Annotated in this window: 107 protein-coding genes and 2 pseudogenes (1 of these 109 running past the window's edge); 54 read left to right on the top strand and 55 right to left on the bottom strand. The window is 51.2% G+C overall.

Going from position 1 to position 115,343, the window contains the following annotated elements; genetic code table 11:
• The 3 genes and pseudogenes from trpCF to R5268_RS10000 form a co-directional block, all read right to left on the bottom strand.
• Positions 1-1,049 carry the 5' portion of a bifunctional indole-3-glycerol-phosphate synthase TrpC/phosphoribosylanthranilate isomerase TrpF gene (trpCF, locus tag R5268_RS10010; RefSeq protein WP_317419974.1) on the bottom strand. It extends 319 nt beyond the left edge of the window, so 1,049 of the gene's 1,368 nt are visible here — the first part of the coding sequence; the start codon lies at positions 1,047-1,049; its stop codon lies beyond the left edge, outside the window.
• 3 nt (positions 1,050-1,052) lie between these two features.
• Positions 1,053-2,675, bottom strand: a pseudogene (trpD, locus tag R5268_RS10005) (bifunctional anthranilate synthase glutamate amidotransferase component TrpG/anthranilate phosphoribosyltransferase TrpD).
• Complete coding sequence (locus tag R5268_RS10000) at positions 2,675-4,225, bottom strand: anthranilate synthase component 1 (RefSeq protein ID WP_107680223.1); 1,551 nt, start codon at positions 4,223-4,225, stop codon at positions 2,675-2,677. Before R5268_RS10000 ends, trpD begins: the two are co-directional and overlap by 1 nt.
• A 337-nt stretch (positions 4,226-4,562) precedes the next feature.
• Here R5268_RS10000 and rnm point away from each other — a divergent pair, with 337 nt between their 5' ends.
• From rnm to R5268_RS09980, 4 genes are all read left to right on the top strand, one after another.
• Positions 4,563-5,432, top strand: a complete 870-nt coding sequence (rnm, locus tag R5268_RS09995; protein ID WP_218428399.1) for an RNase RNM — start codon at positions 4,563-4,565, stop codon at positions 5,430-5,432.
• A gap of 13 nt (positions 5,433-5,445) precedes the next feature.
• Positions 5,446-6,066, top strand: coding sequence for an L-threonylcarbamoyladenylate synthase (locus tag R5268_RS09990; RefSeq protein ID WP_046893430.1), 621 nt, complete (start codon positions 5,446-5,448; stop codon positions 6,064-6,066).
• Between the two features lie 110 nt (positions 6,067-6,176).
• Entirely contained in the window at positions 6,177-7,109 is a 933-nt protein-coding gene (gene rluB / locus R5268_RS09985; protein ID WP_046893429.1) for a 23S rRNA pseudouridine(2605) synthase RluB, read from the top strand.
• A 189-nt stretch (positions 7,110-7,298) separates the two neighbouring features.
• On the top strand, positions 7,299-8,246 hold the full coding sequence (locus tag R5268_RS09980; protein ID WP_218454106.1) for a hypothetical protein: 948 nt from the start codon (positions 7,299-7,301) through the stop codon (positions 8,244-8,246).
• Between the two features lie 15 nt (positions 8,247-8,261).
• Here R5268_RS09980 and R5268_RS09975 read toward each other — a convergent pair whose 3' ends face one another.
• Positions 8,262-9,044 (bottom strand): YciK family oxidoreductase, encoded by a 783-nt coding sequence (locus R5268_RS09975; RefSeq protein WP_218454105.1) that lies wholly within the window; start codon positions 9,042-9,044, stop codon positions 8,262-8,264.
• Between the two features lie 179 nt (positions 9,045-9,223).
• On the opposite strand from R5268_RS09975, the gene sohB reads away from it, so the two are divergent.
• Positions 9,224-10,276 carry a protease SohB gene (sohB, locus tag R5268_RS09970; RefSeq protein ID WP_046893611.1) on the top strand — a complete coding sequence of 351 codons (1,053 nt, stop codon included), beginning with the start codon at positions 9,224-9,226 and terminating at the stop codon, positions 10,274-10,276.
• An 87-nt stretch (positions 10,277-10,363) separates the two neighbouring features.
• Here sohB and R5268_RS09965 read toward each other — a convergent pair whose 3' ends face one another.
• Positions 10,364-10,615 carry a YciN family protein gene (locus R5268_RS09965; RefSeq protein WP_218454104.1) on the bottom strand — a complete coding sequence of 84 codons (252 nt, stop codon included), beginning with the start codon at positions 10,613-10,615 and terminating at the stop codon, positions 10,364-10,366.
• Positions 10,616-10,902: 287 nt separating this feature from the next.
• Here R5268_RS09965 and topA point away from each other — a divergent pair, with 287 nt between their 5' ends.
• From topA to acnA, 4 genes are all read left to right on the top strand, one after another.
• Positions 10,903-13,491, top strand: a complete 2,589-nt coding sequence (gene topA, locus R5268_RS09960) for a type I DNA topoisomerase (RefSeq protein WP_107680258.1) — start codon at positions 10,903-10,905, stop codon at positions 13,489-13,491.
• 337 nt (positions 13,492-13,828) lie between these two features.
• Entirely contained in the window at positions 13,829-14,803 is a 975-nt protein-coding gene (gene cysB, locus R5268_RS09955) for an HTH-type transcriptional regulator CysB (protein ID WP_046893425.1), read from the top strand.
• Between the two features lie 22 nt (positions 14,804-14,825).
• Positions 14,826-15,233: a hypothetical protein gene (locus R5268_RS09950; RefSeq protein ID WP_317419979.1), complete on the top strand. Its 408-nt coding sequence runs from the start codon at positions 14,826-14,828 to the stop codon at positions 15,231-15,233.
• Between the two features lie 145 nt (positions 15,234-15,378).
• Entirely contained in the window at positions 15,379-18,051 is a 2,673-nt protein-coding gene (gene acnA, locus R5268_RS09945; protein ID WP_218454101.1) for an aconitate hydratase AcnA, read from the top strand.
• 83 nt (positions 18,052-18,134) lie between these two features.
• On the opposite strand, the gene ribA is transcribed toward acnA, so the two are convergent.
• On the bottom strand, positions 18,135-18,743 hold the full coding sequence (gene ribA / locus R5268_RS09940) for a GTP cyclohydrolase II (RefSeq protein WP_317420077.1): 609 nt from the start codon (positions 18,741-18,743) through the stop codon (positions 18,135-18,137).
• Positions 18,744-18,943: 200 nt separating this feature from the next.
• Here ribA and R5268_RS09935 point away from each other — a divergent pair, with 200 nt between their 5' ends.
• The 5 genes from R5268_RS09935 to yciH all read left to right on the top strand — a co-directional run bounded on the left by R5268_RS09935 (position 18,944) and on the right by yciH (position 22,484).
• Positions 18,944-19,678: a phosphatase PAP2 family protein gene (locus R5268_RS09935; protein ID WP_317419981.1), complete on the top strand. Its 735-nt coding sequence runs from the start codon at positions 18,944-18,946 to the stop codon at positions 19,676-19,678.
• A gap of 186 nt (positions 19,679-19,864) precedes the next feature.
• Positions 19,865-20,170: a LapA family protein gene (locus R5268_RS09930; protein WP_015422730.1), complete on the top strand. Its 306-nt coding sequence runs from the start codon at positions 19,865-19,867 to the stop codon at positions 20,168-20,170.
• A 5-nt stretch (positions 20,171-20,175) separates the two neighbouring features.
• Positions 20,176-21,345, top strand: coding sequence for a lipopolysaccharide assembly protein LapB (lapB, locus tag R5268_RS09925; protein ID WP_046893421.1), 1,170 nt, complete (start codon positions 20,176-20,178; stop codon positions 21,343-21,345).
• Positions 21,346-21,424: 79 nt separating this feature from the next.
• The gene (pyrF, locus tag R5268_RS09920) at positions 21,425-22,159 is read left to right on the top strand and encodes an orotidine-5'-phosphate decarboxylase (protein WP_317419984.1); all 735 of its coding nucleotides are present in this window, start codon (positions 21,425-21,427) and stop codon (positions 22,157-22,159) included.
• A gap of 1 nt (position 22,160) precedes the next feature.
• On the top strand, positions 22,161-22,484 hold the full coding sequence (yciH, locus tag R5268_RS09915; protein WP_052927596.1) for a stress response translation initiation inhibitor YciH: 324 nt from the start codon (positions 22,161-22,163) through the stop codon (positions 22,482-22,484).
• Between the two features lie 58 nt (positions 22,485-22,542).
• Here yciH and R5268_RS09910 read toward each other — a convergent pair whose 3' ends face one another.
• From R5268_RS09910 to rsxA, 8 genes are all read right to left on the bottom strand, one after another.
• Positions 22,543-24,480 (bottom strand): exoribonuclease II, encoded by a 1,938-nt coding sequence (locus tag R5268_RS09910; protein ID WP_046893418.1) that lies wholly within the window; start codon positions 24,478-24,480, stop codon positions 22,543-22,545.
• A gap of 101 nt (positions 24,481-24,581) precedes the next feature.
• The gene (gene nth / locus R5268_RS09905) at positions 24,582-25,223 is read right to left on the bottom strand and encodes an endonuclease III (protein WP_046893417.1); all 642 of its coding nucleotides are present in this window, start codon (positions 25,221-25,223) and stop codon (positions 24,582-24,584) included.
• A 64-nt stretch (positions 25,224-25,287) separates the two neighbouring features.
• Positions 25,288-25,992, bottom strand: coding sequence for an electron transport complex subunit E (locus R5268_RS09900; protein WP_046893416.1), 705 nt, complete (start codon positions 25,990-25,992; stop codon positions 25,288-25,290).
• Positions 25,992-26,618: an electron transport complex subunit RsxG gene (rsxG, locus tag R5268_RS09895; protein WP_107680212.1), complete on the bottom strand. Its 627-nt coding sequence runs from the start codon at positions 26,616-26,618 to the stop codon at positions 25,992-25,994. Before rsxG ends, R5268_RS09900 begins: the two co-directional genes overlap by 1 nt.
• Positions 26,615-27,709, bottom strand: a complete 1,095-nt coding sequence (gene rsxD, locus R5268_RS09890; RefSeq protein WP_317419987.1) for an electron transport complex subunit RsxD — start codon at positions 27,707-27,709, stop codon at positions 26,615-26,617. Before rsxD ends, rsxG begins: the two co-directional genes overlap by 4 nt.
• 15 nt (positions 27,710-27,724) lie before the next feature.
• The gene (gene rsxC, locus R5268_RS09885; protein WP_317419988.1) at positions 27,725-30,184 is read right to left on the bottom strand and encodes an electron transport complex subunit RsxC; all 2,460 of its coding nucleotides are present in this window, start codon (positions 30,182-30,184) and stop codon (positions 27,725-27,727) included.
• A gap of 5 nt (positions 30,185-30,189) precedes the next feature.
• On the bottom strand, positions 30,190-30,801 hold the full coding sequence (rsxB, locus tag R5268_RS09880) for an electron transport complex subunit RsxB (protein WP_054425871.1): 612 nt from the start codon (positions 30,799-30,801) through the stop codon (positions 30,190-30,192).
• On the bottom strand, positions 30,801-31,382 hold the full coding sequence (gene rsxA, locus R5268_RS09875; protein ID WP_046893411.1) for an electron transport complex subunit RsxA: 582 nt from the start codon (positions 31,380-31,382) through the stop codon (positions 30,801-30,803). The genes rsxB and rsxA overlap by 1 nt, the downstream gene beginning before the upstream one ends.
• 283 nt (positions 31,383-31,665) lie before the next feature.
• On the opposite strand from rsxA, the gene R5268_RS09870 reads away from it, so the two are divergent.
• From R5268_RS09870 to R5268_RS09860, 3 genes are read left to right on the top strand one after another with little or no spacing between them, the layout of a single operon-like run.
• Positions 31,666-32,706, top strand: coding sequence for an oxidoreductase (locus R5268_RS09870; RefSeq protein WP_317419991.1), 1,041 nt, complete (start codon positions 31,666-31,668; stop codon positions 32,704-32,706).
• Positions 32,707-32,749: 43 nt separating this feature from the next.
• On the top strand, positions 32,750-33,739 hold the full coding sequence (locus tag R5268_RS09865; protein WP_046893409.1) for a bile acid:sodium symporter family protein: 990 nt from the start codon (positions 32,750-32,752) through the stop codon (positions 33,737-33,739).
• A gap of 2 nt (positions 33,740-33,741) precedes the next feature.
• On the top strand, positions 33,742-34,884 hold the full coding sequence (locus tag R5268_RS09860; protein WP_317419993.1) for a TPM domain-containing protein: 1,143 nt from the start codon (positions 33,742-33,744) through the stop codon (positions 34,882-34,884).
• Positions 34,885-34,886: 2 nt separating this feature from the next.
• On the opposite strand, the pseudogene R5268_RS19445 reads toward R5268_RS09860, so the two are convergent.
• From R5268_RS19445 to manA, 5 genes and pseudogenes are all read right to left on the bottom strand, one after another.
• Positions 34,887-35,009, bottom strand: a pseudogene (locus R5268_RS19445) (IS256 family transposase); the annotation flags it as partial.
• 17 nt (positions 35,010-35,026) lie between these two features.
• Positions 35,027-37,831, bottom strand: coding sequence for an RHS repeat-associated core domain-containing protein (locus tag R5268_RS09855; RefSeq protein WP_317419995.1), 2,805 nt, complete (start codon positions 37,829-37,831; stop codon positions 35,027-35,029).
• Positions 37,832-38,114: 283 nt separating this feature from the next.
• Complete coding sequence (gene add / locus R5268_RS09850) at positions 38,115-39,122, bottom strand: adenosine deaminase (RefSeq protein ID WP_218454093.1); 1,008 nt, start codon at positions 39,120-39,122, stop codon at positions 38,115-38,117.
• Between the two features lie 77 nt (positions 39,123-39,199).
• Entirely contained in the window at positions 39,200-40,798 is a 1,599-nt protein-coding gene (locus tag R5268_RS09845) for a YdgA family protein (RefSeq protein WP_218454092.1), read from the bottom strand.
• Between the two features lie 107 nt (positions 40,799-40,905).
• On the bottom strand, positions 40,906-42,081 hold the full coding sequence (manA, locus tag R5268_RS09840; RefSeq protein WP_317419998.1) for a mannose-6-phosphate isomerase: 1,176 nt from the start codon (positions 42,079-42,081) through the stop codon (positions 40,906-40,908).
• A gap of 173 nt (positions 42,082-42,254) precedes the next feature.
• Here manA and fumC point away from each other — a divergent pair, with 173 nt between their 5' ends.
• Complete coding sequence (gene fumC, locus R5268_RS09835) at positions 42,255-43,649, top strand: class II fumarate hydratase (RefSeq protein WP_107680268.1); 1,395 nt, start codon at positions 42,255-42,257, stop codon at positions 43,647-43,649.
• 58 nt (positions 43,650-43,707) lie between these two features.
• Here fumC and tus read toward each other — a convergent pair whose 3' ends face one another.
• Both tus and R5268_RS09825 read right to left on the bottom strand, forming a co-directional pair.
• Positions 43,708-44,631, bottom strand: a complete 924-nt coding sequence (tus, locus tag R5268_RS09830) for a DNA replication terminus site-binding protein (protein ID WP_317420000.1) — start codon at positions 44,629-44,631, stop codon at positions 43,708-43,710.
• Positions 44,632-45,904: 1,273 nt separating this feature from the next.
• Positions 45,905-47,158: an MFS transporter gene (locus R5268_RS09825; RefSeq protein WP_218454090.1), complete on the bottom strand. Its 1,254-nt coding sequence runs from the start codon at positions 47,156-47,158 to the stop codon at positions 45,905-45,907.
• Positions 47,159-47,264: 106 nt separating this feature from the next.
• On the opposite strand from R5268_RS09825, the gene R5268_RS09820 reads away from it, so the two are divergent.
• From R5268_RS09820 to bioD, 4 genes are all read left to right on the top strand, one after another.
• Positions 47,265-48,167 carry a LysR family transcriptional regulator gene (locus R5268_RS09820; RefSeq protein ID WP_182108102.1) on the top strand — a complete coding sequence of 301 codons (903 nt, stop codon included), beginning with the start codon at positions 47,265-47,267 and terminating at the stop codon, positions 48,165-48,167.
• A 25-nt stretch (positions 48,168-48,192) separates the two neighbouring features.
• Complete coding sequence (locus tag R5268_RS09815; RefSeq protein WP_317420002.1) at positions 48,193-48,963, top strand: N-acetylmuramoyl-L-alanine amidase-like domain-containing protein; 771 nt, start codon at positions 48,193-48,195, stop codon at positions 48,961-48,963.
• A 98-nt stretch (positions 48,964-49,061) separates the two neighbouring features.
• Positions 49,062-50,261, top strand: coding sequence for an ROK family protein (locus R5268_RS09810; protein WP_317420080.1), 1,200 nt, complete (start codon positions 49,062-49,064; stop codon positions 50,259-50,261).
• 175 nt (positions 50,262-50,436) lie between these two features.
• Entirely contained in the window at positions 50,437-51,126 is a 690-nt protein-coding gene (gene bioD / locus R5268_RS09805; protein WP_107680273.1) for a dethiobiotin synthase, read from the top strand.
• Between the two features lie 69 nt (positions 51,127-51,195).
• Here bioD and R5268_RS09800 read toward each other — a convergent pair whose 3' ends face one another.
• From R5268_RS09800 to ydfG, 3 genes are all read right to left on the bottom strand, one after another.
• On the bottom strand, positions 51,196-51,429 hold the full coding sequence (locus R5268_RS09800) for a DUF1161 domain-containing protein (protein ID WP_046893398.1): 234 nt from the start codon (positions 51,427-51,429) through the stop codon (positions 51,196-51,198).
• A gap of 19 nt (positions 51,430-51,448) precedes the next feature.
• Positions 51,449-51,814 (bottom strand): DUF1283 family protein, encoded by a 366-nt coding sequence (locus R5268_RS09795; RefSeq protein WP_046893397.1) that lies wholly within the window; start codon positions 51,812-51,814, stop codon positions 51,449-51,451.
• 169 nt (positions 51,815-51,983) lie between these two features.
• Positions 51,984-52,733, bottom strand: a complete 750-nt coding sequence (gene ydfG / locus R5268_RS09790) for a bifunctional NADP-dependent 3-hydroxy acid dehydrogenase/3-hydroxypropionate dehydrogenase YdfG (RefSeq protein ID WP_046893396.1) — start codon at positions 52,731-52,733, stop codon at positions 51,984-51,986.
• Positions 52,734-52,832: 99 nt separating this feature from the next.
• On the opposite strand from ydfG, the gene R5268_RS09785 reads away from it, so the two are divergent.
• Positions 52,833-53,339: a GFA family protein gene (locus tag R5268_RS09785; protein ID WP_218455621.1), complete on the top strand. Its 507-nt coding sequence runs from the start codon at positions 52,833-52,835 to the stop codon at positions 53,337-53,339.
• A gap of 59 nt (positions 53,340-53,398) precedes the next feature.
• On the opposite strand, the gene R5268_RS09780 is transcribed toward R5268_RS09785, so the two are convergent.
• From R5268_RS09780 to prpB, 3 genes are read right to left on the bottom strand one after another with little or no spacing between them, the layout of a single operon-like run.
• Complete coding sequence (locus R5268_RS09780; protein ID WP_317420004.1) at positions 53,399-54,850, bottom strand: bifunctional 2-methylcitrate dehydratase/aconitate hydratase; 1,452 nt, start codon at positions 54,848-54,850, stop codon at positions 53,399-53,401.
• Positions 54,851-54,876: 26 nt separating this feature from the next.
• On the bottom strand, positions 54,877-56,040 hold the full coding sequence (prpC, locus tag R5268_RS09775) for a 2-methylcitrate synthase (protein WP_025153162.1): 1,164 nt from the start codon (positions 56,038-56,040) through the stop codon (positions 54,877-54,879).
• A 60-nt stretch (positions 56,041-56,100) separates the two neighbouring features.
• Positions 56,101-56,985, bottom strand: coding sequence for a methylisocitrate lyase (gene prpB, locus R5268_RS09770; protein WP_317420005.1), 885 nt, complete (start codon positions 56,983-56,985; stop codon positions 56,101-56,103).
• A gap of 280 nt (positions 56,986-57,265) precedes the next feature.
• On the opposite strand from prpB, the gene prpR reads away from it, so the two are divergent.
• The 4 genes from prpR (at position 57,266) to R5268_RS09750 (ending at position 61,756) form a co-directional block, all read left to right on the top strand.
• A complete protein-coding gene (gene prpR / locus R5268_RS09765; RefSeq protein WP_317420007.1) occupies positions 57,266-58,879 on the top strand; it encodes a propionate catabolism operon regulatory protein PrpR in 1,614 nt (537 codons plus the stop codon).
• A 118-nt stretch (positions 58,880-58,997) separates the two neighbouring features.
• Positions 58,998-59,633, top strand: a complete 636-nt coding sequence (gene alkB, locus R5268_RS09760) for a DNA oxidative demethylase AlkB (protein WP_317420008.1) — start codon at positions 58,998-59,000, stop codon at positions 59,631-59,633.
• A 12-nt stretch (positions 59,634-59,645) separates the two neighbouring features.
• Entirely contained in the window at positions 59,646-60,728 is a 1,083-nt protein-coding gene (gene ada, locus R5268_RS09755; RefSeq protein WP_317420010.1) for a bifunctional DNA-binding transcriptional regulator/O6-methylguanine-DNA methyltransferase Ada, read from the top strand.
• 14 nt (positions 60,729-60,742) lie between these two features.
• Positions 60,743-61,756 carry a hypothetical protein gene (locus R5268_RS09750; RefSeq protein WP_317420012.1) on the top strand — a complete coding sequence of 338 codons (1,014 nt, stop codon included), beginning with the start codon at positions 60,743-60,745 and terminating at the stop codon, positions 61,754-61,756.
• A 53-nt stretch (positions 61,757-61,809) separates the two neighbouring features.
• On the opposite strand, the gene R5268_RS09745 is transcribed toward R5268_RS09750, so the two are convergent.
• The 4 genes from R5268_RS09745 to R5268_RS09725 form a co-directional block, all read right to left on the bottom strand.
• On the bottom strand, positions 61,810-63,543 hold the full coding sequence (locus R5268_RS09745) for an ABC-F family ATP-binding cassette domain-containing protein (protein ID WP_317420013.1): 1,734 nt from the start codon (positions 63,541-63,543) through the stop codon (positions 61,810-61,812).
• Positions 63,544-63,841: 298 nt separating this feature from the next.
• The gene (locus tag R5268_RS19440) at positions 63,842-64,885 is read right to left on the bottom strand and encodes a GNAT family N-acetyltransferase (RefSeq protein WP_410795827.1); all 1,044 of its coding nucleotides are present in this window, start codon (positions 64,883-64,885) and stop codon (positions 63,842-63,844) included.
• Positions 64,872-65,918 carry an agmatine/peptidylarginine deiminase gene (locus R5268_RS09730; RefSeq protein ID WP_182108074.1) on the bottom strand — a complete coding sequence of 349 codons (1,047 nt, stop codon included), beginning with the start codon at positions 65,916-65,918 and terminating at the stop codon, positions 64,872-64,874. The genes R5268_RS19440 and R5268_RS09730 overlap by 14 nt, the downstream gene beginning before the upstream one ends.
• A gap of 10 nt (positions 65,919-65,928) precedes the next feature.
• Positions 65,929-66,627, bottom strand: coding sequence for an N-acetyltransferase (locus R5268_RS09725; RefSeq protein ID WP_317420015.1), 699 nt, complete (start codon positions 66,625-66,627; stop codon positions 65,929-65,931).
• An 80-nt stretch (positions 66,628-66,707) separates the two neighbouring features.
• Between R5268_RS09725 and R5268_RS09720 the strand changes: the two genes are divergently transcribed.
• Positions 66,708-67,298: a TetR/AcrR family transcriptional regulator gene (locus R5268_RS09720; protein WP_107680283.1), complete on the top strand. Its 591-nt coding sequence runs from the start codon at positions 66,708-66,710 to the stop codon at positions 67,296-67,298.
• 1 nt (position 67,299) lies between these two features.
• On the opposite strand, the gene R5268_RS09715 is transcribed toward R5268_RS09720, so the two are convergent.
• The 3 genes from R5268_RS09715 to R5268_RS09705 are packed head-to-tail and all read right to left on the bottom strand — an operon-like array spanning position 67,300 to position 69,260.
• Complete coding sequence (locus R5268_RS09715) at positions 67,300-67,785, bottom strand: GNAT family N-acetyltransferase (RefSeq protein WP_317420017.1); 486 nt, start codon at positions 67,783-67,785, stop codon at positions 67,300-67,302.
• A complete protein-coding gene (locus R5268_RS09710; protein WP_218454080.1) occupies positions 67,782-68,360 on the bottom strand; it encodes a TetR/AcrR family transcriptional regulator in 579 nt (192 codons plus the stop codon). The genes R5268_RS09715 and R5268_RS09710 overlap by 4 nt, the downstream gene beginning before the upstream one ends.
• 12 nt (positions 68,361-68,372) lie before the next feature.
• Positions 68,373-69,260, bottom strand: coding sequence for an NmrA family NAD(P)-binding protein (locus tag R5268_RS09705; RefSeq protein ID WP_317420019.1), 888 nt, complete (start codon positions 69,258-69,260; stop codon positions 68,373-68,375).
• Between the two features lie 162 nt (positions 69,261-69,422).
• Between R5268_RS09705 and R5268_RS09700 the strand changes: the two genes are divergently transcribed.
• Complete coding sequence (locus R5268_RS09700; protein WP_218454078.1) at positions 69,423-69,977, top strand: dihydrofolate reductase family protein; 555 nt, start codon at positions 69,423-69,425, stop codon at positions 69,975-69,977.
• Here R5268_RS09700 and R5268_RS09695 read toward each other — a convergent pair.
• Together R5268_RS09695 and R5268_RS09690 are read right to left on the bottom strand one after the other, a co-directional pair.
• Positions 69,959-70,729 (bottom strand): class I SAM-dependent methyltransferase, encoded by a 771-nt coding sequence (locus tag R5268_RS09695; RefSeq protein WP_317420020.1) that lies wholly within the window; start codon positions 70,727-70,729, stop codon positions 69,959-69,961. The two genes, R5268_RS09700 and R5268_RS09695, sit on opposite strands and share 19 nt — an antisense overlap.
• Positions 70,729-71,496, bottom strand: coding sequence for a class I SAM-dependent methyltransferase (locus R5268_RS09690; RefSeq protein WP_317420022.1), 768 nt, complete (start codon positions 71,494-71,496; stop codon positions 70,729-70,731). Before R5268_RS09690 ends, R5268_RS09695 begins: the two co-directional genes overlap by 1 nt.
• 164 nt (positions 71,497-71,660) lie before the next feature.
• Here R5268_RS09690 and R5268_RS09685 point away from each other — a divergent pair, with 164 nt between their 5' ends.
• Both R5268_RS09685 and R5268_RS09680 read left to right on the top strand, forming a co-directional pair.
• Positions 71,661-72,926 (top strand): hypothetical protein, encoded by a 1,266-nt coding sequence (locus R5268_RS09685; RefSeq protein ID WP_317420023.1) that lies wholly within the window; start codon positions 71,661-71,663, stop codon positions 72,924-72,926.
• A complete protein-coding gene (locus tag R5268_RS09680; RefSeq protein WP_317420025.1) occupies positions 72,926-74,233 on the top strand; it encodes a hypothetical protein in 1,308 nt (435 codons plus the stop codon). Before R5268_RS09685 ends, R5268_RS09680 begins: the two co-directional genes overlap by 1 nt.
• A gap of 42 nt (positions 74,234-74,275) precedes the next feature.
• Here R5268_RS09680 and R5268_RS09675 read toward each other — a convergent pair whose 3' ends face one another.
• The 3 genes from R5268_RS09675 to R5268_RS09665 form a co-directional block, all read right to left on the bottom strand.
• Complete coding sequence (locus R5268_RS09675) at positions 74,276-75,463, bottom strand: MFS transporter (RefSeq protein WP_317420026.1); 1,188 nt, start codon at positions 75,461-75,463, stop codon at positions 74,276-74,278.
• Between the two features lie 91 nt (positions 75,464-75,554).
• A complete protein-coding gene (locus R5268_RS09670) occupies positions 75,555-75,977 on the bottom strand; it encodes a MerR family transcriptional regulator (RefSeq protein WP_054425746.1) in 423 nt (140 codons plus the stop codon).
• Positions 75,974-76,681 (bottom strand): GNAT family N-acetyltransferase, encoded by a 708-nt coding sequence (locus R5268_RS09665; protein WP_218454073.1) that lies wholly within the window; start codon positions 76,679-76,681, stop codon positions 75,974-75,976. Before R5268_RS09665 ends, R5268_RS09670 begins: the two co-directional genes overlap by 4 nt.
• 442 nt (positions 76,682-77,123) lie before the next feature.
• Between R5268_RS09665 and R5268_RS09660 the strand changes: the two genes are divergently transcribed.
• From R5268_RS09660 to R5268_RS09650, 3 genes are read left to right on the top strand one after another with little or no spacing between them, the layout of a single operon-like run.
• Positions 77,124-78,188: a FecCD family ABC transporter permease gene (locus R5268_RS09660; protein ID WP_247719077.1), complete on the top strand. Its 1,065-nt coding sequence runs from the start codon at positions 77,124-77,126 to the stop codon at positions 78,186-78,188.
• A 1-nt stretch (position 78,189) separates the two neighbouring features.
• A complete protein-coding gene (locus R5268_RS09655; RefSeq protein WP_218454071.1) occupies positions 78,190-78,930 on the top strand; it encodes an ABC transporter ATP-binding protein in 741 nt (246 codons plus the stop codon).
• Between the two features lie 13 nt (positions 78,931-78,943).
• Positions 78,944-79,930: an ABC transporter substrate-binding protein gene (locus R5268_RS09650; RefSeq protein ID WP_317420030.1), complete on the top strand. Its 987-nt coding sequence runs from the start codon at positions 78,944-78,946 to the stop codon at positions 79,928-79,930.
• Between the two features lie 62 nt (positions 79,931-79,992).
• Here the strand turns inward: R5268_RS09650 and R5268_RS09645 are convergent, their stop codons facing one another.
• From R5268_RS09645 to R5268_RS09630, 4 genes are all read right to left on the bottom strand, one after another.
• A complete protein-coding gene (locus R5268_RS09645; RefSeq protein ID WP_024473104.1) occupies positions 79,993-80,304 on the bottom strand; it encodes an AzlD domain-containing protein in 312 nt (103 codons plus the stop codon).
• Positions 80,301-81,008, bottom strand: a complete 708-nt coding sequence (locus R5268_RS09640) for an AzlC family ABC transporter permease (RefSeq protein ID WP_052927627.1) — start codon at positions 81,006-81,008, stop codon at positions 80,301-80,303. The genes R5268_RS09645 and R5268_RS09640 overlap by 4 nt, the downstream gene beginning before the upstream one ends.
• A gap of 86 nt (positions 81,009-81,094) precedes the next feature.
• A complete protein-coding gene (locus tag R5268_RS09635; protein ID WP_182108049.1) occupies positions 81,095-81,931 on the bottom strand; it encodes an AraC family transcriptional regulator in 837 nt (278 codons plus the stop codon).
• An 88-nt stretch (positions 81,932-82,019) separates the two neighbouring features.
• On the bottom strand, positions 82,020-82,424 hold the full coding sequence (locus R5268_RS09630; protein ID WP_317420033.1) for an NUDIX domain-containing protein: 405 nt from the start codon (positions 82,422-82,424) through the stop codon (positions 82,020-82,022).
• Between the two features lie 214 nt (positions 82,425-82,638).
• Here R5268_RS09630 and R5268_RS09625 point away from each other — a divergent pair, with 214 nt between their 5' ends.
• The gene (locus R5268_RS09625; protein ID WP_218454067.1) at positions 82,639-83,814 is read left to right on the top strand and encodes an MFS transporter; all 1,176 of its coding nucleotides are present in this window, start codon (positions 82,639-82,641) and stop codon (positions 83,812-83,814) included.
• On the opposite strand, the gene R5268_RS09620 is transcribed toward R5268_RS09625, so the two are convergent.
• A complete protein-coding gene (locus R5268_RS09620) occupies positions 83,811-84,719 on the bottom strand; it encodes a LysR family transcriptional regulator (RefSeq protein ID WP_218454066.1) in 909 nt (302 codons plus the stop codon). The genes R5268_RS09625 and R5268_RS09620 overlap by 4 nt on opposite strands.
• Positions 84,720-84,819: 100 nt before the next feature.
• Between R5268_RS09620 and R5268_RS09615 the strand changes: the two genes are divergently transcribed.
• Both R5268_RS09615 and R5268_RS09610 read left to right on the top strand, forming a co-directional pair.
• Positions 84,820-85,662 carry a PhzF family phenazine biosynthesis protein gene (locus R5268_RS09615; protein ID WP_046893371.1) on the top strand — a complete coding sequence of 281 codons (843 nt, stop codon included), beginning with the start codon at positions 84,820-84,822 and terminating at the stop codon, positions 85,660-85,662.
• 27 nt (positions 85,663-85,689) lie between these two features.
• On the top strand, positions 85,690-86,547 hold the full coding sequence (locus R5268_RS09610; protein WP_317420036.1) for a PhzF family phenazine biosynthesis protein: 858 nt from the start codon (positions 85,690-85,692) through the stop codon (positions 86,545-86,547).
• 47 nt (positions 86,548-86,594) lie between these two features.
• Here the strand turns inward: R5268_RS09610 and R5268_RS09605 are convergent, their stop codons facing one another.
• A complete protein-coding gene (locus tag R5268_RS09605; RefSeq protein WP_166707831.1) occupies positions 86,595-87,209 on the bottom strand; it encodes a TetR/AcrR family transcriptional regulator in 615 nt (204 codons plus the stop codon).
• Between the two features lie 94 nt (positions 87,210-87,303).
• Here R5268_RS09605 and R5268_RS09600 point away from each other — a divergent pair, with 94 nt between their 5' ends.
• Positions 87,304-88,089, top strand: coding sequence for a DJ-1/PfpI family protein (locus R5268_RS09600; RefSeq protein WP_317420037.1), 786 nt, complete (start codon positions 87,304-87,306; stop codon positions 88,087-88,089).
• Here the strand turns inward: R5268_RS09600 and R5268_RS09595 are convergent.
• The 3 genes from R5268_RS09595 to R5268_RS09585 all read right to left on the bottom strand — a co-directional run bounded on the left by R5268_RS09595 (position 88,080) and on the right by R5268_RS09585 (position 91,899).
• The gene (locus R5268_RS09595) at positions 88,080-89,147 is read right to left on the bottom strand and encodes an alpha/beta hydrolase family protein (RefSeq protein ID WP_317420038.1); all 1,068 of its coding nucleotides are present in this window, start codon (positions 89,145-89,147) and stop codon (positions 88,080-88,082) included. The two genes, R5268_RS09600 and R5268_RS09595, sit on opposite strands and share 10 nt — an antisense overlap.
• A 4-nt stretch (positions 89,148-89,151) precedes the next feature.
• Entirely contained in the window at positions 89,152-90,882 is a 1,731-nt protein-coding gene (locus tag R5268_RS09590; protein ID WP_317420040.1) for a GNAT family N-acetyltransferase, read from the bottom strand.
• Between the two features lie 114 nt (positions 90,883-90,996).
• On the bottom strand, positions 90,997-91,899 hold the full coding sequence (locus R5268_RS09585) for a LysR family transcriptional regulator (protein WP_317420042.1): 903 nt from the start codon (positions 91,897-91,899) through the stop codon (positions 90,997-90,999).
• Between the two features lie 117 nt (positions 91,900-92,016).
• Here R5268_RS09585 and R5268_RS09580 point away from each other — a divergent pair, with 117 nt between their 5' ends.
• Both R5268_RS09580 and pip read left to right on the top strand, forming a co-directional pair.
• Positions 92,017-93,204 (top strand): MFS transporter, encoded by a 1,188-nt coding sequence (locus tag R5268_RS09580; protein ID WP_107680304.1) that lies wholly within the window; start codon positions 92,017-92,019, stop codon positions 93,202-93,204.
• A gap of 121 nt (positions 93,205-93,325) precedes the next feature.
• On the top strand, positions 93,326-94,297 hold the full coding sequence (gene pip / locus R5268_RS09575; protein WP_317420045.1) for a prolyl aminopeptidase: 972 nt from the start codon (positions 93,326-93,328) through the stop codon (positions 94,295-94,297).
• A 40-nt stretch (positions 94,298-94,337) separates the two neighbouring features.
• Here pip and R5268_RS09570 read toward each other — a convergent pair whose 3' ends face one another.
• Entirely contained in the window at positions 94,338-95,135 is a 798-nt protein-coding gene (locus tag R5268_RS09570; protein WP_317420047.1) for a helix-turn-helix transcriptional regulator, read from the bottom strand.
• A gap of 134 nt (positions 95,136-95,269) precedes the next feature.
• Here R5268_RS09570 and R5268_RS09565 point away from each other — a divergent pair, with 134 nt between their 5' ends.
• Positions 95,270-96,691, top strand: coding sequence for an MFS transporter (locus tag R5268_RS09565; RefSeq protein ID WP_317420049.1), 1,422 nt, complete (start codon positions 95,270-95,272; stop codon positions 96,689-96,691).
• A 111-nt stretch (positions 96,692-96,802) separates the two neighbouring features.
• A complete protein-coding gene (locus R5268_RS09560) occupies positions 96,803-97,198 on the top strand; it encodes a VOC family protein (RefSeq protein WP_046893603.1) in 396 nt (131 codons plus the stop codon).
• On the opposite strand, the gene R5268_RS09555 is transcribed toward R5268_RS09560, so the two are convergent.
• A complete protein-coding gene (locus R5268_RS09555; RefSeq protein ID WP_317420050.1) occupies positions 97,151-98,371 on the bottom strand; it encodes an MFS transporter in 1,221 nt (406 codons plus the stop codon). The genes R5268_RS09560 and R5268_RS09555 overlap by 48 nt on opposite strands.
• A 96-nt stretch (positions 98,372-98,467) precedes the next feature.
• Here R5268_RS09555 and R5268_RS09550 point away from each other — a divergent pair, with 96 nt between their 5' ends.
• The 5 genes from R5268_RS09550 to R5268_RS09530 all read left to right on the top strand — a co-directional run bounded on the left by R5268_RS09550 (position 98,468) and on the right by R5268_RS09530 (position 104,588).
• Positions 98,468-99,415, top strand: coding sequence for a LysR family transcriptional regulator (locus R5268_RS09550; RefSeq protein ID WP_317420051.1), 948 nt, complete (start codon positions 98,468-98,470; stop codon positions 99,413-99,415).
• Positions 99,416-99,418: 3 nt separating this feature from the next.
• Complete coding sequence (locus tag R5268_RS09545; protein WP_317420052.1) at positions 99,419-99,877, top strand: nucleoside deaminase; 459 nt, start codon at positions 99,419-99,421, stop codon at positions 99,875-99,877.
• Between the two features lie 264 nt (positions 99,878-100,141).
• Positions 100,142-101,290, top strand: coding sequence for an MFS transporter (locus R5268_RS09540; RefSeq protein ID WP_317420054.1), 1,149 nt, complete (start codon positions 100,142-100,144; stop codon positions 101,288-101,290).
• Positions 101,291-101,422: 132 nt separating this feature from the next.
• Positions 101,423-103,582: a TonB-dependent siderophore receptor gene (locus R5268_RS09535; RefSeq protein ID WP_317420055.1), complete on the top strand. Its 2,160-nt coding sequence runs from the start codon at positions 101,423-101,425 to the stop codon at positions 103,580-103,582.
• A gap of 13 nt (positions 103,583-103,595) precedes the next feature.
• Positions 103,596-104,588, top strand: a complete 993-nt coding sequence (locus tag R5268_RS09530; RefSeq protein ID WP_218426093.1) for an ABC transporter substrate-binding protein — start codon at positions 103,596-103,598, stop codon at positions 104,586-104,588.
• 46 nt (positions 104,589-104,634) lie between these two features.
• Here R5268_RS09530 and R5268_RS09525 read toward each other — a convergent pair whose 3' ends face one another.
• Positions 104,635-105,852, bottom strand: a complete 1,218-nt coding sequence (locus R5268_RS09525; RefSeq protein WP_317420059.1) for a hypothetical protein — start codon at positions 105,850-105,852, stop codon at positions 104,635-104,637.
• Between the two features lie 102 nt (positions 105,853-105,954).
• Positions 105,955-106,476: a GNAT family N-acetyltransferase gene (locus R5268_RS09520; RefSeq protein WP_317420060.1), complete on the bottom strand. Its 522-nt coding sequence runs from the start codon at positions 106,474-106,476 to the stop codon at positions 105,955-105,957.
• 292 nt (positions 106,477-106,768) lie between these two features.
• Between R5268_RS09520 and R5268_RS09515 the strand changes: the two genes are divergently transcribed.
• Positions 106,769-107,359, top strand: a complete 591-nt coding sequence (locus tag R5268_RS09515; protein WP_107680312.1) for a phosphatase PAP2 family protein — start codon at positions 106,769-106,771, stop codon at positions 107,357-107,359.
• Between the two features lie 149 nt (positions 107,360-107,508).
• On the opposite strand, the gene metC is transcribed toward R5268_RS09515, so the two are convergent.
• Entirely contained in the window at positions 107,509-108,684 is a 1,176-nt protein-coding gene (metC, locus tag R5268_RS09510; RefSeq protein ID WP_218454053.1) for a cystathionine beta-lyase, read from the bottom strand.
• A 40-nt stretch (positions 108,685-108,724) separates the two neighbouring features.
• Positions 108,725-110,011, bottom strand: coding sequence for an amino acid permease (locus R5268_RS09505; RefSeq protein ID WP_317420064.1), 1,287 nt, complete (start codon positions 110,009-110,011; stop codon positions 108,725-108,727).
• A 137-nt stretch (positions 110,012-110,148) separates the two neighbouring features.
• Here R5268_RS09505 and R5268_RS09500 point away from each other — a divergent pair, with 137 nt between their 5' ends.
• Positions 110,149-111,138, top strand: coding sequence for a LysR family transcriptional regulator (locus R5268_RS09500; protein ID WP_052927643.1), 990 nt, complete (start codon positions 110,149-110,151; stop codon positions 111,136-111,138).
• Here R5268_RS09500 and R5268_RS09495 read toward each other — a convergent pair.
• Complete coding sequence (locus R5268_RS09495) at positions 111,108-111,761, bottom strand: GNAT family N-acetyltransferase (protein WP_317420065.1); 654 nt, start codon at positions 111,759-111,761, stop codon at positions 111,108-111,110. The two genes, R5268_RS09500 and R5268_RS09495, sit on opposite strands and share 31 nt — an antisense overlap.
• Positions 111,762-111,914: 153 nt before the next feature.
• On the opposite strand from R5268_RS09495, the gene R5268_RS09490 reads away from it, so the two are divergent.
• The 5 genes from R5268_RS09490 to R5268_RS09470 form a co-directional block, all read left to right on the top strand.
• Entirely contained in the window at positions 111,915-112,502 is a 588-nt protein-coding gene (locus R5268_RS09490; protein WP_317420067.1) for an NUDIX domain-containing protein, read from the top strand.
• The gene (locus R5268_RS09485) at positions 112,499-113,002 is read left to right on the top strand and encodes a DUF4274 domain-containing protein (RefSeq protein WP_317420068.1); all 504 of its coding nucleotides are present in this window, start codon (positions 112,499-112,501) and stop codon (positions 113,000-113,002) included. The genes R5268_RS09490 and R5268_RS09485 overlap by 4 nt, the downstream gene beginning before the upstream one ends.
• A 9-nt stretch (positions 113,003-113,011) precedes the next feature.
• Entirely contained in the window at positions 113,012-113,809 is a 798-nt protein-coding gene (locus tag R5268_RS09480) for an aminoglycoside adenylyltransferase family protein (RefSeq protein WP_317420069.1), read from the top strand.
• The gene (locus R5268_RS09475) at positions 113,806-114,348 is read left to right on the top strand and encodes a DUF3828 domain-containing protein (RefSeq protein WP_317420070.1); all 543 of its coding nucleotides are present in this window, start codon (positions 113,806-113,808) and stop codon (positions 114,346-114,348) included. The genes R5268_RS09480 and R5268_RS09475 overlap by 4 nt, the downstream gene beginning before the upstream one ends.
• 588 nt (positions 114,349-114,936) lie before the next feature.
• On the top strand, positions 114,937-115,343 hold a 407-nt coding region (locus R5268_RS09470), incomplete at its 3' end, for a contractile injection system protein, VgrG/Pvc8 family (RefSeq protein WP_317423091.1).

Below are 115,343 nucleotides of genomic sequence, written 5' to 3'. Positions count from 1 at the left end.
AGATGTAATCGCAGCAGCGCGATATCATGTTCATCCTCATCACCGTGTAACTGAACGGCGTGCAGTTTCAGGCGGCGGGTAATCGCAGCGATATCCGCCGGGTCGTGGTTGCGGAACACGCCGACATACGCCAGCGGTGCACCGCGCATTACTTCTGCGGCCTGAGCTTCATCCACATAACGCGGCGATTTACCGACAAAAATCAGTCCGCCGAAAGCCGCACCGGCATCATAAGCCGCACGGGCATCTTCCGCACGGGTCAGGCCGCAGACTTTGTGTTCGCCGTAAATAAGGCGGCGGATCGCCAGATCCAAATCCGGCTGCGCCATAATGGCACTGCCGATCAGGAATCCGTCAGCATGCGGGCGTAATTCGCGGATATGCTGATGTGTGGTAATGCCGGATTCACTGATAACAATGCGGTCAGCAGGGATGTGCGGGGCAAAATCCGCAGTCCGGCGGCGATCAATGGACAGGTCACGCAGATCGCGGTTATTAATACCGATAACCTGCGCATCAAGGGCAATAGCGCGCCTCAGTTCCTCTTCCGTACTGACTTCTGTCAGTACCCCCATATTGAGGGAGTGTGCCAGTGTGGACAATGAGTGATAGTCCGCATCATTCAGGACAGAGAGCATCAGCAGAATCGCGTCTGCGCCATAGTGGCGGGCGAGATACACCTGATAAGCATCAATAATAAAATCTTTGCACAAGACCGGCTGTGTGATCAGCGCACGCACCTGCCGCAGATAGTCATGTTGTCCCTGAAAATATTTTTCGTCCGTCAGTACTGATACCGCCGTGGCATACGGCGCATAGGCCGCCGCGATTTCACTGAGATTAAAATCCTGACGAATCAGCCCTTTGGACGGAGATGCCTTTTTACACTCCAGAATAAAGGCGGTGTCCGCATCGCGCAGCGCCTGATAAAAATCGCGGTCACTCAGCGGCAGGTTATCCGCGAAGCTCAGTAACGGCTCCTGTTTTTTCCGTGCAATCAGGGAAATACGTTTGTCATTCACGATTTGTTCTAATACGGTGCCTTTCATGGTTTATCCTCTCGCGGCCAGGGCGGTGACGCGCTCAAAGGCGTTACCACTGCGGATCATTGCCAGCGCGTGCTGTGCATTATCCTGTAAATCTTCGTTATCATTGAGTTTCATCAGCAGGGCGACATTGGCGGCCACGGCATGACTCTGGGCTGCTGTGCCTTCTCCCTGCAATAACCGGGTCAGTAACTGACGATTTTCTTCCGGGGTGCCGCCGCGCAGTTCCCGCATGTCATAACCCGGCAGGCCGAAGTCCTCTGTGGTCAGGCGGTATTCACGGATCTCTCCGTGATGCAGCTCGGCCACCTGCGTCGGCGCATGCAGGGAGACTTCATCCATTCCGCCGCTGTGCACCACGGCGGCACGCTGGTAACCGAGGACTTTCAGGGTTTCCGCGACAGGCCGGATCAGCGCCGGGCTGTACACGCCAATCAGGGTAACCGGAGGCCGGGCCGGGTTGATCAGCGGGCCGAGGACATTAAATAATGTTCGGGTTTTCAGCTGCTGACGCACCGGTGCGGCGAAACGGAAGCCGTCGTGATAGTGCGGGGCAAACAGAAAACAGACACCGACATCATCCAGTGCGCTGCGGGACACATCCGCCGGGGTATCCAGTGCGATTCCGAACGCGTTCAGTAAATCGGAAGAACCGGTTTTACTCGATACGCTGCGGCTGCCGTGTTTGGCGACTTTGATCCCGCAGGCTGCCGCCACAAAAGCACTGGCCGTAGAGATATTGATACTGTCAGAGGCATCACCGCCGGTACCGACAATATCACTGAAACGGTAATCCGGGCGCGGGAAGGCGCGCGCATTGTTCAGACAGGCCTGTGCGGCACCGGCGATTTCATCCGGCTGCTCGCCGCGCATTTTCATGCTGATCAGCGCTGCTGCCAGCTGAGTTTCGCTCAGTTCACCCCGGATAATCGCGGAAAATAATTCCCGGCTTTCTGCCAGTGTCAGTGTTTCGCCCCGGTAAAGTTTTTCAAATAATGTTTGCATCTCTCTGTTCCTTAATCTGTTTTTTTATCTGTTTTTCAGGTTGAGTTATGCCTGTGCCCACGCCAGGGTATTGGCCAGCAGGGCTGCACCGTCCGGTGTCAGAACGGATTCGGGATGAAACTGTAAACCGCAGACTTTGTCCTGTTCATGGCGGACGGCCATCACAATATTGTCGCTGGTGGCACACACGGTCAGTGTTTCCGGGATGATTTCTGCCGCCAGGGAGTGATAGCGTGCCACTTTCATCGGGTTCGGCAGACCGGAAAACATAGATTGCTCATCGTGGTGCAACTGACTGGCTTTACCGTGGAGTACGGCACCGGCGTGGCTGACTTTGCCGCCGTAGGCTTCAACAATCGCCTGATGACCGAGGCAAATACCGATCACCGGATAACGGCCTCTGACACGGCTCAGTACTTCCGGCTGGCATCCGGCATCCGCCGGTTTTCCCGGTCCCGGAGAGAGCACCAGTACCGGGGTCTCCATGGTTTCCAGGGCGGCAAGAATGACATCCGCCGGTACACGGTTACGGTAAATCACCACCTGATGCCCCTGAGCACGGAACTGATCGGCCAGGTTATAAGTAAAGGAATCGACATTATCGAGCAGTAAAATATCAGCCATCAGAATGTCTCCTCTGCATGATGGGCGCGGGTGATGGCGCGGATCACCGCGCGGGCTTTGTTGCGGTTTTCATCGGCTTCCGCCTGCGGGTCGGAATCCAGTACCACGCCGCCGCCTGCCTGTACCGTGGCAATACCGTTTTCGACATAGGCAGAGCGGATGACGATACAGGTATCAAACGTGGTATCACCGCGAAAATAGCCGACGGCACCGCCGTAGCTGCCGCGGCGGACTTTTTCCGCCTGTGCAATCAGTTCCATTGCGCGGACTTTTGGTGCGCCGGTGAGTGTACCCATGTTCATGCAGGCCTGATAGGCATGAAAAATATCAAGGTCATCACGTAATTCGCCGGTGACACGGGATACCAGATGCATAACAAAGGCATAGCGATCAACTTTGGTCAGTTCCGCCACACTGCGGCTGCCCGGACGGCAGATACGGGCGAGGTCATTACGGGCCAGATCCACCAGCATAAAGTGCTCAGCCAGCTCTTTCTGGTCAGTGCGCAGATCCAGCTCCAGACGGCTGTCTTTATCGGCATCGACTGAACCGTCTGCTGACAGGCCGCGCGGACGGGTGCCGGCAATCGGGTAGATTTCAATCTGATTGGTCAGCGGGTCATATTTCAGGGCACTTTCCGGCGATGCACCGAACAGGGTGAAATCCGCATCCTGCATAAAGAACAGGTACGGGCTGGGATTACGGGTTTTCAGTTCGCGGTAAGCGGCCATCGGCGACGGACACGGTAACTGAAAGCGTCGTGAAGGCACGACCTGGAAAATATCACCCTGAACGATGGACTGTTTTAACTGATTAACGATAGTGCAGAAATCCGCATCTGAATGTGACGTTGTCACGTTGATATCCACCGGTGCGACTGTACCGGATGCGGTTACCGGTTGTGCCAGTGTGGTTAATATCTGCTGATGCTGCTCAGTCAGGCGGGCCTGTTCTGTTGCATCCGCTGTAAAAGTCAGGGAGATGAGCTCGCTGGTCTGCTGCTGGTGATCGATGGTCAGCAGAGTCTCTGCCAGATAAAAACAGTAATCCGGACAGCGGTTGGTGCGCTCAACCGCCGGCAGTGCTTCAAATGCAGCGACCAGGTCATAGCTGAACAGTCCGCCGCAAAACAGGGTGTGGCGCTCATCGGCCTGTGACGGCAGATTCATCAGCGTACGCAGCACATCAAAGACAGAGGCGGCACGCAGACGGGTATCTTCATCCGCATAAGCATCCGGGGCCGTGAAGTGCAGTGTCAGCGTGTTCCCGCTGATTGTTCCGGCGGACAGGCGATCCTGTAATACCGGCAGCAGCGCCGCGCCATTGGCGGTCAGGGCTTCTGCGGTCACGGTGTGTCCGGTACAGCGGATACGCAGCGCGCTGTGCAGAACCAGCATGCTTTTTAAATTTGCTCTGGACGCTATTTCGGCGGATTCTAATAACAGCGTTGCAGGGCGCTGTGCACAAAGTGCGGTAAATACCGCCGCCGGGTCGGGCTGATAAGCCGGATAATCTGTCCGGATATGTTGTCTGAAAATCGTGCTGACCATAATAATTACCTTGCTAAGTGAATTTTTGCCATAAAAAAACCCGCCACGGGGGCGGGTTCTGTGCTTTGGTACAGCCGGTTAACTGACATGCACGCACAACCATTCCGCCCGACGGGAAAGATTGCGCCACCAACGATTGTTCAGTTTGTGCATGTTCATGGGATGTCCTTAGTATAAACAGTGATTACAGATAACTCGTTCTGCGTACTAGTTAACTAGATCGCGATTGGTGTGTCAAGGCTTTTTGTGGAATACTGTGCTGCCCGCAAAAAGGCGGGTGATGAAATGTCATGAGGTCACCTCAGACAAAGCGTTGTCAGAACAGAAGGGAGACGCGATGGAGCCGGAAAATACAGGTCTCGACCTGTCGTGCTATGATTTACACAGCCATACCACTGCGTCAGACGGCATGCTGACACCGGAGCAGTTACTGGACAGAGCCGTTGAGATGGGCGTGACCGTGCTGGCAATTACCGATCACGACACCACGGATGCACTTCCGGCGGCGCATCATTATCAGCAGGCAAATAATTTGCCGCTAAAAGTGATTAATGGTGTTGAAATATCAACACTTTGGGAACATCATGAGATCCATATTGTCGGACTGAATATTGATATTACCCATCCGGCAATGACAGAATTACTGGCGCAGCAGTCAGCGCGGCGCCGGGCACGCGGCATGCTTATCAGTGAACGGCTGGCAAAGGCCGGGATTGAAGGCACCTGGGAAGAGGCGAATGCGCTGGCTCAGGGCGGAGAAGTTACCCGCGGACATTTCGCCCGGGTATTGATTGCCCGCGGCGTGGAACCGACGATTCCGAAGGTGTTCAAACGCTATCTTGCCCGCAACAAAACCGGCTATGTACCGCCGCAGTGGTGTGATATTCCTGATGCGGTGAAAGCGGTTCATGCCGCAGGCGGGCAGGCGGTGCTGGCACATCCCGGACGTTATGGTTTATCTGCAAAGTGGCTTAAACGCCTGTGCGGTTTCTTTAAACAGGCCGGGGGCGATGCCATGGAAGTGGCGCAGTGTCAGCAGGCCCCGGATGAGCGCCGGACACTGGCGCAGTACGCCGTAACATACGAATTAAAAGCCTCCCAGGGCTCCGATTTTCATCAGCCGTGTTCGTGGATCGAACTGGGCCGTAAATTGTGGTTGCCGGGTGATGTGATACCAATCTGGCAGGATTGGTCATTGAAGGATTAACAGAGGAAACAACATGGGCCAGATGTTTTATATCCATCCGGATAACCCGCAGGCACGCCTGATTAGCCAGAGCGTGGATATTTTTAATAAAGGCGGCGTGGTGATTTACCCGACCGACTCCGGTTATGCCATCGGCTGCCGCCTGGAAGATAAAGATGCGTTACAGCGGATCTGCCGCCTGCGTCAGATAGACAGTAACCATAACTTTACCCTGATGTGCCGTGATTTATCGGATATCTCCACGTATGCGCATGTGGATAATACCGTATTCCGTTTAATCAAAAATAATACGCCGGGCAATTACACCTTTATTCTGCGGGCGACAAAAGAAGTACCACGCCGTTTGATGAGTGAAAAACGCAAAACCATCGGTCTGCGTATTCCGTCGAATCCGATTGCTATGGATCTGCTTGCCGCTATGGGCGAACCGCTGATGTCAGCCAGTCTGATCCTGCCGGGTAATGATTTCGCGGAATCTGACCCGGAAGAAATTAATGATACCCTGGGCAAACAGGTTGACCTGGTGATCCACGGTGGTTATATCGGTCAGCAGCCGACCACGGTAATCGATCTGACTGACGATGTCCCGGTGGTGGTACGTGAAGGAACCGGAGATGTCACGCCGTTCCGGTGATTACGGTGAGCGTCAGATGTGTAAAATGCGTTAGCGCCGTGCATTAACCTGTGTATAATGCTGCGGTTGATTTTTATGACGCCTGTGAAGGCGACAGCAGAGGGTGCTCAATGAGCCAGAAAACAGAAAAGTTACAAAAGGTGTTAGCGCATGCAGGGCATGGCTCACGCCGCGAAATTGAAAGTTACATCGAAGCGGGCCGTATCTCTATTGACGGTAAAACCGCCACACTGGGTGACCGTATCGATGTTAACACCAACGCCAAAATCCGCCTCGACGGCCGGGTTTTAGGTATCAAAGATGCACAGAAAAACCCGTGCCGGGTGCTGGCTTATTATAAGCCGGAAGGGGAATTATGTACCCGCCACGATCCGGACGGCCGTCCGACGGTTTTCGATCGCCTGCCGCGCATTCAGGGAGCCCGCTGGATTGCGGTCGGCCGCCTGGATGTGAATACCAGTGGTCTGCTGCTGTTCACGACTGACGGGGAACTGGCAAACCGCCTGATGCACCCGAGCCGTGAAGTGGAGCGTGAATACGCGGTCCGCGTTTTCGGTGAAGTTGATGATGCCAAACGCAATCAGCTGCTTAAGGGTGTTCAGCTGGAAGATGGCCCGGCCTCGTTCCGTTCACTGAAATTCAAGGGCGGGGAAGGTATCAACCAGTGGTTTAACGTGTCGCTGACAGAGGGCCGTAACCGCGAGGTCCGCCGGATGTGGGAAGCGGTCGGTGTGCAGGTCAGCCGCCTGATCCGTGTCCGTTATGGTGATATCGATCTGCCTAAAGCGCTGCCCCGCGGCGGCTGGGTGGAACTGAACCTGGAAAAAACCAACTATCTGCGGGAACTGGTGGGTCTGTCACCGGAAACCACCACGAAGGTTTCAGTGGAAAGTGATAAACGCCGGATCAAAGCGAATCAGATTCGCCGTGCGGTAAAACGTCACTCACAAATAGGCACCACCGCATCAAAACGTAATTCCGGACGTCCGGCATCAAGCCGCCAGGGCACCGGGAATACACAGAAACGCCGTACCGGTAAATAATAATCCGGTGATATAAAACCGGTATTTCTGTTATTTCAGTCTGAATCCGCGTTTATAAACGTCCCGTGTTCAAAACACGGGACGTTTTTTTACAGGGATCATGCAAATACCTGCCGTGTGCGTTAAAATAATCAAAACACTATTTTCCGCCGGTGAATAACCGGAAAACAGCGATTTCTCTGTGAGGAGATGATTATTGCGATAACCCGATGCGGTCTGTTAACGCTCATCTTTCTGCTTTCCGGATGCGGTGACGGGACACAGCGTGATACGCCAGAGCTGAGCCGGTATTACTACAGTAATATTACCGGGGATGACCTGTTTTTTACGGTAAACGGAAAAAGTTACCATCTTGCACACGATGCGGAGGGAATTACGTATCTGCCCTCCGGCCTGAATAAGCTGGAAACCCCGCAGGGACAGCAGATTTCCTTTCTGGCGTATCCCGGAAACAGCGGCGGAATCCTTAATCCGTCCCGTGCCCGTTATTATTCTTACACCATCCATGACGGTGATACATTGTATTCGCCGCAGTTTAACTCTCTTATTAAGACGTTTAAATTTGACGGCCATTATTATCAGGGACCATTGCAGACCAGCAATGCAGAAATTATCGATAACAATGTGTTTAAATGCCGCTATTTTTCTGATATTCCCGATATTAAGGCCATTCTGGACAAATTTGTCGCCGGTGAAAAGGGAATGGTAACCGTCTGTATGAATGAGAAAGAGTTTCGCCGCTTTCTGGAATACAACCCGCGCGGTGTCAGTTCATTGCCTGATGACACGGTGATCAGGCCGGAACAGGATGCGGATATCAATAATCATATCCGCCTGCGCGACATTCAGTTTCAGGACCCGGAATTACGTCAGGCAGCGGCGGAAATAACCGGGATTATGGCAGAGTTTCAGAGCCAGACGGATGTGACCAGAAAATATGAAATATATAGCCGTTATCACAGGGTACTGATGCGGATGGCAAACTATTACCGTCAGTTATTACTGCACAGTGATAAAGAGAATAAAACGGATAAAGAAGAGAGCCGGAAATTCAGTGAGTTCATACAGGAAACCGGTGAGGTATTTGGTGCCGGGGTTTTATTGCTGAAAGCGGATGACGCGTCCCCGGCACCCTGACGTTACTGTCTTCTGTTACTCCGCCGGTCCGGCTTTGCGGCCGGGCTGCGCATCATAGCTGATCCCGTTCTTACCTGCGCTGTCGTCACACATCACATATAAATAGGTCGGCATAATATCCGCCGGGGTTTTCAGTTTTTCTGACGCCTCATCCGGGAATGCGCCCGCACGCATGGATGTACGGGTGCCGCCGGGGTTAATGCAACTGACACGCAGGCCGGTACCTTCATATTCCTGCGCCAGAACCTGCATCATACCTTCAGTGGCAAATTTGGAGACGGCATACGCCCCCCATCCGGCACGGCCTTCGCGGCCGACACTTGATGATGTGAATACCAGCGAGCTTTGCCGGGATTTCAGCAGCAGCGGTAACAGTGCCTGTGTCAGTATAAAGGTGCCGTTGACATTCACCTGCATCACATCCTGCCATAACGCTGCCGGCTGTTCTGCGAACGGGGCGACCACGCCCAGAATTCCGGCATTGTGCAGCACACCGTCCAGACGCGGAATTTCCTGCGCCAGCATCGCCGCAAACTGACGGCCCTGCGCTTCTGTCAGCGTCAGCAAATCCTGATGAAAGATGCGGGGTGTTGTTTTATAACGCTGTGCAATTTCATCGCGGACAGCCTGTAATTTGGATTCTGTCCGGCCGGTCAGAATCAGTTCCGCACCGTAGCGGGCATAGGTCAGGGCGGCTTCACGGCCGATTCCGTCACCGGCACCGGTTATCAGTATGATTTTATTTTTCAGTGCATCAGGGGAGGACGGGGAAAAGCGGGATACATCATTATTATGCATGGTGATAACTCCGGAAAAACGAATGGACGGATATCACATCTCTGAGAGGGTGTGAATCCGTTTTCATCATACCGTCCTCAGGGCGTGATTGCCATCAAGGGTTACAAAACTAGTTGAGCATTTATCAAATTTTTTAGTTAAAATAGCCCCATTCAATTTAACAGCATTAAGGTGTGCCGGTGGAGTTTCTCTCACAATACGGTTTGTTTCTTGCGGAAACCGTAACTATTGTTCTGGCAATCATTGCCATTGTCGTGTTTTTTGTCATGCTCAGTATCCGTAAAGGGCAGTCTTTAGGTAAATTACGTCTGACTGATCTGGGTGAAAATTACCGTGACAGACAGCGTGAAATGCAACATGCGCGCATGAGCGAAGCAGAGCAGAAAGTCTGGAATAAAGCGTTTAAAAAACAACAGAAAAACGAAGATAAAAAAGACAAAAATAACGCCAAAAACGGGCAGACCCGCCTGCGCAAATCCTGCATCTATGTGGTCGATTTTAAAGGCAGCCTGGATGCTCACGAAGTGGAATCACTGCGCGAGGAAATCACGATTATTCTGTCTGTGGCCGAACCGGGCCTGGATGAAGTCCTGGTGCGTCTGGAAAGTCCGGGCGGACTGGTACATGCCTATGGTCTGGCAGCAGCTCAGCTGACCCGTCTGCGTGAGAAAAATATCCGTATCACCATCGCGGTGGATAAAGTTGCAGCCAGCGGCGGTTATATGATGGCGTGTGTGGCGGATAAAATTGTGGCGGCACCGTTTGCAATCCTGGGGTCGATTGGTGTGGTGGCTCAGGTGCCTAACATCCATCGTCTGCTGAAGAAAAATGATATTGATGTGGAAATGCATACCGCTGGTCAATATAAGCGCACGCTGACATTCATCGGACAAAATACCGATGAAGGCCGTGAAAAATTCCGCCAGGAGCTGGATGAAACGCACGTTTTGTTCAAAAACTTTGTCTCTCAGAACCGTCCGTCCCTGGATATTGAAAAAGTGGCGACCGGTGAGCACTGGTACGGTACTCAGGCGAAAGAGCTGGGACTGGTTGATGAACTGGCCGTGAGTGATGATTTAATTGTCGCCGCAATTCCGGATCACGAAGTTATTCAGGTACGTTATTTCCGCCGTAAGCGTCTTATCGATAAAATCACCCAGAGTGTGATGATGAGCGCGGACCGTCTTATTCTCCGCTGGTGGCAGCGCGGGAATGGACCGGTCGGAAAATAACCGGCGCAGTATAAATAACGGCAGCGAAAGCTGCCGTTATTCTTTGCAGATTATTATTCTGCCGGTGATTATTCCGGCGGCCTCCGGTTAATCTGCCAAATGATATTGTTCTGACAGAACGTGAGCGAGATGTTTAAACATATTAAAGACGGCCGCACTTTTGAGTGTCGGCAGGCCCTGGTCGTCTAAAAAGTATTCACCTTTAAAAACCAATACGCCGGATTTCTGTTCAACATCATAAGCCTGCATGCCTTCCAGAAAATCCTCATGTTCCTGTATGATTTTATTGGCTTTTTCTAACAGCTCTGGCTTGCTGATGGCGATGGTTTCTTTTTGCATTCTGTGAACTCCTTTGAAAAATAATTTGTTGCGCATCACTATTTATCAGGTAGAGTGTGAACTTTTCAAGAGCCCCGCAAACTGGCGGGAAGACTATTTGCGTAATACACTCCGGTGACGGCGATATTAAAAATACATCATTTCCTGACAGATGTTTTGAGTTGAAACAAAGCATTAGTATAAAAAGAGTTGATCTATTACGAAAGTGCCTCAATATAAAAGGCAGTGTATTTGACGCAAAAATTGGCGTTTTTATAATCGCCCCGAAAATTTAGGTAATGATAATTATGGGTAAAGCTCTTGTCATCGTGGAGTCCCCGGCAAAAGCCAAAACGATTAACAAGTATCTCGGCAAAGACTACGTGGTGAAATCCAGCGTCGGTCATATCCGGGATCTGCCGACGAGTGGTTCAGCGAGCCGTAAACCCGCTGCTGCAGGCGATAAAACGAAAAAAGTTAAAAAAGACGAACGCACAGCGCTGGTCAGCCGGATGGGTGTTGACCCGTATCACGGCTGGGAAGCGAATTATCAGATTCTGCCGGGTAAAGAGAAGGTCGTTTCTGAGTTACAGCACCTGGCCGCCGATGCATCACACATCTATCTCGCAACGGACCTTGACCGCGAAGGGGAAGCCATTGCGTGGCACCTGCGGGAAGTGATAGGTGGTGACGACAGCCGTTTCAGCCGGGTTGTCTTTAACGAAATCACCAAAAATGCGATAAGCCAGGCGTTTGAGCAACCGGGCGAACTGAATATTGATCGGGTGAATGCCCAGCAGGCGCGACGCTTTATGGATCGCGTTGTGGGTTATATGGTTTCTCCGCTGCTGTGGAAGAAAATTGCCCGTGGTTTATCTGCCGGTCGTGTGCAGTCCGTCGCAGTGCGTCTGATTGTTGAGCGCGAGCGCGAAATCAAAGCGTTTGTGCCGGAAGAATACTGGCAGATTCACGCACTGCTGTCTGATAAAAACGATCAGCTGCGCATGGAAGTCGCGCAGGAAAACGGAAAAACCTTTAAAGCAGTCAATGAGAAACAGGCACTGGCGGCTGTCAGCAAGTTACAGGCTGCCACCTTCAAAATTATTGACCGTGAAGACCGTCCGACGTCCAGCAAGCCGGGTGCACCGTTTATTACCTCCACACTTCAGCAGGCCGCGAGTACCCGCCTGAGCTTTGGTGTGAAAAAAACCATGATGATGGCACAGCGTCTGTATGAAGCCGGTCACATCACTTATATGCGTACCGACTCCACTAACCTGAGTCAGGATGCCATTACGATGGCGCGTGACTATATCACTGAGAATTTCGGTGATAAATATCTGCCTGCCTCACCGAATCTGTACAGCAACAAAGAGAATTCCCAGGAAGCGCACGAAGCTATCCGTCCGTCTGATATTGCAGTAACGGAAGAGATGCTTAAGGATATGGAGCCGGATGCACGCCGCCTGTATCAGCTTATCTGGCGTCAGTTTGTCGCGTGTCAGATGACACCGGCTAAATACGATTCCACCACACTGACCGCCGAAGCGGGTGATTTCACACTGAAAGCCAAAGGGCGCACGCTGCGTTTTGACGGCTGGACCAAAGTGATGCCTGCGCTGCGTAAGAATGATGAAGATAATACCCTGCCTGCGATTGCGCCGGGTACTGTTATGACGCGTGAAGCGATCGATCCTGTACAGCACTTCACCAAGCCGCCTGCGCGTTTCAGTGAAGCGTCGCTGGTAAAAGAGCTGGAAAAACGCGGTATCGGGCGTCCGTCCACCTATGCGTCAATTATTTCCACCATTCAGGATCGCGGTTATGTGAAAGTGGAAAACCGCCGTTTCTATGCCGAGAAAATGGGTGAGATTGTCACCGATCGTCTCGAAGAAACCTTTGCGGAACTGATGAACTACGATTTTACCGCGCGGATGGAAAATCAGCTCGACCATATCGCCAACAATGAAGCGAAATGGAAATCGGTGCTGGACGAATTCTTTGCCGATTTCAGCAAACAGCTGGATAACGCGGGCAAAGATCCGGAAGAAGGCGGCATGCGGATGAACCCGATGGTCATCACCTCGATCATTTGTCCGACCTGTTCCCGTCCGATGGGGATACGTACCGCTTCCACCGGGGTATTCCTCGGTTGTTCCGGTTACGCACTGCCGCCGAAAGAGCGCTGCAAACAGACTATCAACCTGATCCCGGAACATGAAATCCTCAATATCCTTGAAGGGGATGATGCGGAAACCAATGCACTGCGTGCCCGCCGCCGCTGCCCGAAATGTGGCACCGCGATGGACAGCTACCTGATCGACACCAGTCGTAAACTGCATGTCTGCGGTAATAACCCGGAATGTGAAGGATACGAAGTCGAAGAGGGCGAATTCCGCATTAAAGGGTATGACGGCCCGGTTGTTGAGTGTGAAAAATGCGGTTCTGAAATGCACCTGAAAATGGGGCGTTTCGGTAAATACATGGGTTGTACCAACGACGAATGTAAAAATACCCGTAAAATTCTGCGTAACGGTGAAGTGGCTCCGCCGAAAGAAGATCCGGTTCCGTTACCGGAACTGCCGTGCGAGAAGTCAGATGCATACTTTGTACTGCGTGATGGTGCAGCCGGTATCTTCCTGGCGGCGCATAACTTCCCGAAATCACGGGAAACCCGTGCACCGCAGGTGGCAGAACTTGTTCGCTTTAAAGATCGCCTGTCTGAGAAAATGCGTTACCTGGCCGATGCGCCGGTCGCTGATCCGGACGGCAATCCGACAACAGTCCGCTGGAGCCGTAAAACCAAACAGCAGTATGTGGCATCCGACAAAGACGGCAAAGCAACCGGCTGGTCTGCATTCTATATCGACGGCAAATGGGTTGAGAAAGCTAAATAATCTGTCGTTATAATATTGGCAGTTAAGTAACAGTAAAAACCGGTCAGGATTTTAAACTGACCGGTTTTTTTACACCAAACGGCAGTAATTCCTTTTGGTTATAAGCATTGATGAAAACGGCCTAAGAAGAGGTGGCCGTGATTTCCCGCACTTTCCCGTGAGATGCGCGGTATAAGGGTATTAGCCTGTTATATTTTGACTGGTGTCAGTGCAGTTTTTGTTATATCGTCGAAGAATAGAATAACGTTATAACAATTTGCTCACTTATTCTTTTTAGTAATAATAAAGATGAAAAAGAAGTAAGCAATGTCAAACCTGCACGGAAAGGAATAAGCGGATGAAATTACAGCAGCTGCGCTATATTGTGGAAGTGGTTAATCACAATCTGAATGTCTCCTCGACTGCTGAGGGGCTGTACACATCACAACCCGGTATCAGTAAGCAGATACGGATGCTGGAAGATGAGCTGGGTATGCAGATTTTTGCCCGCAGCGGTAAACATCTGACGCATGTGACACCGGCCGGAGAGTCGGTTATCCGTATCTCCCGCGAGGTGCTGGCAAAAATTGATGCCATCAAAGCGGTTGCCAGCGAACACACTTATCCGGAGCAGGGAACGCTGAGTATCGCCACGACGCATACCCAGGCGCGTTATGCACTGCCGCCGGTGATTAAAGGCTTTATCGAGCGTTACCCGCACGTTTCTCTGCATATGCATCAGGGGACACCGACACAGATCGCAGAGGATGTCTGCAAGGGCAACAGCGATTTTGCTATCGCGACAGAAGCGCTGCATCTGTATAACGATTTGATTATGCTGCCGTGCTACCGGTGGAACCGGGCCGTGGTGGTCCGCCGTGATCATCCGCTGGCGCAGCGGCGTGATCTGACCATCGCTGATATCGCGGAATATGAAATTGTCACCTATACCCACGGTTTCACCGGGCGTTCAGAACTGGACAACACTTTTGAAAAACAGGGGCTGAAGCCGAAGGTGGTCTTTACCGCAACGGATGCGGATGTGATTAAAACCTATGTCCGCCTCGGGCTCGGGATCGGGATTATTGCCAGCATGGCGGTTGATCCGGAGACCGATAAAGACCTCGTCAGTATCGATATGCGGGATAAATTCAGTTACAGCACCACAAAAATCGGTTTCCGGCGCGGCAGTTTCCTGAGAACGTATATGTATGATTTTATGTGGCGTTTCGCACCGCATCTGACGCGGGATGTAGTGGATAAAGCGATTGCGCTGCGTAATAATGAAGACATCGAAGCTATGTTTAAAGACATTTCGCTGCCGATCGTCTGAATACACATTATCAGGGGAACTGATGACAAAATTATCCGCACTGACGGGTGTTGTTCTGCTTGCCGCCGGGCTGTTTCCGGCGGCAGTCTCTGCATCCGCAACACCGGCCGCACCTGTCTGCAAAGAAACGGTGCGTGACCCGGAAAGCTATGATTCAACCGATGAATGTTACTACAAAGGCAGTAATCTGGTGCAGACTTACGGGATCTACCGCAGCACAACCGGAGAGCCGAAAAACCTGACAGAAAAACTGACTCCGGGCACAGATCGCGCTTTCACGGATTATGGTGATACGGTCAGTCTGGAATATAAATGGCAGGGTAACAATCACCTGACGGTGACTCAGTTATTTAACGGTGGTCTGGATACGATCACATTTGAGGAGGACGGGCAGGGAACCCGGGTCATCACAGCGTACAGCCCGGATTAATTATCCTGCAAAATTGTTAGTTTAGTTACATTGAATTAACAATTTGTGTGGCTGACCCCGCAAAGAATACGGGAATATGGTATCTTTATAATGAAAATAATAAGGAAGATACCTGTTTAACCCGTACACTCTGTGTGGAGGCGTTATGTCGTTAACCTTAAAGCAACAGTGTGAAACCCTGCTGACGGCGGGCGGAAAGCACTACCATATCTATGATCTCTCCCGCCTGGCAGAACAGCTCGGCAATATCAGTAAACTCCCTAAATCCCTGAAAGTTCTGGCTGAAAACCTGTTGCGTAATCTCGACGGTGACAGCGTACAGGTGCGTGATTTACAGGCGCTGATTGACTGGCAAAAAACCGGCACGGCTGACCATGAAATCGCTTTCCGGCCTGCCCGTGTCCTGATGCAGGATTTTACCGGTGTCCCGGCTGTGGTGGATCTGGCAGCGATGCGCCAGGCTATCCGTGTGCTGGGCGGCGAGGAAAGCAAGGTGAATCCTCTGTCACCGGTCGATCTGGTTATTGACCACTCGGTGATGGTGGATGAGTATGCCAGTGAGCAGGCATTTGCCGATAACGTGGCGATTGAAATGTCACGTAATAACGAACGCTATCGCTTCCTGCGCTGGGGACAGCAGGCATTTGACCGTTTTCGTGTGGTACCGCCGGGTACCGGGATCTGCCATCAGGTTAACCTCGAGTACCTCGGGAAATCGGTCTGGTATGAAACCCGTGACGGTAAAACCTGTGCCTATCCGGATACTCTGGTCGGAACAGATTCCCACACCACGATGATTAACGGCCTCGGGGTACTGGGCTGGGGTGTGGGCGGTATTGAGGCGGAAGCGGCGATGCTCGGACAGCCGGTATCGATGCTGATCCCGGATGTGGTCGGCTTTAAACTTACCGGCCGTTTGCGTGAGGGGATTACGGCTACCGACCTGGTACTGACAGTGACACAAATGCTGCGCAAACACGGTGTGGTGGGCAAATTTGTTGAGTTTTGGGGGGACGGTCTGGCGCAGTTACCGCTGGCTGACCGTGCCACCATCGCTAATATGTCACCGGAGTATGGCGCAACCTGCGGTTTCTTCCCGGTGGATGATGTCACACTCGGCTATATGCGGCTGACCGGGCGCAGTGATGAAGAAATCGCGCTGGTGGAAGCTTACTGTAAAACACAGGGCTTGTGGCGTCACGAGGGCGATGAGCCTCGCTTTACCTCCGGGCTGGCGCTGGATCTGGCGGAGGTGCAGACCAGTCTCGCCGGACCGAAACGTCCGCAGGACAGAGTCGTGCTGGCGCAGGTGCCGGGCGCGTTTCAGGCTGCGGTTGATCTGGAGCTGAATAAAAAATCACCGGCGGCGAAGGTTCCGGTTTCTCTGCACGGTGACGATTTTACCCTTGAAGACGGCGCGGTGGTAATCGCCGCCATCACATCCTGTACCAACACGTCGAACCCGGGTGTACTGATGACCGCCGGTCTGCTGGCAAAAAATGCAGCCGAAAAAGGGCTGACCCGTAAACCGTGGGTGAAGACCTCCCTGGCCCCCGGTTCAAAAGTGGTAACCGATTATCTGAATGCTGCCGGATTCACGCCATATCTGGATCAGCTGGGATTTAATCTCGTTGGTTATGGTTGTACTACCTGTATCGGTAACTCCGGGCCGCTGGATGCGGAAATTGAGACTGCCATCAAAGGTCATGACCTGACGGTCGGTGCGGTGTTATCCGGTAACCGCAACTTTGAAGGGCGCATCCATCCGCTGGTGAAAACCAACTGGCTGGCTTCGCCGCCGCTGGTGGTGGCTTATGCACTGGCCGGCAATCTGCACTGTAATCTCGAAACCGATCCGCTGGGTTATGATAAACAGGGCCAGCCGGTGCTGTTAAAAGATATCTGGCCGGATAATGCCGCGATTGCCGCTGCGGTGGAAAAAGTGAAAACGGAGATGTTCCGCAAAGAGTACTCGGCAGTGTTTGACGGGGATGAGCAGTGGCAGTCACTGCCGGTTGAAAATACCCCGACTTACCAGTGGCAGCCGGATTCCGCCTATATCCGCCATCCGCCGTATTTTGAGGGCATGCCGGTTGCACCGGCACCGGTGAAAGATGTGAAACAGGCGCGTATCCTGGCGATCCTCGGTGACTCTGTGACCACTGACCATATCTCGCCGGCGGGGAATATCAAAGCCGACAGTCCGGCGGGACGTTATTTACAGGCACTCGGTGTGAAACCGGCCGATTTTAACTCCTACGGCTCGCGACGCGGTAACCATGAAGTGATGGTACGCGGGACATTTGCCAATATCCGCATCCGCAATGAAATGGTGCCGGGCACGGAGGGCGGATTTACCCGCCATATACCGACCGGGGAAACACTGGCTATTTTTGATGCCGCAATGCGTTATCAGGCATCAGGAACGCCGCTGGTGGTGATTGCAGGGAAAGAGTACGGTTCCGGCTCCAGCCGTGACTGGGCGGCGAAAGGAACCAATCTGCTGGGTGTGAGAGTGGTGCTGACGGAATCCTACGAGCGTATTCACCGCTCCAACCTGATCGGTATGGGGATTCTGCCGCTGGAATTTCCGGCCGGAACGGATCGCCGCACACTGGGGCTGACCGGGGATGAGCTGATTGATGTCAGCGGCCTGGACAGCGTCACACCGAAACAGATTGTGCCGGTGAAAATCACGTATGCAGACGGACGGGTGACTGAACTGAACGCGCTGTGCCGTATCGATACACAGACTGAGCTGGAATATTACCGCCACGGCGGCATTCTCTGTTATGTGATCCGCCAGATGCTGGCGTAACGTTAGTCAGACGGGTAAAAAAACAAAGCGCGGTATTTTTGCCGCGCTTTTCTGTTTTTACTTTTTTACATTTTGCAGGTGAATCAGTGATTACAGCCCGGAGACTGGCACAGCATGTGTCCCATTTTCTCTGCTTTGGTATCCAGATAATGGGCATTAGCCGGATTACGGCCGACAATCAGCGGCACACGTTCAGTAATGTTGATATCGGCCTGAGTCAGTATCTCGACTTTTTCCGGGTTATTGGTCAGCAGGCGGATGGCGTGCACATCCAGTAATTTGTACATATCAGCGCACAGCGTGAAATCACGTTCATCCGGCGCAAATCCGAGCTTCTGGTTTGCTTCAACGGTATCCAGCCCGGTATCCTGTAACGCATAGGCACGGATTTTATTCAGCAGACCAATATTACGGCCTTCCTGACGGTGATACAGCAACACACCACGGCCTTCTTCTGAGATCTGCTTTAACGCGGCTTCCAGCTGGAAACCACAGTCACAGCGCAGGCTGAACAGAGCATCACCGGTTAAACATTCAGAATGGACACGGGATAACACCGGTTCATCACCGCTGATATCACCGAACACCAGTGCCACGTGATCGTGACCGGTGGCAATTTCTTCAAATCCGACCATTAAAAATTCCCCGAACGGGGTAGGTAATTTTGCCTGTGCGACACGTTTTAACTGCAACTCTTTATTCATGATTTATTAACTCATTGATATAAATATCTTTATTTAAACGCACATAATCGTATTGGCGATGTTATTATCTGCGTTGCCCGGGAAGTGAAACTGACATTTCTTTTCCGGGTCAAATAACTGAACATGACCATAGTAGTACATCAGTTTGACAAAATAATATTTATTTTTTACGGAATGATTTAACCCGGATGAAAAACCAGACAAAACCCTTTATCGCCGCTGTCATATTACTGATGCTGGTACCGCTGGTGACACTGCTGACCGGCTGGCGCTGGCAGCCATCGGGTGACGATGATCTGCTGCGCGGTCTGCGGTATCTGACTGACACGGCGGCGTATCCGCTGGGAATCATCGTATCACTCATTTTTTGTTTGCTGTTTGTCCGTTTGTATCGCGGCAGCAAAAAACAGGCACTGCGGGCAGCCGCCGCCATTCTGGTGGTTGTGGCCGCCGGGCAGGGCGTGAAAGTGGCGATGAAAAACACGCTTCAGGAGCCGCGGCCTTATGTGGTCTGGCTGGCACAACAGGGTATTACGTCAGAGAACGCGTTTTATGATCTTTCCCGGCCGGAGCGGGCGCAGTTGCTGAAAGATACCCTTAAAAATCATTACCGTGTACCGGGCTGGCTGCTGAAACACTGGAAAAGTGAAACCGGTTATGCTTTTCCGTCCGGTCATGCATTGTTTGCAAGTGCCTGGGCGCTGATACTCTTTGTGTTTTTCAGTGTCCAGGGACGCCGCGGGCTGGCTGGTGTGATCCTGCTGTGGGGCGTTCTGGCAGAGTACAGCCGGCTGGCGCTGGGGATGCACTGGCCGTCCGATATCATTATGTCGGTGATTATTAATGCAATACTGGCAGGGCTGTTTTTCCTCTGGCTCAGTAAACAGGATGAAAATGGCATGCAGCCGCCGCCACTGACCTGAAATCATGTTATTATGGGCCGTGTGAAACCGGTTGCCGGTAATCTGTGCGGATACCGGCAGAAAATCGAAAAAAACTCGGGAACACAACAAATTACTTTTATTCTCCCCGGGGTAAATGGTAACTTAAGGGGTTAGTGCGTCTGCAAGGAGCAGGCGTGAAATGCAAGCCTGATAATAGGAACGCCGGTGAAATATTTTCTGATTTTTATCCTTGTACTGGTGGTTTTCATCATTTCGGTGACACTGGGCGCAAATAACGATCAGGTAGTCACATTTAATTATCTGATTGCGCAGGGACAGTATTCTGTATCCACCTTGCTGGCCGTGCTGTTTGGTATCGGTTTCGTGCTGGGCTGGATTGTCTGCGGTCTGTTTTATTTACGTCTGCGGTTATCGCTGGCACGTGCCCGGCACCGGATCAAACGTCTGGAAGCTGACCAGACGGTGCAGTCTTCCGGTTCGGTTGCGCTGCGGGACACCACTAAGGAATAAGCATTATGCTTGAGCTGTTGTTTCTTCTGTTGCCCATTGCTGCCGCATATGGCTGGTATATGGGGCGGCGCAGCGCGCAGCAGAATCAACAACAACATGCGGATCGCCTGTCACGTGACTATGTGGCAGGCGTAAACTTTTTGCTGTCCGATCAGCAGGATAAAGCCGTTGATCTGTTCCTCGACATGCTGAAAGAGGACAGTTCCGCATTTGAAGCACATCTGACGCTCGGCAATCTGTTCCGTTCGCGCGGTGAAGTGGAACGCGCCATCCGCATCCATCAGTCACTGATGGAAAGCGCCTCTCTCTCTTATGACCAACGTCTCCTCGCCACGCAGCAGCTGGGTCGCGATTATGTGGCCGCCGGGGTGTATGACCGGGCGGAAGCCCTGTTTTTACAGCTGATTGATGAGGCGGATTTCCGGCAAAGCGCACTTCAGTCGCTGTTATCCATTTATCAGTCCACCAGTGACTGGAGCAAAGCCATCGATATCGGCGAAAAGCTGCTGAAACAGGGAGATACCGGTCAGCGGGAAAATATCGCTAACTTCTACTGTGAACTGGCGTTGCAGGCACTGGGCAGTGATAACACTGACGGGGCATTCGCGTATCTGGCCAAAGCGGCCGGGGCGGATAAAAACTGCGCCCGGGTGTCGATTATGCAGGGGCGTATCCATATTGAACGGGCGGAATACAGCAAAGCCGTTGCCGTGCTCAAGCGGGTGTTTGAGCAGGACAAAGAAATGGTCAGTGAAACGCTGCCGATGCTGGAAACCTGTTACATCCATCTTGATCAGCCGGCGGAATGGGCGGAATATCTGCTGCTCTGCTCGGATGAAAATATCGGTGCGATTGCCGAGCTCTATCTTGCGGATATTATTGAACAGCAGGAAGGGCCGGAAATGGCGATCACCTATGTTAACCGCCAGTTGCAGCGCCATCCGACCATGCGCCTGTTCTGCCGCCTGATGGAATATTATCTGTCAGAAGCGGAGGAAGGCCGTGCCAAAGACAGCCTGGCTCTGCTGCGGAACATGGTCGGCGAGCAAATCCGGACCAAACCGGATTACCGCTGCGGTAAATGCGGATTTACATCGCATGCCCTGTACTGGCATTGTCCGTCCTGCCGGTCATGGGATACTATCAAGCCTATCAGAGGGCTGGACGGTCAGTGACAACGTCACATTTAGCCGTAATTTATTTACCCGTTTTTATTTACCCGTATAAATTTCACCAACCACAGGTAATCAATTCATGACATCTCTTTCTTCGCATACAAGCCGTGCAGATATCGCATCGCCTGTTATTGTTGCGCTCGATTACGACAACCCGGATGATGCGCTGGCCTTTGCAGATCGTATTGATCCGGCACAGTGCCGTCTGAAAGTCGGTAAAGAGCTGTTTACCTTCTGCGGGCCTGAGTGTGTCCGGGCATTGCAGCAGCGCGGATTTGAGGTCTTTCTTGATCTGAAATTCCATGATATCCCGAATACAGCTGCGCATGCGGTACGGGCGGCGGCTGAACTGGGGGTGTGGATGGTTAATGTCCACGCGGCAGGCGGCGAGCGTATGATGACAGCAGCAAAAGAGATCCTGCTGCCGTACGGCAATGATGCGCCTTTACTTATTGCGGTGACAGTACTGACCAGCATGGAGCAGTCCGATCTGGCCGGAACCGGCATTGATGTCACACCGGCAGAGCACGCGCTGCGCCTCGCAAAATTAACACAAAACTGCGGATTGGATGGTGTGGTGTGCTCCGCCCATGAAGCCAAAATGATGAAAGAAACCCTGGGCCGGGAATTTAAACTGGTCACGCCGGGTATCCGCCCGCAAGGCAGTGATGCCGGTGATCAGCGCCGTATCATGACACCACCGCAGGCCGTCAGTGCCGGAGTGGATTATATGGTTATCGGGAGACCGATCACCCGCAGTGATGATCCGCAGGCCGCATTGCAGGCAATTAATGCCTCTGTGGGAGTATTATAAGATGGACAATAATTCACGCCTGGTCTATTCCACAGACAGTGGCCGTATTGACGAGCCGGAAGTGAAAGCGGAGCGCCCGAAAGGCGACGGTATTGTCCGTATTCAGCGGCAGACCAGCGGCCGCAAAGGCAAAGGTGTGTGTCTGATCACCGGTATTGATCTGGATGATGCGGCGCTGAGCAAACTGGCCGCCGATCTGAAAAAACGCTGCGGCTGCGGCGGTTCGCTGAAAGACGGTATCATTGAAATTCAGGGTGATAAACGCGATTTGCTGAAGCAACTGCTGGAAGATAAAGGCTTTAAAGTCAAACTGGCGGGTGGCTGATTAGTGAGCAGGGCGTCCGTTGCGGACGCCCTGTGTATTTAGTGACTCCGGTGCCGGATCAGAGCGGCCGGGCCAGAATACTGCGGGTTTCCATCTTCACTTCCTCTATTTTCACCGGAATGATGTCATTGAGGCGGTAACGGACTTCACCTTTAATCAGCACTGAGCCGGTTTCCTGGCTGCACTGAAGTTCATCTTTGACCGGATGGATAAAGGTACCCGGGATAAAGGCGACTGCGCCGTTATCTGTCAGGCGGACACGGACACCGCCGCGGGTGATATCAATGATCTCCGCCGGGAATGCGGTATCTGTACCGGCATACGGTTGCAGGTAGCGGGCATATAACCAGTCACCGACATCACGCTCTGCCATACGGTTGGCGCGGCGGCGTTCTGCCAGATGTTCGGCCAGATCCTCAGCCGGTTTCTCCGCAGACTGACCGGCGATAATGGCTTTCAGCAGGCGATGGTTAACAATATCACTGTATTTGCGGATAGGGGATGTCCAGGTGGCATAACCATTCAGTCCCAGGCCGAAGTGCGGGCCTTTCTCCATCCGGACTTCCGCAAAGGTCTGGAAGCGGCGGATACGGCTGTCGAGGAATTGCGTCGGCTGGTTATCAAGCTCACGGCGCAGACGGCAGAAACCATCCAGTGTCAGCAGTTCTTCCTCATTGAAATGAATGCCGTTTTCAGCGAGCAGGGCAACAGCCTGGCTGATTGTCAGCGGATCAAGCCCGGTGTGTACGTTATAGACACCAAAACCGAGTTTCTTATCCAGCACCTCTGCGGCACAGATATTGGCGGTGATCATCGCCTCTTCCACTATGCGGTTGGCACTGCGGCGCTGTTCAGCCACGATATCCGTCACCACACCGTTTTCATCAAGAATAAAGCGGTAATCAGGGCGGTCTTTAAAGACCAGTGCGTGGGTTTCACGCCAGTGATGGCGGCGCTGATACATATCCTGCAACAGGGAAATCTGACGGCGGATAGTCTCATCAGGAGTTACCCGGTCAGCCACACCTTCCAGCAGATCAGAGATATCGTCATAAGCCAGCTTGGCTTTGGATTCAACCCAGGCAGCGAAGAACACGGCATCATCCGCCAGAGAACCATCTTCGTTTATGGAGACCTGACACACCAGTGCCGGACGACGCACATGCGGATGCAGTGAACACAGGTCATCAGACAGATTGCGCGGCAGCATCGGGATATTAAAGCCCGGCAGATAGTTGGTGAAGGCGCGTTTACGGGCAATGGCATCCAATTCGCTGCCGGCCGGGATATAGCTGGTCGGGTCGGCAATGGCAATGGTCAGCTGAAGCTGATTGTTATCACCGGTGGTGATATAAAGCGCATCATCCATATCTTCAGTGGATGCACTGTCGATAGTCACGAAATCCAGATGAGTCAGATCAGTACGCGGCAGATTATCATCAGCCATGGCCACGTCAACCGGCTCCGGCTCTTTCAGTGCGTGCTGATGGCGGGTCAGGGTTACCCACCACGGCGCGTAATGGTCATCCGCATCAGTGATAAAGCCGGTGATTTCTGCATGGAAGCTGCGATCACCTTTCAGCGGGTGGCGGCGCATTTCCGCAACGGCCCAGTCGCCCTGACGGAATTCATGATCAACCCCTTTTGCCGGACGGCAGGGAATGGAATCTTTTAACAGCGGATGATCGGGAATTATCCAGAGACGGTCATCATTTTCTTTGCGCTGCACACGGCCGACAAATCTGTCCAGAAACGGGGTGACGAGGGCTTCCGGCTCTGCCACATCTTTATTATTCACGGTGTGAATAGCAGCAGTGATGCGATCGCCGTGCATGACTTTTTTCATCTGCGGCGGCGGAATAAAATAGGATTTTTGTCCGTCAACTTCCAGGAAACCGTAGCCTTTATCGGTACTTTTTACGATCCCTTCGACACGCAATGTTTTATCGTGGAGCTGTTGTTTTAGCTGAGCTAACAGCGGGTTATCTTGAAACATAGGTTCCCGTACTGGTTGGGTGAGCAAATTTATGGTTATTTTTACGCGAATTTACGCTGCCCGCAAGCACAGAGGGCAATTTCTGTTTAAAGTGCAGCAGATTAATCTTCCGGATACACTTTTTCGCTGAATTCACACAGATCTTCAATGATACATGAACCGCAGCGGGGTTTGCGGGCAATGCAGGTGTAACGCCCGTGCAGTATAAACCAGTGATGGCAGTCGACTTTAAATTCTGCCGGTACAACCCGCAATAATTTTTGTTCCACCTCATCCACGTTTTTGCCGGGGGCAAATTTTGTGCGGTTGCAGACACGGAAAATATGGGTATCAACAGCGATAGTCGGCCAGCCGAATGCAGTATTGAGTACCACATTGGCGGTTTTGCGTCCCACACCCGGCAGGGCTTCCAGCGCCGCTCTGTCTTCCGGCACTTCGCCGTTATGCAGTTCAACCAGCATCCGGCAGGTTTTTATCACATTCTCTGCTTTGGTATTAAATAACCCGATGGTTTTAATGTAGGTCTTCACCCCGTCAACACCGAGGTCCAGGATGGCCTGCGGCGTATTGGCAACGGCATACAGCGGGCGGGTGGCTTTATTGACGCTGACATCAGTTGCCTGGGCGGATAATAAGACGGAGATCAGTAATTCAAACGGAGAATCAAACAGCAGTTCAGTGGTGGGTTGCGGGTTGTTGTCCCGCAGGCGGGTCAGAATTTCAATACGTTTTTCTTTATTCATAACGACATTGGCTCATTGATGATAAAAGCAAACTCCCGGGAAAGGAGCCTGCTTTATTATACAGTTATTTGACCAGATGGCTTCCGCATCCTTTTTCTGTTTCGTATTGTGCGGCAGCGGGCGCATTTTTGCGCTTTTTCATTTTTTCATCAATAAGATACTTGCCCGCCAGCATTAAGCCAAGTCCGATAAACGCCCCCGGCGGCAGCATCGCCAGCAGGAACGGGGTATCGAGATGTAACACATCGACACGCAGGACTTTAGCCCAGTCGCCGAGCAGCAGATCAGCACCGTCAAACAGTGTCCCGTTACCGAGGATCTCGCGCATGGCGCCGAGCACAAACAGCGCGGCGGTGGCGCCGAGCCCCATCGCCAGTCCGTCAATGGCGGAAGGATATACGGCGTTTTTGGCGGCAAAGGCTTCGGCACGTCCAATCACAATACAGTTGGTCACAATCAGCGGGATAAAGATACCGAGTGACTGATATAAACCGAAAGCATAGGCGTTGATCAGCAATTGCACCGCAGTCACCACAGAGGCAATCAGCATCACATAGATAGGAATACGGATTTCTGACGGGATCCAGCGGCGCAGTGCGGAGACTGCCACGTTAGTGCAAATCAGCACCAGAGTGGTGGCCAGTCCGAGTCCCAGTGCGTTGGTGACGGTGGAAGAGACCGCCAGCAGCGGACACAATCCCAGTACCTGGACCAGTGCTGAGTTATTTTTCCATAATCCGTCAGCAAATAACCCTTTAATCTGACTCATTATTCAGCTCCGCATTGAGGTAAGGAATTCAGTTGCGGCGGCAGGGTCTGCATATAATCCGCCGTCACGCGGACTGCGTTGACAACCGCCCGTGGGGTAATGGTGGCACCGGTAAACTGATCGATATCACCGCCGTCTTTTTTCACTGCCCAGTGCGGGTCTTTGGCGGATTCAACATGTCTGCCGCTCAGTGTGGTGATCCAGTCTGAAATCCGGGTATCAATTTTATCACCCAGCCCCGGTGTCTCTTTATGTTCCGTTACGCGGGAGCCGAGCACCGTCCGGTTAAAATCCGCGGCAACCAGCAGCTGAATATTCCCCGAATAGCCGTCAGGCGCGGTGGATTCGAGAACAGCGGCAACCGGTGTTCCGTCTTTACGGGCAATATACAGCCGGTGCGGCAGTTCATTGCCCAGTGCAGGGTCAGTAACCAGATAACACTCTGCAATCACATCATTATTATAAACCGATTCCGGCAGGATTTCGGCAAACAGCGCTTTTTGCTGTGCAGCGGCCTGCTTATCAATTTCCGGTTTTGTCAGCGTATAAACAAATCCGCTCAGTCCGGTGGTTCCGGCGGCAAACAGGGCGAGGATCAGCCCGTAACGGCGTAATGTGGCAATCATTTATTCCCCCGTTTGTGCCCGTAAACACGCGGTTGTGTGTAGGTATCGATCAGCGGTACCGTGATATTAGCCAGCAGGACGGCAAACGCCACGGCATCCGGATAACCGCCGTAAACGCGGATAATCCACAGCAGAAGGCCGATCAGTATCCCGTATATCAGGCGGCCGCGCGGCGTGGTGGAGGCGGTGACCGGGTCGGTGGCAATAAAGAATGCCCCGAGCATGGAAGCGCCGGAAAACAGCTGAATCACCGGAGAGCTGAAGTGTGATGAATCAATCAGATAGCCGATAGCAGACAAAACGGCCAGCGTGCCCAGCATCGATACCGGGATTTGCCATGCAATCACGTTGCGGTTGAGCAGAATACAGCCGCCGATCAGATAGCCGATATTCACCCATTGCCAGCCGATACCGGCAACAGAGCCCTGTAAAACAGGCTGTGTCAGAATATCGGACATCTCACGGGTCAGCAGTCCGGTTTTGAAACTGTCGAGCGGCGTCGCCTGGCTCATACCATCCGCGCCTGCACGTAACTGCTCCAGTGTCAGGCCGCCATCAGATAACCCGGTAAAAATCATATGCAGACTATCACTGACCGAAACCGGTGTGATTTGCAGGCTTTCCGGCGGCAGCCAGCTGGTCATCTGAACCGGGAAGGAGATCAGCAGTACCACATAACCGACCATCGCCGGGTTAAACGGGTTTTGCCCGAGACCGCCATACAGATGTTTGGCAATAATCACGGCAAAAAATGTACCGATAACAATCATCCACCAGGGCACGAGCGGCGGGATACTGACAGCCAGCAGCATGGCAGTGACCAGCGCGGAGTTATCTTTCAGATACGGCATCACCGGCTGATTGCGCAGGCGGATCGCGATACTTTCGGTTACCAGCGCTGTCGTCACTGCAATCAGAACCTGAATCAGTGTGCCGATCCCGAAGAACCAGAGCTGTGCGGCAATCCCCGGAATCATGGCTATCACCACCCACAGCATGATGGCGGAGGTGTTGTCATGGTTATGGGTAAACGGTGATCCCGCAATTTTCAGACGGTGCGGGGCGTTTGAGGAAACGGGCCTAAATTTCATGCTTATTTCGCTTCATTAATCAGTGGTTTCTTCAGAATGTTGTGCTGCCGCCTGCGCCGCTTTCTTCGCCTTGGCGCGGGCAATGGCCGCCGCGACAGCAGCTTTACGCGGATCGGTTTCTGTCTCCGCAGCCGGTTGTACGGTGTCTGCCGGTGCTTCCGCAGCCTGAGCGGCTTTTTTCGCTTTGGCGCGGGCAATAGCGGCGGCTACAGCGGCTTTACGTGGATCAGTTTCTGCTTCCGCTTCCGCTTCCGGTTGTGCGGTGTCCGCCGGTGCGTTTGCAGCCTGCGCGGCTTTCTTCGCTTTGGCGCGGGCAATGGCCGCCGCGACAGCGGCTTTACGCGGATCAGTTTCTGTCTCCGCAGCCGGTTGTGCGGTGTCTGCCGGTGCTTCCGCGGCCTGAGCGGCTTTCTTCGCTTTGGCGCGGGCGATAGCGGCGGCTACAGCGGCTTTGCGCGGATCGGTTTCCGTCTCCGCTGCCGGTTGTGCGGTGTCTGCCGGTGCGTCTGCGGCCTGAGCGGCTTTCTTCGCTTTGGCGCGGGCGATAGCGGCGGCTACAGCAGCTTTGCGCGGATCAGTTTCCGTTTCCGCAGCCGGTTGTGCGGTATCTGCCGGTGCGTCTGCGGCCTGAGCTGCTTTCTTCGCTTTGGCACGGGCAATGGCCGCTGCGACAGCGGCTTTACGCGGATCGGTTTCTGTCTCCATCGCCGATTGTACGGTGTCTGCCGGTGCATCTGCGGCCTGTGCCGCTTTCTTCGCTTTGGCGCGGGCGAGGGCAGCGGCTACAGCAGCTTTACGCGGATCGGTTTCCGTTTCCGCAGCCGGTTGTACAGTTTCTGCCTGAGCGGCTTTTTCTGCCTGACGAGCCCGTGCCTGTGCTTTGCGTGCTTCACGGGCGGCAATGGCAGCGCTGTTATCCGGCAATGCGGAAGGATTGACTGAGATTGTCATTCCCGCACTGCTGTCTTTGGCTTTTACGCGGGCAAGCGCGGCACTGATTGCTGCACTGTCTTTCTCATCCACCTGAACAGCCGCATTTTTGTGGCGGTTTTCACGGGCTTCTTTTTCCCGTGCCATTCGTGCCTGTTTGGCTTCAAAGCGGATTTTGGCATCGGCAGCGCGTTGTGCTTCTTCGCGGATCTCAATAATTTGGGCTTTTTCCTGCCGGTAATATTGTACCAGCGGGATATTGCTCGGGCAGACCCAGGCACAGGCTCCGCATTCGATGCAGTCAAACAGATGATGCTGCTCGGCTTTTTCGTGTTCGTTACCTTTACTGAACCAGTAGAGCTGCTGCGGCAGCAATCCTGCCGGACAGGCATCCACGCAGTGACTGCAACGGATGCAGGCTTCTTCCGGTGCAGCCGGTTCCATTTCGTTTGTGGTCGGCGCAAGAATGCAGTTCGTGATTTTTACCACCGGAACATCAAGATCCGGCAGTGTAAAGCCCATCAGCGGGCCGCCCATCACAACCATCTGTTCATGTTGCGGATGAAAACCGGCCTGTTGCAGCAGGAAACGGATCGGAGTCCCCAGACGGGTCCAGAAATTTCCCGGTGATTCGACGGCTTCTCCGGTTACCGTCACCACGCGCTGAATCAGCGGTTCGCCGTCAGTAATCGCGCGTTTGATGGCAACAACGGTTCCGACGTTCTGCATCAGTACGCCGATATCAGAGGAACGCCCGCCGGACGGCACTTCACGGCCGGTAAGGATTTTGGTCAGCTGTTTGGCACCGCCGGACGGGTATTTGGTCGGGATCACCCGCACAAAAATCTGTTTTTCCCCGTCAGTGACATCCCGCAGTGCGGCAATCGCCTCCGGTTTGTTATCTTCTATGCCGATAAGCACCTGTTCTGGTTCCAGAAGGTGCATCAGAATACGGATCCCGGTAAGAATTTCACCGGCATGCTCCTGCATCAGACGGTCATCAGCCGTAATATAGGGTTCACATTCAGCCGCATTGATAATCAGGGTGCGGATAAGATCACCACCGCCTTTCAGTTTATTTGCGGTCGGAAAGCCTGCGCCGCCGAGACCGGCAATTCCGGCCTGATGAATGCGGTCAGTCAGCTCTGTTTTGGTGAGCGATGTGAAATCCGTTGTTTTTTCTGCCGGATACGGGGTATCCAGCCCGTCAGTCCGGATACGGACACACGGCGCGGTCAGTCCGGACGGATGCGCGGTTACGCAAGGCTCCACGGCTGTAACGGTGCCGGAAGATGAGGCATGAACCGGCAGGCTGCGGCCGGTTCCGCGTGTCAGCGGCTGACCTTTCAGAACATGGTCGCCGGGGCTGACCAGCACATCGCCTTCGTTGCCGATATGCTGTTGTAACGGAATGATAAGTTCTTCCGGTACCGGACATACCCGCATCGGTGTCCGGGAGGACTGTAATTTCATTTCCGGCGGATGAATGCCGCCGTCAAAATCCCATACCCGGTCTTTTTTCAGAAAGTTGAGCAAATTGAACATAAAACTTACGACGCCTCAATCTGAACGGGTTTGACAGGTGTACCGGTGGTATCCGCCGGAATATTTCTGACCGGAATCGTGTTTAAGTCCCACTTCCAGTTACGCGGGGTGACCGCAACCGGGATCATCTCGATGCAATCTGTCGGGCAGGGCGCGACACATAAGTCACAGCCGGTGCAGAGGTTTTCAACCACGGTGTGCATCGCGCGGGTGGCACCGATAATGGCATCCACCGGACACGCCTGAATACATTTGGTGCAGCCGATGCACTGGTCTTCATGAATAAAGGCCACCTTACGTACCGGATTAAGCACAGCGTCGTCGTCGCCGTCGAGTGGTTGCGGGTCCACACCCAGCATATCCGCCAGTTTCAGCATCACCTGTTCGCCGCCGGGAGCACAGCGGTTTATTGCGCCGCCATTGGCAACGGACTCCGCATAAGGACGGCAGCCGGGGAAACCACACTGCCCGCACTGACTCTGCGGCAGAATGTCATCAATTTTATCCACAATGGGATCTTCCTCCACTTTAAAGCGGCGGGAGGCATAACCCAGTATCAGGCCAAATGCCAGACCCAGCAGACTGAGTACGGCAACGGCAATCCAAATCATTGTCATCAGAATTTCACCAGACCACTAAAGCCCATAAAGGCCAGAGACATCAGACCGGCAGTGACCAGCCCGATAGACGCCCCGCGGAAAGGCGCAGGCACATCAGCCGTTGCCAGACGTTCGCGGATAGCGGCGAACAGCACCATCACCAGAGAGAAACCGGCTGCCGCACCAAAGCCGTAAACGGCGGATTGCAGAAAATTATGGGACAGGTTGATGTTCAGCAGTGCCACGCCGAGTACGGCACAGTTGGTGGTGATCAGCGGCAGGAATATCCCGAGCAGGCGGTAGAGCGCCGGGCTGGTTTTACGCACCACCATTTCGGTGAACTGCACCACCACAGCGATCACCAGAATAAAGCTCAGTGTGCGCAGATAGAGAATATCCAGCGGGATAAGGATAAAGGTATCCATCAGCCACGAGCAGACCGAGGCGAGCGTCATCACAAATGTGGTCGCAAACCCCATGCCAATCGCGGTTTCCAGTTTTTTGGACACCCCCATAAAGGGGCATAATCCTAAGAATTTGACGAGTACGAAGTTATTAACCAGCACCGTCCCGACAAAAAGTAATAAGTAGTCAGCCATTGCAATGCCCAAAGCGAGTCATTCAAAACATTCAAATAAACAGATAAAAACCCGGGTTCCCCGGTAAGCGGGGTGAATAATAGCAATCCCCGGGCATCCGGGGTTATCGGGATTGTGTGAAAGGGCGGATAACTGTGTGTATCAGAATGAAAAAGCGGCAAAACTGATGAAAACCGGGCGCATTATTTGCGTCACGGAATCAGTTAGTGGTACTTTTCAGGAGGATGACAAATTCTGAAAGCATGTTTTTATCCGTTAACATGACAATCCCCCGGAGGGAGTGATGACGAAAATACTGAAAGTGGGCCTGATCGGATACGGTTTTGCCGGAAAAACATTCCATGCGCCGTTTATTGTGAATAATGCCAACATGGAACTGGCTAAAGTCGCGAGCAGTGATGCCGCAAAAGTACATGCGGATTACCCGGATGTGCAGGTTGTCGCCACTCCGGAAGATATTTTTACTGATCCGGCGATTGATCTCGTCGTGATCCCGACGCCGAACGACACACATTTTCCGCTGGCCCGGATGGCACTGGCGGCCGGTAAGCACGTTGTGGTGGATAAACCGTTTACCCTGACCTCCGAAGAGGCGTTTGCCCTGGCAAAACAGGCAGATGATGCCGGTCTGATTTTGTCCGTCTATCATAACCGCCGTTTTGACTCCGGTTATCTGACACTGAAATCCCTGTTTGAAAGTAAAAAACTCGGGGATATCAAATATTTTGAAGTCCATTTTGACCGCTACCGCCCGCAGCCGCAAAAACGCTGGCGTGAAGCGGCTGCATTGGGTAGTGGTATCTGGTATGACCTGGGGTCACATCTGATTGATCAGGCACTGCAATTTTTCGGCAAACCGGAAGCGATCACCGCCGATCTGGGTATGATCCGGCCGGGTTCTGAAGCAGTGGATTATTTCCATGCGCAACTGCACTATCCGGATGTAAAAGTGATACTGCATGCCACCACTGTCGCGGCAGCGGAATCTCCGGTGTATATCGTTCACGGTATGAAAGGCAGCTACGTGAAGTACGGGCTTGATCCGCAGGAAAATGCGCTGAAAGCAGGGCAGATGCCGGTCGGTGTGAACTGGGGTCATGACGATCGTGACGGGGAACTGAGCTTATCACCGGATGGTATTGAAGTGATCACGGAAAGTTACCCGAACAAAGCCGGTCACTACGGCCGTTATTACGCAGAAGTGGCAGAGGCAATTATCAATAATGGCCCGAACCCGGTTACCGCTCATGAAGGCGCGGAAATTATCCGTATTATTGAGGCCGGTATGGAATCACATAAGACCGGACGGACTGTGACACTGTAACAAATAATCATTTAACTTTAATGCAGATAAAAGTGAATAACGCATGACAAACTGGTGGCAGAAACTGCGGTTAGATCCGTTCCTGGTCATAATGATCACGGTTGTTATTTTGGCGTCACTCTTTCCGGCTACCGGTAATGTGGCAACCGGATTCCGCTATCTGACCACCGCTGCGATTGCGTTACTGTTCTTCTTCCACGGCGCCAAACTTTCGCGGGAAGCGATTGTGACGGGGATGGGGCACTGGCGTCTGCATCTGATGGTATTTTCCAGTACTTTTATCCTCTTTCCGCTGCTGGGGCTGGGTTTGCAGTTTCTGGTACCGGAGTGGATGTCACCAACCATTTACATGGGTTTCTTATATTTATGTGCCTTACCGGCAACAGTACAATCCGCCATTGCCTTTACGTCTGTTGCGGGTGGTAATGTCGCTGCGGCGATTTGCAGTGCATCCGCCTCCAGTATTCTCGGCGTTTTCTTATCACCGGTGATTATCGGTTTTATGATGGAAACACAAGGCGCGCATGATCTCGATACACTGGGTGCTATCCGTTCTATTCTGCTGCAGCTGATGCTGCCGTTTGTGGTCGGGCATCTCTCCCGTCCGCTGATCGGTAAGTGGGTGGATCGCAACAAAAAAATTATCAATAAAACAGACCGGACCTCTATTCTGCTGGTGGTGTATGTCGCTTTCAGTGAAGCTGTGGCCGAGGGGATCTGGCAGCAGATCGACGCAATGTCTATTTTGCAGATTGCGGTGGTGTCGTGCGGGCTGCTGGCGATTGTGCTGGTGATCAACGTGTACGGCGCCCGGGCACTGGGCTTTAATAAGGCCGATGAAATCACGATTGTGTTCTGCGGCTCTAAGAAAAGCCTGGCAAATGGTGTGCCGATGGCAAACGTGATGTTCCCGCCTGCGGTAGTCGGTATTCTGGTACTGCCGCTGATGCTGTTTCATCAGATTCAGCTGATGGTGTGCGCGGTGATGGCGGCGCGCTATGCGCGGCAGGGGAAAGAACATTCACAGGAGTAATTATGAACAGGGTTATGGCAGGATGCCTTGTACTTCTTTTCATCAGTTTCTTTGCCCGTGCAGATATGCAGCCGCTGCCGGAACTGAAACGGGAACGGGTTATTGACAGCGCCGGTCTTCTGACCCGCCCGCAATTCGCACAGCTTAACCGGCAGCTCACGGAGTACGAACTGAGCCGCAATGACGGCAGTCAGTTCGTGGTGTTTATTGTGCCGTCAACCGGCGGGGAAAGTATTGAGACCTTTGCGCACAGTGCATTCAATACCTGGAAAATCGGCCGCAAAGGTCAGAATAACGGGCTGTTGCTGGTTGTGGCTGTTAATGACCGTAATCTGCGCTTTGAAATCGGTTACGGTCTGGAAGGTATTCTGCCGGATGTCTCCGCAGGCCGTATTATCCGTCACCGCATCACCCCTGAATTTAAAAATGGCTATTATTTTACGGGGATTGAAGCAGGTGTGACCGATGCCATTGATATTATCAGCGGAAATGAACCGGGATATATCACATCAGAGACATCCGGAACAGAGCCATTAAAACTCAAACGACTGACGATTATTTATATTCTGACCTTTATTACGGTGTATCTCTGGTCATTATTTATTGGTTCTCCCCGCCGTAAGAAAAGGATAGAAAAGCAGGTTCTTAAAGATATTGAATATCTGAGAGAGGAAGACGCGAAATCCAAAAGCAAGAAGAAACGTCAGCCCGGGCGGGCAATACACCTTACTCAGAAACGCCTGACAGCATTTTTGCAGTATAAATATATTTATCCGGCGCCGCTCGGCCATACAGTGAGCGTGTTATTTTATTCCGTTCTGATTTTTATAATGACACGGGTTCTGGCAGACGGAGATCCTGATCCGGACGCATTATTTATCAGTATCATGATCCTCGTTTTTCTTAATGTATTTGGCTCACTGTTTCTGTGTTTTCTGTTATATGCATTAATTCCGGGATACCGTATTCAGGAAGCGGAAATGCGGAAATTAACCGGTGTTATGGCCGGGGCAGGAGGCGGATACTCATCCGGTTCTGACAGTGGCAGTTACAGCAGCAGCTCCGGCGGCAGTTCAGGAAGCAGCGGATCTTCCGGTGGCGGAGGTGGCAGCAGCGGCGGCGGCGGTGCTTCAGGGAGTTGGTGACGGAAAATACCGGGCGGCTCTTTCTGACCGCCCGGTATAAAGAAAACAGCCTTGTTTATCACACTGCCATCCTGGCGGGTTTTAACGACAATACAGTCTGTATAAACACTATGATAGCCTGTATCGTGTTAATCAATGACACTCACCTCCAGCGCGGACTCGTGATAAGAGACGGCGAACCGGGTTTGAACTTTTTTTTCTGCCCGGCAAAATGACGATAGAAATCAGCATTTTTTGCAGTATAAGCAAGATAACGGGTTGCTGTTGTAAAAGAGTCTGCATTTCTCACCGCGTCCAGACTTCCCCGGGCACGCCGTTGTTTGATCGTTTCTTCAGGCTCTCCTCTGCCGGCCTGTAGTTTTTCTGGTTCAAGAAGGGCGAGCATAGCATTTAAATCATGATATCCCTCATGTTGCATCACCCCGATATACGCGTTATCATCCGTGCCCAGGCGGAGGTGAGACATTTCATGAATCAAAATATGCGCTAAATGATCAACACCCAGTGATTCATTTTTTTTGACTTTATCCAGTACGTGAGTATAAGCATTTATGTGAATTTTTCCCTCGTGCTGAAATGCCGTTATATCGGCTTCGGCTGCCACTGTCTCTGATTTCTCTCCGGATTCGGTTATCTTCTGCGGTGAATACCGGACATTTTTTCTCGCATCCAGTTTGTTTATTCCCTCTGACACATTTTTTATTTGTGTTTTCCATAGACCCAGTTTTTCTGCTTCCATATGCTGCCCGAAAAATGTCTTATAGATATCTAACGCAACGTCATTATTGGATGCGTTATTCAAAAATTTCTCAGCAGCAGATAATTGTTCCGCCGCTAAAGATTTAGCTGCTTTAATATGGGGTCTGCCGAGCGTCTGCTGAGATTTGCCCTCACTGGGTGCCAGTCCGTTGGTATCAAAAAATCGCAGAGGATTATTCCGTACCATTCTGAACAGATTCAGTCCGTCCATTATTCCTGCAGGGTCCGCACTCAGCCATCTTCCGGCCCACGGCTGGTAGTACCGGTAACCATAGTAGTACAGTCCGGTGGCATCCCGCTCCCTGCCTGAGTAGCGCACGGTTTTGTACTCCGCTTCCGCGACGCTGCGGGCAGTCCACACGGCGGTGCCGCCGTACGGGTAGTACTCCTCCATACTGATAATATTTCCCTCACCATCCAGCTCCAGACCGCTGCTGCCGATCAGGTTATCGTAGCTCCAGCGCATCTGGTCATCGCCATTCTCCCGGTGCAGAAGGCGTATCTGCCCCGCGTCCCCCGCGATAATCACCTGCAGGCTCTCCGTTTGCGTATCGCCGGTTTTTGTTGTGCGCAGCTCCAGACCCGGCAGATATTGCACCCGTTGCGTCTGCATACTGCCGCCGGTTTTCTGCCTGCTGACTTTCAGGATGCGCAGGCTGCCCGCATCATAGCGGTAGATTTCGCTGTCATCTGCTTTTCCGCTCCGCACGATCGGTGTCACCTTCAGCAGCTTGTTGCGTGGTGTCCAGGTCAGGCTCTGTCCCGGTTGCAGTTGTTTCTGCTGACCGCCTGTGGTGAACAGTGCATCCACGGCTGCCGGATTTTCCGTCAGCGTGCTCAGTACGCCCCGGTTGCTTCGGTTGCTTATGGTGATTTTTGTTGTGTAGTTATTGTTTGTCGCCGGTGCGCGGTGGCTTATCTGCGTCAGGTTGCCGGCTGTATCGTAGGTATACCTGCGGGTATAGTTCGTGTATGCGCTGCTGTCTGCGGGAAGGGGAACGGTCAGAGGCGGTAATCCGCTGCCCTGCTGACCGGCATTTGCCATTTCACGTCCGGTGGCGCTGATCAGCTGGTACAGGCTGTCGTAGGTGTATGTGTTTTCCGGCACCACTTTCTGATTGCGCCAGAAACGGGTCTCTTCGGCATCATTGGTTACCTTCAGAACGTTCCCCACTGGGTCATATTCATAGCGCAGATCCTGCAGTATCTTCAGTCCGGCGGCATGTCCGGCCGGGCGTTCCGTTTTAATGCCGCTCAGACGTTGCGTTTCCGGTTCGTATGAGTACGTGGTTATCACACCGTTGCCGTGCTCTTCACGCAGTTTCTGTCCGGCTGCCGAGTACGTCAGGGAAGCCACGATAACCTGCTCAGAACCTCCTTTCTGCGTCAGCCAGCTGCCTGACAGAAGGCCTGCCACATCGTACGCCATACGCTGCATATTGCCTTGTGCATCGGTGGTGGTCAGTATGGAGCCGGTGGTGTCCGCAGTGCTCAGGGTGACCCGTGCGTCATTGTCCAGCAGGCTGTTCCAGACCGGTACATTTTGTCCCTGCCAGTCAGCCACCGTGTCAGAGTTATCCGCATTCTTCAGCAGCCGCCGGGTGACGGAGAGTGGCACGCCGGTCAGAGCAATGCTGCTTGTCTGCTCCAGTCCGGCGGTATCGTAGTGACTGACAAGCTGACCGGCGAGATTCAGAGCTTTCTCTGCATCCGTATTACCGGCATAGACGAAACGCTCCGTGATACGGGCGGCTCCACCGTTGGTCTGCTCTGTAATACTTAACGGACGTCCGGCCAGGGATGTATCCTCATACTGCCAGGTTCGGGTTACGGCCTGACGCCGGTCATCAGTACCGTTGTCTGCGGTACCGATGTTATTGACCGTAATAAAGGGGCGTCCGGCAACGTCGTTAAGGCTGACGGTGATACCGTTGTCTGCCCCCTGTGAACGCAGGACGCCTCCGCGCAGATCTGTCCGGTAAGTAAAGTTCGCCAGTCCGGCCTCCGCCAGGCGCGGGTCGGCGCTCTGCGTCAGGAAGCCCCGGGCATCGTACTGATGGCGGGTGATGCGCTCTGTAGTGACGTCCGGCGACTCAGGGTGGCGATGGTACGCGATGTTGAGAATGGTCAGACCACGGTTGTTGAGAACCGTGACCGCCGGGGTTTTACTGAACAGTGATGTGTTCATTATATTCTCCTGTTTAGATTAGGCAGCCGTTCAGGCTGCAAAGAAAAGTATACAGCAATCAGGGGAAAGTGTGGGAAAACTGCGGGTGTGCAGATTTTATTTTCAGTTATTGCGAGCCGGGTGGGATAAACACGGGTTCGTTATCACTTAATGTGAGCCGGAAATGGTGCTGATTTGCGGGGGGGCGATTGCGGGCTGCTGCATATACCTGTATTAACCCGAAATCCCCCAGGGTAAATATCCGGCTTCCGGGGGATTTATAAGTTGTCTGGCAGGCAGGCGCTTAATAACTGCGTTTAGCTGCCATATCTCTCAGTGACGCTTTTTCTTCCGCGGATAAAAAGGCAATTTCCAGTCCGTTGATTTGCGCCTGTTCAATTTCCGCACGGGTCAGACCGGCAGCCGGTGCGGCAACATTGTATTCATGGGCAATCTCAATACCTTCAACCGCCGGGTCATCCGTGTTAATGGTGGCGGCAATGCCATGTGCCAGGAATAGTTTCAGCGGATGAGCGGCCAGTGACGGTACTGTACTGGTCTGAATATTGGACGTCAGGCAGGATTCCATGCCGATGCGGTGCTCTGCCAGATAATCCATCAGTGCCGGGTCTTCAATCGCCATCACGCCGTGGCCGATACGCTGTGCACCCAGGTCGCGGATCGCCTGCCAGATACTGGCGGCACCGGCAGCTTCCCCTGCATGTGCGGTGATAGCCCAGTTTACATCGCGGGCCTTGCGGAAGTGATCGGTAAATAAATCGCCGGGATAACCGGATTCGTCACCGGCAATATCCAGTGCCACAATCCGCTCATGATGAGCGAGCAGGGCATTCAGTTCTTCATGACAGGCATCAGTACCGAATGTCCGGCTCAGAATACCAATCATATTAATCCGCACCGGATTGTTACGGACTTCAGATGCCACCCCATCCAGAACAGCTTCCACCACGCCTTCAACAGGCAGGTTGTGTTTCATTGCCATATAGTAAGGAGAAAAGCGCAATTCAGCATAATCCAGCCCGGCACTGACAGCATCCTGTACGTTTTCTGCGGCTACACGGCGGCAGGCGTCCAGGTCAGCCAGTACGGAAACGCCCCAGTCCAGTTTACTCAGAAACTGCACCAGGTCAGGTTCATTGCTCATTACCTGCACATGCGGGCGCAGTGCTTCAGTCTCATATGCGGGCAGCGGGAGATTGTGCTGACGGGCCAGATCCAGAATAGTGGACAGGCGGATATTGCCGTCCAGATGGCGGTGCAGATCTGTCAGGGGGAGTGAACGGTTAATCATTGCGGAATTCCTCAGATGATAAAAAGCCAGTCTGACGACTGGCTTTTGTCTGATCAACAGATAATAACAGTGTGAAATTACTGTGCAGCAGGTGCCGCAGCAGCATCAGCAGCCGGTTCTTCACCGATAGTCACTTCTTCTGTGACATCACCGTTAGGATCTATTTCAATAGCTTCTTCCTCATAACCTTCGTCGTCACCGCTGTTATCGCTCAGTGCGCCGTACTGGTCATATTTTTCCAGGAATTCAGCAACGGTGTATTTCTTACCGTTGAAATCGATATTGTTGTTGCTGTATTTCAGATCCATGGTGATCGCTTTATCAGTGACTTTCACGATTTCCATCATGGCGCCCATGCTGGCCATCTGAGCAACACCCTGTTCACCCTGTTCTTTGGCTTCTTTGGCGCCCATGCCCTGAGACTGCATCGCAACACCAACGAAATCAGTCAGCATTGATTTGGACAGATCCATATTGAAACCGAACTCTTTCACCAGAACCGGCAGGGCTTTTTCAAAGCTTGATGCCTTTTCCAGTGCTTTAAAGCTATCGGCATTCAGTGCATTAAAGGTCACGTTCAGATTGACTTTTGACTCACCGCCGCTGTTTTTCCAGCTCAGAGGTGCGATAGCGAAAGACGGGCTGTATTTGAACAGACCCAGCGCATTGGATTTCATTTTTTCATCCAGTGCTGCCATTTTTTCTTCATCGAAATCTTCGGTGTACATTGATTCAGACATCTTGGTGTACTCTTCGAGAGATGCCATCAGCGTATTTGCGGAAGTTGCATCCAGATCTTTCAGAGAACCTTTCAGGCTGATAGCGCCGAGGTCGATATCACGGTAGCTCAGTGAACCGAGGCTGTAATCAACATCTGCAGTCAGTTTGTTATCTTTGCTGCCGGATGTGCCGCTCATTTTCAGGTCTTTCAGAGAAACGGTGTCGCTGTAATTAACAACCGCTAACTCTTTCAGGCTCAGATTCTGGTCACCCAGGTAGAAATAGCTGTCACCGGATTTGGACACATCGCTGTCGAAAGACAGGCCTTTCAGAACCATGCTTTCGCGCTCACCTTTACGGTAAGTCAGTTCATCGCTGCTGCCTTTGCCTTTAACGTTTTTGAATTCTTTATCGAATTTAACGTTCAGATCAGCACCGGAGAATGCGAGCTCTTCACCGTCTTTCTTATAGTTGATTTTGCTGACAGCAAGATCAATGTCGAAACTCTGGTCGTAGCTGACACGGGTATCGGTGACAACAGGGGATTTACCACCGGTGATGTCGAAGGCCGGCTTGGTGACGTCATTGTTTTCCAGCTCAGTATGGATTGCCGCCATATTTGGCGAGAACACCATACTCTTCAGCTGAGATAACGGGAAAGGACCGTGATCGATAGTATTCAGAAGAACAACTTCTTCACCGGCACCTGAGGTATCACCGCTTTTTTTCGTTTCTTTGAGGATCAGTTTGACATCTGAGCTGAAAATACCGCGTGAAAAATCTTTAGCGGTCAGCGTAACAGGGATATCCGGGTACTTATCCTTAATTAATTGATTCGCTTTGGCGATATAAGCATCAAGGTTTGCTTCAATTTTCTTACCTGTCTGCCATGAAGCCACACCCCATGCGGCGCCTAATGCGACAATAACGCCAACAGCAACTAACGACTTTTTCATAGAGAAATCCATCCTTTATATGCGATTTATTTTGCAGGTTTTCGCACAGTATCAAAATTAACGGACAGTTAACCAGCTGACTGCCCGGAGAAAATTAGAGAAGTTACTTACACGGCATTATAAACGCGGGCAATGATTCCTTCACCATCTATTTTAAACTTTCTTTCTATAGCAGAAAGAAAAACAGATTCACCTGAGATAACTCTTAATTGTTCTGTTTCCGTAGTGATAACCGCTTGACCTTCCACACAAAAAAGAATATTAGCACTGTTGTTCTCAATATTCATTTCCTGATTACACATTTTCATGATTGAAAAAGAAAAGTCATCAACAGGGATCGGGAAAATTTCTGTGTTGTTAATATGTTCCGGCTGCATAAATAAACTTTTTGCGTGTTTCGGTACAAAATCAAGATTATTCAGCAATTCACCGACATCAATATGTTTTTGTGTCAGTCCGGCGCGTAACACATTATCCGAGTTAGCCATCACCTCCAGCGCGGTTCCTTCCAGATAAGCATGCGGTGTGCGGGCATACAGGAACATCGCTTCGCCGGGCTTCAGCTCAACAACATTGAGCAGCAGGGGGGTGAAAAGACCATTATCGTCAGAATAAAATTCTGTCATCTTACGGATGGTATCCCACGGTTCACCGCGGCGGCTGTTCAGTGCGGATTTCAGTACGCCGATTGCCCGTTCTTTGGTTTCTCCGCTCATAGAGAGCAGGCGGGTAAATAAAGCAGACAGTTGTTCCTCTGACGGCGAGGCAATAAAGCGCTCAATAGCCGGATGTGCCGGGGCGACTTCACTGAGCAGTTCTGCCATTTCCGTCAGCGGACGAAAAGCATTCATCGCACGGAACGGGGTGAGGGCATAAACCAGCTCAGGCTTATGGTTATCATCCTTATAATTGCGGACTGGCGAATCCAGTGCGATTCCGGCCTCGTTCTCACGGGCAAACCCGGCTTCTGCGGCGGCTTTGTCCGGATGAACCTGTACCGACAGCGGTTGAGCGGCACTCAGCACTTTAAACAGAAACGGCAGCCGGTGAAAACGGCGGTTAATTTCGGTTCCCAGTGCTGACTGCGGATCACCGGCAATAAAATCATATAAAGAGCAGGTGTTGCCGCGGGTGTCAGTCACTACCGAACTGGCTTTCGGATGTGCGCCCATCCACAATTCTGCCATCGGCTGCTTGTCAGGGTTCGGGTAGCCGTACATTTCTGTCATCGCGGTATGGCTTCCCCAGTCATAAAATTGCACCTGATTCTGCATTTTTAACATAGCAACGCTCTCTTTTTAAACAGTTAACAATAAGGTAGTAACAATAAAGCAATAACTCCGCCCGGATCGCATAATCGGAAATGAAAGTGTGGCAAGATATGCCCGTTTTCAGAGTCTATCTGTAACTTTCGGGATTTGAAATCCATTTTATTTTGTGTGCTAAGGAGAGACTAATGGCAGCCACGCGTATTGAAAAAGACTCAATGGGCCCTATCGATGTTCCTGCGGACAAATTGTGGGGCGCTCAGACTCAACGTTCTTTAGAGCATTTCCGTATTTCAGTTGAAAAAATGCCTGCGGATCTGATTGCTGCGCTGGCTATTACAAAAAAAGCAGCGGCGGCTGTCAACTGTGATCTGGGACTGCTGGCGAAAGAGCGGGCGGATGCAATTATTGCCGCCGCGGATGAAGTTCTTGCCGGTAAACACCCGGAAGAGTTTCCGCTGGCTATCTGGCAGACCGGCTCCGGCACACAAAGTAACATGAATATGAATGAGGTGCTGGCAAACCGTGCCAGTGAAATCCTCGGCGGGCAGCGCGGCGGTGAGCGTATCGTCCACCCGAATGATGATGTGAATAAAAGCCAGAGTTCTAACGACGTATTCCCGACAGCGATGCATGTTGCCGCAGTGATTGCGGTCAGCACACAGCTGATCCCTGAACTGAAATCTCTGCACCGTGTTCTGGCAGAAAAAGCGGAAGCCTACCGCGATATCGTTAAAATCGGCCGTACTCACTTGCAGGACGCCACACCGCTGACATTGGGTCAGGAAATTTCCGGCTGGGCAGCAATGCTGCAATATAACCTGAAACATCTGGAAAACAGCCTGCCGCATCTGAGCGAGCTGGCTCTCGGTGGTACCGCGGTCGGTACCGGCCTGAATACTCATCCGGAGTATGCTGTACGTGTGGCGAAAAAAATCGCTGAACTGTCCGGTCAGCCGTTTGTGACCGCACCGAATAAATTTGAGGCACTGGCCACCTGTGATGCGCTGGTTCATGCCCATGGTGCACTGAAAGGGCTGGCGGCCTCACTGATGAAGATCGCCAATGATGTCCGCTGGCTGGCATCCGGTCCGCGCTGCGGCATCGGTGAAATTGCTATTCCGGAAAACGAACCGGGCAGCTCTATCATGCCGGGTAAAGTGAATCCGACACAGTGTGAAGCGATGACGATGCTGTGCGCGCAGGTGATGGGGAATGATGTGGCGGTCAATATCGGCGGGGCATCCGGTAATTTTGAACTGAACGTATTCCGTCCGATGGTGATCCACAACTTCCTGCAATCTGTCCGTCTGCTGGCTGACGGTATGCGCAGCTTTAATGAGCACTGTGCGGTGGGTATCGAACCGAACCGTGAGCGGATCAGTCAGTTACTGAATGAATCACTGATGCTGGTAACGGCGCTGAATACCCATATCGGCTATGACAAAGCAGCCGAAATCGCGAAAAAAGCCCATAAAGAAGGTCTGACGCTGAAAGCATCCGCAATGAAGCTGGGTTATCTGACGGAAGCAGAATTTGATGCGTGGGTTCGTCCGGAAGAGATGGTCGGCAGCATGAAGTAATCCGTCGTTACGGGTAGTCCTTACATATAGCAGGAACGGAGCCATGACGGCTCCGTTCTTACATCACTTCCATATATAAATGCAGCCGTGGTATCACAGGAATTAATTTTTTTGCTTTCGGCCTGTGACGGATCTTAATATTTTCTGCATCATAATCCGGCAGAACGCCGGTGACCGGTTTTTCATCATTTTCATCACAAAATACAATCAGCGGAGATGCACAGGCATATTGCACCTGCTTTTGTGCTTCGCTGTACCAGACCCGTGCGATGGGTTGCACTTTTACCGGTCGTTTGATTTTCAGTACCGCATCTTCCGGTACCTGTTTTAATGCGGAAATCTCTTTTGCCAGATATACCTGCCGTTCTTCGCGTGTCAGAGACTGAATGGCGCGCGGATTCTGATATTGCTCCTCCAGCTGAGATAACAATGTGTTGCGATCGACCTTCTGAATAATATGCTTGTTGGCCCAGCCAAACCGGACAGAAGTGGGGGAGGTGACAGACTGGATTTGCCGGTAGGCATTCAGTGTAATTAATCCCTTTATCTGATTGTGTACGAACTCAAACCGCTGTGTTTTATCCACGCCGGATGTTTCTGTCACGATAGCAGCCAATAGTTTTTTCAGACGGTTCACGTCAGCAAGTTGTTGCTGTACCGCTTTCCGGTGTGAAGGAGAGAGTGTGATCAGCAGTACACCGGGCAAACGAATGGCGGATTTACTGCTGATTGTCTGGTCATTATCAAAAATAAATAAACGCTGATAGTGGGACAGTGCCAGAGAAACGGCATCCTCACCACTGACAGGAAGGACAGAAATGGTGTTGACGGTGTTATTTTCTTCGCCTTTCAGGATCTCCGGCAACTGATAAACTTCAGCGGTACGCGCAGAATCCAGCCGGATAGTTTTGCACAAGGTATTCAGAGCTGATTCCAGTTGATTAAAGCAGTCCGTAAGCGACATTCTTGCGTCATATCTCATATAGCACCATTTAGTTACAACATGCAAATGTGTTTATACCAGATTAGTTCAGCATTGTGCTTTGTACAAGCGAATTTTGTTTCGCATGGAAGAATGGAAGAATGGAAGAAAAGGGTATGATGGTCATGTTATTTGGTTGTTATCAAATATATTTAGCAACTCACAAAAACCTAAGAACCGGTGAAAATATCTGATCCTGCACTGCCGGGATGACAGGCTGCCGTAGTTGTTTACCACCGGTTATATTATCACCATTAACCCACAGAAACGTGGGTTAATGGTAAAACTCAGTGAGTATTTATATGAACAACCCTGTTTATTTGTACTGTATAAAATAAACGATGTTTGTTCATGATGGACAATAATATTGTCCGCTGTTATCACAGCATGTGGCAATAGGGTTTATCTTTAGGGCATGTATCATAAACATACTGAGCCGATTTGGGCTCCCAGACATCCGGTTTTGGCTCATCATTTTTAGGATTAGGGAAATAACTGTTAACCATTAATGAACTGCTTAAAATAAGTGTCAGCATAAATGTGCCTCATTATGTTATATGATTATTTAATTCCACCAGTCGGTGGAGCAATATTCAGGAGCAACGATATCGCAGGATTCAAATGATTCTGCAGAAGAAAGAAATAATGTACCTGTTAATAAAAGTGCAAGCATAATACTCTCTGTTCAGTTGTTATGGAGTGTAAAATCAGCCTTTATATTGAAGATGCGTTTCTTCGTCTCTTGGTTGTGGCAGAGGTGTAAGCTGTTTATAGCTGACAGTGGTCTTCTGCGGAGGCAGTGGAATTATCCATTCATGAGTTGGAGTGGGGGTTATCATCAGGGCAGAACTTAATATCATAGTCAGCATGTTAACCTCGTTTTTCTGTTGATGGAAAAAAGAATGTGTGGAGCACGTATAACTGTAGTCGTATGTGTAAGAGAATTAAATTAACCTGATGAGTTATTTTTAATTTAATATAAATGAAAAACTACGGAACTATTTATATGGATAATGTAAAATAAAGCAGCCACTTTTATGAAATAAAAGTGGCTGAAGAGTTTGAAATAATAAATTATGACAAGTTATCAATTTCTTTGGAGATACAACGTAATAATGGTGTTGCAGTACTTCTGAACAAGTTTAATTACAAAGTGAAGTATATTTAACCTTAAAACATAAATAGTATATGCTGAAAAATCAGAACATAAAATTAACCTGTTGAGGTATTTTATGTGACATAAAAATTAATTATCTGACTATATTTTTATGTATCATGAATGTGCATGTTTGTTCAGATACAGCGCAATCAGCACACCCGTTGCCAGCATAGCAGCGATAAACCAGCCGATGCCATTCCAGTGCCAGTAAGACCAGAAAACGCCTCCCAAAGTACCGGCAATACTGGAGCCGCCATAATAGGAAAACAGATAGAGGGATGATGCCTGTGCTCTGGCACGCCGTGCACGGCGTCCGACCCAGCTGCTGGTGACAGAATGAGCGGCAAAAAATCCGGTGGTCAGCACCAGCATACCGACAAGAACAGCCGTCAGTGAACTGCCGAGAGTGATGAGAATGCCGGCCAGCATCAGAGAAACCGCGCCAATCAGCACTTTTCCGTAACCGTATTTACGCGTCAGTGCACCGGCTTTAGAGGCACTGTAAGTTCCTGATAAATAGACGATGGATAGCATACCGACAACGGCCTGGCTGAAATAATACGGCGGTTCCATCAGCCGGTAACCGATATAATTAAACAGAGTAACAAAGCTGCCCATAATGATAAAACCAATGGCAAACAGCCATGGCAGCCCGTCATCCCGGCAGTGCAGGATCAGGTATTTCCACAGACTTTTCGGTTTTAGTGAACTGGCCCGGAAATGACGTGACGGTGGCAGTAACCGCCAGAATAAAAATGCGCCTATCAGGGAAAATGTACCCAGTACCAGAACGGCAATCCGCCAGCTGGCATAATCTGCAATCACCCCGGTGATCAGGCGTCCGCTCATGCCGCCGATAGAGTTTCCGCTGATATATAATCCCATGGAGAGGGCGACATAGCTGGGATGAATTTCCTCACTGAGATAGGTCATAGCCACGGCAGCAACGCCGCTGAGTGATAATCCGACAAGTGAACGGACAATCAGAATACCCGCCCAGCTGGTGGTGAAGGCACTGAGCAGTGTAAAAATGGCGGCGCAGGTCAGGGATATCACCATGACATTTTTACGGCCGACTGCATCCGACAGCGGGCCGGTGATCAGCAGTCCGACCGCCATAAATCCGGTGGCAAGTGACAACGATAAACTGGCCTGTGCAGGTGATACAGAAAAATCCTCTGACAATAACGGCAGGATCGGCTGTACAAAATAGAGCAGGGCAAATGTCGCCAGACCGACCATAAAAAAGGAAAGTGTGACACGCAGATACAGTTTGTCATCACGCTGGATATAGTGCTGTTTTGTCTGATTCTCCTGCACCGGTGAACTCATCCGGCTATCAGTTATCAGTTTATTCTCATCTGTCATACACTTATCTCAGCATCTTGTCATAAAACAAAGCATAAAAAGATGCTGGTGTTTTGTCTAATATATTAATACTCTTGATTGATATGTTTTACGACTTAATGAGGGAATAATGATCGAATTCCGCCATCTGCGCTATTTCATCGCTGTCGCTGAAGAGCTGCATTTCGGCCGGGCGGCAGAGCGCCTTAATATCTCTCAGCCTCCGCTCAGTCAGCAGATTCAGGCACTTGAGAATGCGATACCGGCTAAACTGCTGGCACGGAACAACCGGAATGTCAGTCTGACGCCGGCCGGGGAAATGTTTCTGCGCGAAGCTTATCAGATTCGTACTCAGGTTGAGGCAGCCGTTGAAAAAGCAGCCAGAATGGATCGCGGGGAACTGGGGGAAGTCTCTGTCGGCTTTACCTCCACGACACCTTTTATGCGTCATATCACCGCCACATTCCGTCAGTATCGTGAAATGTACCCTGATGTGGCTATTCATATGCATCAGATGAATACCAAGCAGCAGATTAATCCGCTGCTGAGCGGCAGGATCGATTTCGGCGTAATGCGCAATACCCAACTGCCGGATAACCTGGTTCATGAACTGCTGTTTAAAGAACGGTTTATGCTGGCAGTCTATGATGATCACCCGCTGATGAAATACCTAAAATCAGGTATTTCCCTGGATATGCTGAGTGGCGTACCATTGGTTTTCTTTGAGCGGGATGTGGGTACGGCGCTGTATGATGAAATCATCAATTTGCTGAAAGGGGCGGGTGTCACACCGGTAATAGCCCAGGAAGCCGGTGAGGCAATGACGATTCTGGGATTGGTCTCCGCCGGGTTAGGTGTGTCGCTGGTGACGGAATCATTCACCAGAATGAAAGTCGATGGTGTCCGCTATATTCATTTAGCTGAAAATCAGGCATTTTCTGAAGTCTGGCTGGTGTATCATAAGCACAATACACTTTCTCCGGCCGGTCAGCGGCTGATTGCCATGCTGAAAAACAATGTGTTCCGCTGAGCGGATCTGATTATCAGGAGTTCGGATGTTCCGGCGATACCGGTTTCTTACTGCGACTGCATTTCTTTTTCTTTTCTATACAGGCACAACAGGTGCAGCGGTATCGCTCAGTCATTTTTATCAGCCGGATGGTTCACGTAAGATCACTGCTGAAAATATTACTGCGCTGACCGGACAGTTTCTGGGTGTACCTTACCGCGCAGGTCAGTTGATCGGTTCCCCGCAATCACCGGAAATTCTGGTGGCTGACCTGAATGCCCTCGATTGTTTCACCTTTCTGGATTACACCGAAGCACTGAAACGCAGCCCGCAGAAGCAGGATTTCCGTAACAGACTGATGCACATACGTTATAAAAACGGGGAAGTGAGTTATTATCAGCGCCGTCATTTTATGTCTGACTGGGTCAGTGAACCACAGCCTGTTGCACAGGATATTACCCGGCAACTTTCACCGGATTATCGCGTAACACATAAGATTCTGAATCAGAAGAAAAATGGCTCCCGTTATATCGCCGATCTCCCGGTGACGTTGCGGGATATTGCCTGGCTGCCGGTTACCGCGCTGACACCTGCCGTGTTTTCTCAGTTGCAGACCGGTGATTATATCGGCATTTATTCTGCCAGCCCCGGGCTGGACGTGTCTCATGCCGGGGTTGTTATCCGGACACCTGCCGGACTGTTTTTACGCAATGCATCATCAAAACGGAATGAACAACGGGTGATTGATTCCCCGTTAGCGGAATATCTCCATAATAAAAAAGGAATTGTGGTTTATCGTTCCGCTTTTACTCCCTGACTGTGAATTAATTCACAATTTTACGTGAAGCCACTTACTAAGTGTGTATTTATTCGGATAATTAAGATCTTAGCATCATAAACTCAGGATTATTATTGGTGAAACCTTCAGCGCAGCCCGGCCATATTGACCATATAAAGCAAACCAATATGGGGGTTGTGTACCGTTATATTGACCGTGAAGGCCCTGTTTCCCGTATTTCTCTCTCCAAAAAAACCGGGCTGGCGCCGGCAAGTATCACAAAAATAACCCGTGAACTGATGGATGCTCATCTGGTCCGGGAAACGGAGTTTCCGGGATTAGGTTTTCGCGGGCGTCCCGCAGTAGGGCTGAAAACAGATTGTGACGGCTGGCATTTTTTATGTATTCGTATTAACCGGGGCGAGCTGGTTTTCGCCCTGCGGGAACTGAGCGGAAAATTACTGGCCGAGGACATTATTGATTTTCCGGCCGGTGACCGGGATTTTGTCACACTGTTTCTGGCACAGGTTGATGCCTTCTTTTCCCGCAACCATCAGATAACTGAGCGGCTCACGGCAATTGCTATCACCACCGATGCGATTGTTGATCCGGCAAACGGTATTATCCGCCATTCTCCCTACTATCAGCTGACGGATTTACCGGTAGCGGACATTCTTTACCAGCATACCGGGATGCCGGTATTTCTTCAGCACGGTATTTCAGCCTGGTCTCTGGCGGAATATTTTTTTGGTGCAGCCAAAGAGTGTAAAAATATCATCCAGCTGGTCATTGATGAAAATGTCGGTGCCGCGATTATAACGGACGGCGCACTGCTGCATGCCGGGAGCCACAGCACAGCGGAAATCGGCCACACTCAAATCAATGCTCAGGGTAAACGCTGTTATTGCGGTAATCGTGGTTGCCTGGAAACGGAAATTGGTCTGCACCATGTGCTGGAAACGGCGGCTCAGTTTTTGGATACGCCGGACGGGCAATTGCCGACCGCCGGAATGCTGTGTCGTGCGGCACTGGATGGTGACGCGGCGGCCGGTGCACTGATAGAGCAGGTGGGACAGCATATCGGGGATATTGCGGCAGTGATGGTCAATATCTTTAATCCGGAGATTATTCTGATTGGCTCGCCGTTAAACCCGGCATCGTCTGTGCTGTTTCCTGCTATCCGCGCCCGGATCACGCAGCGGGCTCTGCCGGCATTCAGCCGGGAACTGACAATGACTTCATGTGAATTTACTAATTGCGGGACATTACCCGGCGCGGCGTTAATTAAAGAGGCGTTGTATAACGGCTCACTTCTTATCAAACTGATGGATGGTTAAGTAATTCTGTAGTGTTCATCTTTGACATAAAACAAATAAATGACAGGGATTTGTTTATGAAAACAGGATTTTCGCAAAAAATTGCGCTGGCGCAAGCCTGATATAAACCGGATGTCTTACACTGCTTCCGTTATCAATTTTGATACGCACCTCTTGATATAACGGAAAAACATCTATGTTAAGGCGCTTGTTTATAACCGGCACAGATACGAATATCGGCAAAACTGTTGCGACGCGGGCTTTACTGCAAGCCATCAACCGCCTGGGTAAATCTGTCGTTGGCTATAAACCAATCGCGACAGAATACCACGACACACTTAACGGCAAACGTAACCGTGACGCAATGATCCTGCATGACTCATCATCTGTTGATGTTTCTTATCAGGATATCAACCCGGTAATGCTGGAAAGTAATTATGGTCAGACGACCACAGAAGTTCAGTTTTCTGCGTTATCACAGGGACTGGAAAAATTAAGTCATCTGGCGGATCAGGTTGTGGTGGAAGGGAACGGCGGATGGCGTTATTTACTGAATAACGAGACTTTTTTATCCGATTGGGTGAAAAAAGAAAAATTGCCGGTGATCATGGTCGTCGGGATCCAATCCGGTTGTGTAAACCATGCATTGTTAACCGCTGAAGCCATTAAAAATGATGGTCTGGAGATTATCGGCTGGATTGCAAACCGGATAAACCCGGGGTTGTCACACTATGCACAGGTAATGGATCGCTTACTGACACATTTACCGGCACCACTGCTGGGTGAGATCCCGTATCTGCTGCGTCCGGAAGAACGCGAGCTGTCGCATTACCTCAATGAAGAGCAGATTGAGATGCTCTGGGGTGAAGCATTAGCGGCATCCTGAATCTCCGGTCAAATACAAAAGGGCTGATAAATCAGCCCTTTTTCATGGTCAAAACCTGACAGCGAGTTATTATTTACGCAGATAAATAATATTCTGAGTTTCGTTGTCGCAGTTACCCACAACCTGACCTTCTGCCTGTGCCGCTTCTTCAGCCGGAACCACAGTCAGCGTAAAACCGTCAGCAGGAACACCATTGCTGATGATTTTCTGCGAAATTTCCTCAGTCACACTTTCACATGATGCCTGCGCCATAACGGGTGCAACGGCAAAGAGAACAGCACTGAGCGCAATCAGTTTTTTCATCATTTATCCTTAAATGTATTTATTTCCAGCCAGTGGAAACTTCACGCCCTGTATTTGCATCAAGGCATCGCAGCGTATTAGGCTCCCAATACGCGGTAACAACCGAACTTTTTAAGCATGCATCTTCAGCATCAATAGCCCGGTCAACTTTATCGAACTCTTTTTCAGCACGGCGGTTGACCTTCTGACGCAGAGAGCGGGTATCATCCCATTGCTCTTTTTCCTGACGTGCTCTCTCTTTTTCAAGCGCAGTATCGCCGCCACTGATAACACAGGTACTGCCCGGGCTGCAATTTGTTGTCGCGGCGCCTGCATGTGCTGCAAACATGAAAGGAGCAGCAAAGGCGGTCGCGATAAACCACTTTTTGAGCATGGAGTTAGTCATTGTCGTGTTTTCCTCAAAGTTCAAAACCTGCAAACGTCATTTTGATCGTGTGCATTATAGCAAAGTCTGTTTATGCACCAATAAAAGACAACGTTTTTCAGTGATAATTTCAGGTAATTTAATAAAATTACCTGATTATACGGATACCGGCTTATCTTTTGTGGTCGTTTCAGCCTTCGCGGTGTACATTCAGCCCGGCGAATGACTGACAGACCGGCATCATTTCCATAGTATTAATATTTACGTGCGGCGGCAATGTTGCGACCCAGAAAACCGCTTCCGCGATATCATCCGGCATCAGCGGATCAGCGTCTTTATAGGTATTGGCCGCTTTTCCCTCATCCCCGCGATAACGAATCCCGGAAAATTCTGTACCGCCGACCATGCCCGGTTCAATGTCTGTCACACGGATTTTTTTACCGAACAGATCCGCGCGCAGCGCCAGACTGAACTGGCGGACAAAGGCTTTGGTTCCGCAGTAAACGTTACCGCCGGCATACGGCCATGACCCGGCCGTTGAACCCAGATTAATGATATGACCCCGGTTTCTTTCCACCATACCCGGCAGAATCGCACGGGTCATATGCAGCAGCCCCTTGATATTGGTATCCACCACCACATCCCATTCTGCGGGATTACCTTTATCAACGGTTTCCATGCCCAGTGCCAGACCGGCGTTATTCACCAGAACATCGATTTCACGCAGGGATTCCGGCAGTGAGTTCATCACATTATCGACAGCCGGGCTGTCTGTCATATCCAGAGCCAGCGGGAAAAATTTGTTTCCGAACTCTTTTTGCAGTTTCGCCAGGCGTTCAATGCGGCGGCCGGTGCCGATAACAGTATGGCCGTTCTCAATAAATTTGCGGGCAAATGCCTCACCAAAACCTGCGGTTGCACCTGTAATTAAAACAATCATCACATACTCCGAATCTGTCAGCGGGAAACCCCGGAAAAGTAATAATAACCATGGCGATAGAATACCGGTGGTAATATCGTGATAGTGTACCGTGTCTGCATGGCAGAAAGCGGGTCACAGATTCCGTTTTTCAGTTTTCATTACGGAAAAACACTGAAGTTAATCAACAACAACCTGATTATTCACAGGAGACGGAAAATGGTTAAGGGTCAATGTTTGTGCGGTAACGTAACAGTCTCTGTACCTCAGGCGGTGCACGATGTTTCTGTCTGCCATTGCGGTATGTGCAGAAAATGGAATGGCGCGCCTTTTATGTCCGTGGATTGCGGCAGCGATGTCACTCTCAGCGGTGAGGAATATATTACCCGTTATCACTCCTCGGAGTGGGGTGATCGCTGCTTTTGCCGTGAGTGCGGAACACACCTGTTTTATTATCTGAAACCGGCGGATCAGTATTATGTCTCTGCCGCATTACTGGGGGAAACACAGGAATCCCGCCTGGCGATGCAGATATACACTGACAGCAAACCGGCGTATTACAATTTTGCAGAAAAAACACCGATGCTGACAGAGCAGGATATTCTGGCGATGTTCGCCGCAGAATAAAACAGAAAGCGGATACCGGGGTATCCGCTTCGTTTTTTCTGCGTTGCCGGGCAGAGAAATTAAATAACAAACAGATCCATAAAGTCGCTGACTGACATGGATTCGAGTGTTTTACGGTCACGGGCCGCATTCAGAATGCGCTGCTGCTGTGCTTCCGGGAACATCCGCGCCAGGTTGGTGCGGAATTTCGCCAGCAGCAGCGGAATGCCTTCCTCACGACGACGGGCGTGCCCGACCGGATATTCCACCACGACCTCATCCAGCACAGTACCGTCTTTCAGCGTTACAGTCAGGGCGTTGGCGATAGAGCGTTTTTCCGGATCATGGTAATCACGGGTAAACGCAGTATCTTCCTCACAGTGAATACGGGCGCGCAGTGCATCGATACGGCTGTCTGACGCAATACCATCCTCATAATCCGCGGCAGTCAGACGGCCGAAGATCAGCGGAACCGCCACCATATACTGGATACAGTGGTCACGGTCAGCCGGGTTATTCAGCGGGCCGTGTTTGTCGATAATACGGATACAGGCTTCATGAGTACGGATAGTGACTTTTTCGATATCATCTGCCGTTTTACCCAGTGCCGCCAGTTTGTGATGCAGGGTCATCGCCGCTTCAACGGCCGTCTGAGAGTGGAATTCGGCCGGGAATGAAATCTTGAACAGCACGTTTTCCATTACATATGAGCCGTAATCACGCTGGAATTTAAACGGTTTGCCATCAAACAGAACATCATAGAACCCCCAGGTTTTAGCTGTCAGCACCGTCGGATAACCCATTTCGCCTTTTTGAGCGAACAGCGCCAGACGTACTGCACGGGATGTGGCATCACCGGCAGCCCAGGATTTACGTGAACCGGTATTTGGTGCATGGCGGTAAGTACGCAGAGACTGACCATCCACCCATGCATGAGAAACCGCGCTTAATAACTGCTCACGATCCAGTCCCAGCATTTCACCGACAACGGCAGTGGAGGCGACTTTCACCAGCACAACGTGGTCAAGACCGACTTTATTGAATGAGTTTTCCAGCGCCAGACAGCCCTGAATTTCATGGGCTTTGATCATGGCGGTCAGCACGCGTTTCAGCGACAGCGGCGCTTTGCCTTTGGCAATCGCTTCACGGGATAACCAGTCTGCGACAGCCAGGATACCGCCGAGGTTATCAGAAGGGTGTCCCCATTCCGCAGCCAGCCAGGTGTCGTTGAAATCCAGCCAGCGGATCATCGCACCGATATTGAAAGCGGCCTGAACCGGATCAAGCTGGAATTGTGTCCCGGGGACTTTAGCACCGTTCGGGACAATGGTTCCCGGCACAACAGGGCCGAGCATTTTTCTGCACGCCGGATATTCCAGGGCTTCCAGACCGCAACCCAGGGTATCGAGGAAGCAGTGATACGCGGTGTCATAAGCGCGATCACTGCTGATGTCCATATTCAGAACGTAATCAGTGATGTCCTGAATGACCTTGTCGTACTCTTGATGCTGCGGGGTAAAAGATGCTGACATACTTTATCTTCCTTTTTAATTAATTATTAGCGCGCTTTAAGGGGTACAAAGGTCTGGTTTTCCGGTCCGGTGTAATTGGCGGACGGACGAATAATTTTATTATCCAGACGCTGTTCAATGATGTGTGCAGCCCAGCCTGCGGAACGGGCAATAACAAAAATCGGGGTAAACATGGCGGTCGGCACACCCATCAGGTGATACGCCACCGCAGAGAACCAGTCGAGGTTCGGGAACATCTTCTTGTGCTGAGACATCACGGATTCAATACGATCCGCAATATCAAACAGACGGAAATCTTTCGCTTCTTCGGATAATTCACGGGAAATCGCTTTGATGACCTGGTGGCGCGGGTCAGCAATGGTATACACCGGATGACCGAAGCCCATTACCACTTCACTGCGGGTAAGGCGGGCGAGGATATCGGCCTGCGCTTCATCCGGTGAGCTGTAACGCTTCTGGATTTCCAGTGATACTTCGTTGGCACCGCCGTGTTTTGGTCCGCGCAGTGCGGCAATTGCACCGGTGATGGACGAATAAAAATCGGTTCCGGTTCCGGCGATAACACGGGCAGCAAACGTGGAGGCGTTAAACTCATGTTCTGCATAGAGAATGAATGAGGAGTTCATAAAACGCACCCAGTTTTCAGACGGTTTTTTGCCGTGCAGCAGATGCAGGAAATGGCCGCCGCAGGTGTCGTCATCCGTTTCGGTATCAATGCGGCGATCATTAAACGCATAGTGATACCAGTAAAGCAGCATGGAGGTCAGGGAAGAGAGCAGGCGATCGGCGATATCGCGGGCACCGGATAACGGATGACCTTCTTTCTCCGGCAGGACGCAACCCATAATGGATACACCGGTACGCAGCACGTCCATCGGGTGAGCTGAGGCCGGCAGTGCTTCCAGGGCTTTTTTCACACTGTGCGGCAGGCCGCGCAGTGATTTCAGTTTTGCCTTGTAAGCGGCCAGTTCCGCCGCGTTAGGCAGTTTTTCGTGGATCAGAAGATGAGCGACTTCTTCAAAATCACATTGCGTGGCTAAATCCAGAATGTCGTAACCGCGGTAGTGCAGGTCGTTCCCATTAATCCCCACAGTACAGAGTGCAGTATTACCGGCAGCAACGCCGGACAGTGCGACGGATTTTTTGCCTTTCTTCAGTGCAGGTTCAGGTTTGCTAAGTTGTTCATTCATAACGGGTGATCCTTATTATTATAGTGAGTGTACAACCTGCTTCGCGTTATCTTTCAGAGGTTATTTTTTCTGCGAAAACAGTGCGTCGAGCTTATCTTCATAATCGTAGTAGTTAATGCTTTGGTATAATTCATCACGGGTCTGCATCTGTGAAATCAGGCTCTGTTGCGAACCTTCACGGCGCAGGGTGTTATAGACATTCTCGGCTGCTTTATTCATCGCCCGGAAGGCAGTGAGCGGATACAGCGCGATAGCGATATTCACACTGCGCAGTTCATCAAGAGTAAACAGCGGTGTTTTGCCGAATTCAGTGATGTTTGCCAGTACCGGCACGCTGATTTTGTCAGTGAACAGGCGATACATTGCCAGTTCGGTAATGGCTTCCGGAAACAGCATATCGGCACCGGCATCAATGTAAGCCTGTGCGCGTTCGAGGGCAGATTCCAGACCTTCGACCGCCAGTGCATCAGTACGCGCCATGACCACGAAATTCTCGTCAGTCCGTGCATCGACAGCAGCTTTAATGCGATCAACCATTTCCTGTTTCGATACGATTTCTTTGTTCGGGCGGTGACCACAGCGTTTTGCCCCCACCTGATCTTCAATGTGCATTCCGGCAGCTCCGGCTCTGATCAGGGATTTCACGGTGCGCACCACGTTAAAGGCAGACGGACCGAAACCGATATCCGCATCCACCAGCAGCGGGAGATCACACACATCAGTAATACGGCGGACATCCGTCAGTACATCATCCAGAGTGGAAATACCCAGGTCAGGGATACCCAGAGAGCCTGCGGCAACACCGCCGCCGGAGAGATAAATTGCTTTGTAACCCGCGCGTTTTGCCAGAAGTGCATGGTTGGCATTAATAGCGCCGACCAGCTGTAACGGGGATTCAGACTGTACAGCGTCGCGGAATGCGCGTCCTGCGGAATAAAGTGCCATATATTCACCTTGTTATTAGTTTGATACTCAGATGTTATAAAGCAATCGCTATGCCAATCAGCCGGGTATGGTCACTAAAACGCGAGGTGTATCACATCTTTGGCTTGTTTATCCTGTCATTACGCCACTCACTATAGAATTTGCTGATTCTGTCTGACAAGCGTGATGTTAGCGAACTGTGATGGTGATGCTATTTATGTTTCAAAATGGCTGCTATGGTGTTTCATGAAACACATGAAACACATGAAACACATGAAACGCATGAAACAGGGAGAAACTGATGGCTCAGAATAACAAACCGGTGATCTGGACGGTCTCCATCTCACGTCTTTTTACCCTGTTCCGCGATATCAGCCCTGAGTTCAGTGCCCGTGCCAGCATCAGTGCGATTAATCTGGGGTTTGATGCTGCGGTGGAGGCGATCCGCGAACGTCTGAAAACCGAACGCTGTGATGCCATTGTCAGTGCAGGCTCTAACGGTGCGTATCTGAAGCAGCATTTACCCGTGCCGGTGATTGTCGCCGCCCCCGGCGGGTTTGATATCATGCATGCACTGGCCCGGGCACGACAGCTCAGTCAGCGTATCGGCCTCATTTATTACCGCAATACGTTTCCCGCACTGGAATCGCTGGCACAAAGTTTCGGTATGCAGATAGAACAACGCAGTTATGTGACCGCAGAGGACGCGCGGGCAGCCTGTCATGCCCTGAAAGCAGAGGGTATTTCTGTGGTGGTGGGAGCCGGGCTGATTACCGATATTGCTGCAGAGTGCGGCATGACCTGCATTTTCATTTATTCCAATGATGCGGTCCGTCGCGCATTCACCGATGCAATAGAACTGACGCGCATCCGCGACCAGCCGCAGAACATGCCGCTGCCGGTCGCGGGCTCCCTGAATGTCCGCCATACACTGAATGATATTCTCGGCACATCGCCGGTGATGGAACAGGTGCGTGAAACCATTACTTTGTTCGGGCGCTCAAAAGCAACAGTGATGATCCAGGGGGAAAGCGGTACCGGTAAAGAGATGGCCGCGCAGGCTATTCATCATGAATATACCCTGTTTCACAAACATAAGCGGATGAAACGCGCGGCACCATTTGTGGCTGTTAACTGCGGAGCGATCCCGGAAAGTCTGCTGGAGGCGGAACTGTTTGGTTATGAGGAGGGCGCATTTACCGGCTCGCGGCGGGGTGGTCGTGCCGGGTTATTTGAGGCAGCGGATGGCGGCACACTGTTTCTGGATGAAATCGGTGAAATGCCGGTTTCTCTGCAAACCCGGCTGCTGCGGGTGCTGGAAGATCGCGCCATTGTGCGTATCGGCGGCTATAAACCGATAACGGTGGATGTGCGGGTTATCTGTGCGACTCACAATGACCTGGATAACCGGGTGGCTGAGGGTACATTCCGGGCGGATCTGTTTTACCGGCTGGGGGTGTTGCGTCTGCAACTGCCGGCACTGCGCGACCGGGGTGCGGATATTCTGCTGCTGACTGAAAAGCTGCTGAAACTGGCGTTTGCTGAGCTTGATCTGCCGCTGCACCGCGGCCATTTGCAGCAGATCCTGGCGTGCAGTGACTTTTTTTATCACTACCGCTGGCCGGGAAATGCCCGCGAACTGCGTAATCTGATGGAGCGGGTCGCACTGTATTGCAGTGCTTATCCGGATAAAATTATTACCGAATCATTATTACTGAAACTCTCTCCCGAGCGGCGCACCGCAATGTCACCCGTGCCGTTGCCGGATAGCCCGCCGGAGCCGCTGAATACCGCCACAGCAACAGAAGCGGTGGCCCGTTTCCGTGGTGATCGCCGGGCGGCGGCAGACTGGCTGGGTATCAGCCGCACCACGTTATGGCGCCGCCTGAAACAGGAACAGAGCACTTCATCCTGACTGATTCCCGCCTTATACTGTGCCTCAGAATTGAAAAGCAAGAGCCGGAGTGTTTGTCTGTATCCGGCCTGCAATACTGTCATCACCGGAAAGACACAGGATACAGGACGGAGGCGTTATGTCAGATCTCTTTGCTCACGATGAACCGCTTGCCGTGGCACCCGATGCGTATCTGCTGAAAGGTTTTCTCAGTGACGGGGATGAGATGCTGCTGGCGGAAATCAGCCGTCTGACCGCCATTTCGCCGTTCCGCCATATGCAGACGCCCGGCGGATACCGGATGTCTGCCGCGATGAGCAGCTGCGGTACATACGGCTGGGTTTCTGATGCCAAAGGTTACCGCTATTCTCAGACCGATCCGCTGACCGGCAATCCCTGGCCGCCGCTGCCTGATGCATTTTTGTCACTGTCACAGCAGGCGGCTGAACGGGCAGGATTCCGGGGATTCTTGCCGGATAGTTGTCTGATTAACTGTTACACGCCGGGCGCCGGGATGTCTCTGCATCAGGACAGGGACGAGCCGGACCGCCGTCAGCCGATTGTGTCATTTTCACTCGGGCTGCCGGTGCAGTTTCAGTTCGGCGGCAGTGAACGGCATCATCCTCTGAAGACTTTCGCGCTTGAGCACGGTGATGTGCTGGTGTGGGGCGGCCGTTCCCGTCTGAATTACCATGCTGTCCGTCCGGTAAGAGCCGGGGTGCATCCGCTTGCGGGCGCCCAGCGGTTTAATCTGACTTTCCGCTGTGCGCGGTAACGGAGAAACAGGATGACAAAACAGACAAGACTGTCAGACGATGCGTGCTGGGCAGCCCTGGCCGCCAGGGATAAAACCGCGGACCCGTTGTTTGTGTATGCGGTAAAAACCACACAGACATGGGGATTTCCGTCAACGGTTGTGCGCCTGCCGAAACGGGAAAATACCGAATTTTTCGCCACCCCGGAAGAAGCGGAAGCTCATGGTTACCGCGCCGGAAAACGCTGTCAGCGCAGCGGTGATGCCATGACACAGCGCCATGCGGAACAGGTGGTGCAGGCCTGCCGCGAACTGGAAACACGAATCGACAACCGTGATCCTCTGCCGTCACTGCCGGAACTGGCCGCACTGTGCGGTGTGAGTCAGTTTCATTTTCACCGCATTTTCCGGTCACACACCGGACTGACACCGGCGGCGTGGGCAAAAGCGTATCGCGGGGAAAAACTGCGGGAGCAACTGATAAAACAGCCGACAATCACCGGAGCAATCGCCGAATCAGGCTTCAGTTCCGGCAGCCGGTTTTATGAATCATCGGATACACTGCTCGGTATGACCCCTAAAAGCTGGCGCGCGGGCGGCAAAGGGACACGAATTTTCTTTGCGCTTGCCATCTGTGCGCTGGGGGATATCCTGGTGGCCCAGAGTGAAAAAGGTATTTGCGCCATCCTGCTGGGGGATGATGCGGAAGCGCTGTTACGGGATTTAGAGGATCAGTTTCCCAACGCGGAACTGGTCGGCGGTGACGCACAGTTTGAACAGGTTGTTTCACGGGTCATCGGATTTGTGGAAGCACCGTCCTCCGGGCTGGATTTGCCGCTGGATATCCGGGGTACCGCATTCCAGCGCCGTGTCTGGCAGGCATTGCAGTCCATTCCGGCCGGAACGACGGTCAGTTACCGGGAGATTGCGGAGCGGATCGGTTCCCCGAAAGCCGTCAGAGCGGTCGCCGGTGCCTGTGCGGCAAACTGTCTGGCCGTGGCGATCCCGTGCCACCGGGTGGTGCGGACCGGCGGGGAACTGGCCGGTTACCGCTGGGGAATTGAACGGAAAAAACGTCTGTTGCAGCGCGAAGCATTGCAGCAGGAAATTGGTTAAAAGAAGGAATTCGGATGCGTTTTCGCATAACAGCATTACGGAACAGTTTATTTTTTGCCGCGCTGCCGGTGATCGCCGCTGCTGCACCTGCAACGGCTGAAGTCACCGCAGACGAAGACGGAACCGTTGCGGCATCAGCGTCCGGCCCGCTGTTTGACTGTGACCGGGAACTGATAAAGCTGATTGCGGGCAGTAATCACGCGCTTGTCCGTGCGGAAAAGGTCACCGCAGACAGGCTGGGGATTTATGTTGAAAACAGGGATATTAATGAGCTGGCGATTCAGCTCTCTGATACACGGCAAAAGCCCTCGCCGGAGTCACCGGGCGCCGGGCAGCTGGGCTGGGTGACTTACAATATTAAAGACAATACCCTGACGGCGACAGGGGCGGATATTGAACATCCTGTCCCGCTGACATTCAGTGCTGTACAGGGAGAGCAGCTGCAATCCTGTCTGAAAAAAGAGAAAACGTGTCAGCAGATCCTCAGTACACTCCGGCTGACACCGTTTATTGCGATGTCGCCTGAATGGCGTGTCACCGGTAAGGGACGGGCATACTTCCATGCCGCACCGGCGCAACAGTGCCGTGATAATAATACGTTTGTGGTACCGGGGGACGTGCTTCAGGTTACCGGCTTGCGGGCAACCGAACCGGTGAAAGGGGAAAAAGAAAGCTGGCTGCTGGTGGCTTACGGTAATACACAGGGCTGGATTAATGTTAACCGGCTGGAATCACAGGACGATCTGTGCGGTGCGGCTACCGAAAAAGCGGATAAACAGTATCAGGCGGGTCTGAAAAACAATAAGCCTTCCTCACATAAATACAGTGTGACACAAAAACGCCTGCGCTTTTATGATGCACCGGATAAAAAATGCAGTACAAACGCCGCGGATTATGTGGTGAAAGATGATGCAGTCTGGGTCGACCGGCCACAGCCGTATCAGGGATTTGTTCATGGCCGTTATATTCACCCGGCGACCGGCAAAGTCACGGAAGGGTGGCTGGACGCGGGCGGGCTGAAAAAATAAATCAAAAAAGGCCGTTACAAAAGACGTAACGGCCTGCGTCTATTATGGCTGTGTTACAGCCCCAGTTCATCCTGCAATTGCGCAATCTGTTCGCGCCACTGCTGTTGCAGCGCCGGTTTCTGATGTGCAGGTTTACGCTGTAAATCTGCCGCCAGTTTTTCCTCCAGTGAAATCAGTGCCGCCAGTGAATCCTCTTCATCACAGACAGGGACTGACGGCTCAGGAGCTGCCGGTAATGTGCTGTTGACGGAATCCGTATTCAGGGCGCGGATAGCGTCATAGACCTGATCCAAATCGTGGTATTCCGTCAGCCGGTTACCATCGATATACCAGAAACGGTTACAGCTTTTTTCGATCAGTTCCCGGTCGTGGCTGACCAGAATCAATCCGCCCTCAAACCGGCTGATTTCCTCTGCCAGCGCCAGTTTTCCGTCCATATCCAGGTGGTTGGTCGGTTCATCCAGCATCAGCAGGGAATAATTAGCCAGACTCAGTCCGACAAACAACAGCCGTGCCCGTTCACCGCCGCTCAGTGCTGAAACCGCCTGCTGATGACGCAGATACGGGAAACCGGCGCTGATCAGCGCCATTTTCCGCTGCTCATCAATCAGCGGCGCGAATGGCTTTAGCGCATCCATCAGCGAATCACTATCATTCAATTGCGCCAGTTTCTGATCGTAATACCCCAAATGCACACGGGGATGCAGCACTAGCGGGCTGTCCGGCAGTGTTACCTCCGGTTTCTGAGACTGTGACCAGATCATCCGCAGCAGTGAGGATTTCCCGGTACCGTTTGCCCCCATCACCGCAATGCGATCACCGGATTTCACCGACACATTGTCTGTCACATACAATGGCGGACAATTTTCTGCCGGAACGACAGATAACTGATTAAAGGCACACAGCCGGTCTGCCCGTAAAGCATCTCCGGTCAGCTTCAGCTGCCACTGACTGCCGATCGCCAGCTCAACCTGGTCATCCTGCAACCGGTCTATCTGCTTTTCCATCTGTTTGGCTTTGCGGGAAAGCGCTTCGTTATCATACACTTTCCCCCATATCGCCAGCCGTTTGGCACTCACTGCAATGCGGTCGATCTCTTTCTGCTGTGCATTGTGGCGGTGCTCATCACTTTCATCCTGTTGCGCCAGGGCTTCCCGCGCCAGTGTGCAGGGCAGACGGAACACCGAAACGTTACCGTCCCGCAGCACCCAGGTGCAGTTGGTGACGTGATCCAGCAGGGCGTTGTCGTGAGAAACCAGGATAAAGCTGCCGCGCCAGTTTTTCAGGAACTGCTCCAGCCACAGAATGGTCGGCAAATCCAGGTGGTTGCTTGGTTCATCCAGCAATAATAAATCAGGCTGGCTGATCAGCGCCCTGGCCAGTAACAGCCGGGTATGCTGGCCGCCGCTCAGTGCTGTGACCGGTAACTGCCACTGTGCGGGGTCAAACCCCATCTCTGTCAGCAGCATTTCTGCCCGCCACATTTCGGACAGATGCTGTTCCGCCGGTAATTTCTCCAGCACAGCATCCGCCAGTGACAGGGTATTCAGTGATTCCGGCAGATGCTGCTCGATATAGGCCATAACGACGCGGTTTGCCGGGGTAATCGTCCCTTCATCCGGCGTCAGCTGGCCGGACAACAGTTTCATCAGGGTACTTTTTCCGCAGCCGTTATGACCAATCAGACCGATTTTGTCCCCCTGATTCAGGGCGACAGAAATATCGGTTAACAGCGGAGTGTGACCGGGATGGAATGACAGATTACGGGTTGATAATAATGTGCTCATAGCTTACTCAAATTTCAGGCATAACAATGCCATGGGTCATAAAACGCGATAACCCTGTAAGCTGAGGAAGGATGTTAAATTCAGTAAAGCTTCACTCAGGCAGGATTAACGCACAGCGTTAACAGAAAAGCCTGAGTTCTGACGATTACCAAAGAAATGTGAGAATTTAATCACATAACTTAACACCATAATTAGCCTCCTTATTTATTCTCTGAGTTTACGGATGCGTCCATCATACCATTGCGGATGAATAGCAGACAACGGCGGAACTTAATCTGCCTTAAGTTCCGCATATTGTTTAAGGTAATGCCGCAAACAACCGGGCATAAATCTGCTGCACGGTGTCGTGTTTTTTCCGGTTATAATCCATGGTGATGCTGACGCCGTCTTTTGCCGTCATTTTGCTTTGTGCGTAGTCAGCCCGGTCGTCCGGATGGGTTATCAGCCAGTCGCGGAACAGAATATGGCGCAGATGCTCCGGGCAGCGCGGGGCAAACACATGCAGATTGATTTGCGGATTATCCCGTTTCAGCATCCGGTGCTGATACCATGAAGGTTCGCGGACAGTGTGTTCATAGCCGTCTGCAATCAGCGCAGGAAGCCAGTCAGCTTCATCAGCCGGATCAGCAACAATCAAATCGATATCAATCACCGGTTTGGCCGCCAGTCCGGGAACTGCCGTCGAGCCGACATGTTCAATGTGCAACGCTTTATCACCGAGCACATCCAGAATACGTTGCTTTTCCTGCGCATAAACGGCGGGCCAGGCGGGATCATATTCACTGACAGTAATCACCACTGTGCGGGGTTTTCCGGTAACCAGCGGATTTTCATCCGGGTCACTGTCCGCAAATATCATGACATCCCGCCGTTCCTGCGCTGACAGCAGCAGTGGCGGGCGGAACATATCACAATGCGGGATACCGTCTTCATCATAGACGTCTGAACAAACGGTAAAACCGCATTTTTTATAGAACGCGGTCAGATGCGCCTGGGCACTGATATTAATTTGCCGTGTCCCGAAATGCCGGTATACCGCCTGAACGGCGGCATCCATCAGCGGATAGCCCAGCTTCTGCCCGCGAAATAACGGATTAATGACCACACGGCCGATAGCTGCCGGTGCCGTACTGTGTTCCGGCGGCAGAATACGGCAGCAGGCCATGATCTCTCCGTCCTGCTCTGCCCATACGTGCAGTGCCGTGAGATCGGCCCCGTCCGGATCGAGATAACAGCAGGTCTGTTCAACCACAAATACCGCGCTGCGCAGCGCCAGCAGGCGGTAGAGTGTCTGCGGGGAGAGGTCGTGCAGGGCGGCTGTCTGCCAGCTAACTGATGTCATGTGTCCGTCCGTCTGTATTAAAGGAAGTAAAATCCGGCTGCTGCATGGTCACACAGTGGATACCGCCGCCGCCGGACGCAATTGCATCAATGTTCACCTGAACCACAACCCGTCCGGGATAGAGTTCTGCCAGTAATTGTGCAGCCTGCTCATCTGCGGCGCTGTCACCGAACTCAGGCACAATAATACCGCCGTTGCAGGGGTAATAATTGATGTAACCGGCAGCAAAATAAGGCGATTTCATCCGGTCAACCCGGGTAGTGAGCGGATTACTGAGGATATGAATCTCATCAATCAGATTAGTATGTTGCTTCACAGCATACAGAGAAGCGGCGTGATCGCGGGTGACTTCATACTCAAATGACTGCGGATTGTTTTCCATCGCGATAACCAGTGATTTTTCACTGACAAACCGGGCATAAAAATCAATATGTGCATCAGTAATATCATGATTACGGATACCATTCAGCCAGATAATGGTTTTCAGTCCGAGATCGTGTGCCAACCACTGTTCCGTCTGCTGACGGCTGACACCCGGATTGCGGTTATCATTAAGAATGGCACTGCGGGTAAAAATACCGGTACCGCTTCCGTTAACCTCAATGGCTCCACCCTCCAGTGTCAGCGGGCTGATATGAAGCGGCAATCCGGTGTATTCCGCCATCACTGCAGCGACCCCGGCATCCCGTTTTACAGGCTGTTTTTTGCCCCAGCCGTTAAAATTAAAGCTGACGGCAGAAGGGCGTTTTGTTGCGGTGTCATACACAAAGTTTGCACCACTGTCGCGCAGCCAGATATCATCGAGCGGGCACTCAATATAAGTGACAGCGTCACCCATCAGTTGTTGTGCTGCTTTTTTATTTTTGCGGGTAACCAGCAGATTCACCGGCTCAAAGCGGGCAATTGCCAGCGCAAGCGCCGCCTGATTACGGCAGACTTTTTCTGCTAAAGAGGCAGACCAGATGGACGCGTCTGCACCGAACGCCATCCAGGTCGCGGCGTGCGGTAAGTGTTCAGAAGGCATAATAAACATAATTAACCCATTATATTATCGGTAAGGCCATGTAATACCAGCCGTAAATATCCATATAGCGTTTTGTGGTGTGCGAGGTTTCGTATTTCACGTCCTGAAAACCACGGCGCAGATACAACTCTCTGGCTTTTGTGTTTAAATCAGAAACATACAGTGATAACCGGGTAATGGCCGGGTCCGCCCGTAATTGAGTGGTGATCTCATCCAGGATCTGATTGCCGATCCCCGTGCCGCGCAGTGATTCGTCCACACACAGGTACGATAAATAGGCAGTATCCGCTGCCGGAATATGGACAAACATCTGAAAAATGCGGCTGATTTTCAAAAAAGAGAGAAAACCGGCTTTGCGCAGAATCGTCAGAGAAGAAACCGGTGCCGGAGCATTTTCAGGCGGATGTTTAACACCGTAAGTCAGGCCGTAGACAGCAACCAGCTTACCGTTGCGTTTTACCTGAAAGTGGCGGTCGTACGGATCACTGAGCCCGCGCTGCCAGAACATCGCCAGCACGGCCTGACGCTGCGCTTCCGGCATGTTGCGGATTGTTTTGAATTTGGACGAAAATGCCTGATAGAACAGGGCGGCAGCAGACTCCAGCCCGGTTTCATCCAGATATTCAGTCACCAGCCCGGTTTCATCCGGATATTCAGTCACCAGGTCGTTCTGATCCGCATCAGCGGTACTGTTTTTTCTTATGGTTGTCATCATCATGGACACTGTAAATGTGGTATTATAATAGATAGAGTAATCAGTCTAATTTCTATTATCCGGTTTTTCGGAGACACTTCCTTATGGAAAAATTAACGGAAAAGCAGCAGCGTAAACGCCGTCAGATCCTTGACGCTGCAATGCATTGTTTTATCGAAAAAGGTTTTCATTCCACGTCGACGGCAGAGATTTGTAAAGCCGCCGGAATGAGTCCCGGGAACCTGTTTCATTACTACCCGAATAAATACGCCATTATTGAGGCCATCGCAGAACTGGATGAGGATGACCACAAGGTGATTCTGAACATCGGTGATGAGCAGGGGCATGCGGCCGATATTATTGAAAAAATGATAACGGCATTGATTATGTTGTACAGTGAGCCGGGTTATACCCGCCTCAGCCTGGAAATCATCACCGAGGCGAGCCGTAATCCGGATCTGAATACGGCATTTGTCGCGAATGAACAGCGGCTGCACGCAAAATTCTGTGATGTGCTGCAACGCGGTATCGCTGCCGGTGAAATTGATTCACAACTGAATCCGGCACAAACCGCATCCTGGCTGCTGGTTATGGCGGACGGTACTCTGGGGCGGGAGCTGATGGAACCGGAATTCAGCAGGGCGGAATTTCTCAGCGGGCTGCGGGTGTTGCTGAGAAAAGCACTGAAGCCCTGAGTCACGCTTCTCTGACCTGCCGCTGCATAACCGTGACAAGTTCGTCGCTGATCACATCGTCATACATGGCCTGCCAGCCCATCTGGGCATACATGGCCTGTTTATCCGGCGTATAGAGATTCAGTGCCGCCAGATGGCGCTCTCCGGCGGCGGCAAATACCGCCTGTGTCAGCGCGCTGCCGAGACCTTGTCCGCGGGCGGCGGGCAGGGTGTAAATCTCACCCGCCCACCAGTCCGCATTAGCCATCCGGCAGGTTTTCAGTTCCCGCCAGATCAGGCTGGCTGTGCCCGACAGGGCGCCGTTTTTATCTGTGGCGGCAAACAGCATTTCGCCGTTATCACCGTTCGCCCGTTTTATCAGACGTGCCAGGATAATCTCCGGTGTCTGCCACTGCGGCAGTTCCTGCCATTCCTGATGTAAAACCTGAGCAATGCTTTCCAGCAGCGGTAAATCACCGGGCAGGGCGGTAACAGGGCGGATATTCATGATGATGATACTCCGGGGTGTCCGATAAGTTCGGTAATTAAGGCCAGTACCGGCTGAAACAGCGCCCGGCTCTGTTCAAACGTATAATCTGTCCGGCGGATTGCCACCGTATGACCATGCAGTGCATCTGCCAGCAGATGCAAGACAGCAGTCTGTCGTGTTTCACTCAGCCCGCAGGGGGCAATAATACGCAGGTAGCGCTGACGGAAACACCCCGACGGACCATCACTGTTCAGCGACAGCAGAATATCCAGCAGATCACTGTAAATATAGAGCAGATGCAGATAACTTTCTGCCAGCCGCTGAAGCTCCTGTTGTACCGGCGCCTGTCCTGATGGCTGATAAATGTCGTCCACCAGTGCGGTGGCGAGGGATTCCAGCAACTGCTGTTTATTACGGAAGTAATAATAAATCGCCATCGGGTCGACCTGTAATTGTGCGGCAAGCGCACGGATCGAAGGAATTTTTCCCTGTTCCTGTAATAATTTTCCGGCTTCAGACAGAATATTTTCTGCGGTCAGTTTGCTGCCCCGGTGAGCGGGGCGACCGCAGGGGGGTAATCGGGAAGATGTCATGTGTTGCCCCTGTCAGCGGAAACGATGCCGGTATTTGCGGATAAAATCGGTCACGGACATCGGTTTTTTTCCGGTAATGGCCGTAAAATTATCAAAGGTGGTTCCGGCGCCCGGAATCCGGAATTCACTGAAGGCGATATAATGATCATAAATACTTTTCATATAAGCCGGATCAAGCCCCTGTTTCAGTGCAAATTCACGAAATACCTCCGGTGATAATGCCTCATACCGGTAATCAATACCGGTGATTTCGCTGATGATCGCGGCAATTTCGTGATAGTTTTTGGCATCGTAACCCAGCCGGTACACCCGGTTGCGGTGCTCTGCGGGAGCCGATAAACAGGCGGCAGCCACTTCCGCCACATCCTCGCAGGATACCCAGCTCAGCGTGGCATTACCGAAATAATCACTCAGTACACCAGCCGGATGCTGATTATCACCCTGATAACCCAGTAAATTCTGCATATAGGACTCAGGACGGAGATGCGTATAATCAAATCCTGCCCATTCAATATAACGTTCGATCAGCTGATGCCACGCCCAGTGGGCCACACGGGTATTATCATCACCGCAGGCGCCGAGGTGAACAATGTGGCGGACACCGGATTTACGCGCCTCATCGATAAAGATTTTGCTCTGTTCCAGCATGGCGAGGGTATAACCGGTCATCATAAAAACCGTATCCACACCGTGCAGTGCCGGCAACAGTGATGCCGGATCATCATAATCAAAATAACGTACCGGCAGGCCGCTGTCTGCAAGCTTTTGCGGTTCGCGGGCAGCCAAAATAATATTCACATTTCCGCGTTCGCGCAGGCACGGTATCAGCAGCGTTCCCACCTGACCGGTTGCCCCGGTGACCAGTACCGTTTGTTTTGCCGCAGCTGTTTGTCCGATCATATTTTCCGCCTGTTTTTAATGATTTTTTAATCGTATTTTGTTTTTGCCGGTTGACGTTAACCATATCAGCCCGCTAAGCTGTGTAAACATATTCTACAGTGTAGAATTAATGCAAAGCACAATAATACACTCTCCTGTTAATCCGTCATTAAGGAATCAGCTATGCGCCATATTATTTATATTGCCACCAGCCTGGACGGCTATATTGCCGATGCACAGGATAAGCTGGACTGGCTGTTTGCCGTGCCGAATCCGGAGCAGGACGATATGGGGTTTGCTGCGTTTATGCAGCGGGTTGATGCTGTGGTGATGGGGCGGAAAACGTTTGATACCGTCTGTGCATTTGATGGTGAGTGGCCATATGATAAACCGGTTTTTGTGCTGTCCCGCACAATGACGGAATTACCGGAAAAACTGGCGGGTAAAGCAGTATATCCGGTACAGGGGGAGATTGATGCTGTGCTGGCCGGTATTCACCGTGCCGGGTATCACAACCTGTATATTGACGGCGGAACAGCAGCGAAACAGTGTCTGGCCGCCGATCTGATTGACGAAATGGTCATAACCACAGTCCCGGTACTGCTGGGCGGCGGCACGCCGTTATTTGGTTCTCTGCCGTCGCCGCTGCAGTTTGTTCATATCAGTACAGAACAGTATTTTAATTATATGGTGAAAAATACCTGGCACCGTCAGCGGGATCAGGCTGCGCACGCCTGATTACACTGCGGGTGCCCCAGTTCAAACACCATTTCACGGGAATCCGGACTGAACGGGCTGAAACGGTGGTCGCCGTAAATATGACGAACCATCAGCCCGCTGAATGTCACGGCTTCTGTAATTTCAGCGGCGGAAGGGAAAGTAATATCCGATTCCGCGCGGTAAATCCGGCCATTCTCACCGATCTGATAAAAAGTCTGATAACGGACAACACCGTTATGCTCTGAAACATCATTCCAGGATATCACGTCACCGAATTTATCACTGCGCTGAACTTCCCGGCTCAGTTCCGGCGTCCATTCCCGCCACTCCTCCGTGGCCGGATTGCGGCTGTCAAACAGTACAATACCGTCCCGGCTTAAATGGCGCTGTATATTCTGCAAAGCGGCAATACGTTGTTCACGGGACAGAAAAACCTGGAATGCATGACCGGATAAGATAATCAGATCATAAGTCATGCCGGTATCCAGTGTTTCCGCAGATGCCTGCAACCAGCTGACGTGGTCAGTTTTTTTCTGTGCGATGGCCAGCATGGCAGCCGCCGGGTCAGCCCCGGTCAGGATCTTATGCGGATATTTTTCCGCAATGACTGCCATCAGTGTGCCGGTACCGCAACCCAGATCCAAAATCCGCCCCGCAGTGGCCGCCCGGGTGAGATACATATCAAAATCGGCCCGCCACTCATTGTCCATATCATAAAATTGCGCCAGTTCAGGATCGCGGTAAAGCGGGTCATCATATTGTGTGGTCATTAATTATCTGTCCCTGCACTGTGTTTGCGGGCGCTGAGCAATAAAAACGGCGCATAACGGTTAAATATGTCTGTTTCGGGACGAACGTCCAGCCACTTCTGCGGAATTTTCGGTTCCTGTAAGGCGCGGAGTTCAAACCCTGCATCCAGCAGTGCAGTGACATAGCTTTGCACTGTCCGGTGATATTTCACCACATCGTCCACAAACCAGTGTGTCAGACGGCGGGATTCATCCTGATAATTATCGACCGGCATGCAGACAAACCGGCCATGTTCATCTTTTTGATATGAGGAAGCAAAAGCAGTACACATCGGATGCTCCACAGAGAAAACAAAATATCCGCCGGGCTGCAACCTTGTATATATGTCGTTTGCCAGTGCAGTGAAGTCAGCAATGTAATGAATGGCCAGAGAAGAAACAATAATATCAAACTTTTTCAGCGTAGCAGGTAAACAGGTCATTGAACCGTGCAGGTAGCGGATATGCGGATCATTTGTCAGTTTTTGCGCTTCCGTAAACATTTTTTCCGACAACTCTATGCCGGTAACGGATGCCGCGCCGCCTTGCCTGGCATAACGGGCAAAATCGCCGAAGCCACTGCCAAGGTCTAGCACCTGTTTATGCTTCAGACAGGGAAGTAACGCGCGCAGCGCAGGTACTTCCAGTATACCATTCAGACCGGTATCGTTCTGACGCAGACGACGGTAGTTTTCAAAGAAAACAGGATCATCATAAACATTATTTTTTGCATTACTGAATTCAGACATCGTTTCTCCTTAGCGCTTTCACTCCGACACTAACCTGAAACACTGAGAAATACCTTAAAAACGATACTGTTCTGATGAAGCGAGACCGGTAAGGTTTCCTGGCATACGTGAAAAAGATAAACTCAGGTTAATTTTTCTGTTATTACCGGGTGTATTTTCTGTTTATGAAAAAAGTCTGTTTTTTTGATCTTCCCTTTGTCCGGCAGGATCACAACGCTAAACCGGAACATAATTACCGCCGTATCCTGGCGGGTGACTACGTGTTTTATACCTTTGCTTCTCAGTTCAGTGACAAAGCAGTGCTGAAAAAATTGCAGGAGGGGGACCGGGTCTTTATCGGCGCCCGTCCGCTGGCAGACGGCAGTTACTGGCTGCACTGGCTGGTATCACCGGAGCACGGTAATCTGGAACCGGTGACAGAAGGAACCGGTAATCTGCGTAACCTGAAAAAGCTGGCACTTTCTCTGGCGATGGTCATTTTATCTGTCTGGCTGTTTTTTACACAACTGTCGGGTGTGATTGCCGCGCTGATACTGATGCTCGTTTTCGGCGCGGGATTGTGGATGCTGGCATCGTCAGTTCAGGCACTGCTGGTGACCAACAGCAGAACCATGAAGCAGCTTCTGAACGGGCTGGCACAGGTTAAAGCGGGGGATACCGGTATATGTTCTCAGGCTGAATATCTGCTGCCCGGCACAACGAAAAGCACACGGTACCGGAAGCCGGGGGATGAAGAACGTTTCAACGAACTGGATTCGGTCCGCCCGGAAGATTACCGCCATGCGGAAAACCTGACACTGACCGGTGTGCAGGGAACCGTTACCGATCTCCGTTCTGTCCGCGATTTTACCGGCAGCGGTAAATCCCGCCGCGACTATATTGAATATCATTTTTTGTGCAGCAGTATTCCGTTCACACTGCGTAACTATTACAGCTCAATGACAGAAGATATTAATCCGCTGTTTTTCCGCAGCCATCCGTTTTTTATTGCTGCGGATGATCCTGTCAATCTGATTGTCAATCGGCAGAAAGGTGTTATTACCGGTCTTTATAATGAACGTGATCACAGTGCCTACCTGAAACCGGACGGCATGGCGATATCCTCACAGCAGGTGAAACTGATGTATAAGGTGTTTACCGGTATTTTTCTGGTGATGATGCTGCTGATGATGATTTTTATATTCAATGATTTGTGGAGTATTAAAGGCACCCCGGATAAATGGGACTGGCTGCATGCCGCAAAATCACTGGGTGGTATGGCGCTGATGTTTATGATGATTATCAGCGGAATTCTGCTGCTGGTTGAAGTGGTGACGCTGCTTGTGCGGAAAAACTCAGCAGGAGCGGCCCGTTTTGTTTTTGTCAGGCAGATGCTGATACAGCTCAGAATCCGGAACGGCAAAAACACAGTTGTACAGGAAATTAACTGATGTTTGCAGACGGACGCACCCGGATTACGCTTCTGGCCATTGTGTTTATAACGTCACTGATGCTGACGTTTTCAGATACGTTTTTTTCAGCGCCGGACAGAAAACGCATCCGCAGCTATCAGCCGGAAAAAGAGACGGTAAAATTATCCTCACGGGTCATCAGCTCTTTTCAGAACGGCGTGATGATAACCGGTGTCAGAGATGCTATACGGGTTGATTTGGAGAGCTGCGACAGAGAAACCCGCACGTGCCGCCACAGCAAAAATGTGGGTTTTGACCCGGTAAAGGACACGGATATTCCGCTGCTGAACCTGAAAATATCGCCGGATAAAAAAGCGATCAGTGATTATCTGGAAAAACAGACCTATGAACTGAGACGCAATGAAGTCTACGGCAGCAGACCGCTGGTGCCGGTAACCTATATTATGACGGAGCAGGACGGCGATTTACGGGTCAGTGCCATGTTTATGGGACGGGCAGAAAGTCAGGCCTGTGATAAGCAGGGGCGGTGCCTGATCCTGTTTCAGGATTACGGGTCGTATAAAAATTATGTTTTCTATTCCGGAGATGGTGGTCAGAACTGGCGCTGGTTATCGCAGTGGCAGATGCCGGAAGTCGCGGGTGATGCAAAGATTATCGCCGTTACCGCGCCGGGCAGCGGACTTATGGTTCAGAACAACACACTGTATCAGACCCGTGATTACGGACAAAACTGGCGCCTGTTGTTCAGTATGAACCACCGCAAAAAAAGAACCACCGACCGTTACGGACAACGGTATGTCAGCCTGAAAAGCATTTACTGGCACTATAACGGTAACGGGCAGGTCGCGGCATGGATGGCGGATGAAAGAAACGACCCGGAAAATGTTGTCCTGGTCTGCTTTAATACCCGGACACTGAAAACGGAGTCTGACCTGCTTATCCCGGGGGAGATAGGTGCGCTGGACAGCACAACCGGCGGTGAGTTTTATTTCACACTGACAGAAAAAGAGCGCAGGCGTCAGAGTGTGAATCACCTGAACTGTAACGGGGATTATTCGCCGGTACTGGAGACCGGCGGCAGTTATATTTCCGGTTTGTATGCCGGCACTGATTTACTGATAGCTGAGTTACATTCAGACACCCGGGTATCTGATGATGGCGGGCAGAACTGGAATACCGCAGCGGTACTCACGAAAGCATACGGGGAAACCGTGTTATTTGATAAATGGCATAACCGACTGTTTTATTTTCCTGACGGTAACTACAGCAGTACCCCGAAAGGAAACCGTGACGGACTGGAGTATGCCACCTCACCTGTGCAGTAAACACATCCGCCGCTGTTTGTAACGACAGCGGCGGAGTGACCGTCAGGCTGTATTTTCTGCCGGGGATTCATTCATACTGCGGCGCAGTAAAAACATCACCACCAGAATCACAATTCCGGTTGCCAGCCCGGCAACATTCACGGAATACCAGCCTGCATAATAAAAAGCGAATCCTGCCAGTAAACTGCCGAGAGCGCCGAAACTGAAGATAAGAAAATCGGTCGCGCCCTGGATTTTTGCCCGCTCATTACCGGTATAAGTGCGGGGAAGCAGATGCGTGGTGCTGATCAGAATGAAGTTCCAGGCCAGTCCCAGAGACGTCATGGCAATCAGGAAATGGGCATAACTGTTGCCGGTCAGGCTGACGGCATTACTGATTAACAGACAAATCACGCCCAGCCAGACAAAACATTTTACCCCGAGGCGGCTGATTAACTGACCGGTAAAGAAAGAGGGCGCAAACATCCCCAGAATGTGACACTGAAACACAAAGGCGATTGCCGGGAACTCAAATCCCTGTGCTTTCATTGCCAGCGGGAACGCACCGACCATATACACCACTAATGCATATCCGGCACCACTGACCACCGCGATCAGGATCAGCAGCGGCTGGGAATATAACTGCCGGTAAGGCCGGTTTGCCGTGGTATTACCGGTTTGAGCGGGAAGTTGTGCTTTCAGCGGTAAGAATGTCAGCAGTACAAAGGCCATGATATAAATGGCGGTCAGTGCTCCGAAAGTGCCGAGAAACGGATAAGCCGCCACCAGTGTCCGGGTGGACATCGCCAGTGACGGACCGACGAGTACGGCAATAATCCCGCCGCTCATCACCACACCAATCGCTTTTGCCCGCAGCGCGGCAGGGGCTTCCTCCAGCGCGGCAAAACGGTATTGCTGGGCAGTGCCGATGGCAATGCCGGTAAAAAAAGTCCCCGCTGAAAACAGCAGCATGTTGTGTGTATAAATACCGGCAATCGCCAGTAATGCACCGGTCAGACCCCCGATATTGCCGAGAATAAACCCGGCGCGGCGGCCGAATCGCATCATAAAGTGAGCCATCGGTACTGAGGCAGAAATCAGTCCGATATATTGCGCCAGCAGCGGGATCGTGGCATGCGCCGGATCGTCTGCCAGCTGTGCCCCGATAAGAACGGCAACGGAGAGCACCAGAGCATTCCCGGTGGTAAACAGCGCTAAGGCGGCTGAGAGCCAATAAACAGAACGTGGCATAATAATTCCTTATTATTCAATATAAAAAATGAATAATGACATCAGACGGAAATCAGTATGCCGGATGATACAACTTCAAGCTGACTTTAAGTCAAGCGGGTTTTTTCACCGTTTTGTTTCTGTTTTTTTTCAGGCTGACACTCAGGATTTTGCGGAACTTCGGACAGGCCAGATGATTTTCCGCCGGGCACTGTTCAATATGCAGCAGCCCCTGTTTCAGATTCTGTAATTCACGGATTTTCTGGTCAATTTCAGTGATTTTTGCCTGAATTGCCGTCCTTTCAATACCTTTTGACGGCAGTTCACTGAGCATCACGGCAATTTCATCCAGTGAAAAATGCCCTTGTCTGGCGAGAATGATCAGCGACAGCCGCGTCAGCACTTCTTCGTCATAAATACGGGTCAGTCCCTTGCGCCCGGCAGGCGTGATCAGCCCCTTGCTTTCATAATAGCGGATAGTGGCGGTTGTCAGGCCGGTCAGCTCTGCGACACGGCCGATATCAATCATTTTCATAATGCATCACGCAGTGACGCCAGAGAGCGGATTTGTTTGCCGTCCGGCGTAAAATTATCCGCTGACAGCCACTGTTCCATCGCCCGGTTAACAACCGGCCATTCGCTGTCAATGACGGAGAACCATTCGGTATCACGGGTGCGGCCTTTGACGACTCTGGCCTGACGGAAACAGCCTTCATACTGAAAACCCAGGCGCAGTGCCGCATGACGGGAAGGGGCGTTGAGACTGTCACATTTCCACTCATAGCGGCGGTAACCGAGGGTATCAAATACATATTTCATCAGCAGCCAGTGGGCTTCTGTGGACATCACGGTGCCGCTGAGCAGCGGGGAAAAATGCACATGACCGACTTCGGTAACGCCATTTTTCTCATCTGTCCGCATCAGGGAAAAGACACCAACGGCCTTGCCGGTCTGTTTATCCGTGATGGTGAAAAACAGCGGATCTGAGGATTGTGCATTTTTTTCAATGCGGGTGCGGTACTCAGCTGCATCCTGCGGCGGTTCATCCGGCAGCCAGGTCCAGTGACGTCCGTCCGGGGCGAGTGAAAATGCCCGGTAAAGGTCATCCGCATGTGCAGGACTGAGCGGATCTATCCGGCAGTGGCGGCCTTCCGCACTGATACGGGCAGGGTAAGGACGGCCGTTCCAGTCCGGGACGATATCACCGACAGTTTGTCCGAATGTGTTTATCTGACTCATTGATTGTTTCTCCGCGCTGTTTTGCTTTCCTGTACTGTAATATGCTGAACGGGATGAGAAAAGAGCCGGTTTTTTAAAATTTAAGAGAACCACTTCAGATACACGTAAACAGATGAATGTGGTTTATGTATTGATGTTATCCGGCAAAATCATGTTGATGCGGTAAAATAGTCTTGTTCAGATAAATAAAAACACCTGAAATACACCCGTGTTCTATTCTGTATTAATCAGATACAGATCATTAAATATGAATATTTACGGATTATTTCACGCAATATACTCTGGGGGAGTACATTATCACGCCGGGTTCTTCGCTATAATCGGATTAATTAATAACAGCAGAGACTCAGCGGCAGATTACTGCAATATTTCGTTATCATAATGTAATATTTTAGTAAATACGTTAACAGTCTCTGACCTGATGAAATACAGGTTAACCGTGATGAGTGATATAGTCAGCGCAACAACCGTTCGGCGTAAAGAAAAGCTGAATTTCCGGAATGTGTCACAATTTTTTATCTGCCTGTCTGTATTGCTTGGCGCTATGTTTTTTTCACTGTTCTATGGCAGTGTGAATATGGAATTTCACCAGAAACTGAATACAGTCATCAGCATTATTACCGGCAGTATAAACAGTGATGACCTGCTGCCGTATGAAACCATCATTTATAATATCCGTCTGCCCCGGATTATCCTTGTGGCGATTACCGGTGCATCTCTGTCGCTGGTGGGAATACTGATGCAGACGATAACCCGTAACGAACTGGCTGACCCGTATATTCTCGGGGTTTCCTCCGGTGCCAGTGCCGGGGCGGTATCAGCCATTGTACTCGGATTATTTGCCTTTATGTCGCCTTATAATGTGTATATCGGGGCATTTGCCGGCGGATTGATATCCACCGCTATTATTGTCTTATTTAATTTTAAAAAGAGTAACATGACCAATCTTGTGCTGATAGGGATTGGTATTTCCAGTTTATTCTCTGCTATTACTACCGCCATTATTTATTTATCCAAAAACGAAAGTCAGGTTAAAAGTGCCATGTTCTGGATGCTGGGCAGTTTTTCCGGTATTAAATGGTCTTATATTCCGCTGCCGCTGGTGGCATTGATTGCAGTACTAATTTTTTGTCTGTTATTCAGTAATGTGCTGGATACGTTATTACTGGGTGCGGATGCATCAGCCCAATTAGGCGTGAACGTGGGTGCAATCAAGCTGGGAGTGATTATTTTATCATCATTTGTGGTGTCTATTATTGTTGCTAACGTCGGCGTCATCGCTTTTATCGGCCTTATTATTCCGCATATTGTCCGTAATACGATTTCTGTAAAGCATTTTAAATTATCACTCTATTCCTGTCTGGTCGGTGGTGCATTTCTGGTGGTTATTGACACCATTTCCCGCAGCTGGTTTAAACCGGAGGAGATCCCGGTCGGCATTCTGACCTCACTGATTGGTGCGCCGCTGTTTGTGTATATCATTATTAAAGCGAACAGGAGCCGGTAACGTGAGCACTGTTGATATTACTGACCTGAGTTATAACGGAATACTGAAAGATATTAATTTATCATTTTCCGGAAAAAGAGTGATTGGTATTGTCGGACCCAACGGTTCCGGAAAAACAACCTTATTGAGACATATTTACCGGGATATTAAAACACGGGGAACCGTTTTCTTTGATAATACTGATATCGCTCAATTTTCCATCAAGTCACTTGCGCGCAATATCTCGGTACTGACGCAGTTTAATGATCAGGTGGAAGGCAAACTGACCATTGAAGAAATCGTGGTGATGGGGCGGATGCCGTATAAAAAACATTATGTGGATTACAGCGACCGGGATTTTGTGATTGCAGATAACTACATGGCATTGTTTGGTCTGCAAAAAATGAAAAATAAAGAGTATCACGCACTGTCCGGCGGTGAAAAACAACGGGTGATGCTGGCGAAATGTTTTTCCCAGGAAACCGATATTATGATTCTGGATGAACCGACCAACCATCTGGATATCCGTTATAAAGTGGAAGTAATGAAAGCACTCGCTGCATCAGAATCCACCGTGATAATGACCATTCACGATATTAATTTGTCTGCAAAATACTGCCAGTATCTGATCCTGATGAATGAAGGTCAGATTTATGCTCAGGGTACACCGGCGGAAGTATTAACCCGGGAGTGTCTGCGCGATGTATTTGGTGTGGAATTTACGGTATTACCGGTCGAAGATCGTGTCGCTATATTTTTATAATCCGGATGAGGGAATGATGAAAAAATTATTATCGAGTACCTTAGTTATCTCTGCGCTGTTTTCTGCAACAGCAAACGCTGAAAATAAAACCGATCCGGCTTATGTCCCGGTTGAATTCAGTGCAAAACTGGATGGCAATGAATATCACTTTAAACCTGAGCAATCTCCGCAGCGTATTGTATCTCTCAGTCAGATCACCACCGAAATGCTGCTGGCGCTGGATTTGGGTGATCGCATGGTCGGCACTGCTTTCCTGGAAGAGCCGATTTATCCGCCGGTAAAAGCAGCATATGACAAAATTCCTGTTCTGGCGGAAAAATGGCCGTCTTACGAAGTTTTTATGTCCGTTAAACCGGATTTTGCGACCGGCTGGGCAAACTCGTTCTCAAAACTGGCACTGGAAGCCAATAAAATTGTGCCGGAAGGCGTTGCCGTTTATGTACCGGAATCCATGACATCACCGAAAGCAGATGTGAATACCTATTTTAACGATATGCTGAAATTCGGTGAGATTTTCGGTGTGGAAGATACCGCTGAAAAATACGTGGCGGGAGAGAAAGAAAAACTGAAGACGGTTATCAGTCAGATTCAGCGCTATCCGGAAAAAACAGCCTTTATTTTTGATTCTCAGGACGGTAAACCCTATACTTTCTTTGATGGTTATACGTCGGAGATGCTGAAACTGATTTCCGTTAAAAATATTTTTGCCGGTAAAAATACCGGAAAAACCTGGGCGGTCGGTAACTGGGAAGATGTGATCATGTCTGATCCGGAAGTGATCATTATTCCTGTTTATAAAGGCTTCCGTAATGACGATGATTATGACCAGAAAGTATCATTTATCGAATCCATGCCGGAAATGCAGGGCGTAAAAGCCGTGAAAAATAAAAACTATATTAAAGTTAATTTATCTGAATTAGTTCCGGGCCCGCGTTCGATTGATATTTTGCCGGTACTGGCAAAAGAAATTCACGAAAACAGTAAATTACAAAAACAGTAATCCACAAACACAGTAATAATGACGTATGTCCGCACCGGTTTCCGGTGCGGACAGTTAAACCATCAGAACAGATAAATCAGGGTGTAGAAAAATACCAGTGTCAGTACGACAGTCAGCAGGGTATTTTTAATCAGCCGCGCCGCAATAATACAAAACAGCGTACCCCATAAATACGGATTATCACTGATATCGCGGAATTGCTGTTCCTCTAATAATACAATCGGCGCGCAAATAGCCACCAGCAGGCAGGGTGCGGAATAAGTCAGTGCCTGCTGAATAAAAACCGGCAACCGCAGCGGTAATCCCGGGATCAGAAAAATAAAGCGCAGCGAAAACAGCATCAGTGTCAGTGCGAGTATTAATCCCCAGCTCATTTTACATCCCCCCATTTACGTCCCAGCAAAACGGCCAGCAGCATGGCACTGACCCCGGCAATCACCGCGCTGCCCTGAATACCGGCCCGGGTCAGAATAATCGTGACGACAAAGGAGAAGAGTGCCCCGGCAAGTGCGCTTTTGGATTTGATCAGCGGCACCACAATCGCCAGCAGAGTCGCCACCACCGAAAAGTCGAGCCGGAGCTGACTCAGGTCACTGATGCTGTGTGCCAGCACAATACCGAGGATACTGACCAGCACCCAGACCAGATAAAAACTCAGCCCGGCACCAAACAGATAGGCAAAACTCAGGCGCTGACGCCCGGCGACACTGACAGCAAACAGTTCATCCGTCAGTAAAAAACCGATACCGGCCCGTTGCAGCGGCGAAAACGGCCGTACATGCGGGCGCAGTGTCAGCCCGTACAGCAGATGTTGCGAGGTGATAAAAAAGACGGAAACGAGAATAGTGATCACGCCTGCACCACTGTTAAGCAGGCCGAGCGTCACCAGCTGGGCGGCACCGGCAAACACCATGGCGGACATCGCGACACTTTGCGCAAAGGTCAGGCCGCTGTCCACCGCCATTGATCCGGCGAGGATCGCCCACGGCACCACGGCCAGGTTGAGCGGGGTCATATGCAGTGCACCGGTGAAAAAGTCTTTCAGCGGCGCGGCGGGTAATGCAGTTGTGGTTGTCATTTTTTATTATCCGTACAGCGTAAAACAGTCCGGATACTCTGCCATGACGCGGCAGCAAAAAGATTGTACAAAATTGTTCAGCAGGCTCAGCGGTGCTGCATAAACTTGCCCGGCGAGACGCCCATCGCCCGTTTAAAATGACGGGTAAAATGGCTTTGATCGGTAAACCCGCACTGCAAAGAGACATCCGCCGGGCGGCCGCCGGTTTGCAGTAGTTGCCGTGCTTTGCGCAGACGTGCCTGAATCAGCCACGCATGAGGCGGCATGCCGTAACGCCGGCGGAACTGGCGCAAAAAATACCACGGGCTGAGATTGGCTATCGCGGCCAGTTCATCCAGAGAATAATCAGTTTCCGGATGACTGTTCATCATTTCGGCAATATGCTGCAAACGCTGACCCGCCGGGGTGATCTCCGCCGGGCGGAACCCTTTTTTATTGTGACGGGTGATAAGCCAGGCCAGTGTTGAGAGCAGCAGAGATCCTTTCAGCAGCCGGTTATCCGGTTTCATCAGGACATCAAACAGCAAGCGCAGTTGTGCCGCCAGGCCGGGGTCATGCACTACGGCGTGAGAAAACCAGGGCACAAACCCCTGATCGGCAGATTTGAGATCCTGCATCAGCGTGTTCAGCATCTCCGGTGTCGGGTAAATCGCCCGGTAGGCCCAGCCGCTTTCCAGTGCAGCTGAACCGGTATGAATTTCATCGGAATTCACCAGAATGATATCGCCGGTCGGGGCATAATGATTACTGCCGGTGCGGAAAAATTGCTGAACACCTTCTTCAATCACGCCGATACAAAATCCTTCGTGGGTATGACGGCTGAATTTTTGCTGATAGTAACGGGCAGAGATCATCCCCAGACCATAAAAATCGTCCAGATGAAAGTAGTCCGCCTGTTCGCGGGAATGTCCGTCACTCTGCATGGTGTGTCCTGCTCTGCTTTTACTGTAACCGGTTATTATCGCGCAGCTTTACGCTCTGTCTTGTACAAAATTGCTCAGTTGCGGTATATCAGCCGATCAGTTTTTGTGCTGCCAGATCGTTGATAATCAGTGCAGCCACCAGGGAACAGCGGGGCAGATCGCGGCTGTCCAGCCAGTCCAGCTCAGCAATTTCTGCCGCCGGTTGCAATTCGCCGGTAAATTCCGCCTGATAACAGCGGATTCGCACCTGTGTGCCGTCCTGTTTGCCATCCGCCTGACCGGTGAATTCTCCGTAAAACGTAATGGTGTCCGGTTTCAGGGTTACCGTCAGCTCCTCATCAATTTCACGGCACAGCGCCTGTTCATCCGTTTCACCGGCTTCACGTTTGCCGCCCGGCGCGTAGAACAGGGTTTTGTTATGGGAGCGTACCATCGCCACTTTGCCGTCTTTCAGGGTAATTAACGCCAGTTTATTGATCATTTTTGCGCTCATCGCAGTTCCTTTATCACCGGGGTGAATGTGTGCTTTGCAGCCATTATGACACTGTGCGTTCCGGTCAGTGTCAACTTTTTTGCTACTGACAGTTTCCGTGACTGATCTTCCGTGCGGATCGCAGATTTGGCAGGATAAGCACCGGATATATCCGCACTTTTAATTCACATTATTTATATCAGGGACACACATCGTGTCTCCTGCGGGTATCTCTATGAAAAATAACGTTATGCTGATTTTACTTTCTCTGTCACTGGCGGTGTTTGGTGTCATTACCACTGAAGTGGCGGTGATAGGTCTGCTGCCGCAACTGACGGAACAACTACAGATCACGGCACCACAGGTCGGTTTCCTGGTCAGTATCTATGCGGTGGTGGTGGCCATTACCGGGCCTGCCATCACGCTGATGCTGGGACGCTATAACCGCAAAACAGTTTTACTGGTGATTATGGCGATCTTTATTGTTTCCAATATCGCATATGCCATCACGCATCAGTATGATGTGATTCTGTTTTTCCGTATCCTGCCTGCGCTGACACACGCGGTATTTTTTGCCATTGCTCTGGTGGTGGCGGCTAATGTGGTCCCGCCTGCACGATCTGCTCATGCGATTGCAATTGTGTTTTCCGGAGTGGCTGTCGGTATGGTACTGGGGATGCCGCTCAGCGCGTTTATTGCGGAAATTTTCACACTCAGTGCGGCGTTCTGGTTCGGGGCGCTGACCAGTGTGGTCGCTTTTACCGGGATCGCGCTGTTTGTGCCGTCACTGCCGGTGACACAGGCACTGAAAGTGAGAGAACAGCTGGCGATTCTGCAACGCCGTGACGTGTGGCTGAGTATTGCGGCAGTGACGCTGATTTTTTCTGCGATGTTTGCAGGATTCAGCTATATCGCCGATTATCTCGTCACAATTACCGGTTTTTCCAATAATATGACCAGCACGTTACTGGTGGTGTTCGGTATCAGCGGCTATTTCGGTAACTTTATTTTCAGCCGCTATTTGCAGCGTAATGTTATTAAAACCACGTCATTGTATCCGCTGCTGTTTATCCTGATTTACCTGGCAGTCTGGTTGTGCGGTTCTTCGCCGTGGCTGATGGTGCCGGTGGTGGTGCTCTGGGGAATACTGCATACCTCCGGATTGATCGTCAGTCAGACCTGGCTGCTGCGCGAGGCCGGAAATACACCGGAATTTACCAACAGCCTGTATATCGGTTTTTCCAATCTCGGGATCACCCTGGGTGCCATGGCAGGCGGGCGAATGATCCGCAGTTTTGGTGTCGATACTATTGTCTGGGCAGGAATTGTATTTGCCGCGGCGGCGTTTATCACGGTGCGGCTGAAAGTCCGGCAGCAGGCAGCGGCACACACCATCTGCCGCGCCGGTTAATCAAACGCACCCCGGCGGGCAGCAGCCAGCAGGGCATCTGTCACACAGCGGGTTCTGGCCGGTAACTGCGGCATCTGCGGCCGGAGAATATGCACCGGGGTCTGTGTGCCGTCACAGGCGGGAAGTACCCGGCATAGCGACCCGTCAGCCAGATAATCACCGATCATCCATAACGGCAGCTGGGCGATTCCGTGTCCGCCCAGCACCGCAGCCAGCATGGCATCACCATCCGCCAGTTCATAAAACGGCGGCGGGATGATGCGTAAAAGCTGCCCGTTATCATGCAGTGACCAGTAAAACGGCTTATCGCGACGGAATCCGGTAATACAGCGGTGCTGCATCAGTTCATCGCTATCCGCCGGCGTACCTGCCTGCGCCAGATAATCCGGCGCGGCACATAACACCGAGGTCTGAGTGGTCAGCTGCCGGGCAACCAGGTGGCTGCTGTCAGGCGGTTCACCGATGCGGATTGCCAGATCAACGCCTTCTTCCGCCAGGTCAATAAACTGTTCACGGAAAGAGACACTCATCATCAGTTGCGGATGCTGAGCCATCAGTTTTTCCAGTACCGGCATCACCCGGCGGCGGCCGAATGCGGCGGGTAAATCAATCCGTAACCGGCCACTCAGGGTAGTTTGCTGCTCACTGATTTCATCTGCCGCCTCGCCGAGAATGGCAAGTGCCGACAGGCAGCGGGTCAGATAGCGTTCTCCTGCCGGGGTCAGGGTAATACGGCGGTTGCCGCGCTGAAATAAACTGACACCAAGCGCGGCCTCCAGCTGGCTTATCCGTTTACCGGCGGCTGATTTTGTGATCCCCAGTTTGTCTGCTGCCGCCGTAAAACTGCCGCTCTGAGCGGCGGCCACAAAGGCGGTAATACCGGAAAAAGAATCTGTTTTCTGCATAATCAGTTTTTACTGTGATTGCTAATCGTTTCATCATAAGCGTTTTCTGTGATAAAAATCATCTTGTCTGCTCTGTTACCACATAAAAAGGATAATAACGTTGAATACCCGCACTTATCAGTTTTACCAGGTTGATGTTTTTTCTGATGTCCCGCTGCTGGGGAATGCCCTCGCGGTGGTGGTTGATGCGGATGATATGACGGATGAAGAAATGCACCGTTTTGCCCGCTGGACAAATCTCAGTGAAACGACGTTTCTGCTGAAACCGCAGGATCCGCAGGCGGATTACCGTGTCCGCATTTTCACGCCGGACGGCGAACTGCCGTTTGCCGGACACCCGACCCTGGGCACCTGTTATGTCTGGCGCGAAACGCAGCAGTTTACGGAGACACGCGATATCATTCAGGAGTGTGGTGTCGGCCCGGTGACGATCCGTCAGCAGGATAACCGGCTGGCATTTGCCGCACCCGCGTTGCTGCGCGGCGGGGATACTGATCCGCAGCAGGTGGCTTATATAGTGAAAGCGCTGGGGCTGCGTGATGAAGATGTGGTGCGCACCGCCTGGGTTGATAACGGGCCGGGATGGATTGGGCTGCAACTGACGTCGGTGGAGAAAGTGCTGGCCGCGAAGCCGGATTATTCTCTGCTGAAGGGGTACGATATCGGTCTTTGCGCGCTGTATGATGACCAGAACGGGCCGGTTGCACTGGAAGTGCGTGCATTATGCTGTTCTTTATCAGAAGAAGACCCGGTGACCGGCAGTCTTAATGCTTCGCTTGCTCAGTGGCTGATCGGCGAAGGTATTTTACCGGAGCGCTATGTGGCCGGTCAGGGGCAGGTTATCAACCGTGACGGCAAAATATTTGTCACTAAGGAAGCGGGACAGGTATGGGTTGCCGGAGATGTGACCTGTGTTATCACCGGACAGGCAACTCTGCGCTGACCGAAGCTGAATCAAAGGATATTAACCGTGAACAGTAAAACCCATCCTTTTTATCAGGTTGATGTATTTTCTGACGTTCCGTTGCTGGGGAATGCTCTGGCCGTTGTGGCGGATGCGGATGATCTGAGCGATGAAGAAATGCACCGTTTTGCCCGCTGGACAAATCTCAGTGAAACCACGTTTCTGCTGAAACCGCAGAATTCGCAGGCAGATTACCGTGTCCGTATCTTCACGCCTGACGGTGAACTGCCGTTTGCCGGGCATCCGACCCTGGGCAGTTGTCATGTCTGGAAGCAGTATACCGGATTCAGTGAAACGCGGGATATCATTCAGGAATGTGCCGCCGGGCTTATCACACTGCGTCAGTCTGAACAGGGAACCGCCTTTGCCGCACCGCCGATGATTAATGAGCGGGTTCTGACCGAAGACGAGTGCAATACGGTTGCGCTGGCTTACGGCATCCCCCGGAACGCCATTTTGCAGGCAAAATATATTGATAACGGCCCGGCATGGACCGGAATTGAAGTGGATTCCGTTGCCCGTCTGCTGGCTATCACGCCGGATTATGGCCTGCTCAGCCAGTCCGGTAATAAGGCATTGTATAAAATCGGTGTGTGCGCCCGATATCCGGCAGGCAGTGATGCCGCACTTGCGGTAAGAGCATTTATTAACCGCAGAGGGGCAGAAGATCCGGTCACCGGCAGCCTGAACGCAGCACTGGCACAGTGGCTTATCAGCAACGGCACATTACCGGCGCACTATCTGGCGCGTCAGGGCGAAAGTGTGAAACGTGACGGCTGGCTGAGTGTCCGGCAGGATGCGGACGGAATTTGGGTCGGCGGTGCGGTGACCGGTTGTATCCGGGGACAGGTGTCACTGCGCTGAAACAATGTTACTAAACAATGTCACGAAACAATGTCACCGGCCGGGGATTATTCCGCCGGTGATTTCAGTGCCGGTTGCAGTACGCTCTGACCGGCACGTACCATCTCCGCCAGTTGATCCGCGCTTTCACCGGCCCGGGCGCGCAGAGAAATACTGTGCAGAAAAGCCGTCAGTGTTTTTGCCAGCAGCGGGGCGGAATCCGGATCGCGCAGTGCGTTTTTCTCTTCATTCAGGCAATCCAGTACCATCATTTCCTGTGCCGCAATCACTTCCTGAAGGCGTTTGCGGATCGCCGGATCATTCACTTCTGCAGCTGCGGTCGATAGCACCATACATCCGGCCGGGCCATGCTCTCCGGTATACAGCGTGACGGTGGCCTGTAACCAGCGGGTCAGACGGGCAGCCAGCGGCTCTCCGGGAGTGCGCGGTGCCAGCGCAGCGGTGTAATGCGCCTGTGCTGTCTCGCCGAATCGGTCCATCGCCAGCTGATAAAGCCGCTCTTTATTACCGAAAGCGGCGTACAGGCTGGGTTTTTTCATTCCCGTTTCTGCGGCCAGTTCATCAAGAGATGTGGCGGTATAGCCTTTGCGCCAGAACTGCGCCATGATTTTATCCAGTGCGGCGGCACTGTCGTAATTCCGTGGTCTGCCTTTTTGTGCCATTTTATTACCGATCAGTATAAAAACATTTTACATCATTGTACCGCATGCATTATTTTACCGATTAGTAAATAAATGCCATTCACGGAGTATTTTGATGTCTGATCATGATTATGCGGTTGATACGATTTACGGGCTGAGCACGTCCTCCATTCAGGCTCTGGTTGCGGCCGGACGTGCATCACAGCCTGCATTACTGAAAGTCGGGATTTTTGTTTGCCCGGGCTATATGCCGATGGATATCAACGGCGCACAGTCCGTTTTTACGATCGCCGGGGCGGAAATCTGTTTTATCTGGAAACGCCGCGAACTGGTGGAGGGGTACATCGGCTGGCCGACAATGCCGACAATGACGTTCGATGAGTGTCCGGACGATCTGGATGTGCTGGTAACCGGTATGGTTCCGCCGGAAGTGATTGAAGACCCGGAAGTCATCCGCTTTTTTGCGCAGGCAGGCAAAAAGGCAAAATACGTTATCGGCACCTGCTACGGCTCATTGATGCTGGGTACTGCCGGGTTACTCAACGGCAAAAGGGCAACCAGTAACAGCAATGTGGTGCCGATGCTGCCGGATGTCGGTGCTGTTGCGGTCGGCGGCAGTGATGTCGTGATCGACGGGACAATATATACCTCCGGCCCGGCGACCGGCTCTTTTGATGCTTCACTGCTGGTGCTGAAAGCGCTGCGGGGTGAGGAGATGGCTGCGCTGGTTGAATTGGCGATTGAATACGATCCGCGTCCGCCGTTCCGCACCGGGTCACCGGAACTTGCGGGGCCGGAAATGACCGCCATTTCGCAAAGTATGACCGCGCCGCTGAACCGGCAATATCACGACGCCGCGAAGCGGGGCTATGCCCGCTTTCAGCGGATGATTCAGGACTGACAAGCCGGATAATAGGCTGTCAAATCCGGGGTTTTGTTTTTGATCCAGTCAGTGATCAGAGACAATGCCCCGGGATAATAGGCTTCCCGTCCTGCGTACAGGAATTGCCACTGACGCAGTACCGGCCAGTCGCTGCTGAGCTGATAATTAAATGCCGGGGATTGTAATAAACCATGCCCGGCCTGCGGAAAGACAATAACGTTTGCCTGCGGGTTATTTTTCAGAAGAGACTGATAGCGGCAGGCGTTCGGCAGGGCATCCACGTTGAGATCCTCCGCACCCCATACGGCCAGCACCCGGCCGTTCATCTGCGGGATCGCCGGTGAGGCATCACTCAGGTAATTTTTGACCACAAACGCAAAGCGATCCGGTGTCATATCACCGCGCTCTGCCGGGTCTTCTGAGCCGCCGGCACCAAATATCCGGTCATTATCCGCCTGTTCTGCGGCCAGCAATTGTGTTATTTCTTCCGGCGATTTTCCCTGCTGTGCGTAGCGCAGTCTCTGATAAAACTGCCCCTGGTCCCGCCAGTTCACGGCACCGCCGATAATTACGGAAAAGGCGGGCTGTGATTGTGCCGCCGCCAACGGAATCACCCATCCGGCCTGGGAAAAGCCGAGAAAACCAATCTGTACCGGGGTGTTCTGATAGCGGGACTGCATCAGTATCAGTGCGGCCACGGCTTCCTCAGCGCGATCATCCATGGACTGATGCAGCCAGTTTCCCTGACTGTTGCCGGTACCGGCTTTATCCCAGGAAAATACTGCAACACCGGCATCCAGTAAGGCGTTAAATAACGGGTTATATCCGTTGTCTGAGTACCGGTCCTGCGGACCATCACCATGAATAATCACGGCAACCGCCGCAGGGTGTCCGTTACCGGGCAGCAGCAGGGTGCCGGAAAGGGTATTTCCCTGTGAGGTAAAGGTCAGCTCTTCAGTGATGGCATTATCGAAATCAAAATCATCAAGATGACCGGTAAAGAACAATATCAGCCCGGCCGTCAGTAACAGCAGGGCGAGCCCGGTAAGCGTCCGGCGGATATAACGCGCTATCATGTTGTTACTCTTCGTCGTCTTCGGATAAAAGAAAATCCCATTGCGCGAACGGTGTAAATCCGCTCTGTTGCGCGAGGATCAGGGAAGATATGTTATCGGTCTGGCAGCGGTACTGCGGTTTTAAACCCGCCTCAAGAATAACCCTGTTCAGTGCCAGCAATGCCTGACGGGCAAATCCTTGTCTGCGGTAACGGGGATCGGTCAGTACACCGATATCCTGCAATAACGAATCTTCCCACTGACAGGCACTGGCGGCGGCAACCAGCTGACCTTCCGCAAAAACACCCGTGACCCGCGGATGCGTCAGTTCCACTCCGGCGATATCCGCATCTTCATCATTATTCCGGGCACAAAACTGCGCAAAAATATCCCGGTCTGCTTCTGTCAGCATGCGGACATTACCCGGGATCGCAGCATCTTTCTGAGCTGCTTCCGCGGCCTCAGTCAGATAAAAAAACTGATCTGCATACTGCCAGCGAAGCCCGGCCTGTTCCGCAAGAGAAAGAAATTCATCCCGTGATACCGGCTGTTCCGGGGTCAGTGCAAGCTGTTGTGCCAGTTCAGCAGAAATATGAATGCGGTTATGCCCCGGTTGCCGTAACCACAGTGCATCATAGCCGGTTTCCAAATCAGTTCTGCACATCAGCCGCCATAAGGCGGATTCTGCCAGCACTTCACCACGCCGGTATTCCGCATCCCAGTGGTCAGTGATAACTGCCGGGAATGCCGGGCTGAGAAAAGCCGCTGCGGCTGCCCTGGCCAGAGTTTCGGTATCACACTCTTCGCTGTTGGATAAAACAACGATGGTGGTATCAGATTTTGTCAGCCGGATAAAGTACGTGCTGGTCCCCATCCAGCCTCCGGCATGTTCCAGACTCAGTTCACCGAAATGCTGCAGGGTATATAACCCGGCTGCATAAGGTTCATAGTCCGTAACGGGCGTGCCGTTTTCTGTCTGCGGGGAGAGCGTTTCTGTCATCTGCTGTATCAGTGCAGAGCCGCCGACACGGGCGGTGCGGTAGTTTTCACCCCATTTCATCAAATCAGCCGCGCAGGAATGTACCGCACCATCACCGGTATGTGTCCACGGACTTTCGGAAATCCGCCACTGACCGGCGGCTTTGCCGTAACCGGTTGCAATGATTTGCGGTGCCGGATATTGCTCAACAATAAAGGTCTTATCCATCGCCAGCGGTGCAAAAATCCGCTCACGGGCAAAATCAGCAAACGACTGCCCGCTGATCCGTTCAATTATCTGCGATAACAAAAAATAGCCGGTATTACTGTAATCATGGCGGGTACCGGGCGGAAAATCTGCCTCAGTCTGGCTGACCAGATCAGCCAGGGTTTCCTGCGGTGTCAGCGGATCATAAAAACCCACTTTGCGGGCAAACGCGAGATCCATATAGTCCTTCAGCCCGGAGGTATGGTGCAGGAGATGGCGCAATGTTACCGGACGGGCGTATTCACCCAGCTCCGGCAAAACGGATAAAACGGAATCACTGAGGGAAATCTTACCTTCCTGAACCAGCAACAGCAGCGAAAAAGCAGCGAACTGCTTGGAAACAGAGGCTAAATTAAAAATAGTATCCGGTGTTACCGGCGTGCGGGTTGCCACATCCGCCATACCCCGGCAGCTGTGCCACGTTGCACCATTATCAGTACGGACCATGACGATAACACCGGGTTCGTCCGGTGAAAAGCCCGCAGTCAGCGCATTCAGTGCCGTTTGCATTGTCGGTTCTCTCTTATTTTTACAGGGCAGATTTATTTTAAGACTAAATGTGCTGAAAAATATTGTCGAGCAGATCCGGTGCCGTATCATCAATAGCTTAAGGTAGTGTTCAGATTAACCGGCCTGCATGAAACTCCGGCTGTGTTGCAGAACAAAATCGATAAAACAGCGCAGACGGGGAGAAAGTGCCTGACTCCGGTAATAAACCGCATTAACCGGCTGTTTATGCTCATAGGTATACGACGTCAGAATCTGACGAAATTCGCCGTTTTCACGCATCTCATGGGTTACAAAATCGGAAATACAGGCAATTCCCGCACCGGAACGCGCCAGGTTACAGATAATTTCTCCGCTGCCTGTCGCCAGTGATGGCGTAATTTTCAGTCCCTTTTTATTGCCGTTATACAGCGGCCAGATATTCAGATTTTCCGGCGCGATAAATCCCAGCAGGGTGTGCTGTGCCAGATCTTCCGGTGTTTTCGGCTCACCGTATTGCTGAAGATAGCGGGGGCTGGCCAGAACCCGCTGGCGGGTGTATCCCATCAGCGTGGCGTGCAAAGACGAATCGGCCAGCGGGCCGAAACGGAATGCAATATCAGTCTGTTTTTCCAGTAAATTGGTAATGCCTTCAAAGTTAGTCAGTTCAAGGCGGATTTGCGGATAACGTTCATGGAATTGTGTGACCAGCGGTGCAATCACATGGAGCTGAACAGGCGTTGAAGCATCGACCCGCAAAGTGCCGGAAGGGATTTCTTTGTGGTTCATCAGCACATCTTCCGCTTCCTGTGCCAGTTGTACCACATCGCGTGCTTTTTGCAGAAACAGCGCGCCTTCCTCAGTCAGTTTCAGCCGCCGCGTGGTGCGGTAAAGCAGGGTGCTGTTCATCTTTTCTTCAAGGCGCAGCAGGGCACGGCTGACCGCTGAAACCGTCAATCCGCTCTGCGCGGCGGCGGCAGTCACTGAGCCGCAGTCAATCACTGCGATAAATGCCCGCATTTCTTCCAGTGTGATTTTCATTATTGCGTTTTACTCAATTGTTTTTTGCAGATTAACGGCTGTTCCCGCGAAAATCAATGTGGCAGAATCGCCGTCCTGACAACACAGTGACGTTGTTTTTTTTATTCTGAGGACATTATGCGAACAAATACTGCTCTGTTATCCCTGTCTGTCGGCGCGTTTGCCATCGGGGCAACGGAATTTTCCCCGATGGGAATGCTGCCGGAAATTGCCGGATCACTCGGTGTTTCTATTCCTGCCGCCGGCATGCTGGTGGTGGTATATGCACTGGGTGTGATGCTGGGGGCTCCGGTGATGACACTGCTGCTGATCCGCCGTTCGCCGAAAGCTGCGCTGATTTTTCTGATGAGCATTTTTACAGCAGGCAATGTGATGTCAGCGCTGGCGCCGGATTATAATACGCTGCTGCTCGCCCGCTTTATAACCAGTCTGAATCACGGTGCATTCTTCGGAATTGGTGCCATGGTGGCAACCCGTGTGGTGGCAAAAGGTAAAGAAGCAGGGGCAATAGCAGGTATGTTTATGGGACTGACCATTGCCAATATCGGCGGCGTTCCCGCAATCACTAAATTGTCTCAGATACTGGGCTGGCGGGAATCGTTCTTTGTGGTCAGTCTCCTCGGCCTGCTGACAATGGCGGCGCTGCTGCGATCACTGCCGCGTAATATGCAGGGACAAGCGCTCAATCTGCGCCGTGAATTGCAGGTACTGACCCGTCCGGCGGTATTACTGGCAATGCTGTGTACGGTGCTGGGGGCCAGTGCCATGTTTACGTTTTATACCTATATTGCACCTGCGCTGACCTTTATTTCCGCAGTACCGGAAACACAGATCAGTATGATGCTGATACTGGTCGGACTGGGCTTTACGCTGGGTAACTATCTGGGCGGTGTATGGGCAAACCGTTCTGTCTCCCGCACGTTATACGGATTATTCGCACTGCTGGCACTGACTATGGTCCTGTTTCCGCTGATGGCACGTGACAGTGTCACGTCCGGAATTATGCTGGTGATCTGGGGCGCGGCCAGTTTTGGGATCGTCCCGCCGCTCCAGGTAAAAGTCATGCAGGTCGCATCAGAGGCGCAGGCATTGGCATCTTCCGTTAATATCGGCGCGTTTAACCTCGGTAATGCGGTTGGTGCTGCGCTGGGTGCATCAGTGCTGGCAAACGGCGGCGATTATGCCGGTGTCAGTTATGCCGGTGCAGCAGTGGCCGCAGCCGGATTAGTGGTGCTGCGGATAACATTACGCCGGACAAAACCGCAGATTACCGTGTCAGATACGGAGCAATGCACGACGCTCTGAACGCATTAACACGTCAGATATCAGGGCAGCCTGTGGTGTGATCACCACAGGCTGCTTGTCTTTTATGCAGGTTATTGATTAGGATGGTAAGTTCTGTTGACTGATAACCGGTGGTTTTGCAATGACAACATCTTCTGATACTACACTGCGTACGTTATATCCGGCCATTGAGCCTTATGAAACCGGGTTTCTCGATGTTGGCCATGGTCACCGGATCTATTACGAACGAGCCGGTACACCCGGTGCGAAACCGGCTGTTTTTCTGCACGGCGGACCGGGCGGCGGGATCAGCCCGGAATACCGGCGCTATTTTGATCCTGCCCGTTATGATGTGCTGCTGTTTGATCAGCGCGGATGCGGGCGTTCAACACCACATGCTGAAATTGCCCATAACACCACGTGGGATCTGACGGATGATATTGAGCGGCTGAGAAAACATATTGGTGTCAGCAAATGGCTGGTATTCGGCGGCTCCTGGGGGGCATCACTGGCGCTGGCATACAGTGAAACGTATCCGCAGCAGGTGAGTGAAATTATTTTGCGCGGTGTGTATACCGTGACACAGTCAGAGCTGGACTGGTATTACCAATTTGGTGTTTCTCAGATGTTCCCGGAAGAGTGGGAAGCCTTTCTGGTTCCGGTTCCGGTGCAGGAGCGGCACAATATGATCGCTGCCTATCGTAAGCTGCTGACTGATGATGATATTCAGGTTCAGTTAACGGCAGCCAAAGCCTGGACCTTGTGGGAAGGGAAAACCACCACATTGTTACCGGATGCAGGACATCTGGACGAATTTACCGATGATCATTTCGCCATCGCATTTGCCCGGCTGGAAAATCACTATTTTTATCACCGGTGCTGGCTGGAGGAAGGGCAGTTACTGCGCGATATTCACCGGTTACACGGTATTCCGGGCATTATTGTTCACGGTCGTTATGATATGCCGTGCCCGGCAACGTTTGCCTGGCATCTTCACAAAGCCTGGCCGGGTTCGGTACTGCACCTGATTGAAGGTGCGGGGCATGCGATGTCTGAACCGGGCATCCGGGATCAGTTACTGCGGGCAACCGACTATTTTGCAGCGGCATGCTGATAATCCTTATGGCATTACTGCCTGCCGCCGCATCTGTGCTTTAATCCTCACCGGTTACCGGGGTGTATACCAGTAACCGGTTGGATTTATCAATATCAAATGTCAGTGAGGCATATTCATAAGTTTCCCGTCTGCCGCTGAACTCAATTTCACGGATACCGTTACAGGGCTGATAGATCTCGTGTTTATTCCACAATTTATCAAAAACAGCGGATTCCTGACATAACGCGGCGATCATCCGCTGAATATTCGGGTCATGTTTGGTTCTGGCATAATCACGGCGGAAACTGGCCAGAAGACGCTGAGCATCCGTTTCCCAGTCCGTAAACCGGATCTGATAGCGGGAATCGGTAAACAGTAAATACAGGAAGTTACACATCCCGGGCTGAGCATCAGAGAAGTGCAGATAACGATCTGCTTTTTCATTATAGGCCAGTACATCCCAGTGCAGATTCAGCACATAGCAGAGATAATTATCCGGAAAATCATCCAGCATCCGGGTGATAACCGGCGGCACCTGATGTTCGGTATCACCGGACGCTTCGGGTGCCCGCTGATGGGCCAGCAGATACAGATGCTGGCGTTCTGCTTCATTCAGGCGCAATGTTCGTGACAGGTTATCCAGAAAGCGGGCGGATACGCCGATTTCACGGCCCTGTTCCAGCCAGGTATACCAGGTCAGACCCACGCCGGCGAGTGCCGCCACTTCTTCACGGCGTAAACCCGGAGTACGGCGGCGTGACGTGTGCGGCAGTCCCACACATTCGGGGGTCAGACTTTCCCGTTTTGTCCGTAAAAAATCGGCCAGTTCCGGCCGTGTGCGTGGATTGTCACTCATGAGCAGATGCCTTATGTTATGTTGCCTTTAGTGCCTGTTATTAATAGTAATAGTATAAACTGTTAAATTGTAACAGGATAACGGCCTGATTATAGTCTCATTCCTGCTTTTAAAAATGGCAAAATGAGAAAAACATGAATCAGCAACAACGTATCGCACTGTTTGTATTAGTCCTCGCCGGATTTGTCACCATTTTTGATCTGTTTGTCGTCAATGTGGCGATTGTCAGTATAGAACGCGACTTACAAGCCGGTTTCACGGAACTAACACTGATTATTGCCGGTTATGAACTGGCATTCGGTCTTCTGCTGATCACCGGCGGGCGGCTGGGGGATATTTACGGACGCCGCCGGTTATATCAGGCCGGAATGGCCTTTTTCACGCTGGCCTCCTTATTGTGTGCCGTCGCACCGACTGCGTTATTACTGGTGACTGCCCGGTTTATTCAGGGACTGGCGGCCGCATTATTGTTCCCGCAGGTGTATGCCGGCATTCGCCTGAATTTTGATGAAACACAGGCCGGAAAAGCCTTCGGCTGGCTGGGCATGACCCTGGGGCTGGCCGCAATTGCCGGTCAGGCGCTGGGAGGCTGGCTCATCACCCTGAATCTGGCTGATATGGGCTGGCGGCTGATTTTTTTGGTTAATCTCCCTGTCGGTATACTTGCACTGGTGTTATCCCGCTATTTACAGGAAGGCCGGGCACCCGGGAAATTAACCACGGATTGGCCGGGTGTGCTGTTATCAGCCGCCGGAATCACTGCTTTTCTGTTGCCACTCCTGATGTTACCGGTATGGGGTCTGACACTTTCCGGTGCCGGATTGCTGCTTACGGGTATGGTTCTGTTGTTCTGTTTTGTCCGTTATGAGCAGTATTTATCACGCACCGGACAAACGCCGCTGTTTGATATTGCTGTACTGAGTAACCGGCCATTTGTTACCGGCACTGCTGTCGTGCTGTGTGTCTATGCCACGTCATCGGCATTTCCGCTGATACTCTCCCTGTTACTGCAAAACGGCATGGGTGCTTCACCACTGGAAGCCGGGCTGATTTTTGTGCCATCCAGTATCGGTTTTGTCATTGCCTCCTTTATCACACCACGAATGACGATCAGACTGGGTGAACCGGTGATTTATTACGGTGCATTAGGGTATGCCGCCAGCTACCTGCTATTAATTGCCGGACTGAATATTTTGCCGCAAAGCACAACCAGTGCTGTACTCAGCCTGTTTCTGTTTTTGGTCGGGTTCACTCAGGGCATGATTATGACCCCGATGCTGAACATTGTGCTGTCCCTGGTTACACCCGCACAGGCCGGAATGGCGTCCGGTCTCACCGCGACATTACAGCAGATTGGTGCGGCAGCCGGTGCAACCGCGGTATCGGTTATTTTACAGTTTTCACTCCGGCACAGCGGAGATACCGTACTGTTATCTGCTCCTGCCGCGGTTTACAGTGTCAGTCTCGGGTTCAATGTCCTGATGGCACTCTGCGCCGCACTTCTGATTTACCGGCTGACGCACGTCCGTAAACCAGAAATAATCTCCCGTCAGTAACTCATCATTACGGATGTATTAAAAAAAGAAAATACCCTCAATTGTGTATTTTCAGTCAGTGTGATACCACGTAATGTACGAATGACCGCAAATACAGGGAGTTGTCTGATGATTACTGTTTCACATCTTGACCATCTGGTTCTGACCGTGGCTGATATCGAAAAAACCTGCGATTTTTACCGCCGGGTACTGGGGTTTTCTGTTGTAACATTTCGCGGGGATCGCAAGGCGCTGGTGTTTGGCCGGCAAAAAATTAATTTACATCAGGCAGGAAATGAATTTTTGCCGAATGCAGATAAACCCGTCCCCGGTTCCGCCGACCTCTGTTTTCTTACCGGAACCCCGGTTGAACAAACGCTGGCTCATCTGGCAAAAGAGAACGTTGTTACGGAAGAGGGGCCGGTGGAGCGTACAGGCGCAACCGGCCCGATAATATCGGTCTATTTCCGCGACCCGGATTTAAACCTGATTGAGATTGGTCTGCCGGTCACGTCCCGTACGGTATAAGCGGATAACAAAACCGGAAACCAGTATCAGTACCATGGCGGAACAGGCCAGTGCCGCCATGATATTTTCCTGCAGGGAGAATACCGATACCATCATACCGCCGGCAGCGGAACCGGCAGCAATTCCGGTGTTAAAAAAGGCGATATAAAGAGATCCGGTAATTTCAATCGCCTGCGCGCTGTAGCGGATCATCCAGTTCATCAGAGTGACAGATACGCCGCCATATACCACGCCCCAGAGAGTGAGGATGATGATATGGAATACCGGGATCGCAGGCAGCAGGAGCAGCCCGGCTAAACTCAAAGCAATGCCGCCGGTAATACAGAATATGGCACTGAATAAATGACGTCCGGATAATAATCCCAGTATGAAATTACCGGCAATACCGGCAATACCGTACAGCGCCAGTAACCCGCTGAGTTCATGTGCCTGTAATTGCGGATCTCTTTGCAGAACAGGCCGGATAAAGGTAAATGCCATAAAGTGGGCCGTCACCAGAAGTAACGTGATTAACAGTCCGGTCCGGATAGCCGGGCGGCGGAGTTGCATCAGAAAATCACGGACAACCGGTGCCTGAACCGGTGGCAGGGACGGCAGGCTCAGCATCAGCAGTAATACCATAAGGGAAAACAGACTCATGATGCCAAACACGCCACGCCAGCCAACCCATTCGCCGAGGATCACACCAAGTGGAATTCCCAGAACCGATGCAGCGGCGACACCGGCAAATATCAGAGAGGTTGCCAGTGATGTATGGCGGGAAGCCACCAGCCTGGCAGCTATCCCCCCGGCAATTGCCCAGATCCCGCCGATACTTATCCCGACTATTATCCGGGCGGCCACCAGAACAGAAAAATGAGAAGCGGTGGCAGCACAGATATTCGCGGCCATCAGGAATGCCATGAGGAGCATCAGCAACCAGCGGCGGTTCAGGCGTCCGGTGAACAAGATGATCAGCGGTGAACAGAGTGCAGCCACCAGTGCCGGAATCGTTAACATCAGACTGACATGAGCCTGCGGCACATGAAACTCAGCCGCAACAGGCGTCAGTAATCCGACCGGCAGCATCTCCGTGGTGACCACGGCAAAAGTTGCCAGTGTCAGCGCAACAACAGAAAACCATCCCCGGCGGGCAGATGGTAATGAAAGAGATAAACAATGACTGTCTGACATACATTCCTCATAGTAATAACTTTACTTGAGAAGAGAGTCTATATGCGCCAGTATGACAGATAAATATCATCTTTGGCGTAACATCCGGGACAAATCGTGGCAGATAAAAATAGTTTATTACTGGATAACTTATTTGATGTACTTGTTTTTGTCCGGGTCAGTGAAACCGGTAATTTTACGGCGGCAGCCGGGAAGTTGCAGATTTCCCGTTCTGCCGCCGGAAAATGTCTTCAGCGCCTGGAAAACCGGGTCAGTACGCGTTTGCTTCACCGGACCACGAGGCGTTTGCGTCTCACTGAGGAGGGAGAGCGCTTTTACCTGCATGCCAAACGAATATTATCCGAAGTGGATGATGCAGAAAATGTGCTGTATGAAGGAAGAAAAACACCTTCCGGAACATTACGGATTGCTGTTCCTGTGGTCTTTGGCCGCAATTATGTGATGCCGGTGATACATCAGTATGCCGCACAATGGCCGGACGTTGATATTGATGTCAGTTTCTCAGATGATTACTGTGACCTCGTTCAGGAAGGAATAGATGTGGCAGTGCGTATCGGCGGCAATGATGACAGTCGCCTGGTGCGTAAGGTTCTGGCTCCTCACCGGCTGATCACCTGTGCATCGCCGGGTTATCTGGCACAGCATGGCATACCGGAAACACCGGAACAATTGACAGAACATGCATGTCTGGTTTTCCGCCACCGGGGACGAAATGTTCCCTGGCAGTTTATGCGGGACAGAGAAACGCAGTTATATCCGGTTACCGGCAGGTACAGCCTGGGAGATACCGGTGCGGTACTTGATACGGCTCTGACGGATGGCGGAATTTGCCAGCTGGGTGCTTTTCTGGCGGGGCCTCAGATAGCGAAAGGAACACTACAGCCGGTACTGACCGCATTTATCCCCCGGGGTGAACCGGTGTGTGCGGTGTATCCGTCAAAACAATTTCTGGCGCCGAAAATCCGTGAATTTCTCAATACACTGGAAACTCAATGGCAGGGGAAAGCGGTATGGGAATCTCCGGCCATCAACCATAAGGAATAACTGATGACAGATAGTGAATTTCTGACTCAGGCGATAGCGCTGGCACGCCGGAATGCCGAAAAAGGCGGTCGCCCGTTTGGTGCTGTTGTGGTCAGAGACGGGCAAATTGTCGGTGAAGGGGTTAATCAAATGTCTGAACTGCATGATCCGACAGCCCACGCTGAATTGCTGGCACTGCGTCATGCTGGCAAAAATCTTCAGCAGACCCGGCTGGAGGATTGCGTGGTGTATGCCAGCGGGCAACCTTGTCCGATGTGTCTGGCCGCGATGCGGATGGCAGGCGTAACCCGTGCGGTATATGCGTATTCCAATGCAGATGCGGAACCTTACGGTCTGTCAACGGCATCAATCGCGCTGGCATTGCGGGCTGATCCGCATGAGCAACCCGGTTTTTCGTTTACACAGCAAAAACCGGAAGATAAACCGTCTCTTTATGAGTTCTGGCAGCAAAAACAGAACTAGTCATTTCCCCCGGATGCCGCCGGGTTTCCGGCGGCGGATATTCCTGATATTATATTCGCCGGTATCTTCTGCTGCTTTGCACTTTCCTTCCTTATCTGCGTCATCTGCGTCTGTTTTACATCCTCTTATTTATCCTCCGGAATATACTGCTTTATATCAGCAGTCCGTACTCCGTCTGCCTGTCATTTCGCCTGATTTATCTTCCCCTGGTCTGTGAATTCAATCCATAACCCGTTTATTTTCATTTTGTTATACAGGATTCTTATGATTTCACCTTATACCTTGCCCGTACTGGCGCTGACAGTATTTTTTACCGGGGTTACCGAATTTATGGTTTCACCAATGCTGACACCACTGGCAGCGGCGTTTGATGTCACACCGGCACAAGCGTCGTGGCTGATTGCGGCGTATACCTTATCGTATGCCGTGGCCGCGCCGGTGCTGGGGCGATTATCGGATCGGATCAGCCGTGATCGGATGTTGCGTGCCGCATTGCTGCTATTTGCGGCGGATGGTATCGCCCTGGCAACAGCACCGTGTTTCAGTGTGGCTGTCGGACTGCGTATTCTGGGCGGACTGGCGTCTGCGGCACTGATTCCGTCAGTGTTTGCGCTGATTGCAGAGCAATTCCCGCCTGACAGGCAGGCTTCCGCGATGGGATTTGTGATGACAGGCATGACCGCCGGAATTATCTCCGGCCCGGCAATTGCCGGATGGCTGACATCCGGTATCGGCTGGTACGCACCTTTTCTGCTGACTGCCGCCGGGAGTTTGATTATGTGGATAGCCTGCTGTTTTTTATTACCCGGCATCAACAGGGTTTCCGCTCAGCCGGTAGCATTATTACCGAGAAAAGATTATTCACCGGCATTATTGGGGCTGATCACCGCCAAAGGTCTGTGGAACGGGACTGCGGTGGTGTTATTTGTTCTCAGTGGTGAATGGCTGCGTCACCGTTTCGGGCTGAATACAGAAACTATCGGTCTGATCAGCATCATATTCGGCGGCGGATTATTAACCGGAAATATTTTGTTGCCGTTTTTCCGGCGGTTAAGCGCTACAGATACCCGCTTGTTGCTGATCAGCCTGATAGTGATGAGTACCATGATTGCCGGGTTTATCAGCGGAGCGGGCGGACTGACCGGGATGATGTTGTGGATGCTGCTGCAGGGATGTGCACTGGGGATTGCGGCTCCTGTCAGCACCGCAATCATTGCGGAGCAAGCCGGAACACGCAAAGGAGAGGCACTGGCATTATCAGAAAGTCTGAATAACCTGAGTATCTTTATTCTGTTGCCGGTAACAGCAGCACATCAGAACAGTCAGATGTTATTACCCGCCGTTACTGCATTATTATGTTGCGCAACAGTATTGACGGGGTGCATTCTCAGCCCGATATATTGTAAAAAGTAATAATAACGAGAGAAATTATCTCTTCCGGAACTCATTGATACTGATCACGTTTACCTGAAGCGAAAATCAATATCATTTACGCTATATAAAATAATATACAACGATAGCAGTAAAACAATAACGGATGGTTCCATGACTAAAAAATATATTTCGCGGGCACTACTGCCTGCGCTGATTTCTGTTGCTCTTTTTCCGGCACAGCAGGCACTGGCAGATACTATTATTGTGACGGATAAACCCTCTCATATCACTCCGCAAACACAGGCCGGTGCCGGTTTTGTGGCGACTGATATTGATATGGGGCCGCTCGGCACCAGGCAGTGGCTGGATATTCCCTACAGCAGCAATACGGTCAGCGAAGCAATGATCCGCAATCAGCAAAGTAAAAGTGTCAGTGAAATGCTGAAATATCTGCCGTCTTCTCAGATGCAGGCACGCGGCGGTATGGATGTGGGTCGTCCGCAGAGCCGGGGAATGCAGGGCAGCGTGGTGGAAAACAGCAGACTGAATGGCCTGAATATTGTTTCCACCACCGCGTTTCCGGTCGAAATGCTGGAACGGCTGGATGCCGTGAACAGCCTGACCGGTGCAATTTACGGCCCGGCCAGTCCTTCCGGTCAGTTTAATTTTATCTCCAAACGGCCTGCACAGGAGCCGCTGCGCAGGGTCACGGTGGGTTATCAGAATCGCAATGCTTACAGTGCTCATCTGGATCTCGGCGGCCAGGTGAATGAAGAAAAAACGTTCGGCTATCGCCTGAATTTGCTGGATGAAGAGGGTGAAGGCTATGTCCGGAACAGTAAGACCCGCCGTCAGCTGGCCGCTGTTGCCCTGGACTGGCAGATCCGGCTGGGAACACAGATACAGCTGGATGCCAGTCACTATCATTTTATTACCAAAGGATTTCCCGGCAGCTTTGGTTACGGCCCGGATATAGATTTGCCGAATGCGCCTGACAGCAGCAATCCTGATCTTGCACTTAATACCGCCGGTAATGACCTGACGACAGACTCGGTCAGCACCCGGTTTACCCACTATATGAATGATGACTGGTCATTGAGCGGCGGTATCGGCTATCAGCAGGCAGATCGGGCAATGCGTTCCGTTTCCTCTCAGATTCTGGACAGCAAAGGGACTATCAGCCGCTCGATCACGGATTCTCCGGCAGCCGGTCGTTTCCGCGTTCTGAGTAACAATCTCGCCCTGAACGGTCAGTTTGATACCGGTACGGTAAATCATGATGTGACACTCGCCACCACCGGTTATACCTGGTCAATTTACAGTGCCAAAGAGCGGGGAAAAACCTTTCAGCTCGGCAATACCAATATGTATGATCCGTCATCCATGACCGAACCTTCTGATGGCCGCATCAGAACCGGCGGGGAACGCTACAAAGCCAGTGAAAACCAGCAGCAGAGTATTATCATTGGTGACACTGTCACATTTAATCCGCAATGGTCTGCCATGGTGTATGTCAGTCAGAGCTGGATCACGACCCGTAACTTCGATAAGCAGGGACACAAAACTGACCGCGATCAGCAGACCGGCACCAGCCCGAATATGGCGCTGATGTATAAAATCACGCCGGATGTGATGACCTATATCAGTTATGCCGATTCGCTCCAGCCGGGGGATACCGCGCCGGATGATGACAAAGTCAAAAACCGGGGTGAAACACTCAGCCCGTACCGCAGCACCCAATATGAATGGGGTGTTAAAGCCAATACCGGCAATATGAACCTGAGCGCTGCCGTTTTCCGCCTCAAACGGCCGTTTGCCTATACCGATAGTGATCAGGTCTTTAAAAAGCAGGGCGAACAGGTCAATGACGGTCTGGAACTGACCGCCACCGGTAATGTCTGGCAGGGGCTGAATATTTACAGCGGTGTTACGTTCCTGAAAGCAGAACTCACGGATACCGGTAATAACAAAACAGAGGACAAACGGGTTGTCGGCGTGCCAAAAGTGCAGGCCAATCTGCTGATGGAATACAGTCTGCCGTCTGTCCCGCAGTGGGTATACAGTGCCAATATTCATTACACCGGAAAACGGGCGGCCAATGATACCAACACCAGTTGGGCAGACAGCTACACCACGCTGGATCTCGGTGCCCGTTATACCACTCAGATAGAAAATGTGCCGGTCACGCTGCGGATCTCTGCGGATAATGTTACCAATGAGCATTATTGGGCGTCTATCTTCCCCGGCAACAGTAACGGTAAAAATGGCGGCGCCAATGCCTTTACAGGTGCAGGCCGTGAGTTCCGTGCCACAGTATCGTTTGATTTTTAACGGAGGCAGCGTGATGCGGCATTATTTATCAGCGTTATGTCTGTTATTCGTCAGTACCTGTGTATTCAGTGCCCCGGCGGATATTGCGCCGGAACCGGCACTGCGGATAGCAACACCGTGGCCGGCACAAAATGCGATTATCATGATGCTGGGGTACGGCGGTAATATCACCGGAACCTCACGGATTGCCAAACAGATCCCGCTGTTCCGCCAGATGCTGCCGCAGATTGATAATGTGCCGGTCATCGGTACCACCGGCGGGAATGAGCTGAATATTGAACAAATCCTGAGTCTGCGGACAGATATTTTATTTATCCATGACGGGATACGCGTTCCGCAACAGGAGGTACTGGCTCAGGCCGGTGTCCGCGTGCTGTCTTTTAAAGCCAATAGCATGGATGCACTGCGGGAGCGGGTAATGCTGACCGGTGAAGCGCTCGGCCCGGATGCAGCGGCAAAGGCGGCACACTATGAGCGCTATTTCCGTGACAATATCCGCAGGGTGCAGGAACGGCTGAAAAACGTTCCGGATTCTGCCCGTCTGCGGGTGTATCACAGCATGGGTAATCCGCTGTATACCTCCGGACGGCCGTCGCTCAATCAGGACTGGATGGATTTGGCCGGTGCGGTTAATGTGGCGGAAAACTGGTTTCCCGCACACAGCAGTGCTAACGGTGAAGTGTCATCAGAGCAGATTATTGCGGCTGATCCGCAGGTGATTATTGCGATGAACCGGCGGGATGCTGAATTTATTCAGTCATCGCCGCAGTGGCAATCCATTGATGCGGTACGCAGCGGGCGGGTATATACCAATCCGCGCGGGATGTTCTGGTGGTGCCGTGAAACGTCAGAACAGGCATTGCAGTTTCTCTGGCTGGCCACCGTGCTGTATCCGGATGCGTTTGCGGATATTGATATGAGAAATGAAACAGCGGCGTTTTATCAGACATTTTATGGCATTACGCTGACTCAGCAGCAGATCACGGATATTCTGCAACCGGAGTAATCCGGATATACCGTCACCGGTTTTCCGGTGACGGTAATGTCAGATTTTACACTTTCACAAACTCAACATGCTGCAATAATCCGCCGCCGGAGAGTGAACGATCCTCATGGAATGTCAGCACAATATCACCTTCTTCCAGGTGCAATTGTGTTTCACGGTAAATCACCGGACCGTAATTTGAGCCGGACTTATACGGTGTCAGCACCGTTTTGGTTAAATCGGTCAGATGGGCATCGGTGACGATTTTTCCGGCCTGTTCGATCCGCAGTTGTGTTTCATAATCAAAACTGAGGGAATCGGTCATATAGGCATAATACAGCCGGATATGATACAAACCGGCACTTCTGACCGGTAACCTGACCGGGTCACCGCTTCTGTCATAGCTGCGGGGTTCGGCGGCAGACAAGTAGTTATAGCTGCCGTCAGCGGAAGAATTACTGTCCGTCAGAAACAGATTGCCGAGATAAACCGTATGATTTTCACCATCAACCGGATTAGCGCTGATATCACTACGTTCAGGGCAGACACGGGTGGATTTTTGCTGCGCACCGTAAGTCAGGTGCTCCTGAATATTGGTATAACCGGATGTCCAGTAAATGACGGAGCGTTTGGCCTGACTTTCCGGGTCATAAAAATCATCATTTTCGGTGTAATTATTGATCTCTGCCGTCAGCACATCCTTAAACATAATATCGGCCTGTTCTGTCAGAGCCTTACTGTATTTTTCCAGAACATCAGAAGCATATCCCCAGCTTTTGCCGAATACCAGAGTATCACGCAGTGTGAAAAAATAGAGCAGGCAGGACAGGGCACATACACCGCACAGCCGGACAATTCCTCTGCTTTTTGCGGTATTAATACTGAGAATGCACAGACGGCGCATATCCGCGACAGCAATTTCATTGCGCACCACAATCAGCTGCCGCGCTTCTTCTGTCGGCGAATTTTGCCAGGAACTGATTGCATCCTGTAAACTTTCGGCATCTTTGCGGACAGCCTGGTATTCCGATTCCAGCCATTCCGAGGTATTTTTCATCAGTGTTTCCTGAATAATACCGATAACATCCACTTCTTTTGGTTCTGTCATTTTTTTATATACCAGCTTCAGCACCATACTGAGGATCGTAGTGGCAATGCCCTGCGGTGAAATCGCGGAAGCGGAAAAAGAGGCAGGCGGGATCATATTTAATGCCTGTAACGTCAGCATATGTAACGGTGGCTGGGTACTTTCTGCGGCAAGGTGAAGAGCAGAAATCTGAGTCATAATGTTTCTCCGGCAGATAATAAACAGATAAGGGAAAATCAGTTTATGGCTGCTTATCTGCCGGTGACAGACGCATTTTTATCAGATTTATGAGAAACGCTATTACAGTGGTTTTTCCATAATCAGCAGGCGTGAGGATTGTTGTTCTGTCATGAACGGCAGAGAGCCGGTCACGGTCATTCCCTGTGACTGATAAAAATGCTGAGCGCCGGTGTTATTTTCTAAAACCTCCAGCCACAGACATGTCTGAAGGCGGGAACGGGCAATATCCTCAGCCAGCGGGAATGCGCTGCTTCCGTATCCTTTTCCGGTTTCACCCGGTAAAAAATAGAGTTTATTGAGCAGCATTCCGCTGTACGTTTTTCCGGTTACCGGACTGTTTTCGGTCAGTTTGCAAAATCCGGTAATGGTATTGCCGCTACAAATGAAAAACCAGGATACCCCGGTATTTTCCATACTCTGTGCAATAACCTGCGGGTGATATTCACTGTCCAGATAAGCATTCAGCTCTGTTTCTGAATCCCAATAAGCAGAAAAATGATGGCGGTAAGCGGAATATCCGGTGTTGCTGAGCGCAGTAATCTCATCCGGTGTCACTGCCCGCAGTGTGAGAGTGGTTGTCATAAAGGGTACCCGTTGGTTTTATGCTTTTAAAACAGTCTGCCGGATAAATTACACCGGAACCTGAAGGATTTATAAAATATTATCCGTCAAATCAATATTTTGACGCCTTTTAACTGAAAATTTAGGAATTTTCCTTATTGTGATTTATTTCTGTAACCAATTGATATTGTTTATATATTATAATTCAACATAAAATAACACGATAGTATTTCGGGCATTGGTATGCTAAAACACGGTGTGCTGAAAATCAGAAAAGCAGTTTAATTGATTTTTTTTAAAAGGAAATTTTCAGATGATGTTTATCGACAGGGTTATTCACCTGGTGCTCAGTGGTATTATTATCGTAGGTGTTTATCAGTTTTATTTCTTTACGCAGCGTCATATGGTCAGGCCGGTTAAAACATTTAACTCTGCACTGGATGAAAAAATTCCTTTCTGGCCCTGGTGGTCCTGGATATACAGCTTTCTTTATTATCCGGCGATTCTCTATCTGAACTGGATTATTCAGGATTCACGTCAGTTTATCATCATCGTATTCAGCTATGTTATTCTGCTGCTGATGCAGATGTTTTTCTTTGTGGTGTATCCGGTTGCCACGCCGCCGCACTGGCGTGAAATGAATAAAGGCAAGAAAGCCTCTGAAAAATTCCTGCTGTTTGTGCAGAAATTTGATGATACATCCAACTGTTTCCCGAGCATGCACGTCTCTGTTGCCACATTAACCGCACTGCTGGCATATGCCACACTCGGACCATGGGTATTCATGTTCCCGCTGTTAATCGCGTTATCCTGCATGTTCACCAAACAGCATTATCTTATTGATTTACCGGCAGGTGCGGTACTCGGCTGGCTGGCGTATCAATGTTATGTCGTATTAATATAATTTGTCGGTTAACGAACAATTATAAATACCCTCAATGATTTAATTGCCGCACGCTGTGCGGCATTTTTTTATCCGGATTCCGGACAGAAAAAAACCTGCAAAAAAATGCAGGTTTTCCGGTATACAGTGCTGTTTCTTCCGGGAGAATATCAATGCGCCATGCGTGCAAATCCGTCAGCCAGATCCTGCTTCAGATCATTAACATCCTCCAGTCCGATTTGCAGACGCAGTGTCCGCCCGCCGGGATTCCACTCTGTAACGGTACGGTATTCCGCACAATCAAACGGGGTGATCAGGCTTTCAAAACCGCCCCAGGAGTAACCCATTCCGAAAATGGAAAGTCCGTCCAGTAACCTGCCGATATCATCCTGCGTATATTTCGGGTCAAGTACCACCGAGAACAGTCCGGAAGAGCCGGTGAAATCGCGTTTCCAGATTTCGTGCCCCGGGCAATCCTCAAAGGCCGGATGCAGCACGCGGATCACTTCCGGGCGGGCTTTCAGCCAGTGTGCGATGTCCAGCGCCCGTGACTGAGCTTCTTTCAGACGGATTGACAGCGTACGCAACCCGCGCAGTGCCAGGAAACAATCTTCCGCACCCGGCAGCATCGCCATCAGATCATAGGTTTCCCGCAGTTTCGGCCACCATTCCGCGTTAGCAGAGACAATCCCCATCAGCAGGTCAGAATGACCGCCCAGATATTTTGTTCCGGCTTCAAGGGAGAGATCACAGCCCATATCATGAGCCCGGAAAAACAGCGGCGTTGCCCAGGTATTATCAATAATCGTCGCGATTTTGTATTTTTTCGCCACAGCAGTGATAGCGGGTACATCCTGAACCTCAAAACTCTGCGAGCCGGGGGATTCCAGGAAAATCGTGCTGGTGTTACTTTTGATCAGCGTTTCAATATTACTGCCGATCATCGGGTCATAATAGGTGATGGTGATCCCCATTTTTTCCAGCAGACCGCGGCAAAAGTTACGGGTCGGGCGGTAGACACTGTCCGGCATCAGCAGGTTATCGCCGCTTTTCAGCGTGGTCAGCAGCGCCAGTACAATGGCACCTAATCCGGACGGCGACAGCACGGTTCCTTCAGCGCCCGCGAGGGCGCTCCAGGATTGCTCGAGATTTTTGATGGTCGGCGTGCCGGCGGTACCGTAGTTAAATTCAGCCCGGTTATTCAGCAGAGCATCCATCGTCGGGAAAACCACGGTAGATCCCCGGTAAACCGGAGCATTAACAAAACCGGATTGTGACGCCGGGTCACGCCCCAGCTGCGTTATTTGTGTATCAATATGAAAATCTGAAACGGTTTTTTTAGTCATAACATCCTCACGCGTAATACGTCGTTATTCATTTACAGCGTTATTCGAAAAACTTAAAGAACGGGGAGAGACACAACAGCACGCCGAAGAAAATAATAAACCAGACTGTTGCCCCTTTGAATTTATGTAATACCGGCACACGGTAAACCAGATAGCACGGGATCAGGCAGGAAACCACACCGAATAACGGCCCGCCGAGTTGCATAAAGAACAGAATAGAGAAGCGGGTGGAAACCCAGAACCACAGGGACAGAATCACGCCGATACATACACCGTAATGCAGCACGGTCTGATTAATACGTTCCTGAGGCATAAAGCGGGTAAGAATATTCACCACAATCCCTTTGATCGCTTCCTGGAATCCGAGATAAATACCGAGGAACGCGGTCAGAATGGCGAAAATATTCAGCATTGCCGTCATCACTTTAACAACCGCGCCCGGAATGACCTGTGCTGCGATCGCCAGCGCCGAGATATTCTGTTCAAATGCGGAGACAGCCTGGTCATGGCTGATCGAGAACGTAAACGAGAACGCAAAGAACAGAACCGCAACCGCCAGGATGATATACGCCACCCGGTTTGCGCGCACTGCACGGTAAGTCGCGATCCGCTTATTTTTTTCCACTCTGCGGTAAGCAATGTTCATCGGGCTTAAAATCTGTACAAACAGAATGGAGAACAGGGTAAACGGCAGTGTCAGAAACACATCCCGCAGGAACGGCAGGAAGTCCGGAAACGCGCTGATATTGGCAAAGTTCCAGTAAGGTACCATCACAATACCGAGTAATACGATAATCCCGAATTTTACTATGACCATCGGGCCGGACACCTTAAATAACAGGCGTTCCCCCTGAGCGGCAATCGCCACCAGAACCGTCAGAATAATCAGTCCGTACCATACCGAATCGGATAACAATCCTTCCGTTAACCCGAATGTTTTAATATAAGATGCACTGTCAAAGGTTACGGCGAGTGAATAGGAGAACATGCCGTGCAGCAGCATCAGGAAATAGGCAATACCCAGGGCTACCCCCCAGTTTTTCCCCAGATACTGTGTGATAACGCTGGCATAATCCTCACATTCCTCGGATTCGGATAATGTCCGCAGATATAAATTTTGCAGCCAGTAAATTGCCGGATACGACAATAATGTGGCGGCTATAAAGACCCAGATACCTTTAATACCGATCTGAACCGGCATAAAAACAATCCCGGAACCGATTGCCATCCCGATACATAATACAACCCATCCGGCGTCATATTTGGTAAAGGGGATCTTTTTTAAATCACTATTTGCATTTGCACCTGTCTGAATGCTGTCTTGCATAGTCAATTCCTCAACGTTATAGATTTAATTATTTAAAAAGTCAGGAACAACGTGAATATATTTATGTTGTATGGATACAGTGTTATAAAACCGTTGTTATAGTAAGGGGTAACACGCAGGCTGAACAGGGTACGACTATGCTAATAAATAAAAACACTTTTGCGTTTAAAGCAAAAATTGACAGCTACGCGATTTTTCGCCATCTGGAGCTGTTTATTAAAATTGTGGAGTGCAACAGTTTCAGCGGTGCGGCACGAAAACTCAACGTCACGCCGTCCTCTGTCAGCCGCGGCCTGCAGCAGCTGGAGGAACAATTAGGTGTGGTACTGCTGAAACGAACCACCCGTAATTTTATTCTGACCGAAGCAGGCCGTTATTTATTGCAGAGGGCGCAACAGTTGCTGTCTGATCTCGATGATTCATTAGTAAATACGGCGAGTTTTTATCAGCACGCACAGGGTCAGTTAAAAATAACCTGCTCAATTGCATTCGGTGTCTGCCATTTAATGCGGCTTTACAGTGAATACCGGGAAATAAATCCGCAGGTCAGCTTATCGGTAGATCTGAATGATGCATTAATTAATTTAAATGAAACCGACTTTGATATTGCATTACGGATCACCAGTCATCCGCCGGAAAATTTTGCATTACGAAAACTGTGCAATATAAATTGGGTCTATTGCGGCAGCCGTCATTATTTTGAGCAGAACGGAATTCCGCAGTCACCGGCAGATATTGCCCGCCATAATTGTTTAATTAATCCGAATATTCCGGATACCTGGCGGATGAATGATAAGGACGGGGTGGCGTATCCGCTGGCTATTAACAATATGATTGAGGTAAACAGCAGCCTGGGATTACTGGAGGCGGCGCGCTGTCATCAGGGTATTGTCTGTCTGCCGACCTATATGCTGGGGAATTATATTGATAACGGCGAGTTATTGCCGGTATTGCTGGACTATAACCCGAAAACCACGCCGTTCGCGCTGTATGCTCTTTACAACCCGGCACACACGCATGCCCCGAAGATCCGTACGTTTATTGATTTTCTGGCGGATAAGCTTCCGCTCAATCCGCCGTGGGACAGCTGGATGTATCAGGACAGTGCAGGGAGCTCACCGGCATAAACATAATAGGTTTCGGTCACATCATGGCCACCCCAGTCATAGGCTTGTGCGGCGATACGCTGTAATCCTTTATGTTCATAAAAACCGAAATCAGAATCACTGTCTGTCCAGAGAAAATAACGGGTGGCCCGCTTATCCTGCAGATAATTCATCGCCAGTTGCCAGAGGCGGTTGCCGATACCTTGTCCGCGGAAGCGGGAATCGATCATAAATAAATTCAGTGAGGCATCAAAATTCCCGTCACAGGAAGCCAGCAGCCCGCCGTTGATAATCAGGGTATTCAGATACATATCAAACAGGGTTTCTTCCTGCGGATCACGGGTGATAATGTTTTTCAGGGCAGAATACTGACGGGTTTTGGCGCGGACTTTTTCCCGCAGGTCGGCGGCCGCCGTGACAGCCATAATACCGGCGATGATGTTATTATCATCACGCACCACAAATATCCGCGTTGAGGTCAGAATGACATCATCCAGTAAAAATTCCGCCATCGGCAGAACTTTCTCTTTCGGAATCCAGCTGCGGTAATCCCAGGTGGTGATAATTAATTCATTAATTTGTGCAATATCTGCATCAGAAATGGTGTGTAACTCGCTGTAACTCAATGCCTGAGTGTCACTCATGCAATCCGCCTTATGGGTGTGATGTCCGTGGCAGATTATATCGTCAGCATTATTATGCCTGCAAATAATGTCACCCGCTTTGCCATTGCCGGAGGCAGATAAAGCGATTACAGTGTTGCGCATACCCGCAATTTTGCTCACATCCGGTGAACTATGACTTCCGAACAGGATACAGTCCGTATTATTGATACCATCACGCTTTCCGATAACTGGTATATCCTCAAAAAATATGTTGTTGATTATCTGCGCCGTGACGGTACCTGTCAGCGTCTGGAGCGGGAAGTTTATGATCGCGGTAACGGCGCGGTGATCCTGCTTTATAACCGTCAGAAAAACAGCGTCATTCTGATCCGCCAGTTCCGCCTGCCGGTATACGTCAACGGCCATGATGGCTTTCTGATTGAGGCAGCCGCCGGTCTGCTGGAAGAGCAGGACCCGGTATCCCGCATTAAAGCAGAAGCGGAAGAGGAAATCGGTTTTCGCATCACCGATGTTGAAAAAGTCTTTGAAGCTTTTATGAGCCCCGGTTCAGTGACCGAAAAGCTTTACTTTTTTATTGCCGAATATCAGGACAACAACCGGCAAAGTGACGGTGGCGGTCTGCCGGAAGAGGGCGAAGATGTTGAAGTGCTGGAAATGCCGTTCCCGGAAGCCCTTGCTGCGATCCGCAGTGGTGAAATAATTGACGGTAAAACGATAATGCTGTTACAGCATCTGGCACTGTCGGGGAGAATGGCATGACGGATGACGAAAAAGAGCAAAAAGAAGCACAATTAGTCCGCGATTTTCTGATGAACGCAACGCCGGAACAGCGGCACTTATTTATCGCCCGTTCCAATTATGACAGTAATTATGATGCACTGAACGAACTCGCGGCGGACCCGCAGCTGGATCGGGCATCCGCACTGCTGATGTACTGGTCTTTGGGAGCCGCCTGGTATGTGCAGTATGGCCATGATGATGACGTACCGGACTATTCACGGCACAGCCTGGCGTTGATCAGGTTAATTGAAACCCGCTATTCTGCGGGGTTTTATGTCGATCATGGTATCTGGTTTGACCCGATGCAGTCAGAGGGCGGACGGCCGGATGATTACCCTGATCTGCCGGTCAGACGGCCCGTACCGGACATCATGTACATCGCTGCACCCGGTGATGTGTATGTTGATTTGGATGATGAGAATTATGATGAAGGCTTACCATTACCGCTGGCAGAACAGGTGTATGCACTCTATGAATAGCATCTGCTGATGACAATAAATCTGAATCATGTCCCCGCTGCCATTCGCAGCCAGGTTGCTGCGGTAGCAGGGATACTGAAAAATCACCTGACGGAAACACTGAACAGCCTGCATTTATATGGCTCCGCGTTGCAGGGCGGGCTGAAACCGCTCAGTGATATTGATCTGCTGGTAACAGTGACCGCTCCGTTGACCGAAACGCAACGGGCAGGGCTGATGACAGCATTGCTGTCCGTTTCTGCCTGGCCCGGGACGGACCCTGAATTGCGTGCACTGGAAATAACGATTCTGGATATCAGCAGCGTAAAACCGTGGCGTTATCCCGCCCGGCGGGAGCTTCAGTTCGGAGAATGGCTGCGGCAGGATATTCTGAACGGTATTTATGAACCGGCAATGACTGACCCTGATCTCGCGATCCTGCTGACCAAAGCCAGGATGCATAATATGCCGTTGCTTAATGGTGATGCAGCAACGGTATTTGACGCCGTCCCGCAGACCGATCTGAAACGGGCATTTTCCGCGACACTTGCGCAGTGGAATACCTCTGAAGACTGGGAAAATGAGGAGTGCAATATTATTCTGGCGTTGTCACGCATTGCTTATACACTGACAACCGGGCATATTGCATCCAAAGCAGATGCTGCGGCATGGCTGGCTGAATCTGTTACTGATCCGCAGCAGCAGCAACTGTTGCTGGCGGCCAGGCATACCTATCTGACCGGTGAATCATTCAGGGTTTCTGATAAAAAGGCAATCAGCCACTGCATTCTTTCCCTGCGGGCGTTATGCGAAGGAAAACAATCATGAAAACAATCATGAAAACCGCAAAATATCTTCCGCTGGTATTGTCCCTGCTGTTGCCGTTATCTGCCGGTGCCGGAAAGACATCACCGGCGATATTATCACCGGAAGAGGTGGTGCTTGATTTCTACCGCCTCAACTTGCAGGACCCGCCTTCTGATGGTTATGCAAAAAGCCAGGATTTGTATGTCAGCCCGTCATTACAGGTAAGTATCAATGATTCCCTCAGTTGTAATTTCGACGGTCCTGACACGGATCAGGCGTTTTGTGACCAGCCGCGCCCCTGCAAAGAAACGGCACATAATGTGGTGTGTCTGTGGGGGGATTATTGGGTGGAAAACGATGTCAATTATTACACCAAGTCACAGGATTATCCGGACTCATGGATAACAGAGCGGGCGGCTCATACAGAATCACAATCCGCTGATACCGCCACTGTACGCATTACGCTGGGGAAAGCACCGGAGCCGTTACGGTCATTCCGGGTAAAATTGATTCTGACCGGCGGACAATGGAAAATTGATAATATTGTGATGATGGAATGATACCGGTGTTCTGATACGTTTTGTGCATAAAATAAGTAAACAGATAAATTCACCTTTTTTACGCTTTTTTCTTATTTTATCCGGAATGAAAAAATGAAGCGTGTTTTTCCGCACATTTTATTTTTAAAATTTATTTTTATAATTCAATGCATTATGGTAATAAAATATTTTATTACATATTTTATTTTCGTGAGAATAAACTGAATTTATTTTTAATCTTTATTTACAAAGAGTTATTTTGAATTGTAAGTAATCCTGCCAGTTACCTTCGGATTTGTACGACATTAACACCTGTTTTTGTGGGTAATTCATCCTTTCATAAGTGTAATCACCTGTTTTTTCATTAAATTAAAACTAAAGATAAATATGCTGTGAGATACAGAGGCTTTCCTGTACTTTACATATTGTTAAGTGAATTTTATGATTTTACCGTTGTTATCCTGTGTGACGACATTACTCGTCCGGTCACATTATTCCGGCCCGGTCATTATTACTACCGGGCCGTTCTGTTTTGTTTCCGGGTCCGGTTCGCTGCAGCCCTGCGGTAGCTATATTCCGGATCCGGCAATTCTGATTTATGGGGGAGCAGTGACACCATCTATTTCTGATCTGTTACCGGAAAAATCCGGGCTGATTTTTACCTGCAAAATAGGCCGGTTACCGGAGCAGACCTTTCAGGTCACCGAATTTTCCCTCAGCGAATCCATTTCCTCACTGTTTTCACTGACCATCAGCGCAGTCAGTCTGCTGCCATCCGTGACGTTTGAGGAGCATTTAGGCTCCGCCGCCTCACTGACAGTCACCCGTGACGGTATTAAAGTCCGTACCGTGCAGGGGCTGCTGGCCTCTGCGGAACAGGGTAATACTGACGGCAACAAAACCTGGTATCACTTTCTGATCCGCCCTGAAATGTGGATTATGACGCTCAATCAGGACAGCCGTATCTTCCGGGAACAATCGGTGCCGGAAGTGCTGGCGACGCTGCTTAAAGAAGC

The organism is Morganella sp. BCCO 40_0007, assembly GCF_032989665.1.
Taxonomy (GTDB): domain Bacteria; phylum Pseudomonadota; class Gammaproteobacteria; order Enterobacterales; family Enterobacteriaceae; genus Morganella; species Morganella sibonii.
The sequence above is the reverse complement of the archived record's forward strand: the minus strand, read 5'-3'. Positions and strand labels throughout refer to the sequence as shown.

Bases quoted from the DNA above. Each gene is read 5' to 3' on its own strand.
- R5268_RS19440 (WP_410795827.1), bottom strand. From the start codon at position 64,885: ATGACATCAGTTAGCTGGCAGACAGCCGCCCTGCACGACCTCTCCCCG.
- R5268_RS09935 (WP_317419981.1), top strand. From the start codon at position 18,944: ATGAAAAACCAGACAAAACCCTTTATCGCCGCTGTCATATTACTGATG.
- R5268_RS09630 (WP_317420033.1), bottom strand. From the start codon at position 82,424: ATGAGCGCAAAAATGATCAATAAACTGGCGTTAATTACCCTGAAAGAC.
- R5268_RS09645 (WP_024473104.1), bottom strand. From the start codon at position 80,304: ATGAGCTGGGGATTAATACTCGCACTGACACTGATGCTGTTTTCGCTG.
- prpB (WP_317420005.1), bottom strand. From the start codon at position 56,985: ATGGCACTTTATTCCGCAGGACGCGCATTCCGCGACGCTGTACAGTCT.
- R5268_RS09980 (WP_218454106.1), top strand. From the start codon at position 7,299: ATGATTATTGCGATAACCCGATGCGGTCTGTTAACGCTCATCTTTCTG.
- R5268_RS09535 (WP_317420055.1), top strand. From the start codon at position 101,423: ATGACTAAAAAATATATTTCGCGGGCACTACTGCCTGCGCTGATTTCT.
- R5268_RS09860 (WP_317419993.1), top strand. From the start codon at position 33,742: ATGAACAGGGTTATGGCAGGATGCCTTGTACTTCTTTTCATCAGTTTC.
- R5268_RS09565 (WP_317420049.1), top strand. From the start codon at position 95,270: ATGAATCAGCAACAACGTATCGCACTGTTTGTATTAGTCCTCGCCGGA.
- rsxD (WP_317419987.1), bottom strand. From the start codon at position 27,709: ATGAAATTTAGGCCCGTTTCCTCAAACGCCCCGCACCGTCTGAAAATT.
- R5268_RS09495 (WP_317420065.1), bottom strand. From the start codon at position 111,761: ATGAGTGACACTCAGGCATTGAGTTACAGCGAGTTACACACCATTTCT.
- R5268_RS09505 (WP_317420064.1), bottom strand. From the start codon at position 110,011: ATGCAAGACAGCATTCAGACAGGTGCAAATGCAAATAGTGATTTAAAA.
- R5268_RS09485 (WP_317420068.1), top strand. From the start codon at position 112,499: ATGACGGATGACGAAAAAGAGCAAAAAGAAGCACAATTAGTCCGCGAT.
- R5268_RS09620 (WP_218454066.1), bottom strand. From the start codon at position 84,719: ATGCAGAAAACAGATTCTTTTTCCGGTATTACCGCCTTTGTGGCCGCC.
- rluB (WP_046893429.1), top strand. From the start codon at position 6,177: ATGAGCCAGAAAACAGAAAAGTTACAAAAGGTGTTAGCGCATGCAGGG.
- R5268_RS09490 (WP_317420067.1), top strand. From the start codon at position 111,915: ATGACTTCCGAACAGGATACAGTCCGTATTATTGATACCATCACGCTT.
- R5268_RS09525 (WP_317420059.1), bottom strand. From the start codon at position 105,852: ATGACTCAGATTTCTGCTCTTCACCTTGCCGCAGAAAGTACCCAGCCA.
- R5268_RS09865 (WP_046893409.1), top strand. From the start codon at position 32,750: ATGACAAACTGGTGGCAGAAACTGCGGTTAGATCCGTTCCTGGTCATA.
- rnm (WP_218428399.1), top strand. From the start codon at position 4,563: ATGGAGCCGGAAAATACAGGTCTCGACCTGTCGTGCTATGATTTACAC.
- R5268_RS09990 (WP_046893430.1), top strand. From the start codon at position 5,446: ATGGGCCAGATGTTTTATATCCATCCGGATAACCCGCAGGCACGCCTG.
- R5268_RS09975 (WP_218454105.1), bottom strand. From the start codon at position 9,044: ATGCATAATAATGATGTATCCCGCTTTTCCCCGTCCTCCCCTGATGCA.
- fumC (WP_107680268.1), top strand. From the start codon at position 42,255: ATGGCAGCCACGCGTATTGAAAAAGACTCAATGGGCCCTATCGATGTT.
- R5268_RS09710 (WP_218454080.1), bottom strand. From the start codon at position 68,360: ATGACATCTTCCCGATTACCCCCCTGCGGTCGCCCCGCTCACCGGGGC.
- R5268_RS09785 (WP_218455621.1), top strand. From the start codon at position 52,833: ATGGCAGAAAGCGGGTCACAGATTCCGTTTTTCAGTTTTCATTACGGA.
- acnA (WP_218454101.1), top strand. From the start codon at position 15,379: ATGTCGTTAACCTTAAAGCAACAGTGTGAAACCCTGCTGACGGCGGGC.
- rsxG (WP_107680212.1), bottom strand. From the start codon at position 26,618: ATGATTGCCACATTACGCCGTTACGGGCTGATCCTCGCCCTGTTTGCC.
- R5268_RS09600 (WP_317420037.1), top strand. From the start codon at position 87,304: ATGTCTGATCATGATTATGCGGTTGATACGATTTACGGGCTGAGCACG.
- R5268_RS09700 (WP_218454078.1), top strand. From the start codon at position 69,423: ATGCGCCATATTATTTATATTGCCACCAGCCTGGACGGCTATATTGCC.
- R5268_RS09675 (WP_317420026.1), bottom strand. From the start codon at position 75,463: ATGCCACGTTCTGTTTATTGGCTCTCAGCCGCCTTAGCGCTGTTTACC.
- pip (WP_317420045.1), top strand. From the start codon at position 93,326: ATGACAACATCTTCTGATACTACACTGCGTACGTTATATCCGGCCATT.
- nth (WP_046893417.1), bottom strand. From the start codon at position 25,223: ATGAATAAAGAAAAACGTATTGAAATTCTGACCCGCCTGCGGGACAAC.
- R5268_RS09480 (WP_317420069.1), top strand. From the start codon at position 113,012: ATGACAATAAATCTGAATCATGTCCCCGCTGCCATTCGCAGCCAGGTT.
- bioD (WP_107680273.1), top strand. From the start codon at position 50,437: ATGTTAAGGCGCTTGTTTATAACCGGCACAGATACGAATATCGGCAAA.
- R5268_RS09545 (WP_317420052.1), top strand. From the start codon at position 99,419: ATGACAGATAGTGAATTTCTGACTCAGGCGATAGCGCTGGCACGCCGG.
- rsxB (WP_054425871.1), bottom strand. From the start codon at position 30,801: ATGACAATGATTTGGATTGCCGTTGCCGTACTCAGTCTGCTGGGTCTG.
- R5268_RS10000 (WP_107680223.1), bottom strand. From the start codon at position 4,225: ATGGTCAGCACGATTTTCAGACAACATATCCGGACAGATTATCCGGCT.
- R5268_RS09585 (WP_317420042.1), bottom strand. From the start codon at position 91,899: ATGAAAATCACACTGGAAGAAATGCGGGCATTTATCGCAGTGATTGAC.
- yciH (WP_052927596.1), top strand. From the start codon at position 22,161: ATGGACAATAATTCACGCCTGGTCTATTCCACAGACAGTGGCCGTATT.
- R5268_RS09515 (WP_107680312.1), top strand. From the start codon at position 106,769: ATGATGTTTATCGACAGGGTTATTCACCTGGTGCTCAGTGGTATTATT.
- R5268_RS09625 (WP_218454067.1), top strand. From the start codon at position 82,639: ATGAAAAATAACGTTATGCTGATTTTACTTTCTCTGTCACTGGCGGTG.
- prpC (WP_025153162.1), bottom strand. From the start codon at position 56,040: ATGAATGAACAACTTAGCAAACCTGAACCTGCACTGAAGAAAGGCAAA.
- R5268_RS09635 (WP_182108049.1), bottom strand. From the start codon at position 81,931: ATGCAGAGTGACGGACATTCCCGCGAACAGGCGGACTACTTTCATCTG.
- R5268_RS09825 (WP_218454090.1), bottom strand. From the start codon at position 47,158: ATGACAGATGAGAATAAACTGATAACTGATAGCCGGATGAGTTCACCG.
- R5268_RS09650 (WP_317420030.1), top strand. From the start codon at position 78,944: ATGATGAAAAAATTATTATCGAGTACCTTAGTTATCTCTGCGCTGTTT.
- add (WP_218454093.1), bottom strand. From the start codon at position 39,122: ATGATTAACCGTTCACTCCCCCTGACAGATCTGCACCGCCATCTGGAC.
- R5268_RS09795 (WP_046893397.1), bottom strand. From the start codon at position 51,814: ATGACTAACTCCATGCTCAAAAAGTGGTTTATCGCGACCGCCTTTGCT.
- R5268_RS09705 (WP_317420019.1), bottom strand. From the start codon at position 69,260: ATGATCGGACAAACAGCTGCGGCAAAACAAACGGTACTGGTCACCGGG.
- R5268_RS09680 (WP_317420025.1), top strand. From the start codon at position 72,926: ATGTTTGCAGACGGACGCACCCGGATTACGCTTCTGGCCATTGTGTTT.
- R5268_RS09605 (WP_166707831.1), bottom strand. From the start codon at position 87,209: ATGGCACAAAAAGGCAGACCACGGAATTACGACAGTGCCGCCGCACTG.
- R5268_RS09580 (WP_107680304.1), top strand. From the start codon at position 92,017: ATGCGAACAAATACTGCTCTGTTATCCCTGTCTGTCGGCGCGTTTGCC.
- R5268_RS09900 (WP_046893416.1), bottom strand. From the start codon at position 25,992: ATGAGTCAGATTAAAGGGTTATTTGCTGACGGATTATGGAAAAATAAC.
- topA (WP_107680258.1), top strand. From the start codon at position 10,903: ATGGGTAAAGCTCTTGTCATCGTGGAGTCCCCGGCAAAAGCCAAAACG.
- R5268_RS09595 (WP_317420038.1), bottom strand. From the start codon at position 89,147: ATGATAGCGCGTTATATCCGCCGGACGCTTACCGGGCTCGCCCTGCTG.
- R5268_RS09685 (WP_317420023.1), top strand. From the start codon at position 71,661: ATGAAAAAAGTCTGTTTTTTTGATCTTCCCTTTGTCCGGCAGGATCAC.
- R5268_RS09555 (WP_317420050.1), bottom strand. From the start codon at position 98,371: ATGTCAGACAGTCATTGTTTATCTCTTTCATTACCATCTGCCCGCCGG.
- ydfG (WP_046893396.1), bottom strand. From the start codon at position 52,733: ATGATTGTTTTAATTACAGGTGCAACCGCAGGTTTTGGTGAGGCATTT.
- cysB (WP_046893425.1), top strand. From the start codon at position 13,829: ATGAAATTACAGCAGCTGCGCTATATTGTGGAAGTGGTTAATCACAAT.
- R5268_RS09695 (WP_317420020.1), bottom strand. From the start codon at position 70,729: ATGACCACACAATATGATGACCCGCTTTACCGCGATCCTGAACTGGCG.
- R5268_RS09965 (WP_218454104.1), bottom strand. From the start codon at position 10,615: ATGCAAAAAGAAACCATCGCCATCAGCAAGCCAGAGCTGTTAGAAAAA.
- R5268_RS09540 (WP_317420054.1), top strand. From the start codon at position 100,142: ATGATTTCACCTTATACCTTGCCCGTACTGGCGCTGACAGTATTTTTT.
- R5268_RS09780 (WP_317420004.1), bottom strand. From the start codon at position 54,850: ATGTCAGCATCTTTTACCCCGCAGCATCAAGAGTACGACAAGGTCATT.
- R5268_RS09730 (WP_182108074.1), bottom strand. From the start codon at position 65,918: ATGTTTATTATGCCTTCTGAACACTTACCGCACGCCGCGACCTGGATG.
- R5268_RS09690 (WP_317420022.1), bottom strand. From the start codon at position 71,496: ATGTCTGAATTCAGTAATGCAAAAAATAATGTTTATGATGATCCTGTT.
- R5268_RS09745 (WP_317420013.1), bottom strand. From the start codon at position 63,543: ATGAGCACATTATTATCAACCCGTAATCTGTCATTCCATCCCGGTCAC.
- R5268_RS09660 (WP_247719077.1), top strand. From the start codon at position 77,124: ATGAGTGATATAGTCAGCGCAACAACCGTTCGGCGTAAAGAAAAGCTG.
- R5268_RS09725 (WP_317420015.1), bottom strand. From the start codon at position 66,627: ATGATGATGACAACCATAAGAAAAAACAGTACCGCTGATGCGGATCAG.
- manA (WP_317419998.1), bottom strand. From the start codon at position 42,081: ATGTTAAAAATGCAGAATCAGGTGCAATTTTATGACTGGGGAAGCCAT.
- R5268_RS09670 (WP_054425746.1), bottom strand. From the start codon at position 75,977: ATGAAAATGATTGATATCGGCCGTGTCGCAGAGCTGACCGGCCTGACA.
- R5268_RS09720 (WP_107680283.1), top strand. From the start codon at position 66,708: ATGGAAAAATTAACGGAAAAGCAGCAGCGTAAACGCCGTCAGATCCTT.
- R5268_RS09500 (WP_052927643.1), top strand. From the start codon at position 110,149: ATGCTAATAAATAAAAACACTTTTGCGTTTAAAGCAAAAATTGACAGC.
- R5268_RS09800 (WP_046893398.1), bottom strand. From the start codon at position 51,429: ATGAAAAAACTGATTGCGCTCAGTGCTGTTCTCTTTGCCGTTGCACCC.
- R5268_RS09570 (WP_317420047.1), bottom strand. From the start codon at position 95,135: ATGAGTGACAATCCACGCACACGGCCGGAACTGGCCGATTTTTTACGG.
- R5268_RS09715 (WP_317420017.1), bottom strand. From the start codon at position 67,785: ATGAATATCCGCCCTGTTACCGCCCTGCCCGGTGATTTACCGCTGCTG.
- R5268_RS09870 (WP_317419991.1), top strand. From the start codon at position 31,666: ATGACGAAAATACTGAAAGTGGGCCTGATCGGATACGGTTTTGCCGGA.
- R5268_RS09750 (WP_317420012.1), top strand. From the start codon at position 60,743: ATGCGTTTTCGCATAACAGCATTACGGAACAGTTTATTTTTTGCCGCG.
- R5268_RS09530 (WP_218426093.1), top strand. From the start codon at position 103,596: ATGCGGCATTATTTATCAGCGTTATGTCTGTTATTCGTCAGTACCTGT.
- R5268_RS09640 (WP_052927627.1), bottom strand. From the start codon at position 81,008: ATGACAACCACAACTGCATTACCCGCCGCGCCGCTGAAAGACTTTTTC.
- R5268_RS09910 (WP_046893418.1), bottom strand. From the start codon at position 24,480: ATGTTTCAAGATAACCCGCTGTTAGCTCAGCTAAAACAACAGCTCCAC.
- R5268_RS09475 (WP_317420070.1), top strand. From the start codon at position 113,806: ATGAAAACAATCATGAAAACCGCAAAATATCTTCCGCTGGTATTGTCC.
- R5268_RS09950 (WP_317419979.1), top strand. From the start codon at position 14,826: ATGACAAAATTATCCGCACTGACGGGTGTTGTTCTGCTTGCCGCCGGG.
- R5268_RS09855 (WP_317419995.1), bottom strand. From the start codon at position 37,831: ATGAACACATCACTGTTCAGTAAAACCCCGGCGGTCACGGTTCTCAAC.
- alkB (WP_317420008.1), top strand. From the start codon at position 58,998: ATGTCAGATCTCTTTGCTCACGATGAACCGCTTGCCGTGGCACCCGAT.
- lapB (WP_046893421.1), top strand. From the start codon at position 20,176: ATGCTTGAGCTGTTGTTTCTTCTGTTGCCCATTGCTGCCGCATATGGC.
- R5268_RS09665 (WP_218454073.1), bottom strand. From the start codon at position 76,681: ATGAGTCAGATAAACACATTCGGACAAACTGTCGGTGATATCGTCCCG.
- pyrF (WP_317419984.1), top strand. From the start codon at position 21,425: ATGACATCTCTTTCTTCGCATACAAGCCGTGCAGATATCGCATCGCCT.
- ada (WP_317420010.1), top strand. From the start codon at position 59,646: ATGACAAAACAGACAAGACTGTCAGACGATGCGTGCTGGGCAGCCCTG.
- rsxC (WP_317419988.1), bottom strand. From the start codon at position 30,184: ATGTTCAATTTGCTCAACTTTCTGAAAAAAGACCGGGTATGGGATTTT.
- R5268_RS09590 (WP_317420040.1), bottom strand. From the start codon at position 90,882: ATGCAAACGGCACTGAATGCGCTGACTGCGGGCTTTTCACCGGACGAA.
- metC (WP_218454053.1), bottom strand. From the start codon at position 108,684: ATGACTAAAAAAACCGTTTCAGATTTTCATATTGATACACAAATAACG.
- rsxA (WP_046893411.1), bottom strand. From the start codon at position 31,382: ATGGCTGACTACTTATTACTTTTTGTCGGGACGGTGCTGGTTAATAAC.
- R5268_RS09815 (WP_317420002.1), top strand. From the start codon at position 48,193: ATGTTCCGGCGATACCGGTTTCTTACTGCGACTGCATTTCTTTTTCTT.
- prpR (WP_317420007.1), top strand. From the start codon at position 57,266: ATGGCTCAGAATAACAAACCGGTGATCTGGACGGTCTCCATCTCACGT.
- tus (WP_317420000.1), bottom strand. From the start codon at position 44,631: ATGAGATATGACGCAAGAATGTCGCTTACGGACTGCTTTAATCAACTG.
- R5268_RS09520 (WP_317420060.1), bottom strand. From the start codon at position 106,476: ATGACAACCACTCTCACACTGCGGGCAGTGACACCGGATGAGATTACT.
- R5268_RS09845 (WP_218454092.1), bottom strand. From the start codon at position 40,798: ATGAAAAAGTCGTTAGTTGCTGTTGGCGTTATTGTCGCATTAGGCGCC.